The following is a 115343-nucleotide window of genomic DNA, read 5'->3' as shown; positions in this document are numbered from 1 at the left end:
TCTTGTGATACAGACAGCAGGGCCTGAGGGCCGGTGAACAGGCTTTCTGAAGGCGCGCCATTCGCAATAATGATTTCGTGGTGTTGAAACAGAAGATGAAAATAAGTGACTTCGGTCACGTCTTCATCCACAAAAATACCGGGAACATCGATCAGCTTGATTGCAGAAACCAATACATCAGAAGTCCCGAACATGCGTTCGGCAATTTTGGACGAAACCTGCATACGATGCTGACGCGAAACCAGCAAATCCTGAATCGGCAGGTCATTTCCAAGGGCCCCCTTGGTGATACGCACCGGGCGTAGCTTTGGGTTCTGGGTCAACTCCTCGTGGGTGACGTGACGCTGACCGATCCAGCGCACTTTGCGTGCCTGACCGGTTGCGGTTATCACAAGGTCACCGACTGAAATCGTCTCGATCTGTTTCAAACCATGTTGCGTTTCGATCAAGGTGCACGCGGAAAAGCAGGTGATTCCGGTCTGTTGCCAAAGTTCCGATGCGGTCACACCGTTCAATCCCGTCAGACCAGAAATCGTGCCGGTCAGTGCGATGTTGTCGCTGGCATCCACACCGACACCAATCTGGTCAAGAACGCCGTCCGCAAGGTCGGCCTCGAACTCTTTTTGGTTGGTGTAATAAGGTGTCAGGTCGATATAATCGTTGTTGGTGTCGAAATCATCATCCGCATTGGTCGCGCCTGCGCCAAAATCGGTGATCGTCAGGTCTTCGCCGTTGGTGTAGATAAAGGTATCATCACCATCACCGCCCGTTGCGGTTGTTGCGCCCAGACCGCCGATCAGCGTGTCGTTGCCCGCGCCACCGTCCAGAATGTCATCAGACCCAGATGACACCGGATCAAAGCTGAGTTCAGTCAGCTCAACCCGCTGACCCGCGGTTTCACCGTTGGCATAGCTGATGAAAATTTGCGATACGGGACCGGCAATTTGGACCATCAACGATCCGTTGGCATTGTCGGGGTTAAGGTTTACGTTGTTGTTCAGCGCAGTCGCTGTATCGTTAACCCCATCCCCATTGCTGTCAGACAGAACCATATTCGATCCGCCGGTCAACGTGACGGTTACCGGCAACCCGTCTGCATCAATGGCCGTAATTGTAATAACATCGCGCCAGTTTGCATCATCGATGTCATTGATGCGAAATGAAACGTTTTCGACCTCGTCCGGCACATCTGGGTTTTCTGGCGAAAAAGAAATCGTCGTGGTCGAGGTCGGGGTTACGCCTGCGCTCGTCGCGCCTCCGCCAATCGAAATGGTGGTGTTCGATACTTCGTCATCAAGTCCCGCAGTGTATTGCACCTCAGAATCGTTGTAATTGAACGTCGCGATCCCACCTGCTGAGGTATCTTGGAACGCATACGTAACATCGACATTGCCCGCGTTGACTGTAAATCCGTTTGACACATCATCGAAGAAATCGATGGGACTACCGTCGCCACTCGGGTCTGGGATATCACCGTAATCAACGGCGGTCGTCGGCCCCGGCGTCCCGCCGTCTCCGATCAGCGTATCATTCCCCGTCCCGCCCGATAACGTGTCATTTCCGTCACCGCCGGTCAGCGTGTCGTTACCGCCACCGCCTGTTACCGAATCCTCACCTGCACCGCCGGTCAGCGTATCGTCACCCGAACCGCCAATAATTGTATCGTCGCCACCACTGCCATCTGCGGTCAGGTTTGATGTTGTTCCCGACGCATCAATAAGCTCATCAGCGTTCGTCAACGTCAGGTCATCGACCATTTGAAGCGACTGCGTGTCGGTGATGTTGATACCGTTGTCGAAGGTGGTCGTGACGGTCAGCGAATCGACGCTGCCGATCAAATCTGTATCCGGCCAGTTCGACTGTCCAATCAGGTTGGAATCGCGCGGCACATCGTCTGGTACCGCAGCTACGCCGAAATCCTGCGTGCCAATTTGAACGCCGTTTTTAAAGATCGTATATCGGCCAGTATCGCTGATTGTGACGTTCCAAGTGGCCGTTTCACCCGCAACAATCGCGTTCGGGACTTCTAGCCGGTAACGCACACCGTCATCGTAAACCTCAAGCGCGATCGTATTTGTGTTGGCAATTTGCCCCAGCCAAATTTCATCATTGGACCCGCCAGGTCCCGTGCCAAAGTCAAAGATACGCTGATAGTTGCCGCCGGCAGGGTTGTCGAACGTTGCGACGGCGGTGGCTTCAAAAACGGTAGACATCAAAACTCTCTCTCAACGACGACAACTGACCAAAGCACAGTCTGACAGGATTTTATAAGTAGCAGGTAAACACGCGCCCTAAATGTTGCCCTAATTGATCACAAGCCACTTTTCATGGCCGCACCCCACCAATCGTTCCCTAAAATTTTGGTTCAGTAACTGCAACCTAGCCTAAAGATCAGGATGCTGGCCGCGGATCCCGTACCGAAACACCGCACACCCTGCGCCAATATATCCCATGCCGAAAAGCGCATCCTTTATTGCCCCTTTACCTGCAACAGACTAGAACCAGATCAATCTTGCGTCATTCTTCGGAATCGGCGCTTTTCAAGAGTAGCCAACACGAGGAGAGCCACAATGGCGGACGCAGCCATCCACGGCGACGCACACGAAGACAACCGGGGCTTCTTTACCCGGTGGTTTATGTCGACAAATCATAAAGATATCGGGATCTTGTACCTGTTCACCGCAGGTGCGCTGGGCTTTATCTCGGTCGCATTCACCGTTTATATGCGGCTCGAACTGATGCACCCAGGCGTGCAATACATGTGTCTTGAGGGCGCACGTTTCATCGCCAACAGCGCAGAGGTATGTTCACCAAACGGCCATCTTTGGAACGTGATGATCACCTATCACGGCGTTCTGATGATGTTCTTCGTGGTTATTCCGGCCCTGTTCGGTGGGTTTGGCAACTACTTGATGCCACTGCAAATCGGCGCGCCAGATATGGCGTTCCCCCGTTTGAACAACCTTTCCTACTGGATGTTTGTTGCCGGTGCAGCGCTGGGTGTTGCATCCATGCTATCACCCGGGGGTGATGGTCAGCTTGGCTCCGGTGTCGGTTGGGTTCTTTATCCTCCGCTGTCGACTTCGGAAACGGGCATGTCGATGGACCTTGCGATCTTTGCGGTCCACCTCTCTGGTGCGTCATCGATCCTGGGTGCGATCAACATGATCACAACCTTCCTGAACATGCGCGCGCCCGGTATGACATTGCACAAGGTGCCGCTGTTTGCCTGGTCAATCTTTGTGACCGCGTGGCTGATCCTTCTTGCCCTGCCTGTTCTTGCTGGTGCCATCACCATGCTACTGACAGACCGTAACTTTGGCACAACATTCTTCCAGCCAGAGGGTGGCGGCGACCCGATCTTGTATCAACACATCCTGTGGTTCTTCGGTCACCCCGAAGTTTACATCATCATCATCCCCGGTTTCGGGATCATCAGCCACATCATCGCAACCTTCTCGCGCAAGCCTATCTTTGGCTACCTGCCAATGGTTTACGCAATGGTTGCGATCGGTGTGCTGGGCTTCGTTGTTTGGGCGCACCACATGTACACCGTGGGCATGTCGCTGACACAGCAGTCCTACTTTATGCTGGCGACAATGGTGATCGCGGTGCCGACAGGGGTCAAAATCTTTTCCTGGATTGCGACCATGTGGGGCGGTTCGGTTGAATTCAAGACGCCGATGCTTTGGGCGTTTGGGTTTTTGTTCTTGTTCACCGTGGGTGGTGTGACGGGGATCGTCCTGTCGCAAGCCGGGATCGACCGCGTTTATCACGACACTTACTATGTTGTGGCGCACTTCCACTATGTTATGTCTTTGGGTGCTGTTTTCTCGATCTTTGCAGGTATCTACTTCTACCTGCCGAAATTCTCGGGCCGCATGGCGCCGGAATGGGCGGGCAAGCTGCACTTCTGGATGATGTTCATTGGCGCAAACCTGACATTCTTCCCACAGCATTTTCTGGGACGTCAGGGCATGCCACGCCGCTACATCGACTATCCAGAAGCATTTGCGACATGGAACTATGTATCAAGCTGGGGCGCGTTCCTGTCATTCGCATCATTCGTGTTTTTCTTGGGCGTGATCGCATACACCCTGTTGAAAGGCCAACGTGTGACCGTGAACAACCCTTGGAACGAATTTGCTGACACGCTTGAATGGACACTGCCCTGCCCACCGCCAGAGCATACATTCGAGACGCTTCCAAAGCAGGAAGACTGGGACAAATCGCACGCCCACTAAGGCAGCACACAATTACAAAGGCCCCGCAGAAATGTGGGGCCTTTTTTCGTTTTCAGCCGCGACATCAATGCCCATTGGCGGCGTAATGCAGCCTTGTTATTATGTGGTCATGCCTTACGAATGGACGCGCAAACCTTCATCAACCGACCCAAATTGGCGGCTGTCGCTCTGGCCATATCGTTCGTTGCTGCGCAAACACTTTGTGGCTTTCATGGGGGCAACCGCGGGCTTTACCCTGCTGCCACTTCTGGCACTGCTTGGGACAGGGGCAGTTTGGTTTATCCTGCCATTTGTCTTATTGGTGTTTTCCGGACTGTGGTACGCTATCGAAATTAGCTACGACCAAGGTACGGTGCTCGAAGAACTGCACGTCGATGACACCATGGCATATCTTGTGCGTCAAAGCCCGCGCGGCGACCACCAAACATGGCGGGCGAACCGTTATTGGGTGACCATCGAACTCCACCCTAAAGGTGGGCCTGTCGAAAACTACATCACACTGCGCGGTGGTGACCGCACTGTCGAATTGGGTGCGTTTCTGGACGTTGATGAACGAGCCCGGCTTTACAGCGAAATCCAAGGCGCGTTTCGCGGGCCAATTTAGCCCAATCGTGATTTCACCAAAGGCCCTGCTTTACTGAAATCCATCTGGCCGGTGTATTTGGATTTCAGGGCGGCCATGACTTTGGCCATGTCGCGGATGCTCTGTGCGCCGACATCGGCAATCGCGGTATCCACGGCTTTTTCAGCCTCGGCAGCGGACAGTTGGCGCGGCAAAAACTCTTCGATCACTTTAATTTCGGCCAACTCTTTGGTTGCCAGCTCAAGGCGTCCTGCTTCTTCGTAAGCGCGCGCGCTTTCTTGGCGCTGCTTTACCATCCGGCCCAAGATCGCCAAGATGTCGTCTTCGCTGACACCGCCTTCTTCGTTGGCTGTCCCACGCAGTGAAATATCTTTGTCTTTGATCGCAGCATTCATCAGCCGCAATGTCGAAAGACGGTCTGCCTCTTTCGACTTCATCGCATCCTTTAGGGCCTGATTGACCCGGTCGCGCATGTTCATGAGTTTTCCCGATCACGAAGCTTCAAACGAAAGGTGATCATACTGTGACTGTTAGCGTAAGACAAGCACGGCTTGCGCAACGTCATGCCTTGTTTGCAAGGGCGCGATCCGGCCTTGACCCTGCGGGCCTGCCCCCGTAAACCCGGCCCAATTTGACTGATCGGAGACATGTTATGACGCTCAAACCAACGGCCTGCTTGGCGCTTGCGGATGGCACGATCTTTTATGGTGTCGGCTTCGGGGCGATTGGCGAAACAGTGGCAGAGCTGTGCTTCAACACAGCAATGACCGGATACCAAGAAATCATGACGGACCCGTCTTATGCGGGCCAGGTCGTGACGTTCACATTCCCGCATATCGGCAACACCGGCGTTACCCCAGAAGACGATGAAACCGCAGATCCCGTTGCCGCGGGAATGGTCGTCAAATGGGACCCGACAGAGCCATCGAACTGGCGCGCCACCGAGGATTTGACCGGATGGCTGGCGAAACGCAACCGGATCGGGATGGGCGGCATCGACACCCGCCGCCTGACCCGCGCAATCCGTCAGCAGGGCGCACCCCATGTGGCATTGGCGCATGACCCCGACGGCAACTTTGACATTGCCGCGCTCGTGCAAAAGGCACGCGGTTTTGCGGGTCTCGAAGGGCTTGATTTGGCCAAGGATGTCACTTGCGCGCAATCATACCACTGGAATGAAATGCGGTGGGCTTGGCCAGAAGGTTATACGACACAAACCGCACCACGCCATAAGGTCGTCGCGATCGACTTTGGCGCAAAGCGCAATATCCTGCGCTGCTTGGCCAGCGTTGGCTGTGATGTGACAGTCATGCCCGCGACCACAACCGCAGAAGAGGTGCTTGCGCTAAACCCTGCGGGCGTTTTTCTGTCCAATGGCCCAGGCGATCCAGCGGCAACAGGTGTCTATGCCGTGCCAATGATCAAAGGCGTGTTGGACGCTGATCTACCGGTTTTCGGGATATGCCTCGGACACCAGATGCTGGCACTTGCGCTTGGTGCAACGACGATCAAGATGAACCACGGCCATCACGGCGCCAACCACCCTGTCAAAGACAATGAAACCGGCAAGGTCGAAATTACGTCTATGAACCATGGGTTTACGGTTGATGCACAGACGTTGCCAGCCGGTGTCACAGAAACGCATGTGTCGCTGTTCGATGGCAGCAACTGCGGGATTCGGGTCGAAAACCGGCCTGTGTTCAGCGTGCAGTATCACCCCGAAGCAAGCCCGGGGCCGCAAGACAGCTACTATCTGTTCGAACGCTTTGCCGCCGCGATGGATGCACAAGAACAATAACTGACTTAATTGAACTTTAATCTCTGCGCTGCATGGTCACCTTGTCGATTTAACGAGGTGAACATGCCGCAGGTCAATTGCGCGCCACTGCAAAGTGAAAACGTAAACAACACAGAATTTGGCGTATCTCTTACCCAAGAACTTGTGTTGCAGGCGCTGATTTCCCCCGAAAATGCGCAAGCGGCAGAAGGCATGGCACAGCGTTTGAACGCGCCTATTGCGGATGTGCTGACCAAAAGCTTTGGATTGTCGCATTATTCGATTGCTTTGGCACAAGCCAAGACAACAGGTGCGCAAATCATCAACCCGGTTTCCTCCCCGCCTGACCCCACGCTCGTTTTTGCGTATGGTCCGGCAGATTGTCTGCAACACGGTGTTTTACCTTGGCGAAAAATAGGGGCACATACGGTGGTCCTGTCGTCTATTCCGCATCAGTTCGACAGGCATATCGCGCGCCTGACACACCTGTTCGGCCCCGTCAGGATGGCCGTCGCGACCGATGAGCAGCTCTGCCATAGTTTGGCCAGCACCAGTAAATCGACACTGGTGGATTGCGCTGAAACGCGCACACCCGCGCATGAAAGTTGTCGGAATTGGCGCCCGAAACGCGGGATCGCTGCCGCGATCTTTCTGATAGCGTTGACGATCAACTGGCCGCTGATGAGTTTCGCTATCCTTGCAGGTTGGGCCGTCGTGACGCTCGCGGTGAGCACCCTCTTGAAAGCGGTGGCCGCTGTCATCGGCTGGAGAGAAAAGCCCGAAAGCATTCCCAATGTTCCCCCGCGCCGCCTTCCTACCATCACCATGATGGTCCCGCTATACAATGAAACCGCTATTGCAGAGCATTTGCTGGCGCGGTTGAACGCATTGAATTACCCGCACGCCTTGCTCGACATCTGCCTTGTGCTAGAGGAGTCTGACGCAACCACCCGCGCCACACTGGGCCGCACCGTTCTTCCCACTTGGATTCGTCCGATCATCGTTCCGCGCGGATCAATTAAAACCAAACCGCGCGCCCTGAATTACGCTCTCGACTTTGCGCGGGGCAGTATCATCGGAGTCTGGGACGCCGAGGATGCCCCCGCGCAGGATCAATTGATGGTGGTCGCACAGCGCTTTGATCAATGCGCGCCCGAAGTTGCGTGCCTGCAAGGCAAGTTGGATTATTATAACGCCTCTTCAAACTGGCTTACGCGCTGTTTCACCATCGAATATGCTGGTTGGTTCCGGGTCATTTTACCTGGCCTACAGCGAATGGGGCTGGCGGTCCCGCTTGGTGGCACCACCCTTTTCTTCCGGCGCGAAGCGCTGGATCGTCTGGGCGGATGGGATGCGCATAATGTTACCGAAGATGCAGATCTCGGCATTCGACTTGCGAGGCATGGCTATCGCACAGAGTTGATCGACACCGTCACCGAAGAGGAAGCAAACGGACGCGCATGGCCGTGGGTAAAACAGCGTTCGCGCTGGCTAAAGGGATATGCCATCACCTATGGCGTCCATATGCGTCATCCACTGCAGCTTTGGCGTGACCTTGGGGCGTGGCGATTTTTCGGTGTCCAAATTTTGTTTCTAGGAACGCTGTCGCAATTTGTGTTGGCCCCGTTTTTATGGAGCTTCATATTGCCGACCTTAGGCTTCCCGCACCCACTTCAGCAGGTGATGCCAACCGCCGCCTTCTGGGCACTGACCGGACTTTTCATTGCGTCGGAATGCGTCGGGTTTTGCGTCGCGCTTGTGGGATTACAAAAAGCCAAACGGACATGGCTGACCAAGTGGGCGCTGACCTTGCCATTGTACTTCCCGCTGGGCGCATTAGCCGCCTACAAAGGGCTTTGGGAGCTCGTCACCAAACCATTTTATTGGGACAAAACCGCCCATGGCGTATTACTACCCAAGGCCGCTACAACGCCGCCTCAACTGCTTGAGCATCAAGCCGCAACCGCGTGACAAAAGCCTCTGAAATATGGTCGCGCAAGGCACGGTACGCGGCCTCGCCATCACCCGCAGCAATCGCAGCCACAATCGCGGCGTGCTCTTCCAAGGTTTCCACCGTGCGCCCTTCGGCCGCAAGCGATGTCGTGGCAAGCAGGGCCATCGACCGATGCACCAAATCCAATTGCTGCACTAAAAATCGGTTATGCGATGCAAGGTGGATTTGCTTATGAAACCGCCGGTTGGCCCGGCTTAATGCGACGGGGTCACCAACTAGTTTCATATCGTCAGCCAACATATCTTGCAGCACTTTGACCTCTTCCGGGGCGGCATGACGTGCGGCGAGCCGGGCCGCCAACCCCTCGAGTTCGCCGCGCACAACATAAAGTTCCGACAACTGGGTGTGATCCAACGACGCAACAATCAATGACCGGCCATCGCGCGACAACAAAGACTGCGTTTCAAGCCGCTGTAAAGCCTCACGAATCGGCGTGCGGGACACCCCGAACCGCTCCGCGAGTTCGCTTTCTACCAGCCTGTCACCAGGCTTATATATATGGCTGTCAATCGCCTCAAGAATGAGGGCGTAAGCATCTTTATTGTTGACGCGCGGGTCATGCATAGCATCTGGCCTTAATGTGTGCGCCGACACTACCCCCGCTTTGTACCTGCGATCAACCCAATGCGATTGCATGGTCCGGCACAGACGCATAGTGTGGCGTTATGGTTGCTGAAAATTTTACACATGTGGATACATGGGTCTTTGACCTTGATAACACGCTTTACCATCCGTCGGCGGATCTGTTTGGCCTGATGGACCCCCGCTTTGCCGCTTATGTCATGCGGGTCACAGGGTTTGATGCGGATAAATCGACGCAATTGGCTAAATCATACTGGCAATCACACGGTTCGACGCTTGCCGGGTTGATCGCCGAACACGACGTTGATCCCGCGCATTTCTTGGCGGATGTCCACGATATCGACATCTCGCACCTGACCGCCGCGCCTGACTTGGCAGAGGCAATCGGCACCCTGCCCGGCCGCAAGATCGTTTACACCAATGGATCGCACAACCATGCGACCCGGGTCTTGCAGGCGCGCGGCCTATCGCATGCATTTGACGCAGTTTACGGGATGGAACAGGCGAATTTTGTCGCAAAACCGCACGCAGATGGGTTTGCCAAAGTGTTTGACTTGGCCGCCGTGAAACCAACGCGCGCCGCCATGTTCGAAGACGAGGCACGCAACCTTGCGGTACCCCACGCGCTGGGGATGCGCACGGTGCATGTGCACGATGTCGCAACCGCTGCCCCCCATATCCACCACCACACGACCGATCTTCTGGCTTTCTTGTCGCAGTTGCGCCGCTGACCCTTTTCGGCCAGGCATGATCGGCCTATGTATGTGGCATGGAACGCAAATCAACAGATATCGTCATTTCGGGCGGCGGCGTGGCCGGGCTAACCGCTGCGGCGGCTTATGGCACAGCCGGGTTTTCTGTCACGATCATTGACCCCACCCCGCCCGTGACCACAAACGACGCCGCAGGCGCCGACCTGCGGACCACAGCGTTTTTACAGCCGGCCCAAGCCTTCCTTGACACCGCAGGTATCTGGGACCGGCTTGCCCCCTTTGCCGCGCCTTTGCAGATCATGCGGATCGTCGATGCCGCCGCTGATCCGCAGATCGTGCGTGACTTTGATGCCGCCGATATTTCCGATAAACCATTTGGCTGGAACTTGCCCAACTGGCTTTTACGCCGTGAAATGGTGGCGCGCCTGTCCGCCCTTCCAAACGTTGATTTTCGGCCGGGCATCGGGTTTCAGTCGATGGTCGCGCGCACAGAGTCCGCAATTGTGACCTTTTCAGATGGCAGCCAAATCGACGCCAAACTGGTGATTGGCGCCGATGGGCGCGGATCGCCCGTACGCAGCATTGCCGGCATCGGCGTCCGCACGAAACGCTATGGGCAAAAAGCTGTTACCTTTGCAGTGACCCACGACATACCCCATTGCAACGTGTCAACCGAGGTCCACCGTGATGGCGGCCCCTTCACGTTGGTTCCGCTGCCAGACCACAACGGCAAACCCTGTTCTGCCGTCGTTTGGATGGAACACGGCCCAGAGGCCCTGCGCCTTTCGAAATGCGACGTGCCAACATTCGAGGCGGCGGCCCTTGACCGCTCTGGTGGTATCTATGGCCCCCTTTCATTGGTATCGCCACGATCTGTCTGGCCGATCATCAGCCAAGTCGCCGACCAAATCACAGCCCCGCGTGTCGCGCTGGTCGCCGAGGCCGCGCACGTCATGCCCCCCATTGGCGCGCAGGGACTGAACATGTCACTGCGCGACCTGTCGTGCCTGCTGGATCTGGCCAGCGCCAATCGCGACACCTTGGGCAGTCAAAAAATGCTTGATGCCTACGCCCGCGCCCGCCACCCCGATATCAAGCTACGGATCACCGGAATTGACCTGCTTAATCGGGCATCCATCGCAGGTGGACCCCTTGCCCAAGATCTGCGCGCCAAGGGCATCCAGATGCTGTATGGGCTCACGCCTGTCAGGCGTAAACTGATGGAACTCGGTCTTGGCGCGGGTCGCTAAAGCGGACCCAAGAGCCGTTCTTCGGACAGCAAAACATTCGCCTCAACATTTCCGACACCCGATATGGTCATGACACGACGGCGCAAAACGCGCTCGAAATCGGCCAAGTCCCGGGCAACGACACGCAAGCGATAATCATACAGGCCCAATACATGCTCTACGGATTGCACTTCGGGGATCGCGGATACGATCCGTTCGAAGTCTTCCAGACTGATCCGGCCCTTTGTGGCCAGCTTGATGCCCAAAAACACCGTCACGCCAAACCCGACCTTTTCAGCATTCAGTACCAGACGACGCCCGGCAATCACGCCCGCGTCCTGTAATCGCCGCAGCCTGCGCCATGCCGCAGGCTGACTAAGCCCCAGCTTTTGCGCCAACTGCGTGGTCGACTGATCCGCGTTCACCACCACCGCCCGCAGCAGCGCACGGTCGATGTCGTCCAAGGTCATAGTGGCAGGCTTTCGTTATTCTTGACCTGCGCAACAGTCATCAAGGCCTCGATATCTGCGATATGCGGTAGGGTCAGGATTTCATCGCGGTAAATCCGTTGGTAATCGAGCAGATCGCGCGCGATCAATGATAACCGGACATCCACCCGCCCCAGAAATGTCTGCATTTCAATCACGGCACGGACAGTGCGTGCCGCGGCCATAAATTCGTCAAAGGCGCGCGGAACGGTCTTATCCAACGTCACGCGCAAGCTGACCTCGATCGCGTACCCCAACACTCGCCAGTCAATCACGGCGCGGCTTCCTTGCAAAACACCGTCTTGGCGCAATCTGTCCAAACGGCGGGTCACGCGTGCCGGGGTTAATCCCGCCAGTGCCGCCAATTCCGGTAGCGGTTGCGCGGGGTCGCTTTGCAGCAGGCGTAAAATACGGCGATCAATGTCATCAAGCATAAAAAACATGATATTCACGAATAAGACGAATAACAATCTGCTTATTTGTTCAAATATATGAAATTCCACTCTCACCTTTCGTGCAACGGCTCGCTATAAAGCGCGACAGGACAACCCAAACCAAAGGACCGCCACCATGCGCGTTTATTACGATCGCGATTGCGATGTGAACCTCATCAAAGACAAAAAAGTCGCCATTCTTGGCTACGGCAGCCAAGGCCACGCACACGCGCTGAACCTGCGCGATTCGGGTGCGAAGAACCTTGCTGTTGCTCTGCGCGAAGGTTCGCCTTCGCAAGCCAAAGCCGAGGGCGAAGGCCTGAAGGTTATGGGCATTGCCGAAGCTGCGGCTTGGGCTGACCTGATCATGTTCACGATGCCCGACGAATTGCAGGCGGAAACCTACAAGAAATATGTGCATGACAACATCCGTGACGGTGCCGCGATCGCCTTTGCCCACGGGTTGAACATTCACTTTGGCCTGATCGAAACCAAGCCCGGTGTTGACGTCATCATGATGGCGCCAAAAGGCCCAGGCCACACCGTGCGCGGCGAATACACCAAAGGCGGCGGCGTGCCTTGCCTTGTTGCCGTACATCAAGACGCAACCGGCAAAGCCATGGAAATTGGCCTGTCCTATTGCTCTGGCATCGGCGGCGGTCGCTCTGGCATCATCGAGACCAACTTCCGTCAAGAGTGCGAAACCGACCTCTTCGGCGAACAGGCTGTTCTTTGCGGCGGGATCGTTGAACTGATCCGCATGGGTTTCGAGACACTGGTCGAAGCTGGCTACGAGCCTGAAATGGCCTATTTCGAGTGTCTGCACGAAACCAAACTGATCGTGGATCTGATCTATGAAGGCGGCATCGCCAACATGAACTATTCGATCTCGAACACTGCGGAATACGGCGAATACGTGTCTGGCCCGCGCATTCTGCCATACGCTGAAACAAAGCAGCGCATGAAAGACGTGCTGACCGACATTCAGACAGGCAAATTCGTGCGCGACTTCATGCTGGAAAACGCTGTGGCCCAGCCAACACTGAAAGCCTCACGTCGTGCAAACGACGAACACCAGATCGAAATCGTCGGCGGCAAACTGCGCGCCATGATGCCTTGGATCTCGGCTGGCAAAATGGTCGACAAAGCGAAAAACTAAGCCTGACCGTTTGGGTGGGCGCTGGCCCACAAGTTTGCATAAAGGCCCGATCGCTGATCGGGCCTTTATCTTGTCCGCTATTACATACGTACAAGCCGCAAAATCAGCCCGACAAGACGTGTTACCCGGCGCCCGTATGGCGGAAAAATCAGCGCCATCGGCAGAAACCGTTGCTGTAATACGGGGCGCATATGACTAAACGCTGCAAAACCTGTGGCACCATGCGCCGCCCCCATCCCGGATTGACCAACCCCACCAAACGGCAAATTTGGGTGTGAAAATGGCAGGACCGTGAGATTCACCCCCACAGAGCCTGACGTCGTCGCCGCGATAACCCTTTTTGCCAGCGCCCGACCGCCAAAAACATAAAGCGCAAGCGGATGCGGTGCGTCATTGATCTGCGCCAGCACGACATCCAGTTCACGATAGGGGATCACCGGCAAGACAGGGCCAAAGATTTCCGTCGTGGACACATCCATGTTGGCAGTGGTGTTCAAAAGGATCGTCGGTGTGATCTTCCGGCTCTGGGCATCGGCGGTCCCGCCAATGACCACTGCGCCCTTGCTTTTTGCGTCTGCAATCAGCCCGCGCAACCGATCCCAATGCCGGATATTTACAACCCGTGCCAGCGCCGGGGACGCAATCGGATCGTCACCATACATTGTTGCGATCCGGGCGCGCAGCGCATCGGTGAACGCCTCAGACACGCTATCGTGCACAAAAACATGATCCGGCGCGACGCAGGTTTGCCCGGCATTCATGAACCGACCCCATGCAATCCACTTGGCTGCCTGCGCGACGTTCGCGTCCGGACCCACAACCACCGGGGATTTCCCGCCAAGTTCAAGCGTGACAGGCGTCAAAGTTTTGGCCGCAGCTGCCATTACGATCTTTCCCACGGCAGGGCTGCCGGTAAAGAAAATATGATCAAAGGGCAGCACCAGCAGGTCGTTTGCCACGTCTGGGCCGCCTTGCACCACCGCAACCAGATCAGGCGCAAAACAGTCAGCAACCAAAGCCGCGATTAAGGCACTTGTCGCGGGCGTCATTTCGGAGGGTTTAAGTATTGCGCTACAGCCTGCAGCCAGCGCCGATACCAGAGGCCCGATTGCCAACATAAACGGAAAATTCCATGGTGCGATGATCAGCGCGACACCCTTCGGCACCGCCTGCACCTGTCCAGTGGTCCCGACCATCGTGACGCCAGACCAAACACGACGTGGCCGCATCCAGCGACGCAGGTGGCGCTGTGCATGGGTGATCTCTTGGATGACGGGCAGAATTTCGGTCAATCGGACTTCGGCGGGATGCTTGCCAAAATCCTGCGCCAAAGCCGCGATTATCGCATCCTCGCGGGCGATCACGGCTTGCTTCAGGGCAGTCAGGGCCGCAAGGCGGCCTTTGTGATCAAACTGTGCGCGGCGGGGCGTGACCTGCGCGGCTTGTGCATCAAAAATTGCTTTCACATCAGTCATAGCCGCATTGTTTTGATCACAAGTGGTCAGGCAAGCAAAACCTTACGTCACTGAACGGCAGGAAATAACGCGATTTCTGGGTTGCCAGTCGCGGGGATGCGGATCAAACACGGATCGATCTGACCCGGAGCAATGCACGATGACAACGCAACCCACCGTTCAAAACTGGCTGTCAATTGCGGCCCTTGGCCTGATCTGGGGCGGCACATTCATGGTGGTATCAATCGCGCTTCAGGGTTACGGGCCGCTGACTGTGGCATGCGCACGCACCACGCTTGGCGCATTGGCGATGCTTGTTCTTATGCGGACGCTACGGCGCCCCCTGCCACGGTTAACACCCCAAATGACGAAATATCTGGTTCTGATCGGGCTGCTGAATACCGCCCTGCCCTTTGCGCTGCTCAGTTGGGGGCAGCAATATGTGCCCTCGGCGTTTGCGGGAATTTCGATGGCGGCCTTACCGCTCTTCGTCCTGCCGCTGGCGCATGTGTTTTCTGATGAGAAAATGCATCTTCGCAAAGTGGTCGGCGTGATCGTGGGTTTCATCGGCGCCAGCGTTCTGATTGGCCCCGGTGTATTCCAGATTGGCACTGGTCTTGCCCCCTTGGGACAGCTCGCGTGCCTTGCCGCTGCATTGTCTTACGCCATCTCAAGCGTGATGACACGGCGATGCCCGCCGATCGATCCGATCACCATGACTGCATTGCTGCTTTGCGTCGGGGCCAGCGCACTGATCCCTACCATGCTGATCGTCGAAGGTATCCCGGCCGTCAGTTCACCTGCGTCAATGATAGCCATCGTCTTTCTGGGATTTGTCCCAACAGCGCTTGCCGCACTGATCCGGGTCCTGATTATCCGCAGCGCGGGTTCGGTATTTATGACCTTGGTGAACTACCAAGTCCCGGTCTGGTCCATCCTATTTGGCGCACTCATCCTGAATGAAACCCTGCCGCTGCGGTTCTTCGCCGCCTTGGTTCTGATCTTGTGCGGCTTGGCCATCAGCCAATACGACACCCTGCGGAAAACACTGTTTGCGGGAAATCTGACCAAGACTTAGCCACAATGTCGACGGAATGGGCCGCCAATAATATTTTGATATTAACGGGGACACGAATATGCGGTTTTGATTTTCAGGCTGAATTGTCATTATTTTTGTATTCTCCTTTGGCACACCTGCCAAGGTTCGGCGCGGCGGATATGCGGCAAGCGAAGAATTGCTATTTGTTGCACCGATGCAGATCGAGAACGATGGCGTAACCATGTCACTGTGTCATCTTGTGAAAACCAACGCCGTTATTATCGTAAACTTCTGGCGCTCGCTTGAAGGTTACGCCCTTGCTGAAAATGGCTTTATGACCGACAGCTATTACGTGCTGACCGATACACAGTTCGAACAGTTTCAGTCCGCGGGGTTGATCAACGCCGATACCCCCCAAACGCCAAAGCTATCCGTTGCGCAAGGTGACGTGGTCAGCGGTCTTTTGTCAGAGGTTGTGGGGCAACCATAGCCGGCATGACGCCCACAGGCGCGGCGTCACACCGCCGCCGCCACCTCGGCGACGATACCGTCGACGACTTGCGCGAGAAGCGCTTCGTTTTCGCATTCGGCCATCACACGGATCAACGGTTCAGTGCCGGATTTGCGGATCAGCAAACGCCCCTTGCCCGCCAATGCGGCCTCGGCGCCGGAAATCGCTGCCTGTACCGCCGCCGCTGACAGCGGGTCCTGCCCGGCAGCATAGCGCACATTTTTTAACATTTGCGGTACGGTGGTGAAAATCTGTGACAGCGCGCTGGCCTTTTGGCCCGTCTCGATCATTGCCGCCAAAAACTGCAATCCGGCAAGAAGACCATCACCCGTGGTCGCGTAATCGGTCATGACAATATGGCCTGACTGCTCACCGCCAAGGTTCCAGCCATGCGCGCGCATCGCCTCGACCACATAACGGTCACCGACTGCCGTGCGCGCAAGGTGCAAACCGCGCCCTTCCAGATACCGCTCTAGTCCGAGATTGGACATAACAGTGGCGACAAGCGTGCCACCATTCAACCGTCCCTGATCCGCCCAACGGCCTGCCAGCAGCGCCATCAGTTGATCTCCGTCGGCGACCTGACCGTTTTCGTCCAAGATCATGACGCGATCGGCGTCACCATCCAGACAGATCCCGATATCGGCGCCCTCGCGGCGGATCGTTTCCGCTGCCAGCGCTGTATTGGTCGACCCGCAACCATCGTTGATATTAACCCCGTTCGGTGAGACCCCCACCGGAATCACGGTCGCGCCCAATTCCCACAGGACCTCTGGCGCGACCTTATAGGCAGCACCGTTGGCACAATCGATCACAACCTTAAGCCCATCCAGACGCATCCCGCTTGGAAAGGTCGCCTTGATCCGTTCGGCATAGCGGAAACGCCCGTCGTCAATCCGTTTTGCCCGGCCAATATTCTTGGCCTGCGCGGGTTCGATCACGCTTTCGATCAGGGCCTCGATCTGCGTTTCGGCGGCATCAGAAAGCTTGAAACCGTCCGGGCCAAAAAATTTGATTCCGTTGTCATAGTGCGGGTTGTGGCTGGCGGAAATCATGATGCCAACGTCCGCCCGCATTGACGTGGTAAGCAGGCCCACCGCTGGCGTGGGCACCGGTCCCAACAACAGGACATTCATGCCCGTGCTGGTCAAACCTGCCGTTAATGCGTTTTCAAACATGTAACCTGACAGGCGGGTATCCTTGCCAATCACGACGCGGTGGCCATTTGATCCGTCGTTGCGGAAATAGCGCCCTGCGGCACAGCCAATTTTCAAGGCCATATCTGCGGTCATCGGATAGGTGTTCGCCCTGCCGCGCACACCATCGGTACCAAAAAATTTACGTGTCATGATCGGTCTGCCCCGTTGATCGCCCATTCCAGGTCAAGCGCCTGTTTGGTTTCAAATGTATCGTGGACACGCAAGATTTGCACCCCCTGCCGTGCCCCATGTAACGCCACGGCCACTGACCCTGCCGTGCGGTCAGTCGCAAGCGCGCCGCCGCCGATTGTCCCGATGAATTTCTTGCGCGACGCCCCCAACAAAACCGGGCATCCCAAACCGTGAAACAGCGCCAGTCCGCGCAACAATGCCAAATTGTGATCCATCGTCTTACCAAAGCCGATGCCCGGATCAACGACGATCTGCGCCCGGGACACGCCAGCGGCAACCGCCAGATCAATCCGCGCAGAAAGATAATCATAGACGTCCAGCAAGACATCATCATAGCGTGGATCTTGCTGCATTGTTTCGGGGTCACCCTTGGCATGCATCAGACAGACCGGTCGTCCGGACTGTGCCGCAACCTGCGCCAACGCCGGATCATAGCTGAATGCCGAGACATCGTTGATCAGGGTCGCGCCAGCCATAATCGCGGCCCGCGCCACCGCCGCCTTGCGCGTATCAATCGAAATCGGCACGTCGCTTTGCGCACGGATCGCGGCAATCACCGGGGCAGTACGTGCGATTTCGTCATCAAGATTAACGGTCAGGGCGCCGGGTCGCGTACTTTCGCCGCCGACATCGATCATATCCGCACCTTGCCCGACCATTGCTATCGCATGATCGACAGCGCGGTCGCAGGCGGTGAACCTGCCGCCATCCGAAAAGCTGTCAGGGGTGACATTGAGAATGCCCATGATGCGCGGGGCATCCATCATCATTCCCGAGATCGGCGCCCGTGGTGCTGTCAATCTTTCCAGCACCTCGGCGGGGACATCGTGCAAAGGCGCGGTACGGGTTTTGGTTCCGCGCTGATGGATCACCACCTGATCAAACCAACAAGTACCACCCGCAAGCCATTGGGAATGCGTGCTTTTCACGCATCCCATTCTGACAATCGGCTGATAGTAAGCATTCATGCTAAGTTTAAACCAAACTGGCTGCGTTGACGTCAGCAACCCGCACCGGCACTTGTGCCGCCGGGGCGTTGGCACCAATAACAAGCAATTCCTGCGCTTTCATCTGCTGGGCAAACCATGCGACCAAATCCACGCTGTCGCGCGGGCTGGCCGACGGACCATCGACAGCATCAAGCACGATCTTCGACGGGGCCCAAACGCAGATTTGTTTGTTTTTCATTGCCCAATCCAGCTCTGTGCGCGTCGCGACAACCATGCATCGTTTGTCGCGCCCCGCCAATACCCATGCATTTTGCTCCATCGCCAGCAAATCAATGCGGCGCTGGGTCAGGGCGTTTTCAGCTTGTGGCGCGGGTAAATCAGCGGGGCCGACACAGATGATCAGCGGGGCATCCAACGCGGACAGTTGATCGATCCAACCCGATAAATGCCCCGACGCCTGCGCCAACGTCGACAGGTAAACCACACGCGGATGCGGCGCTTCGGCGTGGGTTTGTTCGCTACCGCCAGCGCCACCGCGCGCACGAACAATCTCGACGCCTAACGCAAATGGGCCGCGATCCAGCTTTTCAATGCGCACAAAAACGCGCTCGGCTTGCGGCTCTAGCAGGATACGCTCTGCGACGCGCGCGGCAAGTGTCTCCAAGAGGTTGATCCGCTCTGCATGCAGTTCGGTCCCGATGGCTTCGGTCACTTTGTCATAGGACAGGATTCGGTCAACGTCGTCGTCGATCACCCCCAAGGGCGAAACTTCGACAACCACATTGAATCGTACGCGCTGTAATGTGCCGCGTTCTTGCTGAAACGCACCGATTTCGACTTGCACAATATAATCGCGCAAGGAAATGCGGTCACAAGGCGCTTGGCTGCTGGCCTCTGCCCGCTCACTGGGGTGCGCAAAGGCAAGGCGGATTTCGTCGGTCATTGTGCCGTCCCGTCGTTCGGTGTCATCTGGTGCCCAGATATAGGGACAGCAGCAATCACACAACCACTGCCGCGACCCTCGTCACGCCGCAAGCGGCATCAGCGATAGGCAGTGCGGACAGGCTGACGGTAAAAGTAATGCGACCCAATGGTTGCCGTGCGGGGGAAACGGCGCGCCCATGATGGACTGACTTGCTTTGTGTGGTAATGGGTTGCGCCGCCGGTCAAAACGCGCGGTGCGCCATCGATCAAGATTTTCGCGACTTTGCCAACACGTTCCCAAGCACGGGGTTCATTGATCACCTCGGCATGGCCGTCACAGGTGAACGTAAACTGGCAGGCATAGCGGCGGCCGGTTCCCTGGTTAACGACATTACAGACTGTGCTTGGGTAGGCACTGCTGTCGACACGGTTCAGGATCACCTCACCAACGGCAAACAGACCTTCAACAGTTTCGCCGCGTGCTTCAAAGTAAAGCGCCTCGGCAAGGCATTCCCACTCTGCACCACCAAGTGCGGTCGGTTGGGACGCAAGATAACTGCTATCATAAATTTCACCCGAATGGGTTTCGACACCACGTTCATCAGCAGACGGCAGGCTTGTCAAAAGATTGAGGCGGCTATCGGGAACGACGGACAGCGCTTGCCGTTCTTGCCCCAAAATTGCGCCCAAGCGGCTTGCCATCAATTCGTCAGCTGCAACATGAGAGGCCGCAACCGAAAAACACACCGCAGTTACTGCGGCAAATACTGATTTACAAAATGACATTACTTCCCGTCCAGGAGACTACGCGGATTAGCCCCACGTCGGCGAGGGTGTCTTTAGGGGAAAGATCGCCATGCGTCTACCCTGCGTTACGTAGAGTCAAAAACCGGGCAACGGTCCGCGCGAAAATGTAACATTTATGGCGCCGCAGCGCCGAGTGGCAAAAGACATCAATAGTTTTGCACAATTAGCGGCTGAACGTTTTGTCGCTAAGGGCCAATTGTGCCGCAGTAAGCCGTGCAACGGGTACACGAAACGGTGAACACGAAACATAATCGAAATTATGTTTTCGGCAAAATGCGATCGCTGTTCGGCTTCCTCCGTGTTCTCCGCAGATCGAAAGAATCACATCTTTGCGACCCAAGCGCCCCCTTTCGGCGCCCATCGCGATCAGTTCGCCGACGCCTTCGACGTCCAAAGTATGAAACGGATCTTCGGCGTAAACACCCTGCTGAACGTATGCCGACATAAAGCGGCCAGCGTCATCGCGCGACAACCCATAGGTCATCTGGGTCAAATCGTTGGTACCGAATGACAAGAACGACGCATGTTCCGCAATGTCCTGTGCCCGCAGCGCCGCCCGCGGCGTTTCGACCATGACACCCAAACTGAATTCGATCGGCACCTTGCTTTTGGCGCGCACTGCGCTGGCTACCGCATCCAGTCTGGTTTTGACCAACTCGACTTCGCGCATCGCACTGACCAGCGGGATCATAATTTCGACGGAAATATCGATGCCCGCCTTGCCCACGGCGACCATTGCCTCGAAAATCGCGCGCGCTTGCATGTCATAAATCTCGGGGATCGCGATGCCAAGCCGGACACCGCGCATCCCCAACATCGGATTGTATTCTGTCAACGCATTGACCCGCTGGACCACTTCAGGGACTGGCAATGCCAACTGCTCTGCCAAATCGCGCAGGCCTGCTTTGTCAGCGGGCAAAAATTCATGCAAAGGCGGGTCAAACAGGCGGACGCAAACGTTCTTGCCTGCCATGATCGTGAACAACTGTTGGAAATCGTCACGCTGCATCGGCAACAAACGGTCCAGCACGGCGCGGCGATCATCCGACCCTTCTGCGAAAATCATTTCGCGCATCACACCAAGCCGGTCACCTTCAAAGAACATATGTTCCGTCCGGCACAACCCGATGCCTTCTGCCTTGAAATTCCGGGCCGCTTCCGCATCAGCGGGCGTGTCGGCGTTGGCGCGCACGCCAATATCGCGAAACACATCAGCCCATTCGAGCAGGGTCTGAAACCCGTCATCCAGCGCCGCCTCAAGCATGGGCGCCTCGCCGGCCAGTATCTGCCCGGTCGTCCCATCGACGGTAATCATGTCACCAGCCGCAAATTTGCGGCCATCAGGGCCGTAAATAACACGGGCTTTGCGGTCAATCGACAACGCGGACGCCCCCACAACACAAGGCAGACCCAGACCGCGGCCAATCACCGCCGCGTGGCTGGTGACACCGCCACGCATCGTCAGCACGGCTTGGGCGGCGTGCATACCGCGAATATCTTCCGGGGTTGTCTCGCGCCGGACCAGAATACACGGCTCGCCACGCGATGCGCTGGCCTGTGCCTCTTCTGCGGTCAGCACAATCTGCCCTGCGGCAGCACCGGGACTGGCTGCAATTCCGCGCACGATCAGGTCACGCTTTGCGCGCGGGTCCACCTGACGGTGCAGCAATTCCGACAGCGCCGCAGGTTCAACACGCATCACCGCTTCTTCGCGCGCAATGATCCCGTCGTTGGCCAGTGCCACGGCAATCTGAACAGATGCGCGTGACGACCGCTGCACGCGCACAGCATCCAGAATGTGCAGCCCCCCGTTCTGGACCGAAAACTTGATCTGCATTTCTTCGCGCAACTTGCGACGGATCAGCCCCCCCGCCGCAATCAGGCGCGCCAATACGTCAGGGCAGCGATCCTCAAGCGACGGACCACGCGGGTCACAGGTCAGATACATCGCCGCTTCCGTCTCGCGGCGGCCATCACCGCCGATACTTTGGTTCTGGTAACGACCAACCACTTTGGGTGCGCCGCTGAACGTATCCACAAATTCGATAACGCCCGTGCCACATTCGCCCGGACCAAGGCCCAAGGCCATGGCTTGCACAACCAACCCAAGACCCGCATCAATCGGCGCGCCTTTGGCTTGGCGCAGCAAACGCGCCGTGGTGCCATCCCAAGCGCGCGCCATTGACCGCAACACTTCGGCCAACTGCACGGCGGGGTCTTGCGGGAACGCCGCGTCGGTTTCGAATTCATACGTGCTGAGCATGGCCTTCAGACTGGCGGCATCCGGCACATCGGGCATATAAAATTCATCCGGGTCCAACCGCGCCACATGCACAGCATAAGATTGCACAAACCGCAGATACAGCGCGATCGCGGCGCGTTCACCGATTTGATCCGTCAATTGCGCCAGCTGCGCGTCATTCATGCCGACATTCAGAACCGCGCTTGGTCCGCCCCAATCGGGGTCAAGGCTGGACGGCCGCACCGACAACAGCGGCGCCGGGCCAAACGGGGCCAGCAGCGTGGCCATATCCGGCATCTGCCCCGCGGCAATATCGCGCATCGCGCCAAAAGACAGCGCCACGGTGATCGGCACCGGCAAATCCAGCCGGATCAGGCGTTGCAGACATTTTGCCCGACCGCCATGCACCTGTGCGGACATTGGTGCGGTCGGGGTAATCAACGTCAAAGGCGCGATTTCAGTCTGTTGCTGCACTGCGGCATATCTCCATGATGTGCTTGCAGCATAGGCGAGGCACACCCCCGCCGCAAAGGAAACTTATCAGTTTTGTGTCGACCCTTCGATCTTGGTCAGATCTGCGACCGACAAACAGATATTTCTGATACGCGACAAAAGGTTAAGCCGGTTGCGACGTAAAATCTGGCTGTCAGCATTGACCTGCACAGCGTTGAAAAAAGCATCAATCGGCCCGCGAAGTGCCGCCATAGCGGTCATCGCGATGCTGAAATCTTCGGCAGCCATCGCCGGCGCGATCTTTGCATCCGCAGCATCCAGCGCCGCAAATAACGCCTTTTCAGCATCATCTTCGGCAAATTTCACATCAGCACCATAGGAATATTCAACGCCGTCTTTTTCCTCGGCTTGGGTCAGGATGTTATTGGCGCGCTTGAACCCCTGCAACAGGTTTTCCCCGTCATCGGTGGCCAGTGTCGCAGCCAGTGCCTCGGCCCGTTTGACCAGCAGGGTCAGGTCGTCATTGCCCGGCATGGCAATGCAGGCGTCGATGATGTCGTGGCGGATGCCTTTGTCCTTGAGGAAAACTTTCAATCGGTCGTGGAAGAAGGAGAGGAGGTCGACATCAATAGTATCGAACGTACCTTTAGAAAAGACTCGTTCGACACCATGTTTCCTGTGTTCATCAAAAGTCTGAAAATCCTCATTTGCAATCGCATCAAGGATCATCATTTGGAACCTATTGAGAGATGTTCCCCAGCCAAGTTGAGGAAGCAGCTTTACACGCAAACCATTCTCTAACACCAACCGAATAACGCCCAATGCTGCGCGGCGTAGCGCAAATGGGTCTTTCGAACCCGTTGGCTTTTCGTCAATCGCCCAGAATCCGGTCAGCGTGTCGATTTTATCGGCAAGCGCTACAGCAACCGACACTGGCGCGCTTGGTACGTCATCTGACGGCCCCAACGGTTGCCAATGCTCTTGGCAAGCGGCTGGCACACCGTCGTCGTGGCCTGCGGCCTGCGCATAATAGCGCCCCATCAGCCCTTGCAATTCGGGGAATTCGCCGACCATTTCCGATTGCAGATCAGCCTTGCAGATGCGCGCGGCCTCTGCCGCCAGATCGGGTTGCGCACCCACATGCGGGGCGATTTCGCGCGCCAGTGCTTCGATCCGTTTAATCCGGTCGGCCTGCGACCCCAGCTTGTTGTGGAACGTCACGTCAGCCAGCCCTGCCCCCATGCCCTCGAGGCCCACGGAATTGACGGTGCGCAGATCGTTTTCCCAAAAGAATTTTGCATCCGACAGCCGCGCCGCCAACACCTTTTGGTTGCCTGCCAGAATAGTCGCGCCATTGTCGGCGGTTTCCATGTTGGCGACGGTCACAAACCGTTCAATCCGGTTGGTTTTCGGATTGCGGACCGAGAAGAACTTTTGATGCTCTTTCATCGATGTTTGCAGCACCTCGGGCGGCAGGCCAAGGAACGCCGCGCCGATTTGCCCCAGCAGCACAACGGGCCATTCGACCAGCCCTGCAACCTCGGCCAGTAGACCGCGATCGTCAACGACCTCTAGCCCCCATGCAAATGCCTGATTGGTGGCATCGTGCCAGATCAGATCGGCGCGTTCATCGGCGCGCAAAATCACGTTCGCGCGCTTAAGCTTGGCCTCGTAATCATCAAACCCCGTCACACTAAACGCATGCGGCGCAAGGAAACGGTGCCCGCGTGTGGTGTTGCCCGCAACGATGCCGTCAACATCAAGCGGCACAACCTGCGCGCCCGCCTCGTCCGACAGAATACATATAATGGAGTGCAGCGGACGCACCCATTTCAGGGTACCTTCTCCCCAGCGCATCGATTTCGGCCACGGAAAATTGCGGATCGTGGTTTCCAGCACCTCGGCAATGATATCAGCAGCCGAACGGCCCGGCTTTGCGATCACAGCAAAATAGGTCTGACCCTTTTTATCATCGCGGATTTCCAGCGCGTCGCGTGTCACGCCAGCGCCACGCAAGAACCCTTCGATCGCTTGCTCTGGTGCGCCAACCTTTGGGCCCTTGCGCTCTTCGCGGGTGGGTTTGCTTTCGGCGGTCAGCCCGTCGATGGACAGCGTCAAACGACGCGGCGTCGAAAACGCAGCCGCCCCTGCATAGGTCAATCCAGCCGCAACCAAACCGTCCGTGACCAGTTTTTTCAGATCATCTGCGGCGCGCGATTGCATCCGTGCAGGGATTTCTTCGGAAAAAAGTTCAATCAGCAGATCAGGCATCAGTTCTGGCTTTCGGGTACGGGTGGGCAGGTGTCAGGGGCCGGATTGCCATCAAACACAACCTCGCCACAGGCGTTGATTTGGTGCCACGCATAGGCGCGACCATCGGGGTAAACGGCGACAATGCGGTCGATCCCATAGTGAATGTTTTCTGTGCCAAGAAATGCAATCGCAGTGCCGCTTTTCAGGTCCGCACCAATCTGCGCGGCGTCAAAGCAATCGAACCAGCTTGGCGCGACGCGTGGTTCTGCATCATCAACGATAACAAATGTTTCCGTCAGCATGGCCTGACTGAGCACGGTGGTGAAACACGCACGATAGCGGATCGGGCTGCTGTCGGAATCGATGGCATCAAAGCTGTCATAAATGATCGGCTCCGCCTCGCCGGTCGAAACCGACGTCAGTTCAACGCGCACATCCTCTGCGGCGACGGGCATGTAATAGGCATACACCTGAAGATAATATAGCGCGACACCCGCGATCAAAGCTAACACAGCGATCCCCACAATTGCGACACGGTTCCAGTTCATGCGTCGGTTGCTCCGCCGGCTTCGGTTTGGACAAAGGCATCTGCGCAGGCTTTGGCCAGTGCCCGTACCCGCCCGATATAGGCTTGGCGTTCGGTGACCGAAATCACGCCACGTGCGTCAAGCAGGTTAAACAGGTGGCTGGCCTTGATACATTGGTCGTAGGCCGGATGCGCCATGATGATGCGCTTGCCGGTTTTCGGATCGTCGGCGGGTACGTCAAGAATACGCTGGCATTCTGCCTCGGCGTCTTTGAAGTGTTGTAACAAAAGATCGGTGTCGGCGACGTCGAAATTCCAGCGCGCGTATTCTTCTTCGGTCTGTTTGAACACATCGCGGTAGGTCAGCGGGCTGGGCGATTGCGGGTCGTTGAACGGCATGTCCATCACGTGATCGACACCCAGCACATACATCGCCAGTCGCTCCAACCCATAGGTCAATTCACCCGAAACAGGTTTGCAGTCGTGGCCGCCGACCTGTTGGAAATAAGTGAATTGGGAAACCTCCATGCCGTCGCACCAGACTTCCCAGCCCAGGCCCCACGCACCCAGCGTCGGGCTTTCCCAGTCGTCTTCGACAAACCGGATGTCATGCAAGGAGGCGTCAATCCCGATAGCGTTCAGCGACCCAAGATACAGTTCCTGCAAGTCCGGCGGGCTCGGTTTGATCAAAACCTGATACTGATAATAGTGCTGCAACCGGTTGGGGTTTTCGCCATACCGCCCATCGGTCGGGCGACGCGACGGCTGCACATACGCGGCGGCCCAGGCTTTCGACCCCAGTGCGCGCAAGGTGGTCGCGGGGTGAAACGTCCCTGCCCCCACTTCCATGTCATAGGGCTGCAATATAGCGCAGCCTTCGCTGGCCCAATAGTTTTGAAGCCGCAGGATAATTTCCTGAAAACTGCGCGGTTTATCTGCCATGGTCGCCCTCGTCTAAGATTAAGCGTTCAATAGGGTGCTGCGGCGAAAGGGTCAATTGGGCAACGGCTGGCGACATAATGTTCGTCGTGGCGGAAAATTGTTTCGTAGGTCTTGCGTCTCTTCTCATACCCCGCCAGTCATGGGCTTGATCAAAAACGTGAAACCCGGGGGGGCTATGTTCAAAATCTTTGCGTCAATCGTGCTTTTGGGGCTTTCAACGTTGTCTGCAACTGCACAGGAAAATTTCTGGGTCCAGATTGAAGCCCGCCAAACACTGACAAGCGCACAAGAGCGTGCGCGCGCCTATGCGGCGACGACCGACAGTGTGAACGGGTTTTATTTAGGGGATGGGTTCTACGGTATATTTCTCGGGCCTTTTTCGCAGCAAAACGCGCAAACCACGCTGGAAAACCTGCTGGAGATCGGCGTCATCCCCAGCGATAGTTTCGTAAAAAACGGTCAGTTTTTCCAGCAGCAGTTTTGGCCAATTGGTGGTCGTGCGACCCCGCCTGACACCGCAACACCCACATTGCCCGCAACCCCCGATCAGCCGGTATCCACATCAATGGAAGTGGATGAAACAGTTGACCAAGCGCTGGCATCAGAGCGTCTTTTGACGCGCCCGCAAAAAGAAGACATCCAAAAAGCGCTGGCATGGGCAGGCCACTATACGGCGGCCATCGACGGGTCATTCGGCCGTGGAACGCGTGCCGCGATGGAGGCATGGCAGCAAGCGAATGGCGTTGACCCCACAGGTATTTTGACGACGTGGCAACGTGAAACGTTGTTTGAACAGTATAACAGCATACTTGAATCTGCACAGATGCGGCTTGTGCGGGACGCGGCCTCTGGCATCCAAATGCAGGTGCCCACGGGGTTGGTCGCCTTTACTGATTACAAACCCCCATTCGTCCGGTTTGACGCCAGCGCGGATTTGCCACAAGCGCAGGTATTGTTCATTTCGCAAACCGGGGATGCCGGGCGATTGGTTGGCCTTTATGAAATCATGCAAGTTCTTGATATCGTGCCAACCGATGGTCCGCGGACGCTGACCGCGACAGGGTTTGAAATCGAAGGCATCGATGACCGCTTGCACTCCTACACGATGGCGACCTTGGAAGACGGCGCAATCAAAGGGTTCACCTTGGTTTGGCCAATCAATGATGACGCCCGGCGGGTCCGGGTGATTGAAACCATGAAAGCCAGCTTTACGCGGCTCGACGGTGTTTTGGACCCGCTGATCGTTCCCGCAGGCGACGACCAGTCAATCGATATGGTATCAGGGCTTGCCGTCCGTCAGCCTGACCGTGCGCGTTCCGGGTTTTATGTATCAGATGATGGCACTGTCGTCACAACAACCGAGGCTGTCGGGGACTGCCAGCGCGTCACCTATGACGGCCAATATGATGCAGAAGTTGTCGCGCAGGATGACGCGCTTGGCATTGCCATCTTGCGCCCCGTCGCGCCAATGTCACCCATCGATACGGCATCATTCCAGCCCATGACGCCGCGCCTTCAAGACCAGATTGTCGTGGGTGGCTACCCTTACAATGGCGTTCTTGGCGCCCCGACACTGACGTTTGGCCAAGTCCTGGATATTCGCAGCCTGACCGGCGATGACCGCCTGATCCGCCTGTCGATCCTGCCCCAGCCCAGCGATGCAGGTGGGCCGGTGTTTGATAAAACTGGCGCCGTATTGGGAATGCTTTTGCCACGCATCGACGGCACCACGCAGGTCCTGCCGCCAGAGGTCAACTTTGCGATCGACGCGGCGCAAATTACGGCGCTTATGGAAAACAACGGTATCGCGCAGAAGCCCACGAGCCAAAGCATTGTCGATATTTCTCCTGTTGCGTTAACCCGACACGCAACCGACATCACAGTATTGGTAAGCTGTTGGTAGTAAACCGTCTGGTGCGCGGACATCGACCGCGCACCGGATTATGACCGCCAGAACTTGACCGAAATGATGGTCAAAACCACCATAATTTCCAAGCGCCCGATAAACATAGCCGCCGACAGGATCCATTTCGCGGTATCGTTAATTCCGACAAAATTACCTGCAGGGCCAATCTCGTTGCCCAGTCCCGGCCCGATATTGGCGATGGCAGTCGCCGCGCCCGAAACAGACGTGATGAAATCAAGCCCTGTCAATCCGAGCAATACGGACGTCACCCCCAAAAGCAAGATGAAGGCCACAAAGAACGCCATGACCGAACTCAGGACGTCTTCGCCGATCGGGCGTCCTTCAAAGCGCGGTGTGAAAATACCGTGCGGAGAGTGGATCTGCCGGATCTGCGCTTTGATCGAGGCAAACAGAATCTGGTAACGGAACACCTTGACCGAACATGCCGTCGATCCCGCACAGCCGCCGATAAGTCCCACAAAAAAGAAAATGACCACCGGGAACGTGCCCCATGTCATATAATCGGCGCTTGAAAACCCGGTGCCCGACATGACCGACACCACATTGAAAAGCGCCTCACGAAAGGCTGGTTCGCTAAACTCGCCTTCGCGGCCCCAGACCCAAGACGTCACCAGCATCACGCATACGGCGATGATCGCAAAAAAAGTGCGGATCTGGCTGTCGCGCCAAATTGGCTTGGCCGATCCAGCAAGCAATTGCACAAAGCGCACGAAAGGCAGCGCCGCGAGAACCATAAAAACCGTACCGACATAGTGCGCACCCGCGCTAAAGTTGCCAAACGAACTGTCATAATTCGCCATGCCACCTGTTGATACTGTCGTCATCGCATGCACCAGTGCATCAAATGGCCCCATGCCGGTCGCCATATAGGCAAGCCCGCACGCAACAGTCAGCCCCAGATAGATCACGGAAATGCTGCTTGCAATTTCGCCGGCGCGGGGCAGAATTTTACCCATCGTTTCAAAGGCTTCAGATCTGAAAATCTGCATGCCGCCAACCCGAAGCTCGGGCAGGAAAACCATACCGACCACAATAATTCCGACGCCCCCCAACCACTGTAGCGTGGCGCGCCACAGCTTAAGACCGTTGGGAAAATCGTCGATTCCCGCAAACGTGGTCGACCCCGTTGTTGTCAGCCCCGACATTGCCTCGAAAAATGCATTGGTGAAACTTGCATGTGTCGCGCCCAAAATAAACGGGATGGCGCCAAATAGCGGCAGCAAAAGCCAAACCAACGCTGTCAGCAAAAACGTCTGGCGCAGCGACAATCCTGCACTGACACCATTTGAACAGGCAAGCGCGACAAGGCCCCCGGTGAGCGTTGTGATAATCGCGCTTTCTAGAAATGCACTCCAGTGCGGGTCACCCGCCAGCAAATCCGCCAGCAATGGCGCGAACATCGTGAGGCCCAATGCAGCAACCAACAGGCCTAAAACATATCCCACAGGGCGTAAATCAAGCATATCTTACCATTATATTCCCTGCGCACGATGGCGAAGCCCTTTCAGACGCTGCGCTACACCAGCCACGTTTTATAGTCACTGACCAAAAGATGGGTCGGGGCCACATCCTCGTCAATTTGCGCAAAGCGACCAATGGGGTCGCGGAAAATATTGTCAGTTTCGTCGTCGTTCACAGTCGAGACTTCGCCGATCAAAACATCGCCGCCCTCGCCCCAGAACGCATGCCAATCACCGGGCATCAATGTGACGCTTTCGCCGGGCGCAAACGACAGTTTTTCGCCGGGGGTAAAATCACGCCTGATACCGTCACAAAACACGGTCCCGCCCGCGGTTTCATCAAAGTTGCCGTTGGCGTCCGATCCATACAGTTCGACCACCAACGTGGCACCGCCACGGTTGATAATATCTTCGGCCTTTATCACATGGGTGTGCATGGGCGATAACTGGTCTTGCTTTGAAATCAGCAGCTTTTCCGCGTAGCACATGCCGCCACCGCGTTGCAGATCGGCCAGCCGACCATTGCGCAAAGTAAACAGAAACAATCCCATCGCATCATAGCGCCCAGCGCCATAATCGGTGATGTCCCAGCCACAACGCGCGTCAATCACCGCTTGGGCATCTTTGGCACGCGATGAGAACTCCTTTGGTGTCCAAGAGGCCCAAGGTGGCAGCGTAAAGCCATGAGAGCGGATCATCTCATCCGCCTCTGCCATAATTTCGTTGATACGGGACCGTTTCATTCTCACCTCCTGAAACGTTTTCGGAAGTGATGCCTAAAAACGGGTCGCGGCGCAAGCAAGGCTTATGCAGACTTGCGAAGTCCGCCGCGGGCCGCCCAAGCACGGCAAGCAACACCAAAGGCATTAAACAACGGGCGTGACACCGGATCACCGGCCGCATTCCATTCAGGATGCCATTGCACCGACATCGTGAAACCTGGCGCATCTTTGATGTATATGGCCTCTGGCGTGCCATCAGGGGCGTATCCATCAATCACAACACGCGGCCCCGCGTCTTTGATCCCCTGCCCGTGCAATGTGTTGGTCATCACCTCGCGGGTGCCCATCAGCGCATGGAATGGACCATCTTGCGAAAAAGTCACAAGATGCCGGAGTTCAAATTTTTCCGCCAACGTCCCGTTCGGTGGCATGCGGTGATTGTCGCGCCCCGGCAAATCGCGAATTTCTGGGTACAACGTGCCGCCCATCGCGACATTCACCTCTTGGAAGCCACGGCAGATCCCTAAAATCGGTTGGCCACGCATCACGCAGGCACGGATCAACGGCAATGCTGTTCGGTCACGGTCACGGTCAAACGCGCCATGTGCGGCGGTTTCGGTTTCACCGTATTCCTCGGGGTGCACGTTTGGGCGGCCACCTGTAAACAAAAACCCATCGCAGCGGTCCATCAGTTCATCAAGGCACAGCAGTCCCGGGCCAGTTGGAACAATCAGCGGGAGGCACTCTGACACTTCTGCAATGGCGCGGACGTTCATTTCACCGACCGCAAATGCAGGATATTCGTCGTTTAAAAGGTGGCTGTTTCCAATAATACCAATAACCGGGCGCACGTGCGTTCATCCTTCTTGTTGGGTCTTAAATACTGCGTCCCCGCGACAAGTTAAAGTCAACATCACCGCACACCCTTCGTCGCCCATTAGCACATATCTTATTTGCAGGCATTTGCTTAATTTATGGACAACCAAGATGCAAAAAGGCGCGCCAATGGCACGCCTTTTGATACAAACGTATGAAAACTTAGGCTTCTCCGGTTAGCCCGGCCGCCTCGATTCCGGCAAGCGCCGCGATCACATCATTGTCTGATGTGTCGCCGGTCACGCCAACGGCACCGATCACAACACCTTTTTTGTCGCGCACCAACACGCCACCCGGCACAGGGATCACCTGCCCACCGTAAACACCATTTACCGCCGCCATAAAATAGGGCTGCTGTTCAGCGCGCGTCATTTGCGCCGTCCCAGCCATGCCCAGCATGACCGCACCATAAGCCTTGCCATGGGCGATTGCGAACCGACCGGGTGCGGCGCCATCTTCACGCTCGAACGCTTTGACATGCCCACCGGCGTCTAGCACCACAACGGACAAGGGCTTGAACCCCATCTCGTTGCCCTTGGTTAGGGCCTTGCGAATAATCGTGCGGGCTTTGCTCATTGAAATTTCTGACATTCTTTTCTCCTCTCAGGGTGGGCATGAACCCACCTGCGTTAATGATTGCGCTGCGCTTTGAGTTCAAGCCGACGCTTATGCAACACGGGTTCGGTGTAACCCGACGGCTGAACCCGGCCCCGAAAGACCAGATCACAGGCCGCCTGAAACGCGATCCCGTCGAAATGCGGTGCCATGGGGCGGTACGCAGGGTCAGATGCGTTTTGACCATCAACCACCGACGCCATTTTGCGCATGGCATCCATCACTTGGTTCTGGGTCACGATGTCATGATGCAACCAGTTCGCCAGGGCTTGGCTGGAAATCCGGCATGTTGCGCGATCTTCCATCAGGCCAACATCATGAATATCGGGCACCTTGGAACAACCCACGCCCTGATCGATCCAACGCACCACATACCCAAGAATACCCTGCGCGTTGTTTTCGATTTCTTGCGTGATCAATTCATCGGCCCAATCGGGATTGGTGGCCACTGGCACGGTCAAGAGGTCAGCTAATGTCCCCCGTTGGCCGCCCGCCTTGATCTCGTTTTGGCGCGCGATCACGTCAATGCTGTGGTAATGTGTTGCGTGCAACGTGGCCGCAGTGGGTGATGGGACCCAAGCACAGTTTGCGCCAGCCATCGGATGTCCAACCTTTGCAACCAACATATCGGCCATCCGGTCCGGCATCGCCCACATGCCTTTGCCAATCTGTGCTTTGCCCTGCAATCCGCAGGCAAGCCCGATATCGACGTTGCGATCCTCGTAGGATTTGATCCAGGCGCTGTCTTTCATCTGGCCTTTGGGGATCATTGGCCCGGCTTCCATGCTGGTATGAATTTCATCACCAGTCCGGTCGAGAAACCCTGTGTTGATAAAGGCCACGCGTGATTTCGCCGCGCGGATACATTCCTTGAGGTTGACAGAGGTCCGGCGCTCCTCGTCCATGATCCCCAGTTTGACGGTGTTTGCAGGTAAACCCAGCACGGCTTCGACGTGATCGAAAATTTCGCAGGTAAACGCCACCTCTTCGGGTCCGTGCATCTTGGGCTTCACAACATACATTGCACCATGCACCGAATTGCCACCGTCGTTTTGCAAGTCATGGATCGCAATCAAGGTGGTGCACATCGCATCCATCAATCCTTCGCCGACTTCGTTGCCATCAGCGTCCAAGATGGCCGGGTTCGTCATAAGATGCCCGACATTGCGGATCAGCATCAGCGAACGCCCCTTGTGGGTTTGCGCGCTGCCGTCTGGCCCGGTATACGTGACGTCCGCATTCAATTCACGGGTAAAGGTTTTGCCACCTTTCGTGACCTCTTCTGTCAGGTCACCTTTCATCAGGCCCAGCCAGTTGCTGTAGGCGACAACCTTATCTTCGGCATCGACAGCGGCGACTGAATCTTCGCAATCCATGATCGTTGACATGGCAGATTCAAGAATGATGTCGGAAATACCGGCGGCGTCTGCGCTGCCGATGGTGCTTGACGGATCAACAACAATTTTGATCAGCAGCCCATTCGCGCGCAGAAAGATTTCAGCGTCGTCATTGTGGCCCGCGAACTGTGCCGGATCTGACAGCGCCGGGACAAGCCCACCCTGTTCAACACGCAACGCGGTGATGTCCGCCCATGACCCGTCGGCCAACGGCACAACTTTATCCAGATGCGCACGGCCCCATGCGATCACACGCGCCCCACGATCAGCGTCATAACCCTTTGATTGCGGTAGGTCGCCCAAGGCATCAGTGCCGTAAAGCGCGTCATAAAGACTGCCCCAGCGGGCATTCGCCGCGTTCAGCGCAAAGCGTGCATTGGTGATGGGAACCACCAGTTGCGGGCCGGGAACCAATGCGATCTCAGGGTCCACACCTTGAGTGTCGATCGCAAAATCAGGGCCCTCCGGCACAAGGTAACCAATGTCCTCAAGAAACGCCTTGTAGGCAGCGGCATCATGCGGCGTCCCACGACGGGCGATGTGCCAGTCATCAATTCTGGCCTGTATGGTGCTACGCTTTTCTAATAACGTGCGGTTGCGAGGGCCCATTTGCGACACAAGATCGGCAAAACCCTTCCAAAAAGCATCTATTGATACACCGGTACCAGTAATTGCTTTTTGTTCGATAAAAGTTACCAGGTCTGTTGCAACCTGTAACCCATGCTTCGTCAATCGGTCTGTCATGATATCTCCCCTGCGGAAACGCGCACCGCAGATATGGCGCACGTTTGTTTCCCACCGGAGTAGACCAGAAGTTTCCTATCGGCAACAAGCCCGAATTTGACAAAGGTGTTTTGGGGAACGCGGGTTAATCGACTTGAATAATGACATCGCCGTTGACTTCACCCGGCGTGTTACCATTTTCGGCAAGAAAGAAAAACAAGCCGATCATCAAGATCAGGGCGATAGCCACAACAATCTTCATACCATAAAGTGGGCCGCGGTGGCGTTTTTCTTGCTTCTCGATATTTGTATCTGGTGCTGACATAAGATGCCTCCAAGAGTTAGGGGCTGTTGCAGCCCGGTGTGTACGGACATAACGTCTGGCCAACCGAATGGTTCAATCGAAAGGCATACCGATGCAAAACGCTGCACCGCAAACAATCTACCTGCGCGACTACACGCCCCCTGCCTACCTGGTCGACAGCGTGCATCTGACCTTTGATTTGTCGCCAAGCGCGACACGCGTAAAATCGCGGATTGCATTCCGCCCGAATCCGCATGCCACAACGCAGGAATTCTTTTTGCACGGCGAAAATCTTGTGCTGGTCTCGGCCTTAGTCGATGGTGTTCCTGTCACACCCGACATCACGCAAACCGGCCTGACGTGTGTCGTGCCAAATGCACCCTTTGTCTTCGAGGCAGAGGTCGAAATCAGCCCAGAGACCAACACCGCCCTAGAAGGGCTTTACATGTCGAACGGCATGTACTGCACCCAGTGCGAGGCCGAAGGGTTCCGCAAGATCACCTATTACCCCGACCGCCCCGATGTGATGTCGGTTTTCACCGTCCGCATCGAAAGCACGCTGCCCGTCCTTCTTTCAAACGGGAACAGTGTCGCGCAGGGTGAAGGTTGGGCCGAATGGCATGACCCCTGGCCGAAACCCGCATATCTATTTGCACTGGTCGGCGGCGATCTGGTCAATCACCCTGACAGTTTCACCACCATGTCCGGCAAAGAGGTGGCGTTGAATATTTGGGTCCGCCCCGGTCCCGACGAACAAAAATGCGCATTCGGAATGAAGGCGCTGAAAGCGTCGATGAAGTGGGACGAAGATGTTTACGGCCGGGAATACGATTTGGATATTTTCAATATCGTTGCCGTTGATGACTTCAACATGGGGGCGATGGAAAACAAAGGCTTGAACATTTTCAACTCTTCTGCCGTGTTGGCCAGCCCGCAAACAGCGACCGACGCCAACTTTGAACGGATCGAGGCGATCATCGCCCACGAGTATTTTCACAACTGGACCGGCAACCGCATCACCTGCCGTGACTGGTTCCAGCTCTGCCTGAAAGAAGGCTTGACCGTGTTCCGCGATCAGCAATTTACGGGCGACATGCGTGGTCATGCTGTCAAACGCATCAATGACGCTGTGGTGCTGCGCGCCCACCAGTTCCGCGAGGATGGCGGCCCGCTTGCCCATCCGGTGCGTCCAGACAGCTTTGTCGAGATCAACAACTTTTACACTGTCACCGTCTATGAAAAGGGTGCCGAGATCATCGGGATGCTGAAACGCCTTGTGGGCGACGACGCTTATAAAGCCGCGCTTGATCTCTATTTTGAACGACACGACGGCGATGCGGCCACGATCGAAGACTGGTTAAAGGTATTTACTGACGCGACGGGGCGCGACCTGACGCAATTTGCCCGCTGGTATGCGCAGGCCGGCACGCCACGGGTCAGCGTGAGCGATCATTATGAAAACGGCACCTACAGTTTGCACCTGTCGCAACACACGCCGCCGACACCCGGCCAAGACCACAAAGACCCCTTTGTGATCCCTGTCGCGGTGGGGCTGCTGAATGACAATGGCGATGAAATCGTCCCCACCCAAATTTTGGAACTGACCGAGGCGGCACAAACCTTCACGTTTACAGGCCTATCAGGCAAACCGATTCCATCTATTTTGCGCGGGTTTTCCGCACCCGTGATATTGGAGCGCGACCAGACAAACGCTGAACGTGCATTCCTTTTGGCCCATGACACCGACCCGTTCAACCGCTGGGATGCCGGACGGACATTGGCCCAAGACGTGCTGGTTCGCATGGTACGCGATGACGCGACACCCGACGCGGCATTCCTTGACGGTTTGGCCGCCGTGTTACGCGATGACACCCTAGACCCGGCATTTCGCGCCCTCGCGTTGTCCCTGCCGTCACAAGACGACACAGCCCAAGCGCTTGTCGATATTGGGCTGACGCCAGACCCGACCGCAATCTACGACGCGCATGAAACCCTGCGACTGCATATCGCGCAACACCTGCAAGACACCTTGCCGCGTGTGTTTGCGGATATGACTGTCACCGGACCTTATTCGCCGCAGGCAGAGGACGCTGGCAAACGGGCGCTTGGCAACGCGATCCTGGCCCTGATGACAAAATTGGACGGCGGCAAACAAGCGTCAAAACAATATGCCGACGCCGATAACATGACCCAGCAGCTTGCGGCGCTGGGGGCGCTTTTGACCATTGGTAAGGGCGCTGCCGAATTGGCATCCTTCGAAGAGCAGTGGCATCACGACAGGCTGGTCATGGACAAATGGTTCGGGCTACAGGTCGGCTGCGCCACACCTGACCGGGCTGCCGCGGTCGCAGGCAAGCTGACACAACATCCGGCGTTCACGATGCGAAACCCGAACCGGTTCCGTGCGGTTTTCGGCGCGCTCAAGGCGAACACCGCAGGGTTCCATGACCCATCAGGCGCGGCGTACGATTTGCTCGCGGATTGGCTGATCAAGCTCGATGCGCTTAACCCGCAAACCACCGCCCGCATGGTCACATCGTTTGACACGTGGAAACGCTATGACGCCGACCGGCAGACCAGAATGCGTGCAGCACTAGAGCGGATTGCGCAAACCCCCAACCTTTCGCGTGATACAACCGAAATGGTGACCCGTATCTTGGGCTGATTCACTTGAAGCCGGCAGCGGCTTCTTTTAGACACCACTTAAATTCGACCAAAGGACGCGCTAGATGCTTGATCTGACTTACGACGCCCCCGCACCCAAAGTGATCGCGGGTGCAAAGCACGACTGGGAACTCGTGATCGGGCTCGAAGTCCACGCGCAGGTCGCCACCAAAGCAAAGCTGTTTTCCGGCGCATCGACGCAGTTCGGTGCAGAGCCGAACAGCAACGTGGCGTTTGTGGATGCGGGCATGCCGGGCATGTTGCCCGTCATCAACGAAGGCTGTGTGGCGCTGGCTGTGAAAACAGGGCTTGGGTTGAACGCGCAGATCAACCTTTTTTCTGCGTTTGACCGCAAAAACTATTTTTATCCCGATCTGCCGCAAGGCTATCAGATTTCGCAACTGTACCACCCCATCGTGGGCGAAGGCGAAGTGTTGGTGGAAATGGGTGATGGCACCGCGCGCAACGTGCGCATCGAGCGCATTCACCTGGAACAGGACGCGGGGAAATCTATCCACGACATGGACCCCAACATGTCCTTCGTGGACCTGAACCGCACAGGCGTCGCCCTGATGGAAATCGTCAGCCGCCCCGATATCCGCGGCCCCGAAGAAGCCGCGGCTTATGTGCTGAAACTGCGTCAGATCCTGCGTTATCTGGGCACCTGTGACGGCAACATGCAAAACGGCAACATGCGCGCCGACGTGAACGTGTCGATCTGCCGTCCCGGCGATTATGAACGCTATCAGGAAACCCAAGATTTCAGCCACCTTGGCACGCGCTGTGAAATCAAGAACATGAACTCGACCCGGTTCATCCAAGCCGCGATCGAGGTCGAAGCACGGCGCCAGATCGCTTTGCTTGAAGACGGCAAAGAGGTTGTTCAGGAAACCCGCCTGTATGACCCGGACAAGAACGAAACCCGGTCAATGCGCTCTAAGGAAGAAGCACATGATTACCGCTACTTCCCTGACCCTGACCTGCTGCCGCTGGAAATCGAACAAGCATGGGTTGATGAGATCAAAGCAGCACTGCCCGAACTTCCCGACGCCAAAAAAGCCCGCTTTGTCAACGACTTTGGCTTGTCTGACTATGACGCGTCCGTGCTGACCGCCGAAGTCGCAAATGCGCAGTATTTCGAAAACGTGGCCGAAGGCAAAGACGGCAAACTGGCCGCGAACTGGGTGATCAACGAACTGTTCGGCCGTTTGAAAAAAGACGGCGACAAAGGCATCGAAGACAGCCCCGTCAGCGCCGCGCAACTGGGCCAGATTATCGGTCTGATCAAATCTGATGTCATCTCGGGCAAGATCGCCAAAGACGTGTTTGAAATCTGCTATACCACGGGCCGCGATCCAGAAGAGATCGTCGAAACCGAAGGCATGAAGCAGGTTACAGACACAGGCGCAATCGAAGCCGCCGTTGACGAAATCATCGCCGCCAACCCCGCCCAAGTGGAAAAGGCGCAAGCCAACCCCAAATTGGCAGGATGGTTTGTGGGTCAGGTGATGAAGGCCACGGGCGGTAAAGCGAACCCAGCCGTCGTGAACCAACTGGTCGCGACGAAACTGGGGCTTTAGATCTCGGGTCCGCGCGATATTTGATTTATGCGCGGGCTTTGCTATATCTGATCCGTGAAAAACAAAGGTGACGGAATGTCTTACGAATATATGGTCGTGCCGGCACCAACGCGTGGCGTCAAAGCAAAAGGTGCAAAAACCGCCGAGGACCGTTTTGCTATCGCGCTTGAGACGGTCATGAACAAAATGGCGTCAGATGGGTGGGACTACCTGCGGGCAGATACGTTGCCGTCCGAGCAACGCGAAGGTCTGATGGGCAAGACCACCGTGTTTCTGAATATGCTGGTTTTTCGCCGGGCCAGAACAGTGGCTGCGGACCCGAAGCCGGAACCAGTCGTTGCGAGCGCGCCTATCGTTGCACCAGCGCCTGTCAAAGATGCGGACGACGGCATTGGCGACGACGACTAATTACTGAACCTCAATCGCAAGTGCGTGGATCTGCCCGATAATGTCGGGGCCTAGCGCAGAATGAATCGCCCGGTGCCGCGCCACGCGCGACATCGCATCGAACTGCGGCGCCTTGATCACGATGCGCCAATGGCTTTCCCCTGACCCATCATCCCCTGCGTGACCACTATGTTGTGCGCTTTCGTTGATCACTTCGAGGGTCTGGGGTGAAAGTACCGACAAAGCGGTACGAATTTTTGCTTCAATTGACATTATTTTCTCTCTGCCCTCTTCAATCCTGTGCTGGGAGGTTTAAAGTCTATCGTCCGAGTCGGAAAGGTAAGACGCGCCATGAAAAAAGATGATCCCTTTGGTTTTGACATGTCAGTGTCGAGTTCCAAGAAGAAGAACCCGCGTGGGCGCCGGGGTATGTCGGGCGCATCCGAGACGTCACAGAGGGTCTGCGACCACGAAGGTTGCGAGGAATCAGGCAAGTTTCGCGCCCCCAAGTCGCCCGATATTTTGGACGACTATTTTTGGTTCTGCCAAGAGCACGTACGTGAATATAACCTGAAGTGGAATTTCTTCGAAACCACCACCGAGGCTGAAATCGCGGCACAGATGACCAAGGACCGCGTGTGGGACCGACCCACCAAGCCAATGAAGCGCAGCGTGGAAGAGCGCGCGTGGTCACGGCTGGGGATCGAGGACCCGCATCAGGTGCTGGGCGTTAACGCCACCCGCAATCCGGGACGTGGTGCCAGTGTAGGTCGGAAACTGCCGCCAACTGAACGCCGCGCTGTCGAAATTTTGGAAGCCAAAGACAATTGGTCCAAGCAGCAGATCCGTAAGGCCTATAAGGCCCTGATCAAAGTGCTGCACCCGGACATGAACGGTGGGGATCGCAGCCAAGAAGAACAACTGTCAGAAGTTGTTTGGGCATGGGATCAAATCAAGATCAGTCGCAATTTTCGCGACAAAGATTGAAAAAGGGGCCGGTTGGCCCCTTTTTTATTCACACTCAATTCAGACGGCGCCGCTTGGGATAAAGTTGCGCTTTTGAAAGGTCGCTGAGCTGTCCGATCGCGCTTAAATCTTCTTCTCGCGCAGCTCTTCGCAGTTCAATATCATGCCGCACTAACAGCAGATGTGCCATCATCACAATCCCAAACCAAGCCAGAACAAGATAGGGTTTCACGGTGAATGCGGTAAGCAAAAGGACCGGTGCAAACAGTGTCCCATAGAACGGAACGATCAGCGTGCCAGCAATCACAGCGGCCAGAAACGCACTGATACATCCACCGACCATGGCGCGCAGTGTTCCTAATCGCCCGGCCAAGGACATCCAGTTGCGCGTCGCATAAAGCGCCAAAGCGCCGCTAAATGCACCGACAATCGCAACCCACGTTTCATAGCCGACGATCGTGACGGGAATTGCCGTTGTCACATCGGACATGATCAGCATCGTCATGCCCGCGGACATCGCGCTCATCGCGCCATATGCCATTGCGAGCGCTTTGTCGCCTCGCGTTAGATGCAACATTCCAAAATACGATTTCACCATAACATTCCCCGCACTCAACAATAATAATGCTTCTTAGCGGATTTGATTGTTCACTGTCTGTGTCGAAAAACACGTCAAATCCAAGCCTAATGTCTCTTTTATGCCTTATTTGGGCTTTTCGGACAAGCGAAAATCCGCCGACACGGCCGGGGTGAAAAAGGTCAATCCTTTCAATATGCTATAACGACGGTACCAAAATATGGCCGGTGCAAAGCGTTATGACACCATCAAAAAGCGAGTCGCGCCGCCACACAACGGCCACTTTTGGCCGTGCGACAACGCAAAAAGAGTCGATGTTAGGGTTGCTACGCCTGCTGAAAAACAAGGCTGACACCGTTCAGGCAGTGGCGTTTGCCGGTGGGCTGCGGACCATCATCGAAAATGTGCCCAAGGTGGCTACCGCAGCGGCGGCAGTGACATTCGGTGCGCACAGAAAACAGACCGCGGTCTTGCTTGGTGGCAATCGCATTCGGCAGGCTTTCATAAAAGCTTGGCCAACCAGTGCCACTGTCATACTTTGCCTCAGACGCATAAAGCGGCAAGTCGCAGCCGCGGCAATGGTATGTCCCGTCAGCATTGTTCTTGTCCAAAGGCGATGATCCGGCGCGTTCGGTCGCTTCTTGACGCATCACCTGATATTGGGCATCGGTCAACATCGCACGCCATTCAGCGTCTGTGCGTGTCACCTCAAAGGTTTCTTGGGCGTGCACACGTTTGACGAAGCCCGCGCTCGCGACCGCACCGATCATAAAGTGTCGACGTTCCATTGATTTCATCCCTGTCTATTCTGGATTTTTTGGCGTGCATCGCCATGTTTCAGACGATGCACCTTGCTGTGATGGGCGGCTTGACTACACAACCACGCACTCGGACCGACGCCGCCCTTCACAACCTCTTAGCCGCTCACAGCGGGCAGCATGACTGTGTCGATCACGTGGATTACGCCGTTTGACTGCTTTACGTCGGCGACCGTTACGGTCGCGACTTGGCCTTGCTCGTCTTCCAGCATGATCATGCCGTTTTCATATGTAGCTTGCAAAACGCACCCGCCAAGCGTTGGCACGGCGTGACGCCCGCTGTCGTCCGCGATCATGCCTTGAATGGCATCTGACATCGCGTTTGCCCCAACCACGTGGCAGGTCAAAATTTCGACCAGACGGTCGGCGTTTTCAGGTTTCAGCAGATCGTCAACCGAACCGGCCGGCAGTTTTGCAAATGCGGCGTCGGTCGGGGCGAAAACCGTGAACGGGCCTTCACCGGACAGTGTTTCTACCAAACCCGCCTGAACAACTGCCGCGACCAACGTTGTGTGGATCGGGCTGTTGACCGCGTTTTCGACAATGGTTTTGGACTCGAGCATCTCGGCTCCGCCGACGGTTGGGTTCATCGCGTGGCTTGCTGCAAATGATGTGCCCGCAATGGCTGTCAGGGCTGCGGTGGCGACGATTGTTTTAGCAAAGTTCATCACTGGTCTCTCCAAATGTTGGTCCGTGGCGTTTTTGCCGCGGTCGACAGAAGCCACGCAAGGTCAGCGCAAAGAGTTTCAAAATTCGTAAATAAAAAATAGGACATTGATTTTGATACGAAAAAGGCTGCCTTGGTGTCCCAAGGCAGCCTTTTTTTGATCAGCCCACGCGTTTATATCGTGCTAAACGGTGCCGCAGCCACCACAGCACCCGTTGGCGCACCCGTGGGTGAACCGCCGGGCGGTTCGTCGCTTAGCGCCAGTAGACCACCAGCGATCAGCGTCGCCATCTGTGGTGGGATTTGTACGCGCCCTGTCGGACCTTCGGGCAATAGACCCAACGACACCGGCGCATCATTGCCGGCAATCAACCACATCTCAAGGACGCGCCCAGTGGCGGGCCCACCTGCGACCCGCTCAAGAGAGAGCGTGTTGGTATCAGGGTCGAATGTGGCGTTGACGCGCAGGCCGACGTCCTCGCCGACCAGACCGGCAATCAAATCATTGGCGCTGGGGTTCGGCGCGGGAAGGATCACGAAACCGACGGCAATAGCGAATGCGACGGCACTGACCGCGCCCGCCAAAAGGGACGTCAGGCTCCAGCGTTTTTGCGGTGCGCCAAATAACCGTGCCGCAATCGCCTGATAGGTTTTCGCGGGCGGTGTGACTGGCGCAATGCTATCAGTGAGCGACACCAAATGCTCTTGCCACAAGACAAGCTCGGCGCGCAGGGCAATATCACGGTTAATTTCAGCCTCAAAGGCGCGCGCCTCTGGCGGGGTCAATAGGCCCAACGCATATTCGGCGGCGGCCGAAAGGGGGGCATCATCGGTATGATCATCGGTCATTGTGACAGACAGTCCTTTAATTTTATCAGGCTACGACGCAGCCATGTACGGATCGTATTCAGCGGAACCTGCATCAGGTCCGCCAGATCCTGATATGTGTCACCATCAAGATAGGCACGACGCACGGCCTCGGCCCTGTCAGCGGGCAATTCATCAAGGCAGTCATTGATCTGCGCGCGTTGCGACGATGCAATGGCTTGGGCTTCCGGACCAAGCGATGGATCGGCCAGTTCGGCCACCTCGTCCAGACCTGCCTGACCCTTCTTGCGTCTGCGCAAGCGATCAATCGCGTGATTGCGCGTGATCGTAATCAGCCACGTCATCGGGCTTAGCCCGTTCGACTGATACCTGTCAGCGGCCCGCCACACCTTGATGTATACCTCCTGCAATGCGTCGTCCGCTTCAGCGCGGTTGTTCAAAACACGCAAGGTCACGCCAAAAAGTTTCGCCGAGGTCGCATTATAAAGTGCTGCAAAGGCATCCCTGTCGCCCAAGGCGATCCGGTCAATGTAAGTTTCGATATCGTCGCGTGTTGCCACATCCATCTCCTCGTCTGCATCGCAGCTAACCATAGAAGCGCCGGAAGGCCAATTAGGTTGTGCAAAGTTTGCTTTGACCTCTGGTACTTGCGGCGGCAGGCGATATGTTGCATCGATAATTCAACATAAGACGACAAAGCAAAGGCGGCGCAGATGGCTGACGTGACCCTCGATATTAATGCAAAACCGACCGAAGACATTTCGGTCCGCGAAGTGTTTGGCATCGATAGTGATATGAAAATCAAGGGGTTTGCTGACCGCACCGACCGCGTGCCTGACATTGACAGTACATATAAATTCGACCCCGATACCACTTTGGCGATCCTCGCGGGCTTTGGCTATAACCGCCGTGTAATGATTCAGGGTTACCACGGGACAGGCAAATCGTCGCATATCGAACAGGTGGCCGCGCGATTGAACTGGCCTGCGGTGCGGGTGAACCTTGATAGCCACATCTCGCGGATCGACCTGATCGGGAAAGACGCGATCAAACTGCGCGACGGTGTTCAGGTGACTGAATTCCACGAAGGTATTCTGCCTTGGGCCTTGCGCAATCCTGTTGCGATTGTGTTCGATGAATATGATGCGGGCCGCGCTGATGTGATGTTTGTCATCCAACGCGTCCTAGAGGCCGACGGCAAACTGACGTTGATGGATCAAAACGAAATCATCACGCCCAATAAATATTTCCGGCTGTTTGCCACAGCGAACACGGTTGGCTTGGGTGATACCACTGGGCTTTACCACGGCACCCAACAAATCAACCAAGCCCAGATGGACCGCTGGTCGCTCGTTGCGACGTTGAATTACCTGTCACATGACGCCGAAGCTGCGATCGTGCTGGCCAAATCGCCGCACTACAACACCGACAAGGGCCGCAGAATCGTATCGCAAATGGTGACTGTCGCCGACCTGACCCGTACCGCATTCATGAACGGCGATCTGTCCACGGTCATGTCACCTCGTACAGTGCTGGCATGGGCCGAAAACGCGCGGATCTTCCAGGATGTAGGCTATGCGTTCCGGCTGTCGTTCCTCAACAAATGTGACGAACTTGAACGCCAAACTGTCGCTGAATTCTATCAGCGCTGTTTTGACGAAGAGCTGCCCGAAAGCGCGGCAAGCCTGAGCCTGGGGTAACAAAATGGCGAACGCGCTTTGGCCGGTTTGTGCCGCATTCATCGCAGTGTCAGCGTTGCCAGCAACCGCAATGACCGCCGAGTTGGAGGACGTTTTGGCGTGCGTTGCGTTTGAAAGGGGCTTGAACGAAATGTCCCGCGCAACAAACACGTCAGACGACGATGCTGCTTATGTCGAAAATTTGGCACGCTGGAACATGATCATCGACATGACCCGTGGTGATACGACCGATGCCGAAATTGAAGCCGAAGTAACACGCGTCATGGAAAATAATGCCGCAATGCTAGACGATTTTAGTCGCGGCGAAGACACGGTTGATGCTGACGGCTACGAAGTTGGCCAAAGCATTCAGCAGTACAGCTCATTTTGCTGGCAGACCGAGCTAAAGTACCTGCCGGAATAAACAGAAATTAAGGGCGGGGATTACCCCGCCCTTTGTTTTATCCGCGCGCCGCTTTCGTCGCGTTTGCCCACCAAACCATGTCGTCAAACAGGTCTTTGGCTGCTGGCAGAATGTGATCTTCGATTGTTTCGATTTCACCATTTGCGCCCATTGGGTGCAACGCCATAAAGTCGCCGCCAGAAATATGTACCGCACCGTGAACCGGAACCATGGCCAGTTCGACACCGATTGTGCGCAGATGCTCGATCGCGCGGGCGGCACCGACCCCACCGTATCCCAGATAGCCCATCGGCTTGCGGTTCCATTCATTATAGGCTTGATCCAGTGCGTTTTTCAGCGCGCCAGTGATCGAATGGTTGTATTCAGCGGTAATGAAAATATAGCCGTCAAACTCTGCCAGCTTTTCTTGCCAGGCGATCGCCTTGGGGTCTTGGCTTGGCATCCATTTATTTGACGCCATTTCGTCAAAAAGCGGTAGATCAAAGTCACGCAAATCGACCAATTCGGCGGTCATGTCCTCGCGCGCGGCGGCTTGTTTCATCAACCACGCAGCAGGCTTGTCAGCGAAACGGGATGCGCGGGTCGATCCGATAATAACGGCGATTTTAGGAAGATTCGACATTTTAGTCTCCAATGTTTGAGCAGTCTTTGGATACAATGTGCGCCCCCGATGTCACGCACGCAACAGCGATATGTGCGCACACTCTGTGCAGGAATGCAGAGCGATTCACTTTCTGACCCCGCACGAAATACACATGAATGGCCCAGACATGTCATAATCAAGTCCGTTTTGTTTGTATGGTGTTCGGCATCGCAACCGGGAGATGACGATGAAAATGAAGATCGGGACGGAATTGCCCGCAGATTATGTGCTCGCCCATGAAGATCTGGCAGAATCTGCGGCCACATTGATTGCCCAGACGCTGCTGCCTTTATTTGCAGAAAACATGAGCGCTGAAATTGCCAAGGCCAATGTCGAAGGAATCGTGACAGAGCTGGCGTATCTTTTTGATGAAGGCGAGATCACGATTGGTGGCAAAACCTACCGTCCGCGCATCGCATTTATTGACGAGGCAGGCGTGGCTGTGCCCGGGTTTGCCGAACTGGACACACTTCACGCCTTGGTCGACGATCCTTTTGACATAGCCCCCGAAGCAAACATCATATTCGAAGACCTCGAATGATGGGGCGTTGTCGCCAGCTTTACGTCTGACGCCTCTGGTCATTGCGTGCGACGGGTTCTAGTTTACCTGTGAACGAAGGACGCTGCCGATGCAAAAACCAACCGACAACCCCGCCGACCCATTCAAGAAAGCGCTGGCCGAGGCGACTAAAGTCTTGGCCAACGACCGTGAATTGACCGTAACTTATTCGGTGGATCCGGCCGGCCAGACAGCGGATTCAATTCGTCTGCCGCAAGTGACGCGCCGCATGACCCGCGACGAAGTCCTTTTGGCGCGCGGCACGGCAGACGCCTTTGCGCTTCGTCACAAATTCCACGACCCCAAAGTCGCTGCGCGCTACATGCCGCAGGGGCAGATGGCGCGCGACCTGTATGACGCAATGGAAACAGCGCGCACAGAGGCCGTGGGCGCACAGCACATGCCCGGCACCGCCGGAAACATCGACGCCAAAATCGCGAATGAAGCGATGCGAAAAGGCTATGACCAAATCACCCAAGCATCAGACGCCCCGCTTGCGGTCGCCGCCGGATATCTGATCCGCCATCTCGCCACTGGCCGCCCCCTGCCGAAGGGCGCCGACAACGTCATGACCCTGTGGCGTGGCTTTATCGAGGATCACTGCGGCGATACCCTCGAGAATTTGTCGCATACGTTGAACGACCAGCAGGCGTTTGCGAAATTCGCGCGTCAACTGATCAGCGACATGGGATATGGCGATCAACTGGGTGATGATCCCGACAGTCTTGATGATGAAAACAACGACGAAGCCGAAGAAACCAACGACGACGATCAACAAGAACCCGACAGCACCGGCGATGACGACAGCGACGGCGAACAGGCCGACGCATCACCGGAACAGACCCAAGAAGACCAGCAAGACGCCAATCAGGCGCAGGTCAGCATGGATGATCAGGCGGATCAGGAAATGGGCGAAGAGGCAGAAATGCCCGAAGGCGAGGCCCCTCTCGAACCACCTGCCCCGCAACCTGTGTCAGATGCGGACCCGGATTATCAGATCTATACGGCCGAATTTGACGAAGAAATCGGTGCCGCTGATCTGGCAGAGCCTGCGGAACTGGAACGCTTGCGGGCCTATCTCGACCAGCAACTTGACCCGCTGAAGGGGGCAGTCAGCCGTTTGGCCAACAAGCTACAGCGCCGGTTGCAGGCCCAGCAGAACCGGTCGTGGGAATTCGATCGTGAAGAGGGAATTCTGGACGCGGGCCGTTTGGCACGGGTTGTGGCATCCCCCACAACCCCATTGTCGTTCAAGGTCGAAAAAGATACCGAATTCCGCGATACGGTCGTGACTCTCTTGCTCGACAACTCTGGCTCTATGCGGGGGCGTCCAATTTCGATTGCCGCAATTTGCGCCGATGTGATGGCACGCACGCTGGAACGCTGCGACGTCAAAGTCGAGATACTGGGTTTTACCACCAAAGCATGGAAAGGCGGCCAGTCCCGCGAGAAATGGCTGGGCGATGGCCGCGCGGCAAAGCCCGGTCGCCTGAACGACCTGCGCCACATCATCTATAAATCCGCAGATGCCCCATGGCGGCGGACACGCCCAAATTTGGGATTGATGATGAAAGAAGGCTTGCTCAAAGAAAATATCGACGGCGAGGCCTTGGAATGGGCCCACCGCCGGGTGGTCAATCGCCACGAGCAGCGCAAAATCCTGATGGTGATTTCCGACGGTGCGCCGGTGGACGATTCCACATTGTCCGTGAACCCCGCCAACTATCTGGAAAAGCATCTGCGCGATGTGATCGCGATGATTGAAAAACGCAAAGCGGTTGAACTGGTTGCGATCGGTATCGGTCATGACGTGACCCGTTATTATGAACGCGCTGTTACAATCACCGACGTGGAACAGCTGGCGGGCGCCATGACCGAACAACTGGCAAGCCTGTTTGATAGCGATCCGCGCAAGCGCGCCCGCGTGCTGGGCATGCGCAAGGCCAGCTAAGCACAGGTTTTCAAAAAATTTGAATCGCGCGGCGCTGGCCGTATCGGCAAGAAAAATCAAAGCGGGAGGCTGCAACAATGCTGCAAACTTTTGAGGCGCAATCAAGCCCCGACCAAGGTCCTCCGCGGCTGGCTGCCCTGCGTGCCCGAATGCGCGCTGAAGGCGTTGACGCGTTTTTGGTTCCGCGAGCCGACGCGCACCAAGGCGAATATGTCGCTGAACGCGACGCACGGTTGGCGTGGTTGACCGGATTTTCAGGATCAGCAGGGTTTTGCGTCGTATTGTCCGATGTCGCGGGCGTCTTTGTGGACGGACGTTACCGTGTGCAGGTGCGCGCCGAGGTTGCCGATGTGTTTACCCCGGTTAACTGGCCGGAAATACAGTTATCCGACTGGCTAAGTGAACAACGGCCAGATGGCGGTGTGCTTGCCTATGACCCGTGGTTGCATACGGTCAAGGAAATCGCCGATCTGCGCGAAAGCCTACCGCAGTTCACGCTGCGCCCCGTTGCCAACCCTGTCGACGCGATTTGGGATGACCAGCCCGCCCCGCCCGCCGCACCGTTTGTGGCACATTCACTGGCGCATTCCGGCGAAGTGCATGATGCAAAAAGGGCCCGCATCGCACAGAGTATGAAGGCAAATGCAGCGATCATTACCCTGCCCGACAGCATCGCGTGGCTATTGAATCTGCGCGGCACGGATATCGCACGCAACCCTGTGCCGCACGCATTTGCGGTGCTACACGCCACCGGCGACGTCGCGCTGTTTACAATGCCAAGCAAGACGGCCCAACTGGGGGACCATTTGGGCGCTGACGTGACAATTCACGATGTGGCTGATTTTTTGGGCCACATCGGCACGCTTGCGGGACCCGTACAGATTGATCCAAAGTCATGTCCGGCTGTTATCGCGCAAACGCTGGATGCGGCGGGCGTTGCAACGCGGCACGAAACGGACCCGTGCATTTTGCCCAAGGCAATCAAGAATTCAGTGGAAATCGACGGCGCAAAAGCCGCCCATGCGCGCGATGCCGTCGCGATGGTCCGGTTTCTGGCGTGGCTTGACGCCACTGCACCTGCGGGGGCTCTGACAGAAATCGACGTCGTGACCGCGCTTGAGGGGTTTCGCAGCCAGACAAATGCGCTGCGCGACATCAGTTTTGAAACGATCTGCGGCGCAGGGCCGAATGGTGCGATTGTGCATTACCGCGTGAATGAAAATACCAACCGTCCCGTCAAATCCGGCGAACTTTTGTTGATCGATAGCGGTGGCCAATATGTTGACGGCACCACCGATATTACCCGCACTGTGATCGTGGGCACGCCAACCGATGAACATCGGTCCTGCTACACGCGTGTGTTGCAGGGGATGGTCGCGATCAGCCGAATCCGGTTTCCCAAGGGCGTCGGCGGTCAACATCTGGACGCTTTGGCGCGCGCGCCACTTTGGCTTGCGGGACAGGATTATGATCACGGAACCGGTCACGGCGTTGGCAGCTACCTCAGTGTCCACGAAGGTCCGCAGGGCATTTCGCGCCGATCAGAGGTTGCCTTGCAGGCGGGTATGATCCTGTCCAACGAACCCGGCTATTACCGCGAAGGCGCATTTGGCATTCGGATTGAAAACCTGATTACCGTGGTCCCTGCCCCCCAGTTGCCCGGCGCGGATGACCGCAGCATGCTGGCGTTTGATACCCTGACGCATGTGCCGCTTGACCGTCGGTTAATTGATGTGACGTTGCTTTCATCTGCCGAACGGGACTGGATTGATCAGTATCATGCCGCTACAGTCGCACTTCTGGCTGACAGGCTGGATGCGCCTGCGCGTCACTGGCTGATCGCCGCATGTGCGCCATTGTGACATGAAAATGTCATAGTGCACCCATACCAATTTACGGCGGTCCAGTTGACTGCCGACTTACAGAAAAAGGATTTCGCTGATGGCTGATCATATTCAGATAACGCCTGCTCATGGAACTTGGGTTGTCCGTGCTGGCGGTGCCGTGCTTGGCGAAAGCCAGAATGCGTTGGAATTGACCGAAGGTGACTATCCACCGGTGATTTACTTCCCACGCGCCGACATTGCGATGGCATTTCTCGAGCCGACAGAAACCACATCAACCTGCCCGTACAAAGGTGACGCGTCATATTTCACGATCGTCGCAAAAAGCGGCCCGATCAAGGATGCCGTCTGGACGTATACCGACCCCAAGCCCGAGGTCGCTGCCATCAAAGACCATCTTGCGTTTTACACAAATAAGGTCGCGATAGAGCAGGTATAACCGGCTAAGAATGTTCCTCTGCCGCTGTTTCCGATAGCGCACGGTTCATCGCCTTGAGCGCATCGACCTGAAATAACGCACCCCAAAGCTCTGGCGGGCTGTCTTCATCGCCCAATGTCACAACAGGGATAAAGCTGTGACCGCCACGCTCGAACACAGGCATCGCCTGTTCAAGCGTGGCATTGCCATCAATATAAAGCCCTTCGCGAATTAGGTCCCAACACGCATCGTCTGGGGCTGCGCGCGGTGTGTTGATCGGGCGCATAATTGTGGACACCCGAAATGTTGCCAACAAATACGCCTGTGGCCCCGCCGCAAGATGGACATTGCGGCGTTCCAACTGCGTTAAAAAGAACGACCGATCCACCAGCCGCGATGACAGTGCTGTGGACAGGGATACCGCCACCATGACAGCCAAACCTGTTTGCCAGTCGCCGGTCAGTTCAAACACGATCAAGGTGGTGGAAATAGGCGCGCCCAGAACTGCGGCTGCGACCGCCCCCATTCCAGCCAGCGCATACAGCGTCCCTTCGCCCGATACATTCGGGAAAATCGCCGTGGCGATCGTGCCGAACGCGAGGCCCGTCAGTGCGCCCACCATCAACGACGGCGAAAACACCCCACCGCCCATTCGTCCGCCCATGGTAATCGCCACGGCAACCACCTTTAGGACACCAAAAATGATCGCCTCATGCAGCAAAAAGTCGCCCTTTAAGGCCGCCGACGTCGTTTCATAGCCGACGCCGATGATATGGGGCCACCAAATTGCAAGAATGCCAAGCAGGGCACCGGCGACCGCTGGCCGTAAAAATCGCGGTAACCCTGTTTCACGCTGCACAAAGCTGCCGAAATCATCGGCCCAAAATACCGCCTTCATCAAAACAACGGCAACCAAACCGCACACCAGACCCAAGATAAGAAACGCGGGCAGTTCGACATAGAATGCCAAGGCATTTTGGACCGGCAAAACGAATTCCGTAACATCACCAAAAGCCAGCCGATTGATCACTGTCCCTGCAACCGAAGCAATCACAATCGGGGCAAATGCATGCACTGCAAAATGGCGCAAAACAACCTCGAGCGCGAAAAGTGCGCCGGCTATCGGCGCGTTAAAGCTGGCGGACACGGCGGCAGCGACCGCGCATCCCAGCAGGTCACGCCCGGTGATGCCATTGGCGTTGATCCAACGGCATATCATGGTAGAAATCACAGCAGCGATATGCACCACCGGTCCCTCGCGCCCGGTAGACCCGCCCGAAGATAACGTCACCAGCGATGCAAGCGCAGACGCGATCCCGCGCCGCACCTCGACCCTGCCTTCGTTCAACGCCGCGCTTTCAACCACGTCGGCAACAGATCTGGCGCGCCCGTCATCGGTGAACCGATCTAAAATCAACCCGACGATCAGACCGCCGCAAACAGGGATCAACACGATCTGGTACCACGCAAGGCCCGCGATAAAGCTGTGCAGATGGGCAATATCGTCCGTGCCATACAACAACGATTGCAGCGCACCGATTCCAAGACGGAACAACAACGATGCAACCCCCGCGCCGATTCCGATCGCCAAGGCAATAAACCAAAACTGAATCTGGGTTGGACCACGTGTCTTGATAACACGGATTGCTTCACTGCAACTTGCTTTAGCGGTCGTAATCCCTTGGGAGATGAGTGGTTTGACGGACCGTCCCATGCAGATTGCTTTCCTACCCATTATCACATCAGCGACGCGAACGCGCTAAAGCCACGTCTATGCCATACGCATCATCTGTCCAATAGGAAGCCCCCCGGACACCTGTCTATGTTGCACCTGAGTCGCGAATCCCAGCGTGTGCGCAATAATCGCACGAAAAACGCCGTGAAACCTGCCGTCAAGTATCGCGATAACGGCGCAAAACGTCTTTTACTTTCAACAATTTAAAAATTTAGTTCATAGAAATGCGAGCGAATTCACGTTGATCACGACGCGTGTAAATTTTTTAGACTCAATTTCCTTAAGGCGCGTCCAACAGATCAATCGCCCATATCATGAAAGTCTTTATATGTTTCAATATGTTATTCACATTTCTTGGCAGCCGGACTTTGCCTTGGAAGCAATCAGCGTTGTTTTATTCATGCGCACCCAACCCTAGGGATGCAAGGATTTCATAATACAACTTAGGTAAGTTACCTTGACATACTTTGGGACAGGTTGCTCACAGCGTCGCGCATCCGCTAATTGTAACGGTGTAGGTCAGTTAGACCTAGGTGCGTAACAAGTTGGTGTGACCGTAGTTCGTTTTGAATGATCGTCGCGCGTTAAAAGAAAAGTATGTTTGCTTACTTTTCTAGGGACATTTTTGCTTGCGCGTCACGGAGGTGAGTGGCCGTGATGCGCGCTTAGTGAGTAGGTTGGGTAAACCATTGTGCTAGGGGCGGTGTACATGTGTTGCCGTAAGCGGTGATGTACGCTGCCCCTAATTCAATTCAGGGTAAGATCAATGCTTTTGCGGCTTCTCTGGCGGCATCGGTGACGCGATCCCCTGATAGCATCCGTGCAATTTCGTCAATGCGGGCATCGTAATCAAGCGGAACAACCGTTGACGTTGTTGTATCATTGTCCTGGTGTTTTTCGACACGCCAATGGTGGCCGCCCAATGCCGCCACTTGCGGCGAATGCGTCACGACAAGAACCTGACCGCCTGCGGCAAGGTCGGCCAAACGACGACCAACCGCATCTGCCGTCGCGCCACCCACGCCACGATCGATTTCGTCAAAAATCATCGTCAGCCCGGAACTGGCCTGCGTCAGGCAAACTTTGAGTGCCAGCAAAAACCGACTAAGTTCCCCGCCAGAGGCGATCTTGTTCAGCGGCCCGGCGGGTGCGCCAGGGTTGGTCGCAACCGCAAAGGCCACGGCGTCGACGCCGTCCGGTCCAGGCTCGGCACGTGTCACCTCTGTAGCAAAGACAGCACGCTCCATTTTAAGAGGCGCAAGCTCTGCCGCCATTGCCGTATCCAGCGCATTCGCGGCCTTCACGCGTTTTTCGGTCAGGTCCGTTGCACCCGCGTCATAGATCGCCTGTGCCGTCTGCAAATTCCCGGTCAGCACCTTGATGTCGCGGGCACCGTCGTCCAGCACCGCAAGCCGCCCACGCAAATCATCCGCAAACTTGCGCAGTTCGTCCGCTTGGACACCGTGTTTGCGCGCCAGACCACGAATGGCAAACAAGCGCTCTTCGATATCCTCAAGCTCCGCGGTGTTGAACGACAGTGCGTCCAGGCATTTGCTTACCCCGGTTTGCGCGTCATCCAGTGCCAGCATAGCACGTTCGATTGCCGCAAGCGGTTCCTCGACCCGCCCGTCCGCCAGATCTGCCACACCCTGTAACCAGCGGGACGCATCCGAAACCAGCCCTTCGGCGCCATTCAGGCCAAGCGCCTCAGCGGCTTTGTTGATATCGCCGCGTATCCGCGCGGCTGATTGCATCGTGCGGCGCTGCGTGTCGAGGGTCGCTTCTTCGCCCACTTCGGGCGCAAGGGCATCTAATTCGGCAACGGCATGACGCAGGTACTCTTCCTCGGCTTGGGCAGCAGCGATCTGCGCCTCGGCTTCGGCGAGCGCGTGCCGCGCCGTTGCCAACTGACGCCATGCGGCGCGCGTTTTCTGCAAGTCCGCGTCAAGTTCGGCAAAGGTGTCCAACATCTGCCGGTGTCCGCGGGGATTCAAAAGCCCGCGGTCGTCATGTTGGCCATGCAGTTCAACCAGCGTATCAGAAAGCGCACGCAGAACATCACCGCTGACCCTGCGGTCATTGACCCACGCGGTCTTGCGCCCGTCCCGCGTATTGATGCGCCTTAGGATAAGTTCGTCACCAGCACTGATTCCAGCATCATCAAGAACAGTGCGGGCGGGGTGATCGACGGGCAGGTCGAACCACGCCGTCACTTCGCCTTGGTCGGCACCTTGTCGCACCAATTCGGCGCGCCCACGCCACCCAAGTACAAAACCCAAGGAATCAAGCAGAATGGATTTACCCGCCCCGGTTTCACCTGTCAGCACATTCAGACCCGGTTGAAACGCGAGTTCCAACCGATCAATAATCAGCATGTCACGAATATCTAGGCCGCGCAGCATGGTCGCCCCTGAGTTTCTGGCCTAAATCCATTCACCGCGCAAAACCTGACGATAGATTGACGACAGCCAGTTATCACCTGACACGTCGGCCGACAGGCCCTGCCCGGTCAGCAATGCATAGCTTGACGCATACCAATCGGTCGACTGGTAATTATGCCCCAATATCGCACCGGCGCTTTGCGCCTCGTCCGTGAGACCCAGTGACAAATAGCATTCGACCAGCCGGTGCAGCGCCTCGGCGGTATGTGTGGTCGTTTGAAAATCTTCGACAACAGTACGGAACCGGGTCGCAGCGGCAGCATAGTGCCCCCGTTTAAGATAATACCGCCCGATTTCCATTTCTTTGGCCGCCAAATGGTCAAACGCCAAATCAAATTTCAGGATCGCACTACGGGCATATTCACTGTTTGGATAGGTCTCGATCACCGCCCGCAGGGCTTGCAAGGCTTGGAACGTCAGGCCCTGATCGCGCCCCACATCGTCAATCTGGTCGTAATACGACAGCGCAAGCAGGTAGGCCGCGTAAGGCGCATCTTGTTCCGCTGGGTAAAAGTCAAGAAATCGCTGCGCAGATGCGCGGCTATTGGGATAGTCTTCGTCCTTGTGATAGGCAAATGCCTGCATAATCAAGCCACGCTGCGCAAGCTCGGAATAGGGATAAAGCCGCTCGATTTCGCCGAAAGTGAAGGCCGCGTCGTCGGCTTTGCCCTGTGCAATTTGCTGTTCGCCACGCGCAAAGATTTGTTCGGCGGTCAGCGCGTCCAACGCCGCATCAGAATTGCCGCCACTACAGGCCGCCAAAAGAGCCAAGGCCACCGCTGCGCCGAAACGCACAACATTGCGTTTTATGTGCAAATTGGCTGACATAACTGCGACCTCATATTATCTGCGCTTGCCGCATGCGGCTTCGCCCACTGTTCGCGATGGGTCTAGCATAGAAAAATCGGGGGCAAAATGCCTTTTGAGCATCGCACGATCAACACTTTAACAGTTGCTTATGCAACCGCATACAGATCCGCGATGCTGACACCCACACCGGGCAAACGTGATGCAATATTTGCATCGCAATTGACCCAACGCCATGCAGTGGCATCAGCAAAAAGTGCGCGCAGCAAACGGTTGGTCATCGCATGTCCGGCACGTGCGCCGGTGTATCGACCCAAAATAGGTGCGCCAGCGGTGTACAGATCACCCAACGCATCCAGCATTTTATGGCGCACAGCTTCGTCTTGGTGGCGCAAACCGCCCGGCGTCAGTACCTTGTCGCCATCAACAACCACGGCATTTTCGATTGTGCCACCCAGCGCCAGACCATTTGCGCGCATCATATCGACATCCGCAGACCGACAGAACGTCCGGCTGTCACACAGTTCGCGCACAAACGTTCCGTTCGCCATGTTCAAGGTTTTATGCTGCTGGCCAATCGCCGCGTCAGCAAAGTCGATTTCGAAATCGATTTGTAATGTCGTCGCCGGCGCCAATTTGGCATAGGCCGGACCATCAGCGACCAACACGTCCTTTAGCACCTCGATCGCGCGCAGCGGTGCGGACAGACGGGTTATCCCGACATGAACGATGCCCCGTACAAATTCGGCGGCGCTGCCGTCTAGAATCGGTACTTCTGGGCCGTCAATGTCCACCACAACGTTATGCACACCACAGCCCGATAATGCCGCCATCAGATGTTCGATTGTTGATACAGTCACACCATCGTCATTAATCAACCGTGTGTTTAGCGGAGAAACCACAACAGAATCCCACTTTGCTTGCAACACAGGCTGCAACGGCAGATCAACACGCCGGAACACGACGCCACTGTTGGCGCAGGCAGGGTGCAGCACAACACGTACAGGGGCGCCGGAATGCAATCCGATGCCATCAAAAGTAACCTGTGATTTCAGTGTCGTCTGCACAGAGAGCCGCGCCTTTTCAGTTTCTTACGGACCCTATGTAAAAGTCTATGCGCGCGGGCTCAACTCACTCTTTGCGACGGTCTGAAACATCGTGAAGCAATTTCTTGCTGGTTTTCGGGCTGCAACTGCAAACACCTTTGCCTGAACGAAAAAAGGCCGCCTTGCGGCGACCTTTTGTTTTTTTGTGACGTTACGTTGCACTGCAGCATTGACGCCGCTTAGTTAGCCTGACGACGCAGGAACGCTGGGATTTCGATGCGGTCCTGGTCTTCGTGCGCTTCCGGCTCTTGATGCAACGGTGTGACCTGCGGCTGCACGCGCGCGGGTTGGTGTGAACCCGCCTCGGCCTGTGCGCCGGTCATGCGGTTGATCAAAGAGTTGATCCCGAAACGTGGCTTTTCGGCCTCGGCAGGTGCTTGCATGGATGCACGCGGCTGGTGTTGCGGTTGTTCATGCTGCTTTGGCACACGGTTAACGGCGGCTTGCAAACGGGCAAGCGCCTCGGCCGATGGTGTTCCGGGCGCACGTGGCGCGACGAAACTGTCAGCCTGTGTCAACGTTGGCTCTGGGCGCGGGCTGTATGCCGGCGCTGGCAGGTCATCCGCAGAGGCTGCCGGGCGCTGCTGGGCAGCGGGCGCTGGCTGCGCCGCAAACGCAGCGGGCTGGCGCGCTGGTGCTGAAGTCGGCAAATCCAAGTCCTGGAACAACGAACGCTCCTGAACAGGGGCCTGCACGGCAACGGGCTCAGCGACGGGTGCCGGTGCTGGCTGCGCGGCAGGTGCTTCGGCAGCAACCGATTGTGCCAAGGGGGCAGCCATGCTGCGACGTGGCAGCGGTGTATCTGCGTTGGACACGGCGGCGTCGATGCCTGTCGCCACGACCGACACACGCATCCGGCCTTCCATGCTGGTGTCCAGCGTCGAACCGACAATGATGTTTGCTTCTGGGTCGACCTTTTCGCGAATTTTGTTCGCTGCTTCGTCGAGTTCGAACAGTGTCAAATCGTGCGAACCAGTGATGTTGATCAGGACGCCTTTTGCACCAACCAGACTGATTTCGTCCAGCAGCGGGTTCGCAATCGCCTTTTCGGCAGCCTGGACCGCGCGGTTTTCACCCTCGGCCTCGCCAGTACCCATCATCGCCTTGCCCATTTCGTCCATTACGGCGCGAACATCAGCAAAGTCGAGGTTGATCAGGCCCGGACGGACCATCAGGTCGGTCACACCTTTCACACCTTGGTACAGAACGTCATCTGCAAGGGCGAAAGCTTCGGTAAATGTCGTATTTTCATTGGCCAAACGGAACAGGTTCTGGTTCGGAATGATGATCAGCGTATCCACGACCTTTTGCAGGGCTTCGATACCTGCATCAGCCTGCTTCATGCGCTTTGCGCCTTCGAACTGGAATGGCTTTGTGACAACGCCAACAGTCAGAACGCCCAATTCACGGGCTGCTTGCGCGATGATTGGCGCCGCACCTGTCCCGGTGCCGCCCCCCATCCCGGCAGTGATAAAGCACATGTGCGCGCCCGCAAGGTGGTCAACAATCTGTTCGATGCTTTCTTCTGCCGCAGCAGCGCCAACAGTTGGGCGTGCGCCTGCACCCAAACCTTCGGTGACCTTCAGGCCCATCTGGATTTTGGAGCTTGCACGCGATTGCTGCAAAGCCTGTGCATCGGTGTTCGCAACAACGAACTCCACGCCCTCAAGCTCTTTTTCAATCATGTTGTTAACGGCGTTTCCGCCCGCCCCGCCAACACCAAAAACGGTGATCCGAGGTTTCAGTTCTTCGTGCCCAGGGAGGGAAAGATTCAGTGCCATAACGTGATCCGCCTGTTTATTATGAGCCCGTCCCACCGGGCGCCTGACTGCTTATTATCGCGATCTTAGCCGCATGATGCCGAAAGGTCACGGGGAAAACACAAAAATGACACCAAATCTGGACATTTTTTACGCCTTTCCCGCTTGATTTCGGGCTATCGGCGATATCTTGCGTATTACCAGTTATCCTTAAACCATTTTACGGCCCTTTTCAGCGATCGCGCGGGATAGCGATCTGCTGGAATTTCAAAATCCCACCATTCATCTTGCGGGTTGGCGGCGAACAATGTCAGCCCGACCGCGCTGGAAAACGCCGGACCGATGGCAGCCTGCGGAAGACCCTGCACCCGCAGCGGACGCCCTAGCCTGACTTGCTGGCCCAAAATCTTACTCGCCAATCCGTCAAGGCCCGGTATTTGGCTGCCGCCACCGGTCAGCACGATTTGTTGGCTTGGCAGATGTTCAAATCCTGCGGCATCCAGACGGGTCCGGACCTCTTCCAAAATCTCTTCGACGCGGGGGCGCATGATGCCGATCAATTCTGCACGCGATACTGTGCGACGGTCATGTTCCCAGTCCCCGGTGTCACCGCCGATTTCAATCATTTCACGGTCGTCCATCCCCGTGGCAACAACACCACCATAGAATGTTTTGATGCGCTCTGCGGTAGCGGCAGGAATTTGCAGCCCCATGGAAATGTCGGATGTGACGTGGTCACCGCCCATGCGTACGGAATCTGCAAAGATCATGTGCTTTTTCATAAACACCGAAATTCCGGTCGACCCGCCACCAAGATCAATACAGGCCGCGCCCAGCTCTTGCTCGTCCTCAACCAGTGACGACATCCCCGACACATAAGCCGACGATGCCAGCCCGGCCAGTTCGAGGTCGCACCGCTTGATACAATAAAACAGGTTTTGCAGCGCAGCCGCATCGACCGTCAGCATGTGCATGTCCGTGGTCAGTTTATGCCCGATCTGCCCACGTGGATCAGCAAGCCCAGACCGGTTGTCGAGCGCAAAATTGACCGGTTGCGCGTGCAAAACTTCGCGGCCCGCCCCGTAATCGGGGACATCACAATTTGCCATAACCTGGCTGATGTCTTGCTCTGTCACCATTCCGCCCGCAACGTCCAGTGCCCCGTCCAGCCCATAAGACCGCGGATGTGCGCCCGAAAGCCCGGCAATCACGTGATCGACGCGGACCTTGGCCATTTTTTGCGCCGCCTGAACCACAGTCCGGATGGCGCGCTCGGTCTCTTGCATTGCATCGACTTCGCCGAAACGCACACCGCGCGACCGGGTTGTTGCAGCCCCGATGACGCGGAACTGTGACTGACCCGCCATCGAACCCACGCCATCGACACTGCGGAATTGTTCCGGGCCATCAAACCGCAGCACCAGACACGCGATTTTCGACGTTCCCACATCAAGAACCGCGACGACACCGCGCTGCATCGCTGCTTTGCGCATTTGGCGCATTGCGCGCTGGCTATCGTATACATCGCCCATCAGTGGCTGGCCCCGTTTATTGTTACTGTTTCATTTGTACGGCGCATCGCAGCGACCGCTTCTTCGTTCATCCGCAAGGTGGGGCGGCTGGCATTGCGCATATCGACAACCACCACATCACGATCCAACATATCCTGCGCACCGTTCAGCGCGACAACACGGTCAAGCGCCTGAACGGCACCGACATCTGGAAGCAAAATGCGTTGGTCGCGGTCCAGTACAAGATCCCAGCGCCGTTCGCCCATACGGACCAGCCCGCGCACACGCGACTGCAATGGGCCTGCGCCAACGTACAGTGCGATCGCCTCTTTGATATGCTGTTCAGCGCCATCACCGGCGATCAAAGGCAGATCAGGGCGATCCGCGCGCGACGTCACAGTGCCGGACATCGCCCCATCCCCGTCGATCAACCGCAAGACGCCACCGTCCCGCCACAATGCCGCAGGCACCCGCGGCACCAAACGGATTTCCAGCGTACCCGCAGGACCAACACGCACCGCCGCTGATTTTACCGGATCCAGCATCTCGATTTCGCGGCGCGTTTGCTCGAGATCGAGATCAAAAGACGAAACAGGGAACGCGGTCGGCAAAAGCGCGATGACCTGTGTCATCGTCGCCTGATCAGCACCGGTAATTGTAAACGCCTTGACCATAAACTGCGGACGGGTTTGAAAGCTTTGCTTTGTTGCCTCGATCTTGGCGACAACTGCGGCGCGGTTTTCGGCCTTTGAAAAATGTGACCCCGCGATTGCAGCGATCAGCAAGATCGGCAAACCAACCCGCACGGTGCCGCGAAAGCCCGGCGTGAGCATCAGGCGCTGATAGCGATATCCCAAACGCGAAGGCGCAGGATCATAAGGAGCGTTGTGCGCAGGGCGCCGGATCAAACGTCGCATGGCGACACCTCATGCACCCAAACACACGCTTCCTGCGCGGACGCCAGATTGGCGCGCCCGGCATCGGTCACGATCACTTCACATGTTGTGTCCCGCAAAGCTGTCTCGGAATCGCGCCGACAGTGCCGCACATCAAAGCGCGCAGCAACAACCAGACCGAATTCGTCTCCACCTTTCGGGTTTGCCCTGCTCGACATACCCTACCGCCTCTTTCGCGGGTCTTTGCGACCCGTCATTTAGTGTGATCCTTTGTGGATCAGTCCATTATTTGGCCATTTATTTTACGGGGTCGGCTTCCAAACGGTGACCCACCCGCATAATTTCCCACTCTAGCGTGATTGCTTGCGAAGCGTAAACCTTTTTCCGCACGCGTTCGCCCAAATCTTCAAGATCGGCGGCAGTCGCCCCACCCGCATTGGTTAGAAAGTTCGAGTGTTTCTCATTCATCACAGCCCCGCCAAGGGTCGCGCCGCGCATTCCGGCATTGTCGATGACTTTCCACGCCTTCAGGTCATGCAGATCATCCGCACGCCCCGTGCTTGAAAAACCCGCAGGATTGCGAAACGTAGAGCCCGCGGTGCGGTCTTTGGTGGGTTGGCTTTCGTCGCGTTTGACCAACTGATCGGCCATGCGGTCTGCCAGTGCTTCTGGATCACCATGGGGTGCCGCAAAGCGTGCGCCAACAACAATTGCCCCGTCAGGAAGAACGCTGCTGCGGTAGGCGAATTTCAGCGCGTCGGCGGGCATCTCGGTCACCTTACCATCACGCAAGACAACAGTTACCGATGTCAAAACGTCGGCGACATATGACCCGTAGCAGCCCGCATTCATCCGGACTGCGCCGCCAATCGTGCCCGGAATGGTCCGTAAAAATGTCAGATCGCGCCCAGCGTCTGCCGCCTTACGTGCCACATGCGCATCCAATGCGGCAGCCCCGGCCACCACCTCGTCGCCCACGACGTCAATCGCGTTAAAGCCGCGCCCAAGCCGGACCACCACGCCGCTAATGCCACCATCGCGCACGATCAGATTGCTACCGACCCCCATCGGGAACACAGGAACAGTTTCGTGCAGCGCCCCCAAAAACGTGGTCAGGTCATCAAGGTCGGCAGGCTGAAACAAAACCTCTGCCGGGCCACCGACGCGCATCCATGTCAGGTCTGCCAAGGGGCGGTTGGCAGTCAGCGTGCCACGTACATTTGGCAGATCCATGCTGCTCCCTCTCAATCACATTTTTTGGCTTTTTACTGCCAAGGTGCCCACATGTAAAACTAAGACCCGCGCGTTTTTTGTTTGATCCACCGAAACAGGTAATAAATCGGCCACCGCACAACCGAGGCACCAGAAACCAGAACGACCAACCCGACCAAAATGTTATGCGTGACGGCGACCCAAATCACCAACGGGATGCCCAGACCGATCAGGATGTAGGCGCGCTGCCAATGGTTGTCCCGTGACGGGACCAAGCGCATGACGATCGCGACGACCCACCACAACAAAACCGCAAAAAGAGGGTCGATCACACAACTACCTTCGTGTCCAGCCGGTCCGCGACAGGGGGTACTGCGCCTGCGTTGCGCAACACCCACAACCTTCTGATCCAAACAAAAACCTGCACCGCGCTTCGCCGTTACGCCTGCAGACGTTCCGGTAAACGGTTGGCCCACGCGCTGATCGTCCCTGCGCCAAGGCAGACAACCATATCACCAGGGTTACACTGCTCGCGTACAAGCCGTTCCAGATCTTCCTCGGATTCGACGCTGCGTGCGTGGCGATGCCCGTGCCGGATCAATCCAGCCACCAGATCATCGCGTCCCGCGCCTGGAATCGGGTCTTCGCCCGCCGAGAAAATATCAGAAATGCCAACGACATCCGCGTCGTTAAAGCACGTACAGAAATCTTCGAAATGGTGCGAAAGACGGCTGAACCGATGCGGTTGGTGCACAGCAATAACGCGGCCGGATGTCGCCTGACGCGCAGCTTTGAGGACTGCGGCAATTTCAACAGGGTGGTGTCCGTAGTCGTCAATGATGGTGACGCCGTTGACTTCACCAACTTTGGTAAACCGGCGGTTCACGCCCTTGAACCCGGCCAACGCCGACCGAATTTCGTCTTTCTTCATGCCCAGATGACGTGCCACACCAACAGCGGCCAAGGCGTTCGATACGTTGTGATCGCCCGGCATCGGAAGCACGCAGCCTTCGATCACTGTACCTTCGTCCTGAAGCGCGATGTCAAAATGCGCCTGCCCTGCCTTGTATGTCAGGTTGATCGCCCGCACGTCGGCTTGGGCGTTAAACCCAAATGTCTTCACACGGCGATCGGTAATCCGGCCGACAAGCGCCTGCACTTCAGGGTGATCAGTGCAGCAAACCGCCAAACCGTAGAACGGAATGTTCGACACAAAATCGTAAAATCCTTGGCGCAAATTTTCGATGGTGCCCCAATGCTCCATGTGTTCAGGGTCAATATTGGTGACAATCGCAATTGTCGCAGGCAGGCGGTTAAAGGTGCCGTCTGATTCGTCGGCCTCGACCACCATCCATTCGCCTTGGCCCATACGCGCGTTTGATCCATAGGCATGAATAATCCCGCCATTGATCACTGTGGGGTCAATTCCGCCTTCGTCCAGCAGGGCGGCAACCATTGTCGTGGTGGTTGTTTTACCGTGGGTGCCGGCAATAGCGATGTTGGATTTCAGGCGCATCAATTCCGCCAACATTTCGGCACGGCGCACGACGGGCAAACCTTTGGCGCGGGCCGCGTCCAATTCAGGATTGCCCGGCTTGATCGCGGATGAAATCACAATCACATGTGCGCCTTCTAAATTTTCGGCGCGCTGACCTTCAAAAATTGTCGCGCCCAGCGTTTTCAGGCGGTCGGTAATTTTGGACGCCTTCAGGTCAGAACCCTGCACCGTATAGCCATGGTTAATCAGGACTTCGGCAATCCCGGACATCCCAATGCCGCCAATCCCCACAAAGTGGATCGGACCAACATCCAAAGGCAATTTTGTTGCAGCATTCATCGCGTGGCTTCCATCCATCATTATTGGGCCTTCGGGGCAAGTTCTTCGACCAGTTTCACCAAGCGCGCCGTCGCGTCTGGCACACTACAGGCAACAGCGGTCTGCGCCATTTTCCGTGAGGCTGCGTCATCCGACAAAAGTTTTTCAAGCATTGCGGTCAGCGGCGCGACCTCGAATTCGGGTTCATGCATCATCACCGATGCACCGCTATCTACCAATTGGCGGGCGTTTGCTGTTTGCTCGTCACGCACCGCTTGGGCGTAGGGCACCCAAATCGCGGGCCGGCCAATAATGCTGACGTCTGCAACGGTTGACGCGCCCGACCGCGAGATGACCAACTGCGCCTCGGCCATCCGGTCGGGTACATCGGCAAAAAACGTCTGCACATCCGCCGAAATCAGTTCGTTGCGGTAGTAATTTGTGACCCGTTCCAGATCCTCTGCACGGGCCTGATGACTGACGCGTACGTTGCGCCGGATATGTTCGGGCAACGCAGAAATGGCAGGCGGCACAATATCCGACATGATCCGCGCGCCCTGACTGCCACCCAAGACCACGATAGACATCGGGTAGTCACCGGGCGGAATATAGGGGGCGCCTGCCCGTTCAAGCACAGCCGCACGAACCGGGTTACCCGTGTGCACGCCTTCAACGCCGGATGGCAGCGCGGTTGGCCACGTGCCGCAAGCGACCTTGTTCACACGCTTGGCAAACAACTGGTTCACGCGCCCCAAAACACCGTTTTGTTCGTGGATCATGCGTGGCACCCGTAATGCCCACGCGGCCGTCATCGCCGGAATGGCCGGATACCCGCCAAAGCCCACGACAACAGCGGGACGGTCCCAAAGCATCCGCCATTTGGCCGCAGCAATTCCGCCTAAAATACGAAACGGCACCGCAATTTTTTGCACAATGCCGCCACGTGCAAACGTCGCACTGCCAACCACATTGACCGCGACCGCATCCGGGAAACCGGACGTATACCGGGCGCCGCGCGCATCGGTTGACAGGCGCACGCGCCAGCCTTTTTCCAACATCGCTTCGGCCAGAGCTTGGGCGGGGAACATATGACCGCCCGTGCCGCCTGCGGCGATAATCAGCAGTGGTGCTTTCATCGGTTTGCCCTACGTAATAAAATGTCGCCCATCGCGCCTTGCGGTCGCGACCGGGTAAAGGCCAGCAGCATCCCAACAGTAATGCCGCCCGCGATCAACGACGACCCACCATAAGACACAAACGGTAGCGTCATTCCCTTGGCAGGAAGCAGCCGGACGGCAACGCCCATGTTGATCATCGCCTGCACGCCGAATACACAGGCCAGCCCCGTACCCGCCAGACGGATAAACGGGTCACGCTCTTTCATCAGACGCAACAATGACCGCACAACAATCACGGTATAAAGTGCGATGATCACAAGAACGCAGATCAAACCGTATTCTTCGGCAGCAACGGCGATGATAAAATCGGTGTGCGCATCGGGTAGCGACCATTTGACCTGCCCCTCACCGACACCGACCCCAAAAAACCCGCCTTCGCGAATGGCATTGGTCGCATAACCCAGCTGCGTTGTGGGGTCGATTTCCGCGGATAAAAACCCGTCAATTCGGCGGGCAAAATGCTCGGACGCGCTATAGGCAAAGGTACCGCCAACAACAACCAACCCCGCAAGCACGATCAGAATAACCATGGGCGCGCCCGCCACAAAATACATAACACCCCACGAAAACAGGATCAGGCAGGCTTGCCCAAAGTCGGGCTGCATCGCGAGGATCAAAACAATCACGATCGTCAAAGCAAAGGAATACACCTTACCGGGTGGCCCCCCCAACTGCTGCGACGCCGCAAAAAGCCAAGCGGACATGACGATAAATCCCGGCTTCAAAAATTCGGAAGGCTGCACCGACGCAAAGCCAAGCGAATACCAGCGTGTTGCACCTTTGCCAAAATCGGTTCCAAACACGGGCAGCATCACCAAGGCCGCAAACGCCCCCAAGAACCCCATAACGGCCAGACGCCGCACCAGCGTTGGTGACATCATCGACGTTGCAAACATCACAACCATCGCCAATCCGCCAAAGAACGCCTGGCGACTGACATAGTAAAACGGCGGAAGGCCATTTTTGGACGCCAAAGGCGGCGACGACGCCAGCCCCAACAGCAAACCGATACCAAACAAGGTCAAGATGCAGGACAAGGTCCATTTATCAATTGTGCGCCACCATCTAGGTAGAACTGGGTCGCCGGATTGCACCGGGACCGCCCCAAAGACCATTTCCGTCATGGATCACCGCCATACTGCCTCAACCGCCCGTTTTCCGGGTCTGGGGCAAGCATAGCGGCGATTTGCAGATGATTCCACTTAAAAACAGCGCCCGGCTTATTTCCTGCAAATACAGATTTCGGGCTGCGACGCCGCACCATGAACGTGAACATCCTTGCGCCTGATTGGTTTCCACGTCACATCGGGTGGCATGAAAATAAACACTTTGATCATAGGCGCAGGTGCTGCTGGCATGATGTGTGCCGCACATGCAGGTCCAGGCACACTGGTCGTCGACCACGCCAAAGCGCCGGGCGAAAAGATCCGTATTTCGGGTGGAGGGCGCTGCAATTTCACCAACATGCAGACCAGCCCCGCGAATTTTATCAGCCAGAACAAACATTTCTGCAAATCCGCGCTGAAACGTTACACACAGTGGGATTTTATTGCACTGGTCGACCAATACCGCATCGCGTGGCATGAAAAGACGCTCGGGCAGCTTTTTTGCGATGACACCGCGAAAGACATCGTTGCGATGCTGCGCGCAGAGATGGACAAAGCAGGCGCACAGCTATGGCTGCAAACAGAAGTCGGCGAGATTGGCCATGACGGCCACGACTACCGGGTAAGTCTGGACAGAAACGGGACCAAAGTCGATGTGATCGCGCGCAATCTTGTCGTTGCATCGGGCGGAAAATCCATCCCGAAAATGGGCGCAACGGGGCTGGCCTATCAGATTGCGCGTCAATTCGACCTGCCTGTCATCGACACGCGGCCTGGTCTTGTTCCTTTTACCTTTGGCGAAGACCGGTTCAAACCGCTTGCTGGTGTTGCCCTGCCTGCACGGGTGGCGGCACATGACACTATCTTTGACGAAGCCGTTCTTTTTACCCACCGCGGCCTGTCCGGCCCCGCCATATTGCAAGCATCGTCTTACTGGCACGAGGGCGAACAGATCACCGTCAACGTCGATCCTTCAGCGGGCCTGTTCAACACATTGAAATCCGCACGCCAGACGCAAGGGCGCAAAGCCCTGACCACGGTCATGTCGCAATATTTGCCCGGACGGTTGGTCGATTATCTGGAAACGGACCTGCAACTGACAGGAAACATCGCCGACCAAAGCGATGCGCGGCTGCAAGACATCGCAGATCAACTGTGCAACTGGCATCTGACACCAACAGGGACCGAGGGTTACCGCACCGCCGAAGTCACCCTTGGCGGGATCGACACCGATTCACTATCATCCAAAACGATGGCCGCGAAATCCATCCCCGGTCTTTATTTTATAGGCGAGGCCGTCGATGTAACCGGATGGTTGGGCGGATATAACTTTCAATGGGCATGGTCGTCAGGCTGGGCCGCAGGGCAAGCGATTGCTGCCAAGTAAGGCAGGTTAAACCCGCCCTATGGTGCCAACGCCAATACCCGGTTCACAAAATCGTCGCCGCGTTTTTCAAAGCTGTCGTATTGGTCAAAGCTTGCTGCCGCAGGCGCCAGAAGCACCACATCTCCCGGTGCGGCGTCGGCGGCCGCCTGCGCGACCGCAACCTCCATCGTGGTGCATACTTCGGTGACGGCCCCTGTCAGCTGGCGGGCAAAATCTGCCGCCTCGCGACCGATCACATAGGCCTTTGCGACGTGTCCAAGATGCGGCAACAGCCCGTCCAGCCCGCCGTCTTTTTGCAACCCACCGCAAATCCAGCGTATGTTGTCAAAGGCTTGCAACGCCTTCGCGGCACTGTCGACATTTGTCGCCTTGCTGTCATTCACAAACTTCACGCCCGCCTTTTCCGCCACAAGCTGCGACCGATGCGGCAAACCGGGATAGCTGTGCATGGCCGCCTCGATCCCTTTCGGACCAAGCCCAATGCTGCGACACACCGCGTAGGCAGCACAGGCGTTTTGGTGGTTATGCGCCCCGGGAAGCCCCGCGATATTGCGTAAATCAACGGACGCTAACTGCCGTCCGCTGCGATATTCGGCAAGGAAACCTTTGCGGGCCGAAACGGCCCAACCTTGGGTAAGCTTGCGACCCGATGAGATTTGGATCACCCGATCATCGCCTGCGCCTTCAATCAACTGGTTGGCCAAATACCGCCCTTCGGGTTCATCAACCCCGATCACCGCACGGTCAGGCCCGCCTTCTGCAAAAAGCCGCCGTTTCGCGGCAAAATAGCCGCCCATGCCGTTGTGCCGATCCAGATGATCGGGCGAAAGGTTGGTAAAGACCGCGACGTCCGGCGTCAGCGCGCGCGCCAGATCGGTTTGATAGGACGACAGTTCCAGCACGACCACCTCGCCATCATGCGCGGGCTCGATATCCAGCACGCCGCGCCCGATATTTCCGGCCAGTTGCGCAGGGCGGCCGTTTTCGGTCAGAATATGGTGGATCAGTGCAGAGGTGGTCGATTTTCCATTTGATCCGGTCACCGCCACCACGCGCGGGGCGACATCAAAGCTGTCCCAGTCATCTGTTGCAAAGGATTGAAAGAAAAGCCCGATATCGTTGTCGACCGGCACCGATGCATCCCATGCAGCCGCGATAACCGGGTTTGGGGTCGGGTAAAGATGCGGGATACCTGGGCTGACGATCAGCTTGGTGATATCATCAAAAGCGCCGGGTTTGGATAGGTCGCGAATGGTCAGGCCTTCGCCACCGGCCGCGTCGCGTGCAGGGGCGCTGTCGTCCCAAACAACCACATTTGCGCCGCCCGCAAGCAGAGCCGCAGCTGTGGCCCGGCCAGACCGCCCAAGCCCCAGCACAGCCAGCGTTTTCCCTACATACCCCTGTACTGGAATCATCACATCGCCCCTTTGGTGTTTTGCGGCACAGTGCCGTTTGCGCCGCCAGCGTGCAAGGTGCCGCGCAATGATCGATGGTCGTGCAGCGAACCGCAGGACCTGCCCCACCCCGCCCGGCGTGACGCTGGGGCGGGGTTCGGGTTGGCGAGGCCCTAGCGCACCTTGAGCGTGGCAAGCCCGATCATGGCAAGGATCAAAGAGATGATCCAGAAGCGGATCACGATCTGCGGCTCTGCCCAGCCTTTTTTCTCGTAGTGGTGGTGGATGGGCGCCATCAAAAAGACGCGTTTACCTGTCCGTTTGAAATAAAGAACCTGAATGATCACCGACAGGGCTTCGGCGACGAATAGACCGCCTACGATGGCCAAGACGATCTCGTGCTTGGTGGCGACAGCAATCGCACCAAGCGCGCCGCCCAGTGCCAGTGACCCGGTGTCGCCCATGAACACGGCAGCGGGTGGCGCGTTATACCACAAGAAACCCAAACCGCCGCCAATCAACCCCGCGCAAAAAATCAGGATTTCGCCGGTTTGCGGCACGTAGTGCACGTCGAGATATTCGGTAAAGTCGGTCCGCCCAACCGCATAGGCGATGATCCCAAAGGTCGCGGCCGCGATCATCACCGGCATGATTGCCAGCCCGTCAAGCCCATCGGTAAGGTTGACAGCATTCGCCGCGCCCACGATCACAACAACCGAAAATGGCACGAACAAGATGCCCAGATTGATCAGCGTATCTTTGAAAATCGGCAATGCCAATTGGCTTGTCAGGTCATCGGGGTGATAGGCGGCGGCCCAATAGCCGGCGATCCCCGCGATCAAGATACCAAGCAGAATGCGCACTTTGCCCGACACCCCGGCGGTGTTTTGTTTGGACACTTTGGCGTAGTCGTCAGCGAACCCGATCGCCGCGAAAGACAGCGTTACAAACAGCACCATCCACACAAACGGGTTGTCCAGCCGTGCCCACAAAAGGGTGGATGTTGTCAGCGCGCCCACGATCAGCAACCCGCCCATCGTTGGCGTGCCGGCCTTGACGAAATGGCCTTCGGGGCCGTCAGAGCGGATCGGCTGCCCCTTGCCTTGTTTGCGGCGCAGCACGTTGATCAGGGGCGGGCCAAAGATGAACCCAAACAGCAAAGATGTCATGAACGCGCCACCAGCCCGAAACGTGATATAACGGAACAGGTTGAAAAAGTCGCCGCCATCGGAAAGTGACGTAAGCCAGTATAGCATGAGGTATTCCTATTCTTCTTGGGGGCGGCGATGCCCCAGTTTTCGGATGGCGTCAACGACAAGACCAATTTTACTGCCTGCGGACCCTTTGACCAAGACCACATCGCCCGCATCAACAAGGTGCGATACCTGACCAACCAGATCTTCGGGTGTTTCGGTCCATTGCCCGCGCTGGTGCTGTGGCAAGGCCCGCCACAAATGGTACATCAGCGGTCCTGCACAATGGATTTGGTCCAGTTTGCGCAGGTGCATGTTTTGCGCCAAAGCGCTGTGCATTTGCGCGGCGTCAGGGCCAAGCCCGCTCATGTCGCCCAAAATCGCCACGCGCCGACCTTTGACGATCCGGCCAACGTTGTCGTGGGGTTCGGACGCCGCGATCACCTCGAGCGAGGTGTCGACAGACGTCGGGTTCGCATTCAGCACGTCATCAAGCAGGTCAAGGGTTTCACCTTCGCGGGCAGCGTCCAGAACAACACGTTCGCGCGCACCGCGCCCGGCGGTTGGCTTCCAATGTGTCAGATCCAGCATCGCCATCACGGGATCAGCCCCGAGCGCGTTTACCGCAGCCAACGCGCCCAATGCGTTCATCGCAAAATGGCGCCCCGGCACAGGGAGTTTGAACAGGTAGTCCTGCCCCTGCCCCAGCGCCGAAATCACCGTGACATCGCGGCAGAGCCGCACGTTTTTCAACACCCAGTTATTTGGCCCCGCCCCAAAACTCACGGTCTTTAGGCCAGCGGCCCGCTCCCGTACAATGGTGCTGGTCGGATCGTCGCCATGAAAGACAGCGGTGCCGTTTTCGACAAGTCCTTCAAAAAGCGACGCTTTTTCAACAGCGATTGCGGTGGTGTCGCCAAAAACATCCAGATGCTCTTGGGCGATGCGGGTCAGCAGCACCACATGTGGGTTGGTCAGGCGGGCCAACGGGGCAATATCACCGGGGCGGCGTGCGCCGACTTTGATCACCGCAAAATCTGCATCGGCGGGCATGGTTGCCAAGCTCAGCGGGACCTCCCATTGATTCATATACCGCGGGCGCGGCGCATGGCATTTCCCTTGGCCCGACAGCATCACGCGCAGCATACCAATTGTCGATGCTTTGCCGACCGACCCGGTCACCGCGACGATCTGCGCGTGCGTGCGTGCGCGCCCGGCACGGGCCAGATCATTCAGCGCGGCGACGGTATCAGCCACCAGAACAGTGGGTCCGCCCGTTGTGGGGCGACTGACAATCGCAGCGGCTGCACCTTTTGCAAAAGCTTGGGCGACAAAATCGTGCCCGTCTCGCAGATGTTTCAATGCGATGAACAGATCACCCGGTTGCAACGTGCGCGTATCCACGGACACCCCCGTCGCCTGCCAATCGGCGGCGCCGATCCCCTGCGTCGCGGCGATCACCTCCGCCGCCGTCCACAGCGGTGTCATATTTTACCTTCAAGCGCGGCCACAGCCACGCTGGCCTGTTCCACATCGTCAAAGGGCATCACGCTATCCCCGATGGTCTGTCCGGTTTCATGGCCTTTGCCTGCGATCAACAGCGCATCACCCGGTTGCAACATGTGAACGGCACGCAATATTGCCTCGGCGCGGTCGCCGACTTCGGAAATCTGGTCGGTGCCACCTGCGGCCAACGCGCCTGCCATCACCGCAGCGCGGATGACGCGTGGGTCTTCGGAGCGCGGGTTGTCATCAGTCACGATCACCACATCGGCATGGGTCGCCGCCGCCGCCCCCATCAGGGGTCGCTTACCGGTGTCACGGTCGCCGCCCGCGCCGACAATTGCGATGATCCGGCCCATCACATGTGGGCGCATCGCGGCAAGCGCGGTTTTCACCGCGTCTGGCGTATGGGCGTAATCGACAAACACCGCCGCACCGTTCTCACGGGTGGCGGCCAGTTCCATCCGGCCATGCACCGTCGTGAGATGTGGCAGCGTGGCGAAAACATCCGACGGGACGCCCCCGGCGGCAATCACCAACCCGGCAGCCAAAAGCACGTTATCGGCCTGAAACCCGCCGATCAGTGCAAGGCGGGCTTGGTGTGCGTGGCCTTGCCATGTGAACAGCACGTCTTGGCCGGTGGCGTCATAGCGTTGCCCGGTCAGGCGCAAGCGCGCGTCGGGATGGCGACCAACGCCGATCACTTCTTGGCCACGCGCGGTGCAGATATCAGCGACTTCGGGGCCTTTGGGGTCATCAAGGTTGATCACGGCAACGCCATCGTCGGACAACACACGGGTGAAAAGACCCATCTTTGCGGCGAAATAGGCATCAAAAGTTTCGTGATAGTCCAGATGGTCTTGGGTAAAGTTGGTGAAACCCGCCGCCGCCAGAAGGACGCCGTCAAGACGGCGCTGATCCAGTCCGTGGCTTGACGCCTCCATCGCGACATGGGTGATGCCGTTGTGTGTAGCGTCGGCCAAAACCCGGTGCAGGGTGATCGGTTCAGGCGTCGTGTGTTTCAGCGGATGCGCCCATGCGCCTTCGACGCCGGTGGTGCCAAGGTTCACACCTGCCAGACCAAGGTGTTCCCAAATTTGCCGACAGAAGGTGGACACAGATGTTTTGCCATTGGTGCCGGTGACGGCAACAACCGTTGCCGGATGCGGCCCGAACCACAGCGACGCAGTCTGCGCCAAAGCCTGACGCGGGTCTTGGGCAATGATCAGGGCGGCAGCGGTTCCAGCCATCGCATCAGCGGCGATCAATGCCCCGGCGGCATCCGTCAGTATCGCTGTTGCGCCCCGTTCCAGCGCCCCCGCAATGAACATGGCCCCGTGAACGGCAACGCCCGGCAAAGCCGCAAACAGATCGCCGGGTTTGACGGCACGGCTGTCAACAGTCAGCCCCGTGATCTGGGCCTCGCGTCCGGCTTGCGCCGTTAGCCCCAGTTCCGTCAGTGTTTTCATCGGTGGTTCCGCCTAGTTTGAAGTGAGTGTTAAACCAGCTGTTTCGGACGTATCGACGATCGGGCGCAAGCCCAAAAGCGGTGCGACACGGCGGATCATTTCGGCAGCAACAGGCACGGCGGTCCAGCCTGCGGTGCGGCGGACCTCGCCCAGCGTATCAATGGACGGTTCGTCCAAGGTCAGGACCAGTACATATTGGGGATTACTGGCCGGAAACACGCTTGCAAAGGTCGCGATGACCTTATCGTCATAGTACCCGCCGCCGTTTTCGCGGGGTTTATCCGCAGAGCCGGTTTTGCCCGCGACTTCGTAGCCGGGAACTTCACCAAAAGAGGCGGTGCCGCGCGTCACGACCTGACGCAACATATCGACCGCAGCGCGGCTGACCTGCGCGCTGATGACGCGCGGGCCGACGGTGGTATCATGCTGGCGCAGCAAGGTAGGTTCCACGCGGGTGCCACCGTTCAGCAAGGATGCATAGGCGGTGGCCAGATGCAGTGGCGATGCGGACAATCCGTGGCCATAAGAAATGGTCATCGCAGACAGTTCGGACCAGTTCGCGGGCAACAGGGGTTTGCCGGTCGGTGCCTCGACCATCTCGACGGGGGTGGGTACAAAAAATCCGAGCGTGCCCAGAAAGTCACGCTGCCGTTCGGCACCGATTTGCATGGCGATCCGTGCGGTGCCCACGTTCGAAGATTCGACGATGACGTCCGTCACGCTGAGCGTTGGCCCGTAGTCGTGAAAATCACGGATGCGAAAGCGCCCCCATGTCAGCGGACCTTGGGTATCGATGATCGTATTGGCGTTCACCAACCCCAGTTCCATCGCTTGGGCCGTGGCAAAGATTTTGAAGGTCGAGCCAAGTTCATACACACCCTGCACGGCGCGGTTAAACAGCGGGCTGTCGGATTGGTCCCCCGTCAACAGCACGCGGGGGCGGTTGTTGGGGTCAAAGTCTGGCAGCGACACCATCGAGATGATTTCGCCCGTGTGAATGTCCATCAACACCGATGTCGCGCCTTTGGCGTTCATGATCGACATGCCGCCTGCCAGCACCTGTTCGGATGCGGCCTGCACCGTTAGATCAATCGCAAGCTCAAGCGGCGCGCCTTCGTTTGCGGGGTCGCGCAAAAAGCCGTCGAACTGGCGTTCGACGCCCGCGACACCGATAACTTCTGCGCTATCGACACCTTCGCGGCCATAGCTGGCACCGCCCAAGATATGCGCCGCAATCGGCCCATTCGGGTAAAGCCGCATTTCGCGGGGGCCAAACAGCAGGCCCGGACTGCCGATATCATGCACGGCTTGCATTTGTTCGGGGCTGATCTGGCGGCGGATCCACATGAATTTGCGGCTGCCCGTAAAATCGTCAAGCAGGTCTTTTTCATCAAGTTCGGGGAAAATCGCGGCAAGCCCACGGGCGGCATTCGCCGGATCGATCATATCTTGTGGATGCGCATAAAGCGAAAACGTCGCGAGATTGGTCGCCAAAAGCCGCCCGTTACGGTCCACGATATCGGCGCGCTGCCCGATGATCGGGTTGCCCATAGCCGTGGCGCGGGGTTCTTCGGGGACGGACGATGCCAGCGTACCCATACGCCCGCCGATGGTGATAAAGGCGCAAAAGAACGCAAGCCCAAGCACCAGCAATCGGCCTTCGGCGCGTTGGCGGGATTTATCGGCCAACGCTTCGTGGCGTTTCGCGCGGTTTTCGGCCTCGATTGCGTCAGGGTTTTCACCGCGCGCGCGCGCTTCCAGAATGCGGGCCAAAGGGCGCAGGGGGGTGCGGGTCATTGGGTTGCCTCCGCGTTTGCATCACCGTCGCTGGACAATTCGATCGAATTTTCCAGCCCTACCATGGGCGGCAATGGGTAGATAATCTGATCCACACGCCCAAAAGCTTCGGGCATAATCGGCAACAAGCCCAACCGGTCAAAGTTGAGTTCGGCCAGATCGGCCAACCGGTCGGGACGGTTCAGATAGGCCCATTCCGCGTGCAATATATTCAGCCGTTCGTGCGCGGAACCGATTTGCGCGTGCAGTTTGCGCACCTCGCGAATGGTCGCCTGTGTTTTGTAATTTTCCTGATAGGCCCAAAAAGCGAGCGCCATCACACCCAAAGCGGCTAGAACATACAACACACCACGCACTTACCTGCCCCCTTTTTGCTTTTGCATCGGCATCCCCAAATCTGCCGGGTTCACATCTTCGGCCGGGGCATCGGTACGGATCGCGACCCGAAGCTTGGCGGACCGCGACCGCGGATTGCGCGCCAGTTCTTCAGCGTCAGGCCCGATCGGTTTGCGTTTTTCAATGCGGAACGCTGGGGTGATCTGGTCCACCTCGGGCGCATAGCGGTTGGCATTGGCCGTATTGCCGGACCGCAGTTGCAAAAACCGTTTCACCATCCGGTCTTCGACGGAATGGAAGGTCACGACCGCCAATTGCCCACCCGGTTTCAATGCGCGTTCGGCGGCCATCAGGCCTTCGGCCAGTTCGCCGTATTCGTTGTTCACCGCAATGCGCAGCGCCTGAAACGTGCGGGTTGCAGGGTGCGATTGGCCGGGCTTGGATCGTGGCAAACAACCCTCGACGATTTTTGCCAGTTGCAAGGTGCTGGTCAGCGGGCGTGCAGCGACGATCGCGCGGGCAATCCGGCGCGAGGCGCGTTCTTCACCGTACAGGAAAATGACGTTGGCGATGTCTTCTTCGTCAGCGGTGTTGCACAGGTCTGCCGCCGATGGCCCGTCTTGGGACATCCGCATATCCAACGGCCCATCGCGCATAAACGAAAATCCGCGTTCGGCCAGATCCAACTGCATCGAACTGACCCCAAGGTCGAGAACGATACCGTCCAGATCAGACGCGTATTCATCCAGCTTTGAAAACGTCCCCAGCTGCATCTTGATCCGGTCGCCATAGGATGCCGCCCAGCTTGCCGCCATTTCAAACGCGAGCGGATCACGGTCAACGCCAATCACCTGCGCGGCGCCAGCGGCCAGCAGTTCGCGCGTATAGCCGCCTGCCCCAAAAGTCCCGTCAAGCCAGACCCCAGAAACGGGCGAAACCGCTGCGATCAGCGGTCGAATGAGAACGGGAATATGGGGGGCGTCATCAGGGGCAGTTGACATCATCATCCCCTATGTATCGAGCAAGCTGAGCGGGTCAAAGTCATCGCCCTGCGCTGCCAGCCAATCGGTCATGGTGTCTTCGATCTGTGCGGCGTGTGTTTCGGCCTTCCAGATTTCAAAGTGGTCACCAAGACCAGTGAATTTCAGTTCGCCATCGGTCAAACCCAGCTTCTGACGCTGATTGATCGGCATCACCGTGCGCCCGTCCTTGTCGATTTCCAACCTGATGGACTGGCCAACGATCAGACGCGCAAGACGTTTTTTATCGGCAGAGCCACGCGGCATCGCGTTGATCTGGTCCACAACTGCGGTGAATTCGCTGACGGTATATCCATGAAGTTCGTTTTTCAGGTGATCACCGTAAAGCAGGTACATCTGCGGGCACAGGCCGGGCGTCCAGTCGGGATCACCGGATTCAAGCACACGGCGAAAATCAGCGGGGATCGACATGCGCCCCTTGCTGTCCACCTTTTGGGTGTGTGTGCCTGTAAAACTGAGAACCACTGTCCCTCGGTCCTTTACCTTGTACGTCGACCGCTGATCGCGGCCCTGAATGTAAGAACGGCGGATTGCGCAACTGCCACTGCACAATCCGCCGCCTTGCCCCACGTTGGGGGAAAAGTCCGACTGCGCGTGCCACCTGGGGGGATGTCTGCTCGCTTACGCGCCGGATCTGTTTTTTGTAAAGACGAAGCCTGTATGAAACCTGCTTTTGCCGGTTGGGGTTCTTTTGCCCCGTTTGAAGTCGTGTTCGCCGTTACCGTGCCCCTGTTGTGACAGCACCGAAGGCTTCGATCAATAGTTTTTTGGGAATTCATGGAACCCGCTGGGGAATTCCGCCGACACGGACGGGGCGCGTAAATCCTGACGGGCCTCAATTGAAGATAATTGTAGCGAACAGCCCCATTTCTGACACAATATGTGGTGTTCTGGGGGGCACCCCACCGTTTCCCGCACCCTTAAAAAAAAATTCAATACGGGCGACCAAATGAGGGCCAAATCGCGCAGAGGCAGGCATGCCGTGCCACAATCAAGGGGAATAGGTGCGAATCGGAGAGAGATTCCAGACATTCCCAACCCAACGCACGATATAACCATCACGCCGTGGTGAACGTGTCACACGCCAGACCAAAGGCCGCCACGTTGGTTAACGCAGCGGCCCTTTTTTATCGCGTCATTTCTGAAAGCGGCTAAGCCATGCCGCCTGCGATGAAACGCCGTGCCAATTCGCGATAGGCGTCAGCCATCGGACCTTCGCCCGCCGCAATCGGCGTGCCGGCGTCCCCCGCCAGCCGCGTATCCAGATCAATCGGCAGCGCCCCCAGCAGCGGCACCCCGATTTTTATCGCCTCGGCAGCGACGCCGCCATGTCCGAAAATATGCGATTCGTGGCCGCAGTTCGGGCAATGGAAAGTCGACATATTTTCAATCAGGCCCAACACCGGGGTCTTGAGTGTATTAAACATGTCCAAAGCCTTGCGGGCATCAATCAACGCCACGTCTTGCGGCGTGCTGACCACGACTGCCCCGGTCAGTTCGGTTTTCTGGCACAGTGTGAGTTGCACGTCGCCTGTGCCGGGCGGCAAGTCGACAATTAGAACGTCCAGTTCGCCCCACTGCACCTGCCCCAGCATTTGCTGCAAAGCCCCCATCAGCATGGGCCCACGCCAGACAACGGCTTTGTCGGGATCGACCATCAGGCCAATCGACATCATCGTGAGGCCATGCGCCTGCAGGGGAATGATGGTTTTCCCATCAGGACTGGCGGGCCGTTTGGTGACGCCCATCATCCGCGGCTGGCTGGGACCGTATATATCGGCATCAAGCAACCCGACCCGGCGGCCTTCGCGCGCCAGCGCGACAGCAAGGTTGGAAGAGACCGTAGATTTACCCACCCCCCCCTTGCCCGACCCAATCGCCAGGATCCGGTCAACACCATTAACACGTGCGGGGCCAGATTGCGGTGTCGGGTGCCGCCCTAATTTCAACGACGGGGCTTCGGGTGCTTTGGGCGCCGGACCATGGGCGGTCAAGACAACGGAAACGGTGAATACACCGTCTATAGCCTGCACAATATCTTGCGCGGCTTTGCGGATCGGCTCCATCTTTGACGCCTCTTCGGGGTTTGCCGCTTCGATAACAAAGCGCACCGCACCCGATTCGATCGTCAATGCCCGGATCATGTCACGTGACACAAGCGTTTGCCCGTCCGGCAAGCTGAGCCGCGACAGCGCAGCTAAAATTTCATCGCGTGTGATAGCCATCCGTGGCCCCCAATTCTTAACTGTCTCATTTCAAACCAACATCTGGCATGTTTCGTGCAAATCGCAAGTGCCGGGGCGCATGTGCCGACGCGTGCAACAGATTGATGACATTAGGTCAGCTTCGCTTATGCATTTTCTGCATAGCAGCATTGTCGAAACGCATGTTGTGCAGTCGCAGCAAAATCCTTCATAAGGAGGACAACGAAGCGAAACACATCGCATCAACAGATTTAAGAGACGAGTACAAACATGACTTACCAAACACAAACACACATCGCTGGCGCATCTTTCGGGGCACGCTTTGCAGGTTTCCGCGCTGAAATCGCACAACGCCTTGCAGCACGCAAAGTGTTCACAACCACACACAACGAGCTGCAGTCGCTGAGCGACCGTGAATTGGCAGATCTGGGCATTGGCCGCTCAATGATCAAATCAATCGCACTCGAAGCCGCATACGGCAAGTAATAAGAATCGGAACTGTCGCTTCCTCCCTGAAAAGACAGTTCTGAAACGGCCCATCGCTCCTCCTCCTCCCTGAGCATGGGTCATATATAAGGTGGCGACATTCACCTCCTCCCGGATGTCGCCACTTTATACCAAGTTTCGGAAACGCCACCTCCTCCCGGCGGGACCGATATTACCGCAGCGGCGCCCACCTCCTCCCGGGCAATGTTGCGAGGACGCGCCTCGCTCTTCTCCTCCCAGAGCAGGCTGGCGCCGATCATAAAGACGACGATGCCCACCTCCTCCCGGGCATCGTCGTTTTTTTATGTTCAAATACTATTCACTGATTGCGCGCGGCGGCCTGCCTTCGCTAGGACAGTCACATGACAATGCCCCCCAGATTTCCCATTTCCGCTGATGATATCGATCAGGTTGTGACCCGATTTTATGCCGCTGTGCGCAACGACCCGACATTGGGGCCTATTTTCGCGCATCACGTCACCGACTGGCCCGCGCACGAAGCCAAGATCGCGGGGTTTTGGCGCAATGCGATTCTGTTCGAGCGGTCTTATGATGGCAACCCGATGCAGGCCCATATGCGCGCCGGCAACGTCAAGCCTGCGCATTTTGACATCTGGCTGGGGCTTTTTGATCAGACGGTCACTGATGTTCTTCCCGAAATGACCGCACAGGCGTGGTCGGCGCTGGCGCATCGAATCGGTCGTGGGCTGCGGTACGGCGTCGAGCCAACGGCGGGCGTCCCGAAACTGACTTGATCTTTGTCGGGAATGGTTCTTTCTTGCCGGTCCAACCGCATGAAATGACACGATGACATACCAATTAATGATTGCCCTGATGGGGTTCGCCTTTGCCGCGTCGATCACGCCGGGGCCGAATAACCTGATGCTGATGGCATCGGGCGCAAACTACGGGCTGCGACGCACCCTGCCCCATATGATGGGTGTGTCATTCGGCCATGCCTTTATGGTATTTATGGTTGGTGTGTTACTGTTACGGGTATTCGAAAATTTTCCTGTGCTGCAAACTGTGCTGAAGGTCGGCAGCGTGATTTATATGACGTGGCTGGCATGGAAAATCGCAAATGCCGTCCCGCCCGAGGCAACGGCAGTGGCAGGCAAACCGTTCACTTTTCTGCAAGCCGCCGCATTTCAGTGGGTCAACCCCAAGGCATGGTTCATGGCGATTACGGCCATCAGCGCCTATGCCCCGCAGGGGTACGGCGTATTTGCCGGATCGCTTTGGGTTGCCAGCATTTTTGTCGCGACGAATCTGCCGTCGGTGTCCGTTTGGGCGTTAATGGGCGTGCAGGTCCGCCGTTGGCTGGGCAGCGCCCGGCGTTTGCGCATTTTCAATGTCACAATGGCGGTGCTGCTGATCGCATCCTTGTGGCCGATGTTGATGCATTAAAACGGCACATCATCTGCCTGACCCGCCGGCACGATGAACCTTGCAACCACGTGTTTTGACCCGGCTTTATCGAATTCAATGGCAAGTTTGTCGCCTTCGATCGCGACCAATTCGCCATAGCCGAATTTCTGGTGAAACACCCGGTCGCCGATGGTGAAGGCGCTGATCGCCTGCAGGTCGATGGTGACGTTACGGGCGGGGGTTGCGGTCGTGCCATAGGTTTGGCTGCGGTTTTGCAACCGCTTCCAGCCCGGTGAATTATAGACATCGGCCTTGTGGGCGCGGTCGTGTAGGGTTGACGTTGCCGCCCCCGCAATCGCGGGTGACGCGCTGGCCGACATGCCCGCCGCGCCAAAATTGCCGCCGTATAGGCCGGGCGGTGTCAGCACATCAACGTGATCGACGGGCAATTCGTCGATGAAACGCGATGGCAGCTGCGATTGCCATTGCCCGTAGACCCGGCGGTTCGCAGCAAAAGAAATTGTGCAAATCTCTTCGGCGCGGGTGATGCCAACATAGGCAAGGCGGCGTTCCTCCTCGAGCCCCTTAAGACCGCTTTCGTCCATTGACCGTTGTGACGGGAATAGCCCGTCTTCCCAACCGGGCAAAAACACCGCCGGAAATTCAAGCCCCTTGGCGGCGTGCAGGGTCATGATGCTGACCTTTTCGCCCTGCTCTTCGGTTTCGTTGTCCATGATCAGGCTGACGTGTTCAAGAAACCCTTGCAGGTTTTCGAAATTCTCAAGCGCTTTGACGAGTTCCTTGAGGTTTTCAAGCCGCCCGGGCGCCTCGGGCGTTTTGTCGTTTTGCCAGAACCCGGTGTAGCCAGATTCGTCGAGAATCATTTCCGCCAGTTCGACATGAGTGTCAGATTCACTGCGCACCTGCGCGTGCCAGCGGTCAAGGCTATCGACCAGAATGGTCAGCTCTTTCAATCCCTTACCGCCCAACAGTTTGCCTTGGCAGACCAGACGCGCGCCTTCGACCAAGGACACGCGATTGTCGCGGGCGGTGCGTTGGATCAGTTGAATTGCCTTTTCACCCAGCCCGCGTTTGGGGGTGTTCACAACGCGTTCGAACGCCAGATCGTCGTCTTGGCTGACCGCCAGCCGGAAATAGGCCATGGCATCGCGGATTTCGAGACGCTCATAGAAACGTGGGCCACCGATGACGCGGTAAGGCAGGCCAATCGACAAAAAACGGTCTTCAAACGCGCGCATTTGGTGCGAAGCGCGCACAAGAATGGCCATGGAATCAAGCCCCACCGCATCACGACCACGGGTGCCGCGCTGCATGGCTTCGATTTCCTCGCCGATCCAACGCGCCTCTTCTTCGCCATCCCAATGGCCGATCAGGCGGACCTTTTCGCCATCTTGCACAGAGGTGAACAGGGTTTTGCCAAGCCGCCCTTTGTTGGCCGCGATCACGCCAGAGGCGGCAGCCAGGATGTGCGGCGTGGAGCGATAGTTTTCCTCCAACCGGACCACATGCGCGCCCGGAAAGTCGGTTTCGAACCGCAAGATGTTGCCGACCTCTGCACCGCGCCACCCGTAAATCGACTGGTCGTCGTCGCCCACGCAACAGATGTTTTTATGGGCCTGTGCCAACAGCCGCAGCCAAAGGTATTGGGCGACGTTGGTATCCTGATATTCGTCGACAAGGATGTATTTGAACCATCGCTGGTACTGGTTCAGCACATCGGGATGTTTCTGGAAAATCGTCACCATGTGTAGCAGGATATCGCCAAAATCGACGGCGTTCAGATCGCGCAGGCGCGCCTGATACGCCGCGTAAAGGGGGATGCCTTGGTTATCGAAGGCACCGCTGTCGGCGACGGGCACGTTTTCAGGTGTCCACGCCTTGTTTTTCCAATTGTCGATGATGCCAGCCAGCATCCGTGGCGGCCAACGTTTTTCATCGATGCCAGCCACGCGGATCATTTGCTTCATCAGGCGCACCTGATCGTCAGTATCGAGAATGGTGAAGTTTGATTTGAGGCCGACAAGCTCGGCGTGACTGCGCAACAGTTTCGCACAGACCGAATGGAACGTGCCAAGCCAGCGCATCCCGATCGCGGCGTCGGGCACGATATTTGCAACACGATCTTTCATTTCGCGCGCAGCTTTGTTGGTAAAGGTCACCGCCAAGATTTCGTTGGGGCGGGCTGTACCCGTCGCAAGAAGATGTGCGATCCGTGTTGTCAGCGCCTTTGTCTTCCCGGTGCCCGCCCCCGCGAGCATCAACACAGGGCCGTCCAATGTCAGCACCGCCTCGCGTTGGGCGGCATTCAGACCGTCAAGGTAGGCGTCACTATCGATACCCGTACGCATGGCAGGCCGCGCCATCGCCCGTTGGCTTAGCGGGATTTGGGCCGCGTTTTCGAACGCGTCAAATTCATCAAAATCATTCATAGGCTGATGATACAGGTTCGACCGGAAAAGGAAAAGTATGTTCTGGAATTGTTCTGCGCGATATTTTGCGCCCTGCTAGGTATCGTCGCGGTCCGGGTTCAGTGCCTTGCCCATCGCTGTCACGTAGCGGGAAAACTGTGTTGAAAACACGGTGATTTCGGCCTCTGTCCAGCCTTGAAAGACATCGCCAAGCAGACGCCATTTGCGCCGGGTAAAGTCGTGCAACCGGCTGCGCCCTTTATCCGTCAGGACAAGAATCGATTTGCGCGCATCGCCTTGGGCCACCGCGCGCTGCAAAAAGTCACGTGCGACCAGATCGGATACAATGCGCGATGCCCGGGACGGGTCGATAGCCATCGCTTCGGCGACGAGGCCGATGGTGGGCGGCTGCGGCGCGTCATACCAAAGACCTTCGGAAATTTTGGCGACAGCAACAAGGCCTTGCAGTGAAGCATGTTCCAGCTTGTCATCAACACCTTCGTTGATTTTCGACCAGAACTCACCCTTTTCAAGCATTCGCCGCCATTGGAAATTGGCGGTGTCGAACGCGGTCAGCGCAGCAATCGCGTCCGGCCCGAACCCCTGTTCGGTCAGAAGATCAGGCACGCCAATTACAGCGTAAGGGTTACATTTCACATTCGGTTTTTCAGTGCTCATAGTCGCTCACTACCCAAAGTCCGTGCGCAAGTCAATTATGTGACATATGCATATATATGCTGTTGACACATAATTAGGCGGACGCTAAATCTGCATTTCGACCCCCCAGTATTTGCCTTTAGGATTGCTTATGTCTCAGCCTGTATCACCGCCCGATACCGCCCGTATTCTTGACCCCGCCAGCGGTGCCCCGGCAACCACGGCCCCGGAAGGCAGTTCGGTCCGCGTCGTCATTGCATCGGTTGCGGTGTTGCTGCTTTTGGCCGCATTGGACCAAACGATCGTGTCCACCGCGCTGCCGACCATTGTCGCCGATCTGGGTGGATTGGATCACCTTAGCTGGGTGGTCACCGCCTATATCTTGGCGTCGACGGTGGTCGCACCGCTTTATGGCAAAATCGGCGACCTTTACGGGCGCCGCAACGTTGTGTTTTTCTCGGTCGGGCTGTTTTTGATTGGGTCGATCCTGTGCGGGTTGGCCACATCGATGACGTTTTTGATTGCGGCACGTGCGTTGCAAGGGTTAGGCGGCGGCGGGTTGTTTGTTTTGGCGCTGTCGATCGTAGGTGATGTGATCGCCCCCCAAGATCGTGGCAAAATCCAAGGCGTCTTCGCGGGCGTTTTTGGCATTTCGTCTGTTGCCGGACCGCTTCTGGGCGGCTGGTTTGTCGATGCGTTCTCGTGGCACTGGATCTTTTTCATCAACTTGCCGTTTGGGGTGTTGGCGCTGGTCGGGTTTGCGCTTGGGTTTAAGGCGCATCCGCAGCGGGTCCAGCACAAGATCGACTATCTGGGTGCCACCGCATTGACGGTTTCGCTGGCATCTATCGTGTTGGTCACATCGCTGGGCGGCCGCAGCCTTGCCTGGTCTGACCCGATTACATTGAGTCTGCTGGCACTGTTTTTCGTCGCCACCTTGGGTTTTATCGTGATCGAAACCCGCGCAGAAGAACCGATCCTGCCGATGTCATTGTTCAAGATGAATATCTTTTGGGTGACCTCGATCATCTCTTTGGTGTCGGGCGCGATGATGTTCGGGTCGTTGACGTTTATGCCGGTCTATTTGCAGATGGCCAAAGGCGCGACCGCCACGGAATCGGGTTTGCAACTGATCCCGATGACCTTTGGGATTTTGACCGCGTCAACCTTGTCGGGCCAATACATGAGCCGGACGGGCCGCTACCGCATTTTGCCGATCATCGGCTTGGCGATTGCATCGGTCGGGCTGTTTGGACTGACTCGTATCTCGCCTGACCTGCCTGCGCCGTATTTGTGGGCGTGCCTCGTGACTGTCGGCATCGGGATGGGCAGCATTTTCTCGGTCGTCACGACGGCTGTTCAAAACGCCGTGCCACGCCAGATGATGGGAACAGCGACAGCCGCGGGTTTGATGTTCCGCCAAGTGGGCGGATCAATTGCAGTCGCGCTGTTTGGTGCGATCTTTGCCGGGCGGATGGCCACCGCCATGGCCGGTCAGAACATCGATGGGATCGCCGACGTTGCAGAGCTTGGTCCGCAGATGCTGGCTACATTACCACCTCAGGCGCGTGCAATCATCGGCGACGCCGTGTCGCAATCGCTGCACCCCGTGTACTGGATCGCGATGGGGCTGGCGCTGACCGGTTTGGTGTTCGCTTTGTTCCTAAAAGAAAAACCATTGGAAAACCGTGTGATGCGCGCAGCAGCGGAGCATTAAGTTTAAGCGCGCCCTGTTCTTTTGGCGGGGCGCGCTTTGGCTTTTCTTGGCGACCACGATCGCGTAGATCAGGTCCATGTTTCATCTTCTTCTTCTGTCAAGTCTGGCCGGCGCCATGATCCCTTTGGGTGGGATGATTGCCGCTTTTGAAAATATCCAGCGCGACTGGTTGCGCAATGAATTGCGGCACAGCGTGGTTGCCTTTGGCGGCGGTGCGCTGCTCAGCGCGGTGACCTTTGTGTTGATCCCTGACGGCGACGCAGCTTTGGGTGATTTCGCGGTCGTCGCGTGGATCGCCGCAGGCGCGGTTTTGATGGCTGTCGTTGATGCGCGGCTCGCGCGCGACGGGTCGCAAAAGGCGCAATTGGTGGCGATGCTCGCCGATTTTGTCCCCGAAGCCATCGCACTGGGGGCTGTCGTTGCCAGCGGCAAAAGCAGCGGGCTGTTACTGGCGCTGATGATCGCGCTGCAAAACCTGCCCGAAGGCTTTAACGCCTTTCGTGAACAGCGCGACACAGGCGCGGCCCCGCGCACGATCTTGCGGCATTTTGTGGGGTTGGCCGTTCTGGGTCCGCTTGCGGCGACAGCGGGTTTTCTGCTGCTTGCAGATTTTCCACAAGTTACCGGCGCGTTGATGCTGTCGGCTGCGGGTGCGATTTTATATCTGATCTTTCAAGACATCGCGCCGCAGGCCAAGCTCGATAACCGCCATGGCCCTGCGTTGGGGGCAATTGCGGGTTTTCTGCTGGGGTTACTGGGCCACCTGATGATCAGCTAACAATGTAGTATGTCGTTAACACCACCGTGCGGCGCAAAAACACTAGCATCGTGATCAGCCAACAAATGGAGGATGCGATGGCAAAAATTCTCATGATTACGGGTGATTTCACCGAGGACTATGAAACCATGGTCCCGTTTCAAACCTTGCTGGCCTGCGGCCACAGCGTGGATGCCGCCTGCCCCGGCAAGATGGCGGGCGATTGGGTCCCAACCGCCATTCACGATTTTGAGGCGGATCAAACCTATTCCGAAAAGCGTGGACATAATTTTGCATTGAATGCGACGTTCGCGGATATTGACCCGACGGACTACGACGCATTGGTCATTCCCGGCGGGCGTGCGCCGGAATATCTGCGCTTGAATGACGACGTGTTGAACCACGTGCGCCATTTCTTTCATGCAAGCAAACCTGTGGCGGCGATTTGCCATGGCGCGCAGATTTTGGCGACTGCGGGGGTACTCAAGGGGCGGACCTGTTCGGCCTATCCGGCCTGCGCCCCAGAGGTCCGGCAATCAGGTGGAACATTTGCGGATATTGACGTGACAGCCGCCCATACCGATGGCAATCTGGTGACAGCCCCGGCATGGCCTGCGCATCCGGCGTGGATGCAGCAATTTATGGCGCTGCGTTAACCATCAGGAGTGTCCCGATGTGTGAACTTTTTATCGGCGCGGATAGCGCGAAATGGACCTGCCGCACGAAATCCCTGCGTATTGACGGGGTTGCGACTTCGATCCGGATCGAAGAATTCTTCTGGTCGATTTTAGATGAAATTGCGCATCGGGACGCGATGACGGTGAACCAGTTGATCACCCGTCTGTATTTTGAATCACGGGATGCCGGGCATGATATTGGCAATTTTACGTCATTCTTGCGGGTCTGCTGCGGGCGGTATCTGTCGCTGATCGCGGACGAAGAATTGGCGCGTAACAGTGAGACAGCGTTGGGTGATTTATCCGCCCCCGATATTCTGGTCCGCGAGGCCGCCCGCGACGGCGCCCGCCTTTTGACGCGGGCTGCGAAAAAACCGGCAGAGGACCTACGTAATCCGCTTTTCAGTGGCAAAAGCCTGCACTAGCGTCTGCGCATGAATTTACATGCCCAGTACCCCGCCATCGCCGATCTGAAATCCCGTGCACGCAAGCGCGTACCGCATTTTGTCTGGGAATATCTGGACAGCGCCACCGGGGTCGAGGCCACGCAAACCCGCAACCGCACCGCGCTGGATCAGGTGCTGCTCGAGCCATCGATATTGCATGGCGAATTCACCCCGGACCTGTCGACCACGTTGATGGGCCGCGATTACCCACTGCCGATTGGAATCGCGCCCTTGGGAATGTCGGGGTTGATTTGGCCGGGGGCGGAACAGATGCTGGCGCGCACTGCGGCACGCGAAGGAATTCCCTACACCCTGTCGACCGTGGCCAGTCAATTGCCCGAGGATGTCGGACCGCATGCGGGCGCACAGGGGTGGTTTCAACTGTATCCGCCGCGTGATCCGGAAATCCGCAAGGATATTTTGAACCGCGCAAAGGCGTCGGGGTTTCACACATTGGTGTTGACGGTGGATGTGCCGGTCGCATCGCGGCGTGAACGCCAGACCCGCAGCGGGATGACAAATCCGCCGAAACTGACCCCGCGTCTGGCGTTTCAGGCGGCGCGCCGTCCAGCGTGGCTGAATGGCATCCGCAAAACGGGTATGCCGCGCCTGCGTCTGATGGAAAGCTATTCCGATATAAAAACTGCTCTGCCGTCGAACCAGCACATTGGATATCTACTGCGCACCTCGCCGGACTGGGAATACCTGACATGGCTGCGCGACCATTGGGACGGACCGCTGGTCGTCAAGGGGGTACTGCGTGCGGATGATACCGCGCGGCTGTCCGATGCGGGCGTGGATGCAATTTGGGTCAGTAACCATGCGGGACGCCAGTTTGACGGCGCACCTGCAACCATTGACGTGCTTCCCGCCATTCGCGCCGCAACCACCCTGCCCGTAATCTTTGACAGCGGCATCGAAGGCGGGTTGGACGTGCTGCGCGCGCTGGCACTTGGTGCGGATTTTGTCATGCTGGGCCGGGCGTTTCATTATGGATTGGCGGCCTTGGGCGAACCAGGTGCAGCACATGTGTTGGATATTCTGCGCCAAGACATGATCAGCAACATGGGGCAGATCGGTGCGCGGAACTTGGCCGCTGTTTACAGCACCACCTTAGAGCGTTAGCGTCCCAGACCATCCTATTACTGACCATCCAAGGTTTATATCCTACGCGTAAGAGGCAACACATTGAGCGATGAACAGAACCCAACTTTAACACCCCAAGAGGGCGTCGCCGCCATCACGTCGCTTCTTCCGCAGGTCATTGAAATGGCGGGCAATAATGATCTCTCTGGGACTGATGACCTGCTTGATCAACTTGAGGCGGTCGTCGCGGCAACAGGGCTGGATATATCGGCTTTCACAGGCCAATTCAGCGGGCTCAGGGAACAATCTGCGAAGGCACAAAACCACATTGCAAACCAAGACGCCGCGATGTGGGCAGGTGATATGGCCCGCGGGCGGTTTCTGAATGAAAGCGGCGCCAGCATTGATCTTTCAGCCCTTGGCTTGCCTGATTTATCAACTGATACAGGGTGGGATGAAGATGCTGCGCGGGATGCGGTCTTTGACCAGCGGGGCATTGATCCCTACCAATCTTTGCAGGGCGCCGAAGTTCCGCCTGACCGCTATGGGGACATTGCCAGCGGAAAATCAGGGGCCATCGCTGCATTTATCGCAACCGGTCTTGATCCGAATACCCCCACAGGCGCGTCATTGCATACGGCGTTTCTGGCCGCACTTGACGCGCCGCATCGCAATCTTGGCGATTTGCAGGCGTTGTGCGATGCGGGTGCTGACCCCTGCCAGCTTCACGCTTGGGGTGACAACAGTTTATCATGGGCGATGGGATACCCACACCTGAATACCGTAACCGCAGACAGTGAGATGGCGATCATCCGTTTTCTTCGCATGCGTGGTGTCGATGTCAACCACAGCATTCCCGACTTTGGATCCGTGTTCAGACGCGCGCTTATTAACGGTGGTGCAGACCAAGTTGCAGCGCTGCTTGCCAATGGCGCGGACCCGACGGGCAATCTTCCCGATGACTTTCCATCAGATTTTCTTGCTGGCGCAACACCCATCATGGCGGCGGCCCCGAAACCCGATGTAATTGCTCTTTTGCTGTCGCATGGGATCGACCCGCATACACCAGATAGCAAAGGGCGTGATCCAGTTGCTTTTATTGCCGCACATGCACGTGCCGCGCGGGAAAGAGCTGATGCGTCAGACCCGTGGACAGGGGCGTTTGCCGATGCTCTTGAGACAACGTTGGCGCGCATTCAGCAGCATAGTGCGCGGCAAGCCTGAAGCACTCTGGTGCCAATGCGCCATGCGCAAAGTCGGATGGTGCGTGTCCTTCGGTGCCGTCCAGCACGTGTTTTTGCAGCAATCCGTCCGTCAGTTGACGTAGCGGCGCAGGCGCACGCGCGAAAATAGTTAGCGCTAACGTAAATTGTCGCATGGGGGCTAGACATCCGCACAGCATAGCACAACAATGCTGCAACTGCGAAGGGGACAAGCATGGCCGACTTTAAGAAAATTCTGATCGCCAACCGAGGCGAAATCGCCATCCGTATTATGCGGGCCGCGAACGAGATGGGCAAAAAAACCGTTGCCGTCTATGCCGAGGAAGACAAACTGGGGCTGCACCGCTTTAAGGCCGACGAAGCCTACCGCATCGGCGAGGGTCTGGGTCCGGTTGCCGCCTATCTGTCGATCGAAGAAATCATCCGTGTCGCCAAAATGTCGGGCGCTGATGCGATCCACCCCGGGTATGGCCTGCTGTCTGAAAACCCCGATTTTGTTGACGCCTGTACCGCGAACGGCATCACCTTTATTGGCCCCAAAGCCAAAACCATGCGCCAATTGGGCGACAAAGCCAGCGCCCGCCAAGTCGCGATAGAAGCGGGCGTGCCGGTGATCCCGGCCACCGACGTGCTGGGCAACGACATGAAGAAGATCAAAAAGCAGGCGGCCGAAGTGGGGTATCCCTTGATGCTCAAGGCGTCTTGGGGCGGCGGTGGTCGCGGGATGCGCCCGATCATGAACGAAGAAGAACTGGAAGAAAAAGTTCTGGAAGGCCGTCGCGAAGCAGAGGCTGCCTTTGGCAACGGCGAGGGTTATCTGGAAAAGATGATCATCAAGGCCCGGCACGTCGAAGTGCAGATCTTGGGCGACAGCCATGGCCAGATTTATCACCTGTGGGAACGCGATTGTTCGGTGCAGCGCCGAAACCAAAAAGTGGTCGAGCGCGCCCCTGCCCCGTATTTGTCCGGCACCCAGCGCGAACAGATCTGTAATTTGGGCAAAAAGATCTGTCAGCATGTGAATTACGAATGTGCTGGCACCGTCGAATTTTTGATGGATATGGACAACGGCGAATTCTACTTTATCGAAGTCAACCCGCGCGTTCAGGTGGAACACACAGTCACCGAAGAGGTCACAGGCATCGACATTGTGCGCGCCCAGATCCTGATTGCCGAGGGCAAGTCGCTGGTCGAGGCCACAGGGTGCGCATCGCAGTATGATGTAAAACTGGACGGGCACGCGCTGCAATGCCGGGTGACCACCGAAGATCCGCAAAACAACTTTATCCCCGATTACGGCCGCATTCAGATGTACCGTTCGGCCACCGGTCCGGGCATTCGTCTGGATGGCGGAACTGCCTATTCTGGGGCGGTAATTACCCGTTATTACGACAGTCTGTTGACCAAGGTGACTGCCCGCGCGCCCACGCCCGAAATGGCGATTGCGCGGATGGACCGCGCGCTGCGTGAATTCCGTATTCGCGGGGTATCGACCAACATCGCATTTGTCGAAAACCTGCTAAAACACCCAACGTTCCTGAACAATGAATACCACACCAAATTCATTGACGAGACACCCGATCTGTTCAATTTCAGCAAACGCCGCGACCGCGCGACGAAAATCTTGACCTACATCGCCGATATCACCGTGAACGGGCATCCTGAAACAGCGGGGCGCGCGCGCCCTGCTGCCGAAGTCAAAGCACCCAAACCGCCAGTGAAACCATCCGCGAATGTGGCCCCCGGCACCCGCAATATTCTGGACGACTTTGGCCCCGAGGCCGTTGCCGACTGGATGCGCGACCAAAAGCAACTGTTGATCACCGACACCACGATGCGTGACGGTCACCAGTCATTGTTGGCCACCCGGATGCGGTCGATTGATATGATCAACGCGGCCCCCGCCTATGCCGCGAAAATGAACCAGTTGTTCAGTGTGGAATGCTGGGGCGGTGCGACGTTTGACGTGGCCTATCGGTTCTTGCAGGAATGCCCATGGCAGCGCCTGCGCGACATCCGCGCGGTGATGCCGAACATCATGACGCAAATGCTGCTGCGCGCGTCCAACGGGGTTGGCTATACCAACTATCCTGACAACGTCGTCGAAAGCTTTGTGGCCCAAGCCGCCACATCAGGGGTCGACGTGTTCCGCGTGTTTGACAGCCTGAACTGGGTCGAAAACATGCGCGTGGCGATGGATGCCGTCGGCAAGTCCGGCAAGGTTATCGAAGGCACGATCTGTTACACAGGCGACGTGCTGGACCCTGCGCGCGCAAAATACGACCTGAAATACTATGTCGGGATGGCCAAGGAATTAGAGGCCGCAGGCGCGCATGTGCTGGGCCTGAAAGATATGGCCGGGCTGATGAAACCCGCAGCAGCAAAAACCCTGATTACCGCGCTGAAACAAGAGGTTGGATTGCCAATCCATTTCCACACGCACGACACATCCGGTGCATCGATCGCGACGGTGCTGGCGGCGACCGCTGCGGGCGTCGACTGTGTGGATGCGGCGATGGATGCGTTTTCGGGCAATACATCGCAGCCGACACTGGGATCGATTGTCGAGGCGCTACGCGGCGATGAACGCGACACCGGCCTTGATATCAACGCGATCCGCGAGATCAGCAATTATTTTGAACAGGTGCGCGCGCATTACACGGCGTTTGAATCCGGGCTTCAGGCCCCCGCATCCGAGGTTTACCTGCACGAAATGCCGGGCGGCCAGTTCACCAACCTCAAGGCGCAGGCCCGTAGTTTGGGGCTCGAGGAACGTTGGCACGAGGTCGCGCAGACCTATGCCGATGTGAACCAGATGTTCGGCGACATCGTGAAGGTCACGCCATCGTCCAAGGTGGTGGGTGACATGGCGTTGATGATGGTCAGTCAGAACCTGACACGCGCCCAAGTCGAAGACCCTGAAACCGATGTGATTTTCCCCGACAGCGTCGTGGACATGATGCGCGGCAGTCTGGGGCAGCCGCCGGGTGGATGGCCCGCCGGTATTCAAGCCAAGGTGCTGAAAGGCGAAAAGCCGATCACTGAACGCCCTGGTAAATCGCTCAAGCCGGTTGATCTGGCCGATACAAAGGCGGAATTGCAGGCCAAATTCGAAGACGTCAAAATCGACGACGAGGATTTGAATGGCTATCTGATGTATCCCAAGGTGTTCCTTGATTACACGGCGCGCCATGAAACCTATGGCCCGGTGCGCACGTTGCCGACCCGCACATTCTTTTACGGAATGGAACCGGGCGAAGAAATCAGCGCCGAAATTGACCCCGGCAAGACGCTGGAAATCCGCATGCAGGCCGTGTCCGAAATGAGCGACGACGGCGAGGTCAAAGTGTTCTTTGAACTGAACGGTCAACCGCGCACGATCCGCGTGATGAACCGGCTTGCCGCCGCCCAAAACGTCAGCCGCGCCAAGGCCGAAGCGGGCAACCCCAACCACATCGGTGCGCCGATGCCGGGTGTTGTGGCGACCGTCGCGGCAATTGCCGGCAAAAAGGTAAAAGCGGGTGATCTGTTGCTGACCATCGAGGCGATGAAGATGGAAACAGGCATTCACGCGGAACGCGATGCCCGGATCAAAGCGGTGCATGTGACGCCCGGCAGCCAGATCGACGCGAAGGACCTGTTGGTAGAATTCGAATAATGCGTTTGCAATTGGCATTGATTGCCGGGCTGGTCTGGCCCGGCATCGCCGCTGCCCAAGATGGCGGCACCCCTGTTATTCCCTTTTCCGAGAATGACAGCGTCATGAACGCGGCCATCGCAGACGCACAGGCAAGTCTGCCGTTGTTTCTGGCAAACACTTTGGCTGAAGATGGGTCCGGACCGGATGGTGGCTACCTAAAGGTCGATTTCCCTGTCGACGCCGACGATCTCACTGCCGAAGTGATTTGGGTCGGGCCGTTTTTGGCGCTAGACGCGGAAAACTATGTCGGTCTGTTGGCCAACGCACCGGTGCATATGGAAGGGCTTGCGCTTTATGATCGGGTGTCATTTACCCATGATATGATCGTGGACTGGAGCCTGCAATCGGACACAGGTCAACGCTATGGTGACTATACGACGCGAGTGATCATGCGTCAGTTGCCTACGGAGGAATCCGCGCCCTATGTTGGCATGTTTATGGAACCTGCTTACCCGGTGGATTGGGCAACGCCGACCCAATGACGCAGCACCTTGCCCTGATCGCACTGCTTGTTCCCGACTACGACGCGGGCATTGCTTTTTATGTGGGTCAGCTGGGGTTTGACCTGTTGGAAGACACCGATATGGGCGGCGGCAAACGTTGGGTTCGTGTTGGTCCTGCGGGCGCGCAGACCGCGTTTTTATTGGCGCGGGCCGTGGGTGACGCGCAAATCGCCGCGATCGGCCATCAGGGCGGTGGACGCGTCTGGCTGTTTTTGCAAACCGACGACTTTGACCGCGACCATACGGCGATGCGGGCCAAAGCTGTGCATTTCGAGGAACAGCCACGCGATGAGCCCTATGGCCGCGTGGCTGTGTTTTGTGATCCCTTTGGTAACCGCTGGGATCTGATCCAGTTTACCCAAGCACCTGCGTAATCGCCTTTTTAGTGGCGGCAACCACCTGATCGACTTCGGCCTCGGTGATGCAGAACGGTGGTGCAAATCCGATGATGTCGCCTTGGGGCATCGCGCGGGCGATGACGCCTTGTTCCAGCATGGCTGCCACGATTTGCGGACAGATTTTATCCGCATAGTCATAGGCCTGCTTGGTGTCTTGGTCTTTGACGAGTTCGACAGCACATAGCAGGCCTTCGCCGCGGACCTCGCCCAGATGGGCATGACCCCCCAGCGCGTCTTGCATCGCGCCGTTCAGATAGGTGCCCATGCGTCCGGCGTTTGTGACCAAGTCCAGTTCGTCAATCAGTTTCAGATTGGCAACCCCGGCGGCGGCACAGATGGGGTGCGCCGAATAGGTCCAACCGTGGCCGATGGGGCCGTTTTCATCGGTGCCCTGTTCCAGCACTTTCCACACTTTGTCCGACACGATCGATCCCGATAGCGGTGCATAGGCCGACGTCAGGCCTTTGGCGATCGTGATCAGGTCGGGTTTCATGCCGTAATGGTCTGACCCGAACATCGTGCCCAAGCGGCCAAAGCCCGTGACCACTTCGTCGGCGACCAGCAAGATGTCGTGTTTATCCAACACCGCCTGAATCGCCGCCCAATACCCTGCGGGTGGTGGCACGATGCCGCCCGTGCCCAGCACAGGTTCACCGATAAACGCGGCGATGGTGTCAGCGCCTTCGCGCGCGATCAGCGCGTCGAGTTCAGCAGCGCAATGGGCCGAAAACTGTTCTTCTGTCTGGGATTGGTCAGCGCGGCGGAAATAATAGGGCGCATCGGTGTGAATGACCTGCGACAAGGGCAGATCGAATTTTCTGTGAAACAGATCCAGCCCGGTCAAAGACCCCGTCATCAGGCCCGACCCGTGATAACCGCGCCAGCGCGAGATGATCTTTTTCTTCAGCGGGCGACCAAGGATGTTGTTGTAATACCAGATTAATTTGATGTTGGTTTCATTGGCATCCGACCCTGACATGCCGAAATAGACTTTGGACATATGGTCAGGTGCGCGGTCCATGATCATCTTGGACAGGGTAATTGACGCCTCGGTGCCGTGACCAACGTAGGAATGATAATAGGCCAGATCGCGCGCTTGTGCTGCGATGGCATCAGCGATTTCGATGCGGCCATAGCCGATGTTCACACAATAAAGCCCCGCAAAGGCATCCAGAAACCGATTGCCGTCGCGGTCTTCGATATGCACGCCAGACGCGCCAGTGATGACGCGGGTCGGGCTTTCGCCGCGCGCATGCATCGCCAAGTGGGTCGAGGGGTGAAAGAAATTCTCGCGGTCCCATTGCTCGAGCGGGTCGTTTTTTAACATCTTCAAGTCCTTTTTTCGGTTTTATCCGGCCTGCGGGGCCAAGATTTCGACGGCCAGCACGGCGATACAGTCGCCCGCCAAGACCAGCCCCGGGTGGTGACGCGCGGTTAGCATGCCATCCATCTGCGCCTTGATCGTGCGCGGCGGGCGGCCCGTGTAGTGGACGGGCCAGATGTGCGCGATATCATCGTTTTTGCGCACGGTGTCGCCCAGGGTCACGCTGAATTCGATCAGCCCGCCTGTATCGGCAAAGTGAAAACAATCGTCGTCGGGCTGCGTCAGCATCCGCGATGGCGCGATGTCCAGCGTCCCTTGCATGATCCCTGCATGGATCAGCAAATTGTGCAGACCTTTGCGGGCGATGCGCACCGTTTCAGGGGTGGCGGTGCCGCCGCCGCCCAGTTCGGTGGTGACAAAGGTTTTGCCCTGCCCTTCGGCCGCGTCGTCATACATGCCCAGCGCGTCGATCTCGCGCATTTCAATACTGAATGGCGCATTAAACGCATCCCTTGCGGCACGGCAGCGCGCCATCTGTTCGGAATCATCCAGAATATGCGAAGCTGCAAAAGGCAGGAAATCCAATGTCTTGCCACCAGAATGGAAATCAAGCACCACATCGGCCATCGGCAGTAATGTGCGTTGAAAGTAATCCGCAATCTTTGCGGTGGGTGTCCCGTCAGGAGCCCCCGGAAAAGCGCGGTTGAGGTTGATGTTGTCAGCGGGCGACACCCGCGTACCAGCCAAAAACGCCGGGTGGTTCATGAACGGGACGATGATGACAGTGCCGCTGATATCTTGCGCGCGCAGGGTTTGCGCCATACCGGTCAGCGCAAGTGGCCCCTCGTATTCGTCGCCGTGATTGCCGCCGGTCAGCAAGGCGCGCGGCCCTTCACCATTTTTGACCACCGTGATCGGGATCTGGATCGAGCCCCACGCGCTTTCATTGCGGCTATAAGGAAGCCGCAGAAAGCCGTGCTGCACACCGTCCTGATCAAAATCGACGGTGGGTGTGATTGGATTGTCACGCATCACTTACCCCTTCACCACGAGTGCGCGGGGGGTGTTGCACAGGCAGTCCGCCCCGGTTTCAGTGATGACAATCGGTTCAGTGATCTCTAGCCCGCCATCATCCAGCCAAAGCGCGGGCATAAAGTGAAACGTCATCCCCGGTTGCATCACGGTCTTATCGCCGGCACGGAACGACATGGTGCGTTCACCCCAATCGGGAGGATACGACAGCCCGATCGCATAGCCGCAACGGCTGTCTTTTTGGAAACCCAGCTTGTTAAGGGTGCGATTAAACGCGTTGGCCACATCTTCGCACAGGTTACCCGGGCGGGCTTGTGCCAATCCGGCATCCACGGCCTCTAGCACCGCTTTTTCGGCGTCGATATATTTTTGCGGGACTTTGCCCAAGAACAGCGTGCGCGATTGCGGGCATTGGTACCGGCGATGCGCGCCAGCGATTTCAAAGAACGTGCTTTCGCCTGTTTTCAGCAGGCTGTCGTCCCATGTCAGGTGCGGTGCGGTGGCATCCATCCCCGACGGCGCCATCGGCACAATCGCGGGATAGTCCCCCCAAAATCCGTCTGCCCCGGTGACAGATGCATGGTAAATATCGGCAATCAGGTCATTTTTACGCATGCCCGGTTCAGCGGCTTCGCGCACAACGGCATGCATTTTTTCAACAATACGTGCAGCGGCGCGCATATATGTGATTTCAGTTTCCGATTTCACGGCACGCTGCCAATTCACCAGCCCGGTCGCGTCTTGCAAGCGCGCCATCGAAAGGCCGGATTGCAGCGCAAGAAAGGCGGCGGCGGTGAAATAATAGTTGTCCATCTCAATGCCGACGCGGGCGGTGGCGAGCCCGCGGTCATGGATCAACGTGGCCAGCGTTGCCATCGGGTGTTTATCCGGGTTTTGAACGTAGGTGTCGTCATAACCAATAATATTGTCATGATGCATATATGTGGTGCGCTGCGCGCCAACCGCATCCATTGAGCGGCCCCACCAAACCGGTTCTCCTTCATGCGTCAGCAGCACGCCTTGGTGCACATAGAACGACCATCCGTCATAGCCTGTCAGCCACGCCATATTCGATGGATCGGTGACAAAAATCGCGTCAAGGCCCCGCAACACCATCTCGGCACGCGTTTTTTGCAAGCGGCCCGCATATTCAGTGGCCACAAAGGGGAGGTCTGGCATTCACGTCTCCATGGATTTCGGGTCAATATAATCTTTATGCTAAGGCGATTATCTGCAAAGATCGCGTTTACAGTGCAGTTTTTGCGCGATTTTGGGGAAATGATTAATATTTACGCCATGCTCGACAATATTGATAAGAAAATCCTGCATTACATGCAGCTTAACAACCAACTGACCAGCACAGAGCTGTCGGACCGCGTTGGCCTGTCACCCACATCAGTGCAGCGCCGGCTGCATCGCTTGCGGGCCGACAAGGTCATCGAACGCGATATTGCCGTGGTATCGCCCGCGGCCTTGGGACGTCCTTTGACCATGCTTGTGTCGGTCGAGTTAGAGCGCGAAAGATCTGACATCATTGACCGTTTCAAACAGGCAGTCCGCAATCGCCCCGAAGTGCAAAGCGCCTATTACGTCACCGGAGACACCGATTTTGTATTGATCGTTACCGCAAAAGACATGGCTGATTACGAGGCATTCACCCGCGATTTCTTTTATAACAACATGGATATCAAGGGTTTCAAGACGACAGTGGTGATGGACCGCATTAAGGCGTCGTTTACCATGCCAACGGACTGAACCCTGCAGTGGCGCATTTTTCCGAAAAATCGGCGCAAGACGGTATTTTCCCCCTTGCGCCCTGTGCAATTGCTTTATAGATCACCCCTCACGAACGGAGCGCGGGCGTAGCTCAGGGGTAGAGCATAACCTTGCCAAGGTTAGGGTCGAGAGTTCGAATCTCTTCGCCCGCTCCAACAAAACAAGGTCTCTCGGAAACGAGAGGCCTTGTTTGTTTTTACCCTCATGCATTCCAATTTTTTGTCATTTGTCCCCTTGCACGCCATGCAGAGTCTTTGTAGATCACCCTCACAAACGGAGTGCGGGCGTAGCTCAGGGGTAGAGCATAACCTTGCCAAGGTTAGGGTCGAGAGTTCGAATCTCTTCGCCCGCTCCATTTGTCACGAAAAAGGCCGCCAAACTGGCGGCCTTTCGTCGTTTCTAGGGCTGGTGTACTATTGCATCTTCGCGGCGACAGGGCGACCTTCACCGATGATGCTGACCTGCGCGATATGGTTGGACGGGCGGCGATCAAACCGTTCGAATGACCGAAAAGCAACCGCAGCGGGCGGGGCTTCGACGGCATCGTCGTCCAGCTCATCAAAATAGTCATCAAGATCGTCATCGTGGTCGTCAAATGCAACGCCGTGATCCGCCAACTGCGGCATATCTTGTGCCACATCCGCGTATGCGGGCACATCGGCGACCTGTTGATCAACCGGGTCTGCCGCAACAAAGGTTTCGGTCATATCCGCCCCGTCCCATGTAAAGTCGATGTCTTCCTCTTCGGCGGCGTCCATCATGGCGTTCTCGGCGACACGCGCGGCAATCGCTTCTTTGTTGCTGACGGCGGCCACGGCCAGCTTGCCAAGCAGCTTGGAATCCATCTTGCGGCCCACCAGCGCATACAGACAGGGGAACAATTCATAAAGGTCGTCTGTTTCTTTGCCGATCCGGTCAGTAAACAAGATGCCGCTGATATAAGGGTTGCGCCGTTCCGCAGACAGCATCAACGAATGCGTCAGTTGCCCGTTGATCCGTTCGTCCATCACGAGCAGGTCAATCGTATCCAGACGGACCAAGGCATAGGCCACCTTGTGCGATTCGACGCACAGGATTTGGAACCCTTTTTCAATCAGAACACGGGCGGTTGAAACAGCGGCATCAGCGTCACTGCGTAGGATCAGGGCTTTCATCGGATTCTCCAGATATATGACCAATTGTCATAACCTTACGAATCCAACTCTTAAATTTTGCTGAAAAGGCGCCACATTTTCCACGCAGGCTTGGCCCCTGCCCCGGAAGCGCCTATAGAAACAGGCAAACAACGAAGGACGTGCCCAATGCGGACAGCCACAATCACTCGCAAAACCGCCGAAACCGACATTTCGGTTACCGTGAACCTTGATGGATCCGGCGTCTATGACAACCAGACCGGCGTGGGCTTTTTCGACCACATGCTGGATCAGCTGTCGCGCCACGCGTTGATTGACATGACCGTGCGCGCGTCTGGCGATTTGCACATCGATGACCACCACACAGTCGAGGATGTGGGCATCGCTTTGGGTCAGGCACTGACACAGGCGTTGGGCGACAAACGGGGAATCCGGCGGTATGGCAGTTGTCATCTTGCCATGGATGATGCGCAGGTGCGGTGTGCGTTGGACCTGTCAGCGCGCCCCTATCTGATTTGCAATCTGGACTTGCCGTTCGGAAAGATCGGGACGTTCGACACCGAGCTGGTGGGCGAATTCTTTCAGGCGCTGTCTACCCACGGCGGCATCACACTGCACATCGATAAATTGCACGGGTTCAACACGCACCACATCGCCGAGGCCGCATTCAAAGCCCTCGCGCGCGCCCTGCGCGAGGCGGTCGAGACCGATCCGCGCAAGGGTGATGCGATTCCATCGACCAAGGGCAGCCTATGATCACCGCATTGATCGACTATGACAGCGGCAACCTCCATTCCGCGCAAAAGGCGTTTGAACGGATGGCCGCAGAGATCAACGCAGGTGACGTGATTGTCACCGCTGATCCCGCGGTTGTGGCCCGCGCCGACCGGATTGTGTTGCCGGGCGACGGCGCGTTTCCACATTGCCGCGCCGAACTATTTGCACGGTCGGACTTGGCTGCAGCAATTATCGACGCGGTCACCGTCAAGGCGCGCCCGTTTATGGGAATCTGTGTCGGCATGCAGATGATGGCCACCATAGGCCACGAATACGAAGAGATCCCCGGCTTTGGCTGGATCGCGGGTGATATTCGCAAAATCACGCCACAAGACCCCGCGCTTAAGGTGCCACACATGGGGTGGAATGATCTGGTGATCGACCACCCGCACCCGGTGCTGGCCGGCATTGCCACGGGTGAACACGCGTATTTTGTCCACTCTTATGCGATGCAGGTGACCAATCCGAAAGAACGGTTGGCGCATGTGGATTATGGCGGTGATGTCACTGCCATCATCGGCCGCGACAACATGATCGGGATGCAGTTTCACCCCGAGAAAAGCCAAGACGCGGGCCTGCGCATGATCGGGAATTTTCTGCGGTGGAAACCTTAGGCCCGATGGACCTGCAGGACATCTTGGATGATATTGCCGATGTGATGCGCCAATCCAGGGATCGCGGCGTTGTGGCCAGCTATATCCCCGAACTGGCAGGTGTTGACCCGACCAAATTCGGGATCAGCGTCGCGCTGCCTTCGGGCCAGGTATTCCAAAGCGGTGACGCGCAGACCCGGTTTTCGATCCAAAGCATTTCCAAGGTGTTTACGCTTGCGATGGCGCTGGGGCGGTTCGGTGACCAATTGTGGACACGGGTGGGACGTGAACCATCCGGCGAAGCGTTCAATGCGATCCTCCAGCTTGAGCGCGAAAAAGGCCGCCCCCGCAATCCGTTTATCAATGCAGGTGCGATTGTGACGACGGATGCAGTGTTGTCGGGCCATGCACCGCGCGAATTTCTGGGCGAGCTTTTACAGTTCATCCGGGCGGCGGCGCGCGACGATGATATTCACATCAATGATGCGGTGGCGCATTCCGAACAGACGACAGGCAACCTGAACCGGTCTTTGGCCTATTTCATGCAGGCGCATGGCAATCTGCAAAACCCGCCAGAACTGACTTTGGGCGCCTATTTCCACCAATGCGCGGTTGAAATGACGTGCGTGCAGCTGGCCCGCGCCGGGTTGTTTTTGACCGGCGCACCCGGCACGCCCCATCTGGTATCCAGCGCAAGACAGCGCAGGATCAATGCCATGATGATGCTGTGCGGGCATTACGATGCGTCGGGAGATTTTGCCTATCGCGTGGGCCTGCCCGGCAAAAGCGGCGTTGGCGGCGGGATCATGATCGTGGCACCGGGCAAGGCGGCTGTGGCCGTTTGGTCGCCCGGGCTGAACGCACAGGGCAATTCCAAGCTGGGGACCGAGGCGATCGAAATGCTGGCGCAGCGCACCGGATGGTCCGTGTTCGGTTAACGGGCTTTCCTTGGCGGTATTTGCACCTTAGACTTTGCCGGAAATTGCAAACGAGGCACTTGATGTATTCACGGCGCATGGCTCTTCAGGTTTTGGTATTCGGCGGGCTGGCAGCCTGTGGCAGGCGGCAGCCAGATAGCCCCCCGGTCAGCAGACATGTTGTTCCGCTTTACCCCAACGAAACGCCGGAAATGCGGGCGTTGATCAATAAATATGCGGTGGTGCACGGCATCCCAGCGAGCCTGCTGCACCGCGTGATCCAACGCGAAAGCACCTACCGCCCCGAGGCGCGCAACGGTCCATATTATGGCCTTATGCAGATCTTGCCAGCCACGGCGCGCTCAATGGGGTATCAGGGTACGCCAGAGGGTCTTTTGGATGCCGAAACCAACATCATGTACGCAGGCAAATATTTGCGCGGTGCATGGCTTGTGTCGGACGGCAACGAAGAGGCTGCTGTCGGATGGTACGCCCGTGGCTATTACTTTGAAGCAAAACGGCGCGGCCTTCTGGTGGAAACCGGGTTACGGTCGGCCTGATACCGTTCATGGCCGCGATGCCAAATGGTTGACACGATCCGCGGGCCGCGACAAAAACAAAAGCCCCCGCCGTTGCGAGGGCTTTTGACATACATCGGTTCGGGGCGAAATCCTTAGTTGATCCGCGCCCAGTTCTGGCTGGCACAGAACAGCCCGCCCGCAACGCAACCGCGCAAGCGCAGCGCATTGCCTGCAACATCCATCTTACCGATATAGATTTTGTCATTGGACGGACGCCACACCTGACCTTCGTAGGAACCATCGCCTAAAGGCACCATATCAATCACAATCTGACGACCCACATTCGGGGACTGGTATTCGCCGGTTTCGTTAAATGACCGAGTGATTGTACCACATACAGCAGCGCCACACGGGGCCATTGTGATGTGGGCATACGCACCGTCGTCGACTTCGGTCTGCCAGACACCCAGCGCCGCATCTTGCGCCGCAGCCGCACCTGCAAATCCACACGCCATTATCCCTGCAATAATCCAAGTCTTCATTTTGTACTCCTCCCTGAGTCTGGTCGGATCATGCCAATGATCTGCGATTCCGATCAAGCATGACGTTAGGTTGCGTGGCGCGTTGCAATTTGGTGACCGCCATGCATAAACGCGCCAACACATACGAAAGGCGCCCCTATGATCCTCTATCCCGCGATCGACCTCAAAGACGGAAACGCCGTGCGGCTGGTGCACGGGGACATGGATCAGACAACGGTCTTCAATGATGACCCCGCCGCCCAAGCCCGTGCTTTTGTAGATGCGGGGTGTGAATGGCTGCACTTGGTTGATCTGAACGGGGCTTTTGCAGGCGAACCTGTGAATGCCGCCCCCGTCGAAGCCATCCTTAAGGCTTGTCCGGTCCCTGCCCAATTGGGCGGCGGCATCCGCGATATGGCGACGATTGAACGCTGGCTGGACAAAGGGCTGGCGCGGGTGATTTTGGGCACGGTCGCCGTCGAAAACCCGGATCTGGTCCGCGAAGCCGCCCGCGCCTTTCCCGGTCAGGTCGCTGTCGGACTGGATGCGCGCAACGGGCGGGTCGCGACACGCGGTTGGGCCGAAGAAACCGACGTGATGGTGACCGACCTTGCCAAATCGTTCGAAGATGCCGGTATCGCCGCGATCATTTACACAGACATCTTGCGCGATGGCGCGATGAAGGGGCCAAACATTGACGCCACCGCTGCGCTGGCCCGTGCAGTCAATATTCCGGTGATCGCCTCTGGCGGGGTATCGTCAATGGCCGACCTGACCGCATTAAAAGACACCGGCGTGATTTCCGGCGCGATTTCCGGCCGGGCGCTTTATGATGGGGCGATTGATTTGGCGGCGGCGCTTGCCGTGCTCAAAAACGGGTGACCTGCGACATTTGACCATCTTCTGTGATCGCGCGGTCAGGCGTTGACTGCGCGTAAATCATAAGGTGCTGTCGACCATGCCCAAAGTCATCAAAACACCCCTGCCCGCCGCCTCGCAGATTTGGCGATTGTTCCAACAAGGCGATTTTATCGACGGATATGCGGTGCGCAGTACCCTGTCGCCACAAGAGGCCGCGCACATCGGGTTGTCGATGCCGGGATGGGCGAATGCCCTGCTTGGGCTGCGCAACGCAATCGTCAAGCCGCTGGGGCTGAAAACGGAAGCCGCTGACACCGGCGACGATGCGATCTTTCCGGTGCAGTACGCGGATGACACCGAATATGTCATCGGCACGGATGACCACCATCTTAACTTTCGGATTTCGCTGATGCGCCTTGGTGAAAATATCCACATGGCAACATGGGTCCACCGCAACAACACGCTGGGACGGATTTACCTTGCGGCGGTGATGCCGTTTCACATCCTGATCGTGCGCAATGCAATGCGCCAGATTGCGGCGGCGTCTGGACCGATTGCATCCGTGGCCCCTGCACAGTAAAGACAAGGCAAACCTTATCTCGCGCGGGCGCCCTATGCTGAAAATACGGATCATCCCCTGTCTGGACGTCGCCGAAGGGCGCACCGTCAAAGGCGTCAACTTTGTTGACCTGATCGACGCGGGCGATCCGGTCGAACAGGCGATTGCCTATAACGCGGCGGGGGCGGATGAATTGGTGTTTCTTGACATCAAGGCGACCCATGAAAACCGCGGCACGATGTTTGATCTGGCGACCCGCACCGCAGAACAGTGTTTTATGCCGCTGACCATCGGTGGCGGTGTGCGCACCCACCATGATGTCCGTGACCTGCTGCTGGCGGGGGCGGATAAGGTCAGCTTTAACTCGGCCGCGGTCGCGAACCCTGATGTGGTCGCTGAAGCCGCGATGCGGTTTGGCAGCCAGTGTATTGTGGTGGCGATTGATGCCAAAACCGTAGCCCCCGGAAAATGGGAGATATTTACCCACGGCGGACGCAAGGCAACGGGCATCGACGCGGTAGAATTTGCGCGCACCGTTGTCGCAAAAGGCGCCGGAGAAATCTTACTAACCTCGATGGACAGGGACGGCACCAAAGCGGGATTTAACCTGCCGCTGACACGTGCCATTTCGGATGCGGTTGATGTGCCCGTCATTGCATCCGGCGGCGTTGGTACGCTGGATCACCTTGTCGAAGGCGTCACCATCGGCGGCGCATCCGCCGTTCTTGCGGCGTCAATTTTCCACTTCGGCACATACACCATCGCGCAGGCCAAATCACACATGGCCGCCGCAGGCATTCCGGTACGGCTATGACACTTGATGACCTTGCAACCTTGATCGCGTCACGCAAAGGCGCCGATCCAGACACCAGTTGGACGGCAAAATTACTGTCCAAAGGCCCGGAAAAATGCGCCGAGAAATTCGGCGAAGAGGCGATCGAAGCGATCATCGAAGCCGTCAAAGGCGACAAAGACAAGCTGACGTCAGAAGCGGCAGACGTGATCTATCACCTGCTGGTGATGCTGACGGCATGTGATGTGCCGCTGGGTGACGTTGTGGCAGAGCTTGCGCGCAGACAAGGCACCTCTGGGATCGCTGAAAAGGCCGCACGCGGCTAGACCCTGTTTTCAAAAGACGCCCGCGTCAGGGGCCGCCCCTACAGGCCAAGGCGGTCTATCTCGATCTTGGGGCAGCGGTCTTGGATCACGTCCACGCCACGGGCTTCGGCCTTTGCCGCGGCCTGTTCATGGGTGACATCAAGCTGCATCCAGATCGTCTGTAGCGCGGGCCAACGCGCAAGCGCGGCATCGACAACGCCCGGAACAGCGTCGCTGGCACGGAATATATCAACCATGTCCACATCATCTGGCACAGCAGCCAAATCCGCACAAACCGTTTCCCCAAAAAGCTGCTGCCCCGCCAATCCGGGGTTTACACCAATCACACGGTAGCCCTTGGCCGTCAAAAATTGGCCGACGCGATGGCTGGGGCGCGACGCGTTGGCAGATGCGCCGACCAAGGCAATGGTTTTTGTCCGGCTCAGAATCGTGTGAAGCGTGTTATCTGCGTAATCCATACGTCATCCTAATCTGACATTCCCCCGAAAAAAAGCGCCCGGAAAAACCGGGCGCAAAGTAAGGAACGAGGGACAGTGATAAGAGGCAGGTCAGTTCCAAGACCACGCCTTCACCAAATAAGTTATGCCTTGCACGCCATAAAGTAAGGGGTGATCAGCGAAATGTGATCACGCGCGATTATCGCCCGCTTATTACCCCTTGGCGGCATACAGTGCGACCGCAGCCGCATTCGACACATTCAGTGACCCGAACGCGGCAGCCGCGTCGATTCGCACCAAGTGGTCGCATGTCTCGCGGGTTTTTTCGCGCAAACCAGGACCTTCGGCGCCCATCACCAATGCGACAGCGCGATCACGCTTGCCTTCAACGGCTGCTTCGATTGTCATCTCGGCCTCGCCATCCAAGCCAAGCACAAGATAACCCATGCGCTGCAACGCCTCGATGGTGTCAGCCAGATTGCGGACCCGCAAATACGGTTGCCGTTCCAGCGCGCCACTGGCCGTTTTGGCCAGCGCACCCGTTTCAGGGGCCGCATGGCGCTGCATCGCGACCACAGCGCGCGCGCCAAACACCTCTGCTGACCGCAAAATCGCGCCGACGTTATGCGGGTCTGTGACGCGGTCCAACAAAACAATCCGCGCCGGTTGCGGGCCGTTACCCAAGGCAATATCTTCAAGCGAACCCCAATCAAGTGGCTTCACCTCAAGCGCCGCACCTTGGTGCACAGACTGCGGATCAAGCGGCGCCGCAAATTTGCGCGGGTCAGAAATTTCGGGCTCGATCCCGCCTTTGGCGACCGCGTCGCCCAACCTTTCAAGCGCGTTGCGCGTAACCACCAGACGCAGTTTTACCCGCGCAGGGTTTTCAAGCGCATCCCGCACCGCATGCAGACCAAACAGCCAAACGGTTTCATTCGCGGCGGCACGCTTGTCTTGCTCTTTCGCAATCACCCAAGTTGGCTTTTTCATCGTTTTGTTCCATTTCTAACGCAGCTTTCCCCCGCCGATACCCGACAAAATCAAAACTGTGAAGCCTTGGCAACAAAACCAGCACTTTTGCGGTTGACGGGGCATGGGGCCACAGGTAATCAGCGCCTCAGTGGGCGACAGGCCGCAAGGTGTGGCAGGAGACTGTAACTCTCTCGCGGAGACGCACGCCTGGTTCGATTCCAGGGTCGCCCACCACTCATCACTATTAACTGCGTTAGACCGCCGATTTTAGGTTTCATTGCGCGTGTGAATTGCGCGATCTGACAACGTCAGTCTGGCGCGGTATCTTTTCCCCGGATCGTTTCCCCAGCGCATGGCGCACTGCGTCTAAAATCATCCGGGCTGCGATGGGCATGTTGAATACAGCAACGGCTTTCGACCGCAACGCGGGTCAAAAGACCCTCGGAACGGCACGAAAGGGTAACAATTCAATTGCGCTAGATGCGTGCGTTGCGACAGCTGACATCAACCGTGACATTTGCACCCTGCGCGACAATTAACGTTCGCTTTTCTTCCATGCGATCGGGGTGACGTAAACGATGCTGTCAGCGATACTTACCATGACCTCGCCGTCCTGAATGTTGACCTGAATTTTCATCGCACGGCTGGCCAGTTTCGCAAGCTCGCCGGTGTCCATCTCTGAAAAATTTGTGACTTGCAGGTTTTCAAATCGGGCGGTGCTGTTTTTGATCTTTTCCCACCACATCTCGGCTGTTCTGCCGCCATAACTGTAGACGATCACCTGATCTGATTTGCCACAGGATTGACGGACAACTTTTTCGCTTGGCAGCCCCAATGCGACCCATAGTTCAAGTTCGCCACTCAGGCTTTTTTGCCAAACGTCTGGTTCGTCGTCCGTGGACAGGCCTTTTGTCATTTCCAGCTGCTCGTGGGCGTTCAGCGCAAAGGCTAGAATACGCACCATGAGCCGCTCGTCCGTTTCTGAGGGATGTTTGGCGACGGTTAATTTATGGGTCTCGTAGTAGTGGCGGTCCATATCGGACACCGAAAGTTCAACTTTATAAATAGTGGCTTTTTGTGCCATAACCTGTCCCAATTTTATAATGATAGGGACGCCTAATACGTATGGCACCTTTGTGAAAGGGCATAAAAAATGCCGCGCGATCCAAGAGCGCGCGGCGTTACTGGTTATTGCGGGCACAGGCCACCACACTACACCGCAGGTGCTTCCTTTGCGCCGGTCATAAACGCCACAGCGTCAGACATCGTGTAGTCTTTTGGATCAATGACACACAGGCGTTTTCCCAAACGGTGAACGTGAATGCGATCGGCGACCTCGAAGACATGCGGCATGTTGTGACTGATCAAGATGATCGGGATACCGCGCGAGCGCACATCAAGGATCAGCTCCAACACCCGCCGGGATTCTTTGACGCCCAACGCAGCCGTTGGTTCATCCAGAATAATAACCTTGGACCCAAAAGTCGCAGCGCGCGCCACGGCGACACCTTGGCGTTGCCCACCCGACAAGGTTTCGACGGCCTGATTTATGTTCTGAATTGTCATTAGGCCCAATTCAGTCAGCTTATCGCGTGCCATTTGTTCCATCCGGGGACGGTCCAGTTGACGAAGCCACGTACCGCGAAAGCCCGGTTTACGCAGCTCGCGGCCCATAAACATATTGTCTGCAATCGACAAAGCGGGCGACATCGCAAGGGTTTGATAGACGGTTTCAATCCCCTCCTTGCGGGCGTCTGTAGGGGATGTGAAGTTCACCTTGCGGCCTTCTAACGTCACCTCGCCTGCGTCAGGTACAACCGCGCCGGAAATAGCTTTGATGAGGGAGGACTTTCCGGCGCCGTTGTCCCCGATCACGGCGAGGATTTCGCCGGGATAGAGATCAAAGTCACAATGATCGAGCGCGGTGACTTTGCCATAACGTTTGACCAGTCCGCGGCCTTTGAGAATGGGTTCCATTACGCTGACACCTTTCTGATCCACTGGTCCACGGCAACCGCCGCAATGATAAGCACGCCAATCAAAAGATAGGTCCACTGTGCATCTGCACCTGCAAGCCGCAGACCCAATGTAAAGACACCGACGATCAGCGCCCCAAACAGCGCCCCGAGGATCGACCCACGACCCCCGAACAAAGAGATACCGCCGATCACCACAGCTGTGATTGATTCAATATTGGCAAGCTGTCCTGACGTCGGCGACACTGACCCGATCCGGCCAATCAAAGCCCAGCCCGCAAACGCGCAAATCAACCCCGATAACATGTAAACAGAAATCAGCGTCCGGCGTACGTTCACGCCCGATAGTTGCGCCGCATCTGGGTCATCACCCACGGCATAGACGTGCCGCCCCCATGCTGTTTGTTTCAGCACGTAAGACAAAAACAACATCAGCAGCACCATAAAGATCACGCCGCCCGTCAGGACTGCACCGCCGACTTCGAACTTGGTTGCAAAAATTTGCAAAAGTGGTGCGTTTACTTCGATCTCTTGTGCGCGGATTGTTTCGTTTGCGGAGTACAAAAAGTTGCTTGCGAGCACGATTTGCCACATGCCAAGCGTCACAATAAACGGAGGCAGCTTCATCACGGCAATCAACCAACCGTTGATGTAGCCGCAGACCACCCCTGTGAGCAGGCCGAACACGACCGCAACCTCGGCCGGCAGCCCGTAGCGGAAGGTAAATTGCCCCATGACAACAGATGACAGCACCATGATCGCACCGACGGACAGGTCGATACCGGCTGTCAGGATCACCAAACTTTGGGCGGCAGCCACGATACCCACGATCTGAACCTGTTGCAGGATCAGTGTCAGCGCAAATGGAGAAAAGAATTTCGACCCCAGCAGCAAACCAAATACAACAATGGAGGCCAGCAAAACAAAAAGCGGCACCAAGGCTGGATTCACGTGCAGCGCGTGCTGTAATCTTCCAACGAAACCTTTGTTTGCGGTGGTAAACTCCGCCACAGTCTCGGCACCTCTTGCCTTGACCACGGCTTCAAAATTGTCAGTGTCGCCCGACATTGCGACCTCCCCCTTCTGTAAATGGATGTTTGACTTGCTGTAATTGAAACCCAAGGGCAAGCGTCTGCCTGCCCTTGGGGACGTTAAGTCAAACCAGGTTTAGCCCCAGCACAGGTCCGTGCCTTCGGCGACAGAAATGCTGTCAACGCCATCTGCTGGCTGATCCGTGACCAAAGCAACACCGGTGTCAAAGAAGTTTTTGCCGGGTGTGTTTTGTGGCAACGTACCGTCAGCCGCATATTGCGCAATGGCTTCGATCCCTTTGGAGGCCATCAATAACGGGTATTGCTGGGATGTCGCACCGATCACGCCATCAGCGACGTTTTGGATGCCCGGGCAGCCGCCATCGACAGAGACAATCAGCACATCGTTTTCACGGCCAATGGATTTCAGCGCCTCATAGGCACCCGCAGCCGCCGGTTCGTTGATGGTGTAAACCACGTTGATTGTCGGATCGACAGCCAACAGGTTCTCCATCGCCTTACGGCCACCTTCTTCGTTGCCCGCGGTCACGTCGTTGCCGACGATACGTGGATCGGTTTCATCGCCCCATTTGTTGGGATCACCCAAGTCAATGCCAAAGCCCTGCAAGAACCCTTGGTCACGCATTACGCCAACAGACGGCTGGCTGACGGCAAGATCAAGCATCGCAATCCGTGCGTTTGCGGCATCATCACCCAGCGAAGCAGCGGCCCACTGGCCGATCAATTCGCCAGCAAGAAAGTTATCTGTTGCAAAAGTCGCGTCAGCGGCGTCGATTGGCTCAAGCGGCGTGTCCAGCGCGATCACCAGCAAACCGGCTTCGCGGGCCTGGGTAACCGCACCGACGATGGACGATGTATCAGACGCAGTGATCAAGATACCTGACGCGCCGTCGGCGATGCAGGTTTCGATTGCCGCTACTTGGGTTTCATGGTCGCCATCGACCTTACCCGCATAGGACCGCAACGTGATCCCTGCAGCTTCGGCAGCGGCTTCGGCGCCTTCGCGCATCTTAACGAAAAATGGGTTTGTGTCCGTTTTGGTGATCAGGCACGCAGATGTGCCGTGACCGGCAGCCATTGCGCCACCCGCAGATGTGATGACAGCAAGCGCAGTACCGATAAGCAGTTTTTTCATGTTTTCCTCCCAGAAATGTCATGATGACGGGGTGACCCCCTGTTGTGACCTCCCCCCGCAATGCGAAGCGAATAAGGACAAACAACGCGATTCGGGGGCACCTGTCAATTAATTAGTTAACTTTCTTTATTAATTAAAATGGTGTATTCCACATGGCGGGAGAGCCATTTATGAAGGCTGGGATGGAGCATTCGGTCATACGATCAATCAGCGCAGGCCTGAGTCAAAAGGGTGTGCGTAACCACAACGAACGGCTTTTGCTGTCGTTGCTGCAACGTCATGGCGATATGCCCGGCAGCGATTTGGCGAAACTGTCGGCGCTGTCGGCACCGACCGTATCAACGATCCTGAAGCGTTTGGAAACAGACGGTCTGCTGGAACGCGGCGCACCAATGCGCGGCAAGGTTGGCAAACCATCTGTCCCGATGCGCCTGTCGCCTGACGGTGTCCTGTCCTTTGGCCTTAAGATCGGAAGACGGTCGGCAGATCTATTATTGATGGATTTCACTGGCAAAGTCCGCGCCCAACGGCACAGGAGCTATGCCTTCCCGACCCCATCTGACGTCTTTTCGTTTTTGGCCGACGGCATGACTGAAATTGTGGGCGCGCTTCCACCCGATATCGCAAAGCGCATTTGCGGTTTAGGTGTCGCAGCCCCGTTCGAGATGTGGAACTGGCACGACCAGATCGGCGCGCCACCGCCAGCGTTTACATCGTGGAAAGACATCGACATTCGCGGGGAAATCGCACGTTTTAGCGCGCTGCCCGTCTCACTTATGAACGATGCCACTGCTGCGTGTCAGGCCGAACATGTTTATGGGCGCGGCAAGGCATTCACCGACTACGCCTACTTTTTTTTGGGCGCCTTTATTGGTGGTGGGATCGTTCTAAATCATTCAGTGGTCGAAGGGCGCCAAGGCAACGCCGGCGCACTTGGGTCGTTGCGCAGCATCGGGCCACATGGTGAAAGCAAACAACTGGTTGATATGGCTTCGATCCACTTGCTCGAGGCGCGCTTGCAAGAGGTCGATATTGACCCGGCAATGATCTGGGACATGCCGCAAGACTGGTCCAGCATCAGCCGCTATGTCGAACCATGGTTGGGTCAGACCGCGCAGGAATTAGCCAGAGCCAGCCTGTCCACATGTGCCGTTTTCGACTTTGAAGCGATTTTGATTGATGGCGCATTCCCAGCGGAAATCAGGACCGAATTGGTGGAACGTGTGCGCCGCTATATCGTGAACCAAGACACCCGTGGATTGATCCCACCCGTCATCGAAAGCGGTACAATTGGCGGAAATGCCCGCGCGATTGGCGCGGCGAGCGGCCCGATTTTTTCACAATATTTGCTGAATACAAACGCGGGCCTTGGACAGCTTTGAGGGGCCCGCGGGCCCCTCTGCGTCGGTCAAAAAGTGCTGGTTAAAGCCGGACACCGCTGACCGTATCAAAGCGATGGGTTTTCATAGGGTCAGCTTTGAACGACAGCTTTGCACCAGTCTTTGCTGCACCTGTGCGCTCCATCTTGGCAACAAACCCCGTGCCTTGCGCCGTCGTCAAATGGACCAGCACGTATTCGCCAAGATTTTCGACCAATTCAACGGTGCCGGCCAACCACCCATCACTGTCGCCAGCAGGCACAAGGTGCTCTGGGCGAATGCCGAGCACCTGACCGTCAGCCAATTCGACGTTCGCATTATTCACATCTGCGACCTCGAAAAAGTTCATTTTTGGACTGCCGATGAACTGTGCCACAAACATGTTATCGGGGCGGTCATAAAGATCGGTCGGCGACCCGACCTGTTCGATGCGACCATCGCGCAGCACGACAATTTTATTGGCCAGCGTCATTGCTTCGACCTGATCATGGGTCACGTAGATCATCGTTGACCCAAGGCGTTCGTGCAGTTTTGAAATTTCGATCCGGGTTTGGACCCGCAAGGCAGCGTCAAGGTTCGACAGCGGTTCGTCGAACAAAAACACCTTTGGATCACGGACAATCGCGCGACCAATGGCCACCCGCTGCCGCTGCCCGCCGGACAGGTTGCGCGGGCTGCGTTCCAGATAGTCGGTGATTTGCAGAACCTCGGCGGCGGCTTTGACGCGGCGGTCAATTTCGGCCTCTGGCGTTTTCACCTGCTGCAAGCCAAACGCCATATTTTTATAGACGGTCATATGCGGATAAAGCGCGTAAGTCTGGAACACCATGGCCACTTCGCGCTTGGAAGGTGCTACATCATTGACGACCTTATCGTCGATGGCGACAGTCCCGCTGCTAATCTCTTCAAGGCCGGCAATCATCCGTAGCAGCGTGGATTTTCCGCAGCCCGACGGACCGACGAACACCACAAATTCACCGTCTTGGATATCCAGATCAATCCCGTGCATGACCTGCACCGAACCATAGGATTTGCGAACGTCACGAATTGTCAAACTGGCCATGATTGCTCCATGTCTTTGAGGGCCGCACGCAAGGTGTCAGCGAATGCAGGATAGGCAGTGGGAAGATCACCCCAAAGCTGTTGTGAGGTCACAAAATCATCGGACCCCAGCAGGGATTTCAGTGAGTCCCAACTGGGTTCGAGGTAGGAAAACGGGATTTTTCCGGCGGCGACATGCTGTGCAAAGACGTACCAGCTTGCGATGCTGCGGATGCCGTGGTGCGGCATGATGCCTTGTTGCAGGCATCCTTCCAGAGTTGGGCGTATAAAGATCGGGAATTTGGCCATGCCGTCTGCGCTGATGCGTGCGACGGTGTCGGCTATGGCTGCATTTTTAAAACGTGCCGCGATCGCGTCCAGATAATCGGCCTTGGAAAACGGCAAATCGATTGTGAGGGCGGGCAATACCTCTTGGGTTTCATATTGCCAGAAATGGTCAAACAGCGCGGGGACGCGCATCGCCTGATCAAATGTCACGATCCCGTTCAGCGCCGCCAGATACGCAAGACACGTATGCCCCCCGTTCAGGACGCGAATTTTTGTTTCCTCGTACGGGTCGACGTTGTCGGTTATCGTCACACCCACTGCGTCAAGTTGCGGCATCGGTCCGGCAAAGCTGTCCTGAAGCACCCATTGCACAAATGCCTCGGCGGCGATGGGTTGCGTGACAGGCACGCCGACGACCGCCGACAGTTCTGCCGCAAGCTCTGGCGTAGAGCGTGGTGTGATCCGATCCACCATCGAACATGGGAAGGTTACGTTTTGCGCGACCCACCCCGCGAGCGCATTTTCACCCGTCAAAGCCAGATAGGCTGCAAAGTTCGCCTTTAGCATTTTGCCGTTTTGGCGGATGTTGTCGCAGCAGCAGATCGTGAGGGGGTGCGCACCCGCCGCCATACGTTGCGTCAGCGCCGCACGCAGATATGCATAGACGCTTGTCGCGGCCCCACCGCCGATTTCCTGTGCGATCACAGCGTCAGTGGCTGACAGCGCGCCGTTCGGATCGGTGTAATACCCGCTTTCTGTCACGGTGATCGTGACCATGTGAACGCTGGGCCGCGCCAACAGCGCTTCGGCAGAGGATGCGTCTTGCGACCAATCGGCAAAGGCGACATGCGACCGGACGCGGCGCAGCGCCACGTCACCTTCGGGTGTTGTGGATTTCAGCAAATACCCGTTGTCCCACGCGGTGTGTGCGGCAAAAGATGCGGATTCGGCACCGCGCAGGTTCACGGCCGCGATCCCCCAAGCAAGGTCGCCCGTCGTCTGCATATAATCGTCGAGATATTGCGCCTGATGTGCGCGGTGAAACGCGCCAAACCCAAGGTGAACAACCCCAACTGCGCAGGCATCCCGGTCGTAAGTGGTTTCAAAAATCGTGGCATGTGCGGCACGGGTCATCAAGCATGTTCCTTTGCGGGGATGAGATCTTTGCGGGCTTTGTCACGGTAGGACGATGGCGTCATACCTTTGAGCTTTAGAAAGTGCCGGTTGAAATTTGCGAGGTTTTGAAACCCGACTTGATAGCAGATTGCGGCAACCTGTTCGTCGGTCGCATAAAGCATGCCGCAGGCCTGCCCAATGCGAACACCATTCACAAATTCCACAAAACGGTGGCCTGTGGTGGCCTGAAAATTGCGCCGGAATGTCGCCTCGGTCATGCCTGCCATTTCAGCGGCAGATTCCACCGAAAATTCGTCCGAAAAATTCTGTACAATGTGATCGACCACGTCACAGATTTTGATCTGCGCTTTGCTGCGTTTTGCGTGGTCGATCTTTTGGATCGACATTGTCTCTGTGTCCGCGTGGTCGGCCAGAATCGTCATAAAATCAAGGAACTCAATGATGCGCGTCGGGCCAGACCCGTCGCGTAGGGACGCCAACCGCGCTATGGCGTCGTCCATCGGATATCCGTTGAATTTTATCCCGCATTGCGACCGGTTGATCAGGTGTTGGGTTGGCTCAAACTCGGGGAACGCACTGACCAGCGCGCCGACCCGTTCGTGATCAAACTGGATCACCATGTCGCGTTTGGCCACGGGTTCGGTCCACACCTCGTCCGTGATCCAGTTATGTGGCAAATGCGGGCCAATCAGGAACAAATCGCCCGGCGCA

107 protein-coding genes and 3 tRNA genes (2 of these 110 cut by a window edge) are annotated in these 115343 nt (G+C 57.0%); 46 read left to right on the top strand and 64 right to left on the bottom strand.

All coding sequences use genetic code 11. From position 1 onward, the window contains the following. A protein-coding gene (locus ACXJGX_RS11335) for a Hint domain-containing protein (RefSeq protein ID WP_474781667.1) crosses the window boundary here: on the bottom strand, nucleotides 1–2213 show its 5' portion. Its footprint begins 178 nt before the window's first position; 2213 of the gene's 2391 nt are visible here — the first part of the coding sequence; its start codon is at nucleotides 2211–2213; its stop codon lies beyond the left edge, outside the window. A gap of 357 nt (nucleotides 2214–2570) precedes the next feature. Between ACXJGX_RS11335 and ctaD the strand changes: the two genes are divergently transcribed. Next, nucleotides 2571–4244 (top strand): cytochrome c oxidase subunit I, encoded by a 1674-nt coding sequence (ctaD, locus tag ACXJGX_RS11330; RefSeq protein WP_474781665.1) that lies wholly within the window; start codon nucleotides 2571–2573, stop codon nucleotides 4242–4244. Between the two features lie 31 nt (nucleotides 4245–4275). Then, a complete protein-coding gene (locus ACXJGX_RS11325) occupies nucleotides 4276–4848 on the top strand; it encodes a DUF2244 domain-containing protein (protein WP_474781663.1) in 573 nt (190 codons plus the stop codon). Here the strand turns inward: ACXJGX_RS11325 and ACXJGX_RS11320 are convergent. Next, on the bottom strand, nucleotides 4845–5306 hold the full coding sequence (locus tag ACXJGX_RS11320) for a GatB/YqeY domain-containing protein (RefSeq protein WP_474781661.1): 462 nt from the start codon (nucleotides 5304–5306) through the stop codon (nucleotides 4845–4847). The two genes, ACXJGX_RS11325 and ACXJGX_RS11320, sit on opposite strands and share 4 nt — an antisense overlap. A 173-nt stretch (nucleotides 5307–5479) precedes the next feature. Here ACXJGX_RS11320 and carA point away from each other — a divergent pair, with 173 nt between their 5' ends. Both carA and ACXJGX_RS11310 read left to right on the top strand, forming a co-directional pair. After that, nucleotides 5480–6625 carry a glutamine-hydrolyzing carbamoyl-phosphate synthase small subunit gene (gene carA, locus ACXJGX_RS11315; RefSeq protein WP_474781659.1) on the top strand — a complete coding sequence of 382 codons (1146 nt, stop codon included), beginning with the start codon at nucleotides 5480–5482 and terminating at the stop codon, nucleotides 6623–6625. Nucleotides 6626–6688: 63 nt separating this feature from the next. Next, complete coding sequence (locus tag ACXJGX_RS11310) at nucleotides 6689–8575, top strand: glycosyltransferase family 2 protein (protein ID WP_474781657.1); 1887 nt, start codon at nucleotides 6689–6691, stop codon at nucleotides 8573–8575. Here ACXJGX_RS11310 and ACXJGX_RS11305 read toward each other — a convergent pair. Next, nucleotides 8529–9182 (bottom strand): GntR family transcriptional regulator, encoded by a 654-nt coding sequence (locus ACXJGX_RS11305; RefSeq protein WP_474781655.1) that lies wholly within the window; start codon nucleotides 9180–9182, stop codon nucleotides 8529–8531. The genes ACXJGX_RS11310 and ACXJGX_RS11305 overlap by 47 nt on opposite strands. 101 nt (nucleotides 9183–9283) lie before the next feature. Here ACXJGX_RS11305 and ACXJGX_RS11300 point away from each other — a divergent pair, with 101 nt between their 5' ends. Further along, nucleotides 9284–9931 (top strand): pyrimidine 5'-nucleotidase, encoded by a 648-nt coding sequence (locus ACXJGX_RS11300; protein ID WP_474781653.1) that lies wholly within the window; start codon nucleotides 9284–9286, stop codon nucleotides 9929–9931. 38 nt (nucleotides 9932–9969) lie between these two features. Further along, nucleotides 9970–11163, top strand: coding sequence for a UbiH/UbiF family hydroxylase (locus ACXJGX_RS11295; protein ID WP_474781651.1), 1194 nt, complete (start codon nucleotides 9970–9972; stop codon nucleotides 11161–11163). Here ACXJGX_RS11295 and ACXJGX_RS11290 read toward each other — a convergent pair. After that, nucleotides 11160–11612 carry an Lrp/AsnC family transcriptional regulator gene (locus ACXJGX_RS11290; protein WP_474781649.1) on the bottom strand — a complete coding sequence of 151 codons (453 nt, stop codon included), beginning with the start codon at nucleotides 11610–11612 and terminating at the stop codon, nucleotides 11160–11162. The two genes, ACXJGX_RS11295 and ACXJGX_RS11290, sit on opposite strands and share 4 nt — an antisense overlap. After that, complete coding sequence (locus ACXJGX_RS11285) at nucleotides 11609–12064, bottom strand: Lrp/AsnC family transcriptional regulator (RefSeq protein ID WP_474781922.1); 456 nt, start codon at nucleotides 12062–12064, stop codon at nucleotides 11609–11611. Before ACXJGX_RS11285 ends, ACXJGX_RS11290 begins: the two co-directional genes overlap by 4 nt. Nucleotides 12065–12200: 136 nt before the next feature. Here ACXJGX_RS11285 and ilvC point away from each other — a divergent pair, with 136 nt between their 5' ends. Further along, entirely contained in the window at nucleotides 12201–13223 is a 1023-nt protein-coding gene (ilvC, locus tag ACXJGX_RS11280) for a ketol-acid reductoisomerase (protein ID WP_474781647.1), read from the top strand. Between the two features lie 80 nt (nucleotides 13224–13303). Here the strand turns inward: ilvC and ACXJGX_RS11275 are convergent, their stop codons facing one another. Further along, nucleotides 13304–14728: an aldehyde dehydrogenase family protein gene (locus ACXJGX_RS11275; protein ID WP_474781920.1), complete on the bottom strand. Its 1425-nt coding sequence runs from the start codon at nucleotides 14726–14728 to the stop codon at nucleotides 13304–13306. Nucleotides 14729–14837: 109 nt separating this feature from the next. On the opposite strand from ACXJGX_RS11275, the gene ACXJGX_RS11270 reads away from it, so the two are divergent. Both ACXJGX_RS11270 and ACXJGX_RS11265 read left to right on the top strand, forming a co-directional pair. Next, complete coding sequence (locus ACXJGX_RS11270) at nucleotides 14838–15755, top strand: DMT family transporter (protein WP_474781645.1); 918 nt, start codon at nucleotides 14838–14840, stop codon at nucleotides 15753–15755. 175 nt (nucleotides 15756–15930) lie between these two features. After that, entirely contained in the window at nucleotides 15931–16206 is a 276-nt protein-coding gene (locus ACXJGX_RS11265; RefSeq protein WP_474781643.1) for a hypothetical protein, read from the top strand. Between the two features lie 26 nt (nucleotides 16207–16232). Here ACXJGX_RS11265 and glmM read toward each other — a convergent pair whose 3' ends face one another. From glmM to ACXJGX_RS11225, 8 genes are all read right to left on the bottom strand, one after another. Next, nucleotides 16233–17576, bottom strand: coding sequence for a phosphoglucosamine mutase (gene glmM, locus ACXJGX_RS11260; protein ID WP_474781641.1), 1344 nt, complete (start codon nucleotides 17574–17576; stop codon nucleotides 16233–16235). Continuing rightward, nucleotides 17573–18586, bottom strand: a complete 1014-nt coding sequence (gene folP / locus ACXJGX_RS11255) for a dihydropteroate synthase (RefSeq protein WP_474781639.1) — start codon at nucleotides 18584–18586, stop codon at nucleotides 17573–17575. Before folP ends, glmM begins: the two co-directional genes overlap by 4 nt. 7 nt (nucleotides 18587–18593) lie before the next feature. Continuing rightward, nucleotides 18594–19511, bottom strand: coding sequence for a dihydroneopterin aldolase (locus tag ACXJGX_RS11250; RefSeq protein WP_474781637.1), 918 nt, complete (start codon nucleotides 19509–19511; stop codon nucleotides 18594–18596). 98 nt (nucleotides 19512–19609) lie between these two features. Continuing rightward, the gene (locus ACXJGX_RS11245; protein ID WP_474781636.1) at nucleotides 19610–20278 is read right to left on the bottom strand and encodes a cell wall hydrolase; all 669 of its coding nucleotides are present in this window, start codon (nucleotides 20276–20278) and stop codon (nucleotides 19610–19612) included. A gap of 184 nt (nucleotides 20279–20462) precedes the next feature. Continuing rightward, a complete protein-coding gene (locus tag ACXJGX_RS11240; RefSeq protein WP_474781634.1) occupies nucleotides 20463–23015 on the bottom strand; it encodes a putative PEP-binding protein in 2553 nt (850 codons plus the stop codon). A 66-nt stretch (nucleotides 23016–23081) separates the two neighbouring features. After that, a complete protein-coding gene (gene glyS, locus ACXJGX_RS11235; protein WP_474781632.1) occupies nucleotides 23082–25265 on the bottom strand; it encodes a glycine--tRNA ligase subunit beta in 2184 nt (727 codons plus the stop codon). Beyond that, complete coding sequence (locus tag ACXJGX_RS11230) at nucleotides 25265–25795, bottom strand: DUF6446 family protein (protein ID WP_474781630.1); 531 nt, start codon at nucleotides 25793–25795, stop codon at nucleotides 25265–25267. The genes glyS and ACXJGX_RS11230 overlap by 1 nt, the downstream gene beginning before the upstream one ends. Beyond that, entirely contained in the window at nucleotides 25792–26715 is a 924-nt protein-coding gene (locus tag ACXJGX_RS11225) for a glycine--tRNA ligase subunit alpha (protein WP_474781628.1), read from the bottom strand. Before ACXJGX_RS11225 ends, ACXJGX_RS11230 begins: the two co-directional genes overlap by 4 nt. 175 nt (nucleotides 26716–26890) lie before the next feature. On the opposite strand from ACXJGX_RS11225, the gene ACXJGX_RS11220 reads away from it, so the two are divergent. Continuing rightward, the gene (locus ACXJGX_RS11220; RefSeq protein WP_474781626.1) at nucleotides 26891–28618 is read left to right on the top strand and encodes a trypsin-like peptidase domain-containing protein; all 1728 of its coding nucleotides are present in this window, start codon (nucleotides 26891–26893) and stop codon (nucleotides 28616–28618) included. A 38-nt stretch (nucleotides 28619–28656) separates the two neighbouring features. On the opposite strand, the gene ACXJGX_RS11215 is transcribed toward ACXJGX_RS11220, so the two are convergent. The 6 genes from ACXJGX_RS11215 to ACXJGX_RS11190 all read right to left on the bottom strand — a co-directional run bounded on the left by ACXJGX_RS11215 (nucleotide 28657) and on the right by ACXJGX_RS11190 (nucleotide 34760). Next, nucleotides 28657–30105 carry a TrkH family potassium uptake protein gene (locus ACXJGX_RS11215; protein WP_474781624.1) on the bottom strand — a complete coding sequence of 483 codons (1449 nt, stop codon included), beginning with the start codon at nucleotides 30103–30105 and terminating at the stop codon, nucleotides 28657–28659. Nucleotides 30106–30158: 53 nt separating this feature from the next. Beyond that, nucleotides 30159–30845, bottom strand: coding sequence for a D-lyxose/D-mannose family sugar isomerase (locus ACXJGX_RS11210; protein WP_474781622.1), 687 nt, complete (start codon nucleotides 30843–30845; stop codon nucleotides 30159–30161). A gap of 62 nt (nucleotides 30846–30907) precedes the next feature. Next, complete coding sequence (locus tag ACXJGX_RS11205) at nucleotides 30908–31675, bottom strand: gamma-glutamyl-gamma-aminobutyrate hydrolase family protein (RefSeq protein WP_474781620.1); 768 nt, start codon at nucleotides 31673–31675, stop codon at nucleotides 30908–30910. Nucleotides 31676–31862: 187 nt separating this feature from the next. Continuing rightward, entirely contained in the window at nucleotides 31863–32291 is a 429-nt protein-coding gene (locus ACXJGX_RS11200; protein ID WP_474781618.1) for a GlcG/HbpS family heme-binding protein, read from the bottom strand. Nucleotides 32292–32329: 38 nt separating this feature from the next. Then, nucleotides 32330–34456, bottom strand: coding sequence for a malate synthase G (locus ACXJGX_RS11195; protein ID WP_474781616.1), 2127 nt, complete (start codon nucleotides 34454–34456; stop codon nucleotides 32330–32332). A gap of 124 nt (nucleotides 34457–34580) precedes the next feature. Continuing rightward, nucleotides 34581–34760, bottom strand: a complete 180-nt coding sequence (locus ACXJGX_RS11190; RefSeq protein WP_474781614.1) for a hypothetical protein — start codon at nucleotides 34758–34760, stop codon at nucleotides 34581–34583. A 91-nt stretch (nucleotides 34761–34851) separates the two neighbouring features. On the opposite strand from ACXJGX_RS11190, the gene pepN reads away from it, so the two are divergent. From pepN to ACXJGX_RS11175, 3 genes are all read left to right on the top strand, one after another. Further along, a complete protein-coding gene (gene pepN / locus ACXJGX_RS11185) occupies nucleotides 34852–37404 on the top strand; it encodes an aminopeptidase N (RefSeq protein WP_474781612.1) in 2553 nt (850 codons plus the stop codon). Between the two features lie 64 nt (nucleotides 37405–37468). After that, nucleotides 37469–38983, top strand: a complete 1515-nt coding sequence (gene gatB / locus ACXJGX_RS11180; RefSeq protein WP_474781610.1) for an Asp-tRNA(Asn)/Glu-tRNA(Gln) amidotransferase subunit GatB — start codon at nucleotides 37469–37471, stop codon at nucleotides 38981–38983. A gap of 75 nt (nucleotides 38984–39058) precedes the next feature. After that, entirely contained in the window at nucleotides 39059–39391 is a 333-nt protein-coding gene (locus ACXJGX_RS11175) for a DUF4177 domain-containing protein (protein WP_474781608.1), read from the top strand. Here the strand turns inward: ACXJGX_RS11175 and ACXJGX_RS11170 are convergent, their stop codons facing one another. Continuing rightward, nucleotides 39392–39643, bottom strand: coding sequence for a BolA family protein (locus tag ACXJGX_RS11170; protein ID WP_474781606.1), 252 nt, complete (start codon nucleotides 39641–39643; stop codon nucleotides 39392–39394). 78 nt (nucleotides 39644–39721) lie between these two features. On the opposite strand from ACXJGX_RS11170, the gene ACXJGX_RS11165 reads away from it, so the two are divergent. Next, a complete protein-coding gene (locus ACXJGX_RS11165; protein ID WP_474781604.1) occupies nucleotides 39722–40357 on the top strand; it encodes a DnaJ domain-containing protein in 636 nt (211 codons plus the stop codon). 34 nt (nucleotides 40358–40391) lie between these two features. Here the strand turns inward: ACXJGX_RS11165 and ACXJGX_RS11160 are convergent, their stop codons facing one another. The 5 genes from ACXJGX_RS11160 to ACXJGX_RS11140 all read right to left on the bottom strand — a co-directional run bounded on the left by ACXJGX_RS11160 (nucleotide 40392) and on the right by ACXJGX_RS11140 (nucleotide 43786). Beyond that, nucleotides 40392–40862: a hypothetical protein gene (locus tag ACXJGX_RS11160; RefSeq protein WP_474781602.1), complete on the bottom strand. Its 471-nt coding sequence runs from the start codon at nucleotides 40860–40862 to the stop codon at nucleotides 40392–40394. Between the two features lie 377 nt (nucleotides 40863–41239). After that, nucleotides 41240–41701, bottom strand: coding sequence for a peptide-methionine (R)-S-oxide reductase MsrB (gene msrB, locus ACXJGX_RS11155; protein WP_474781600.1), 462 nt, complete (start codon nucleotides 41699–41701; stop codon nucleotides 41240–41242). A gap of 128 nt (nucleotides 41702–41829) precedes the next feature. Then, entirely contained in the window at nucleotides 41830–42399 is a 570-nt protein-coding gene (locus tag ACXJGX_RS11150; RefSeq protein WP_474781598.1) for a fasciclin domain-containing protein, read from the bottom strand. A 173-nt stretch (nucleotides 42400–42572) separates the two neighbouring features. Next, nucleotides 42573–43247 (bottom strand): anti-sigma factor, encoded by a 675-nt coding sequence (locus tag ACXJGX_RS11145; protein ID WP_474781596.1) that lies wholly within the window; start codon nucleotides 43245–43247, stop codon nucleotides 42573–42575. Then, the gene (locus ACXJGX_RS11140; protein WP_474781594.1) at nucleotides 43244–43786 is read right to left on the bottom strand and encodes a sigma-70 family RNA polymerase sigma factor; all 543 of its coding nucleotides are present in this window, start codon (nucleotides 43784–43786) and stop codon (nucleotides 43244–43246) included. The genes ACXJGX_RS11145 and ACXJGX_RS11140 overlap by 4 nt, the downstream gene beginning before the upstream one ends. Nucleotides 43787–43939: 153 nt before the next feature. Between ACXJGX_RS11140 and cobS the strand changes: the two genes are divergently transcribed. Both cobS and ACXJGX_RS11130 read left to right on the top strand, forming a co-directional pair. Beyond that, entirely contained in the window at nucleotides 43940–44926 is a 987-nt protein-coding gene (gene cobS, locus ACXJGX_RS11135; RefSeq protein ID WP_474781592.1) for a cobaltochelatase subunit CobS, read from the top strand. Between the two features lie 4 nt (nucleotides 44927–44930). Next, entirely contained in the window at nucleotides 44931–45329 is a 399-nt protein-coding gene (locus ACXJGX_RS11130) for a hypothetical protein (RefSeq protein ID WP_474781590.1), read from the top strand. A 37-nt stretch (nucleotides 45330–45366) separates the two neighbouring features. Here ACXJGX_RS11130 and ACXJGX_RS11125 read toward each other — a convergent pair whose 3' ends face one another. Further along, nucleotides 45367–45951, bottom strand: coding sequence for an NADPH-dependent FMN reductase (locus ACXJGX_RS11125; protein WP_474781588.1), 585 nt, complete (start codon nucleotides 45949–45951; stop codon nucleotides 45367–45369). 208 nt (nucleotides 45952–46159) lie between these two features. Between ACXJGX_RS11125 and ACXJGX_RS11120 the strand changes: the two genes are divergently transcribed. The 4 genes from ACXJGX_RS11120 (at nucleotide 46160) to ACXJGX_RS11105 (ending at nucleotide 50765) form a co-directional block, all read left to right on the top strand. Then, complete coding sequence (locus tag ACXJGX_RS11120) at nucleotides 46160–46513, top strand: hypothetical protein (RefSeq protein ID WP_474781586.1); 354 nt, start codon at nucleotides 46160–46162, stop codon at nucleotides 46511–46513. 88 nt (nucleotides 46514–46601) lie between these two features. Beyond that, nucleotides 46602–48482: a cobaltochelatase subunit CobT gene (cobT, locus tag ACXJGX_RS11115; protein ID WP_474781584.1), complete on the top strand. Its 1881-nt coding sequence runs from the start codon at nucleotides 46602–46604 to the stop codon at nucleotides 48480–48482. A 77-nt stretch (nucleotides 48483–48559) separates the two neighbouring features. Further along, complete coding sequence (locus tag ACXJGX_RS11110) at nucleotides 48560–50344, top strand: aminopeptidase P family protein (protein WP_474781582.1); 1785 nt, start codon at nucleotides 48560–48562, stop codon at nucleotides 50342–50344. Between the two features lie 79 nt (nucleotides 50345–50423). Next, nucleotides 50424–50765, top strand: coding sequence for a DUF427 domain-containing protein (locus ACXJGX_RS11105; RefSeq protein WP_474781580.1), 342 nt, complete (start codon nucleotides 50424–50426; stop codon nucleotides 50763–50765). A gap of 4 nt (nucleotides 50766–50769) precedes the next feature. On the opposite strand, the gene ACXJGX_RS11100 is transcribed toward ACXJGX_RS11105, so the two are convergent. From ACXJGX_RS11100 to ftsW, 12 genes are all read right to left on the bottom strand, one after another. Further along, nucleotides 50770–52458, bottom strand: coding sequence for a chloride channel protein (locus ACXJGX_RS11100; protein WP_474781578.1), 1689 nt, complete (start codon nucleotides 52456–52458; stop codon nucleotides 50770–50772). 773 nt (nucleotides 52459–53231) lie between these two features. Continuing rightward, nucleotides 53232–54881, bottom strand: a complete 1650-nt coding sequence (gene recN / locus ACXJGX_RS11095) for a DNA repair protein RecN (RefSeq protein ID WP_474781576.1) — start codon at nucleotides 54879–54881, stop codon at nucleotides 53232–53234. A 21-nt stretch (nucleotides 54882–54902) separates the two neighbouring features. Then, complete coding sequence (locus tag ACXJGX_RS11090; RefSeq protein WP_474781574.1) at nucleotides 54903–55748, bottom strand: outer membrane protein assembly factor BamD; 846 nt, start codon at nucleotides 55746–55748, stop codon at nucleotides 54903–54905. 128 nt (nucleotides 55749–55876) lie between these two features. Beyond that, on the bottom strand, nucleotides 55877–56794 hold the full coding sequence (gene lpxC, locus ACXJGX_RS11085) for a UDP-3-O-acyl-N-acetylglucosamine deacetylase (RefSeq protein ID WP_474781572.1): 918 nt from the start codon (nucleotides 56792–56794) through the stop codon (nucleotides 55877–55879). A 218-nt stretch (nucleotides 56795–57012) separates the two neighbouring features. Then, nucleotides 57013–58614 (bottom strand): cell division protein FtsZ, encoded by a 1602-nt coding sequence (gene ftsZ / locus ACXJGX_RS11080; protein ID WP_474781570.1) that lies wholly within the window; start codon nucleotides 58612–58614, stop codon nucleotides 57013–57015. A 176-nt stretch (nucleotides 58615–58790) separates the two neighbouring features. Further along, entirely contained in the window at nucleotides 58791–60125 is a 1335-nt protein-coding gene (ftsA, locus tag ACXJGX_RS11075) for a cell division protein FtsA (RefSeq protein WP_474781568.1), read from the bottom strand. Further along, the gene (locus ACXJGX_RS11070; protein ID WP_474781566.1) at nucleotides 60125–61021 is read right to left on the bottom strand and encodes a cell division protein FtsQ/DivIB; all 897 of its coding nucleotides are present in this window, start codon (nucleotides 61019–61021) and stop codon (nucleotides 60125–60127) included. The genes ftsA and ACXJGX_RS11070 overlap by 1 nt, the downstream gene beginning before the upstream one ends. A 276-nt stretch (nucleotides 61022–61297) precedes the next feature. Beyond that, on the bottom strand, nucleotides 61298–62233 hold the full coding sequence (murB, locus tag ACXJGX_RS11065; protein WP_474781564.1) for a UDP-N-acetylmuramate dehydrogenase: 936 nt from the start codon (nucleotides 62231–62233) through the stop codon (nucleotides 61298–61300). Between the two features lie 59 nt (nucleotides 62234–62292). After that, nucleotides 62293–62544 (bottom strand): DUF2484 family protein, encoded by a 252-nt coding sequence (locus ACXJGX_RS11060; RefSeq protein ID WP_474781562.1) that lies wholly within the window; start codon nucleotides 62542–62544, stop codon nucleotides 62293–62295. Nucleotides 62545–62651: 107 nt separating this feature from the next. Then, nucleotides 62652–64049: a UDP-N-acetylmuramate--L-alanine ligase gene (gene murC, locus ACXJGX_RS11055; protein ID WP_474781918.1), complete on the bottom strand. Its 1398-nt coding sequence runs from the start codon at nucleotides 64047–64049 to the stop codon at nucleotides 62652–62654. A gap of 20 nt (nucleotides 64050–64069) precedes the next feature. Further along, a complete protein-coding gene (locus ACXJGX_RS11050) occupies nucleotides 64070–65164 on the bottom strand; it encodes a UDP-N-acetylglucosamine--N-acetylmuramyl-(pentapeptide) pyrophosphoryl-undecaprenol N-acetylglucosamine transferase (protein WP_474781560.1) in 1095 nt (364 codons plus the stop codon). After that, on the bottom strand, nucleotides 65161–66330 hold the full coding sequence (ftsW, locus tag ACXJGX_RS11045) for a putative lipid II flippase FtsW (protein WP_474781558.1): 1170 nt from the start codon (nucleotides 66328–66330) through the stop codon (nucleotides 65161–65163). Before ftsW ends, ACXJGX_RS11050 begins: the two co-directional genes overlap by 4 nt. Nucleotides 66331–66520: 190 nt before the next feature. On the opposite strand from ftsW, the gene ACXJGX_RS11040 reads away from it, so the two are divergent. Further along, complete coding sequence (locus ACXJGX_RS11040) at nucleotides 66521–67699, top strand: BaiN/RdsA family NAD(P)/FAD-dependent oxidoreductase (RefSeq protein ID WP_474781556.1); 1179 nt, start codon at nucleotides 66521–66523, stop codon at nucleotides 67697–67699. 17 nt (nucleotides 67700–67716) lie between these two features. Here the strand turns inward: ACXJGX_RS11040 and murD are convergent, their stop codons facing one another. From murD to ACXJGX_RS10995, 9 genes are all read right to left on the bottom strand, one after another. Further along, entirely contained in the window at nucleotides 67717–69114 is a 1398-nt protein-coding gene (gene murD / locus ACXJGX_RS11035) for a UDP-N-acetylmuramoyl-L-alanine--D-glutamate ligase (RefSeq protein WP_474781554.1), read from the bottom strand. Nucleotides 69115–69266: 152 nt separating this feature from the next. Continuing rightward, on the bottom strand, nucleotides 69267–70349 hold the full coding sequence (gene mraY / locus ACXJGX_RS11030; protein ID WP_474781552.1) for a phospho-N-acetylmuramoyl-pentapeptide-transferase: 1083 nt from the start codon (nucleotides 70347–70349) through the stop codon (nucleotides 69267–69269). 9 nt (nucleotides 70350–70358) lie between these two features. Next, nucleotides 70359–71774, bottom strand: coding sequence for a UDP-N-acetylmuramoyl-tripeptide--D-alanyl-D-alanine ligase (locus ACXJGX_RS11025; protein ID WP_474781550.1), 1416 nt, complete (start codon nucleotides 71772–71774; stop codon nucleotides 70359–70361). Beyond that, the gene (locus ACXJGX_RS11020; RefSeq protein WP_474781548.1) at nucleotides 71771–73258 is read right to left on the bottom strand and encodes a UDP-N-acetylmuramoyl-L-alanyl-D-glutamate--2,6-diaminopimelate ligase; all 1488 of its coding nucleotides are present in this window, start codon (nucleotides 73256–73258) and stop codon (nucleotides 71771–71773) included. The genes ACXJGX_RS11025 and ACXJGX_RS11020 overlap by 4 nt, the downstream gene beginning before the upstream one ends. Before the next feature lie 12 nt (nucleotides 73259–73270). After that, nucleotides 73271–75055 carry a peptidoglycan D,D-transpeptidase FtsI family protein gene (locus tag ACXJGX_RS11015; RefSeq protein ID WP_474781546.1) on the bottom strand — a complete coding sequence of 595 codons (1785 nt, stop codon included), beginning with the start codon at nucleotides 75053–75055 and terminating at the stop codon, nucleotides 73271–73273. Beyond that, the gene (gene ftsL, locus ACXJGX_RS11010; protein ID WP_474781544.1) at nucleotides 75052–75411 is read right to left on the bottom strand and encodes a cell division protein FtsL; all 360 of its coding nucleotides are present in this window, start codon (nucleotides 75409–75411) and stop codon (nucleotides 75052–75054) included. Before ftsL ends, ACXJGX_RS11015 begins: the two co-directional genes overlap by 4 nt. Then, nucleotides 75412–76392: a 16S rRNA (cytosine(1402)-N(4))-methyltransferase RsmH gene (gene rsmH / locus ACXJGX_RS11005; protein WP_474781542.1), complete on the bottom strand. Its 981-nt coding sequence runs from the start codon at nucleotides 76390–76392 to the stop codon at nucleotides 75412–75414. It abuts the gene before it with no gap. Between the two features lie 9 nt (nucleotides 76393–76401). Continuing rightward, complete coding sequence (locus ACXJGX_RS11000) at nucleotides 76402–76896, bottom strand: division/cell wall cluster transcriptional repressor MraZ (RefSeq protein ID WP_474781541.1); 495 nt, start codon at nucleotides 76894–76896, stop codon at nucleotides 76402–76404. 686 nt (nucleotides 76897–77582) lie between these two features. Beyond that, complete coding sequence (locus tag ACXJGX_RS10995) at nucleotides 77583–78656, bottom strand: Mrp/NBP35 family ATP-binding protein (protein WP_474781539.1); 1074 nt, start codon at nucleotides 78654–78656, stop codon at nucleotides 77583–77585. 249 nt (nucleotides 78657–78905) lie between these two features. Here ACXJGX_RS10995 and ACXJGX_RS10990 point away from each other — a divergent pair, with 249 nt between their 5' ends. The 3 genes from ACXJGX_RS10990 (at nucleotide 78906) to ACXJGX_RS10980 (ending at nucleotide 80528) form a co-directional block, all read left to right on the top strand. Continuing rightward, nucleotides 78906–79121 carry a DUF1127 domain-containing protein gene (locus ACXJGX_RS10990; protein WP_474781537.1) on the top strand — a complete coding sequence of 72 codons (216 nt, stop codon included), beginning with the start codon at nucleotides 78906–78908 and terminating at the stop codon, nucleotides 79119–79121. Between the two features lie 362 nt (nucleotides 79122–79483). Then, a complete protein-coding gene (locus tag ACXJGX_RS10985; RefSeq protein WP_474781535.1) occupies nucleotides 79484–79876 on the top strand; it encodes a group III truncated hemoglobin in 393 nt (130 codons plus the stop codon). A gap of 52 nt (nucleotides 79877–79928) precedes the next feature. Then, a complete protein-coding gene (locus tag ACXJGX_RS10980; protein ID WP_474781533.1) occupies nucleotides 79929–80528 on the top strand; it encodes a LysE family translocator in 600 nt (199 codons plus the stop codon). On the opposite strand, the gene ACXJGX_RS10975 is transcribed toward ACXJGX_RS10980, so the two are convergent. Together ACXJGX_RS10975 and ACXJGX_RS10970 are read right to left on the bottom strand one after the other, a co-directional pair. Beyond that, the gene (locus tag ACXJGX_RS10975; RefSeq protein WP_474781531.1) at nucleotides 80525–82939 is read right to left on the bottom strand and encodes an ATP-dependent helicase; all 2415 of its coding nucleotides are present in this window, start codon (nucleotides 82937–82939) and stop codon (nucleotides 80525–80527) included. The two genes, ACXJGX_RS10980 and ACXJGX_RS10975, sit on opposite strands and share 4 nt — an antisense overlap. Before the next feature lie 75 nt (nucleotides 82940–83014). After that, nucleotides 83015–83596: a MarR family winged helix-turn-helix transcriptional regulator gene (locus ACXJGX_RS10970; RefSeq protein ID WP_474781529.1), complete on the bottom strand. Its 582-nt coding sequence runs from the start codon at nucleotides 83594–83596 to the stop codon at nucleotides 83015–83017. A 130-nt stretch (nucleotides 83597–83726) separates the two neighbouring features. Between ACXJGX_RS10970 and ACXJGX_RS10965 the strand changes: the two genes are divergently transcribed. The 9 genes from ACXJGX_RS10965 (at nucleotide 83727) to ACXJGX_RS10925 (ending at nucleotide 94058) form a co-directional block, all read left to right on the top strand. Continuing rightward, a complete protein-coding gene (locus ACXJGX_RS10965) occupies nucleotides 83727–85292 on the top strand; it encodes an MDR family MFS transporter (protein WP_474781527.1) in 1566 nt (521 codons plus the stop codon). A 76-nt stretch (nucleotides 85293–85368) separates the two neighbouring features. Beyond that, nucleotides 85369–86070: a ZIP family metal transporter gene (locus ACXJGX_RS10960; RefSeq protein WP_474781525.1), complete on the top strand. Its 702-nt coding sequence runs from the start codon at nucleotides 85369–85371 to the stop codon at nucleotides 86068–86070. 77 nt (nucleotides 86071–86147) lie between these two features. Beyond that, the gene (locus ACXJGX_RS10955; RefSeq protein WP_474781523.1) at nucleotides 86148–86705 is read left to right on the top strand and encodes a DJ-1/PfpI family protein; all 558 of its coding nucleotides are present in this window, start codon (nucleotides 86148–86150) and stop codon (nucleotides 86703–86705) included. 17 nt (nucleotides 86706–86722) lie between these two features. Further along, a complete protein-coding gene (locus ACXJGX_RS10950) occupies nucleotides 86723–87151 on the top strand; it encodes a ribbon-helix-helix domain-containing protein (RefSeq protein WP_474781521.1) in 429 nt (142 codons plus the stop codon). Between the two features lie 9 nt (nucleotides 87152–87160). Continuing rightward, nucleotides 87161–88297 carry an alpha-hydroxy acid oxidase gene (locus ACXJGX_RS10945; protein WP_474781519.1) on the top strand — a complete coding sequence of 379 codons (1137 nt, stop codon included), beginning with the start codon at nucleotides 87161–87163 and terminating at the stop codon, nucleotides 88295–88297. Between the two features lie 63 nt (nucleotides 88298–88360). Beyond that, nucleotides 88361–89482 carry a hypothetical protein gene (locus ACXJGX_RS10940; protein WP_474781517.1) on the top strand — a complete coding sequence of 374 codons (1122 nt, stop codon included), beginning with the start codon at nucleotides 88361–88363 and terminating at the stop codon, nucleotides 89480–89482. A gap of 213 nt (nucleotides 89483–89695) precedes the next feature. After that, the gene (locus ACXJGX_RS10935; protein WP_474781515.1) at nucleotides 89696–93139 is read left to right on the top strand and encodes a pyruvate carboxylase; all 3444 of its coding nucleotides are present in this window, start codon (nucleotides 89696–89698) and stop codon (nucleotides 93137–93139) included. Next, nucleotides 93139–93663: a DUF2314 domain-containing protein gene (locus tag ACXJGX_RS10930; RefSeq protein WP_474781513.1), complete on the top strand. Its 525-nt coding sequence runs from the start codon at nucleotides 93139–93141 to the stop codon at nucleotides 93661–93663. Before ACXJGX_RS10935 ends, ACXJGX_RS10930 begins: the two co-directional genes overlap by 1 nt. Continuing rightward, on the top strand, nucleotides 93660–94058 hold the full coding sequence (locus ACXJGX_RS10925) for a VOC family protein (protein ID WP_474781511.1): 399 nt from the start codon (nucleotides 93660–93662) through the stop codon (nucleotides 94056–94058). The genes ACXJGX_RS10930 and ACXJGX_RS10925 overlap by 4 nt, the downstream gene beginning before the upstream one ends. Here ACXJGX_RS10925 and ACXJGX_RS10920 read toward each other — a convergent pair. From ACXJGX_RS10920 to doeA, 3 genes are read right to left on the bottom strand one after another with little or no spacing between them, the layout of a single operon-like run. Next, nucleotides 94039–95409: an aminotransferase gene (locus ACXJGX_RS10920; RefSeq protein WP_474781509.1), complete on the bottom strand. Its 1371-nt coding sequence runs from the start codon at nucleotides 95407–95409 to the stop codon at nucleotides 94039–94041. The genes ACXJGX_RS10925 and ACXJGX_RS10920 overlap by 20 nt on opposite strands. Nucleotides 95410–95430: 21 nt before the next feature. Next, a complete protein-coding gene (gene doeB, locus ACXJGX_RS10915) occupies nucleotides 95431–96438 on the bottom strand; it encodes a N(2)-acetyl-L-2,4-diaminobutanoate deacetylase DoeB (protein ID WP_474781507.1) in 1008 nt (335 codons plus the stop codon). 3 nt (nucleotides 96439–96441) lie between these two features. Continuing rightward, complete coding sequence (gene doeA, locus ACXJGX_RS10910) at nucleotides 96442–97617, bottom strand: ectoine hydrolase DoeA (protein WP_474781505.1); 1176 nt, start codon at nucleotides 97615–97617, stop codon at nucleotides 96442–96444. 99 nt (nucleotides 97618–97716) lie between these two features. Here doeA and ACXJGX_RS10905 point away from each other — a divergent pair, with 99 nt between their 5' ends. The 3 genes from ACXJGX_RS10905 (at nucleotide 97717) to ACXJGX_RS10895 (ending at nucleotide 98569) form a co-directional block, all read left to right on the top strand. Then, nucleotides 97717–98193 carry an Lrp/AsnC family transcriptional regulator gene (locus ACXJGX_RS10905; protein ID WP_474781503.1) on the top strand — a complete coding sequence of 159 codons (477 nt, stop codon included), beginning with the start codon at nucleotides 97717–97719 and terminating at the stop codon, nucleotides 98191–98193. A 101-nt stretch (nucleotides 98194–98294) separates the two neighbouring features. Continuing rightward, a tRNA-Gly gene (locus tag ACXJGX_RS10900) sits at nucleotides 98295–98369 on the top strand. 125 nt (nucleotides 98370–98494) lie between these two features. Continuing rightward, a tRNA-Gly gene (locus tag ACXJGX_RS10895) sits at nucleotides 98495–98569 on the top strand. 58 nt (nucleotides 98570–98627) lie between these two features. Here the strand turns inward: ACXJGX_RS10895 and ACXJGX_RS10890 are convergent. Further along, a complete protein-coding gene (locus ACXJGX_RS10890; protein ID WP_474781501.1) occupies nucleotides 98628–99368 on the bottom strand; it encodes an imidazoleglycerol-phosphate dehydratase in 741 nt (246 codons plus the stop codon). 147 nt (nucleotides 99369–99515) lie between these two features. Here ACXJGX_RS10890 and hisB point away from each other — a divergent pair, with 147 nt between their 5' ends. The 4 genes from hisB (at nucleotide 99516) to ACXJGX_RS10870 (ending at nucleotide 102194) form a co-directional block, all read left to right on the top strand. Then, nucleotides 99516–100103 (top strand): imidazoleglycerol-phosphate dehydratase HisB, encoded by a 588-nt coding sequence (gene hisB, locus ACXJGX_RS10885; RefSeq protein ID WP_474781499.1) that lies wholly within the window; start codon nucleotides 99516–99518, stop codon nucleotides 100101–100103. Then, nucleotides 100100–100738 (top strand): imidazole glycerol phosphate synthase subunit HisH, encoded by a 639-nt coding sequence (gene hisH, locus ACXJGX_RS10880; RefSeq protein ID WP_474781497.1) that lies wholly within the window; start codon nucleotides 100100–100102, stop codon nucleotides 100736–100738. Before hisB ends, hisH begins: the two co-directional genes overlap by 4 nt. 5 nt (nucleotides 100739–100743) lie before the next feature. Beyond that, entirely contained in the window at nucleotides 100744–101655 is a 912-nt protein-coding gene (locus ACXJGX_RS10875) for a glutaminase (protein ID WP_474781495.1), read from the top strand. Between the two features lie 77 nt (nucleotides 101656–101732). Further along, the gene (locus ACXJGX_RS10870; RefSeq protein ID WP_474781493.1) at nucleotides 101733–102194 is read left to right on the top strand and encodes a transglycosylase SLT domain-containing protein; all 462 of its coding nucleotides are present in this window, start codon (nucleotides 101733–101735) and stop codon (nucleotides 102192–102194) included. 113 nt (nucleotides 102195–102307) lie between these two features. Here the strand turns inward: ACXJGX_RS10870 and ACXJGX_RS10865 are convergent, their stop codons facing one another. After that, nucleotides 102308–102697 (bottom strand): DUF2147 domain-containing protein, encoded by a 390-nt coding sequence (locus tag ACXJGX_RS10865; protein WP_474781491.1) that lies wholly within the window; start codon nucleotides 102695–102697, stop codon nucleotides 102308–102310. Between the two features lie 138 nt (nucleotides 102698–102835). Between ACXJGX_RS10865 and hisA the strand changes: the two genes are divergently transcribed. From hisA to ACXJGX_RS10845, 4 genes are all read left to right on the top strand, one after another. Then, on the top strand, nucleotides 102836–103558 hold the full coding sequence (hisA, locus tag ACXJGX_RS10860; protein WP_474781489.1) for a 1-(5-phosphoribosyl)-5-[(5-phosphoribosylamino)methylideneamino]imidazole-4-carboxamide isomerase: 723 nt from the start codon (nucleotides 102836–102838) through the stop codon (nucleotides 103556–103558). Nucleotides 103559–103634: 76 nt separating this feature from the next. After that, nucleotides 103635–104117: a DUF2867 domain-containing protein gene (locus tag ACXJGX_RS10855; protein ID WP_474781487.1), complete on the top strand. Its 483-nt coding sequence runs from the start codon at nucleotides 103635–103637 to the stop codon at nucleotides 104115–104117. Between the two features lie 34 nt (nucleotides 104118–104151). Then, nucleotides 104152–104910 carry an imidazole glycerol phosphate synthase subunit HisF gene (gene hisF, locus ACXJGX_RS10850; RefSeq protein ID WP_474781485.1) on the top strand — a complete coding sequence of 253 codons (759 nt, stop codon included), beginning with the start codon at nucleotides 104152–104154 and terminating at the stop codon, nucleotides 104908–104910. Beyond that, a complete protein-coding gene (locus ACXJGX_RS10845) occupies nucleotides 104907–105215 on the top strand; it encodes a phosphoribosyl-ATP diphosphatase (protein WP_474781483.1) in 309 nt (102 codons plus the stop codon). Before hisF ends, ACXJGX_RS10845 begins: the two co-directional genes overlap by 4 nt. 38 nt (nucleotides 105216–105253) lie before the next feature. Here the strand turns inward: ACXJGX_RS10845 and ACXJGX_RS10840 are convergent, their stop codons facing one another. Then, the gene (locus tag ACXJGX_RS10840; RefSeq protein ID WP_474781481.1) at nucleotides 105254–105673 is read right to left on the bottom strand and encodes a CoA-binding protein; all 420 of its coding nucleotides are present in this window, start codon (nucleotides 105671–105673) and stop codon (nucleotides 105254–105256) included. Between the two features lie 192 nt (nucleotides 105674–105865). Next, complete coding sequence (rlmB, locus tag ACXJGX_RS10835; RefSeq protein WP_474781479.1) at nucleotides 105866–106642, bottom strand: 23S rRNA (guanosine(2251)-2'-O)-methyltransferase RlmB; 777 nt, start codon at nucleotides 106640–106642, stop codon at nucleotides 105866–105868. Between the two features lie 132 nt (nucleotides 106643–106774). On the opposite strand from rlmB, the gene ACXJGX_RS10830 reads away from it, so the two are divergent. Beyond that, nucleotides 106775–106858, top strand: a tRNA-Tyr gene (locus ACXJGX_RS10830). 301 nt (nucleotides 106859–107159) lie between these two features. On the opposite strand, the gene ACXJGX_RS10825 is transcribed toward ACXJGX_RS10830, so the two are convergent. From ACXJGX_RS10825 to ACXJGX_RS10810, 4 genes are all read right to left on the bottom strand, one after another. Next, a complete protein-coding gene (locus tag ACXJGX_RS10825; protein WP_474781477.1) occupies nucleotides 107160–107708 on the bottom strand; it encodes a YaeQ family protein in 549 nt (182 codons plus the stop codon). 128 nt (nucleotides 107709–107836) lie between these two features. Further along, nucleotides 107837–108601, bottom strand: coding sequence for an ATP-binding cassette domain-containing protein (locus ACXJGX_RS10820; protein ID WP_474781475.1), 765 nt, complete (start codon nucleotides 108599–108601; stop codon nucleotides 107837–107839). Continuing rightward, on the bottom strand, nucleotides 108601–109668 hold the full coding sequence (locus ACXJGX_RS10815) for an ABC transporter permease (protein WP_474781473.1): 1068 nt from the start codon (nucleotides 109666–109668) through the stop codon (nucleotides 108601–108603). Before ACXJGX_RS10815 ends, ACXJGX_RS10820 begins: the two co-directional genes overlap by 1 nt. A gap of 99 nt (nucleotides 109669–109767) precedes the next feature. After that, the gene (locus ACXJGX_RS10810; RefSeq protein ID WP_474781471.1) at nucleotides 109768–110787 is read right to left on the bottom strand and encodes a substrate-binding domain-containing protein; all 1020 of its coding nucleotides are present in this window, start codon (nucleotides 110785–110787) and stop codon (nucleotides 109768–109770) included. Between the two features lie 182 nt (nucleotides 110788–110969). Between ACXJGX_RS10810 and ACXJGX_RS10805 the strand changes: the two genes are divergently transcribed. Further along, nucleotides 110970–112169, top strand: a complete 1200-nt coding sequence (locus ACXJGX_RS10805) for an ROK family transcriptional regulator (protein ID WP_474781916.1) — start codon at nucleotides 110970–110972, stop codon at nucleotides 112167–112169. 40 nt (nucleotides 112170–112209) lie between these two features. Here ACXJGX_RS10805 and ACXJGX_RS10800 read toward each other — a convergent pair whose 3' ends face one another. The 3 genes in view from ACXJGX_RS10800 to ACXJGX_RS10790 are tightly spaced (each overlapping or abutting the next) and all read right to left on the bottom strand, a layout consistent with a single transcriptional unit that may run on beyond the window. Then, a complete protein-coding gene (locus tag ACXJGX_RS10800; protein WP_474781469.1) occupies nucleotides 112210–113229 on the bottom strand; it encodes an ABC transporter ATP-binding protein in 1020 nt (339 codons plus the stop codon). After that, a complete protein-coding gene (locus ACXJGX_RS10795) occupies nucleotides 113217–114629 on the bottom strand; it encodes a mannitol dehydrogenase family protein (RefSeq protein WP_474781467.1) in 1413 nt (470 codons plus the stop codon). The genes ACXJGX_RS10800 and ACXJGX_RS10795 overlap by 13 nt, the downstream gene beginning before the upstream one ends. Beyond that, nucleotides 114629–115343, bottom strand: the 3' portion of a protein-coding gene (locus ACXJGX_RS10790) for a helix-turn-helix domain-containing protein (RefSeq protein ID WP_474781914.1). The gene runs 59 nt beyond the window's last position; 715 of the gene's 774 nt are visible here — the last part of the coding sequence; its start codon lies beyond the right edge, outside the window; the stop codon is at nucleotides 114629–114631. The genes ACXJGX_RS10795 and ACXJGX_RS10790 overlap by 1 nt, the downstream gene beginning before the upstream one ends.

The sequence above is a fragment of the Yoonia sp. SWMV100 genome (assembly GCF_056108365.1).
This window is presented reverse-complemented; position numbering and strand designations above follow the sequence as displayed.

Bases quoted from the DNA above. Each gene is read 5' to 3' on its own strand.
- ACXJGX_RS11310 (WP_474781657.1), top strand. From the start codon at position 6,689: ATGCCGCAGGTCAATTGCGCGCCACTGCAAAGTGAAAACGTAAACAAC.
- ACXJGX_RS10960 (WP_474781525.1), top strand. From the start codon at position 85,369: ATGTTTCATCTTCTTCTTCTGTCAAGTCTGGCCGGCGCCATGATCCCT.
- ACXJGX_RS10975 (WP_474781531.1), bottom strand. From the start codon at position 82,939: ATGAATGATTTTGATGAATTTGACGCGTTCGAAAACGCGGCCCAAATC.
- ACXJGX_RS11220 (WP_474781626.1), top strand. From the start codon at position 26,891: ATGTTCAAAATCTTTGCGTCAATCGTGCTTTTGGGGCTTTCAACGTTG.
- ACXJGX_RS11050 (WP_474781560.1), bottom strand. From the start codon at position 65,164: ATGAAAGCACCACTGCTGATTATCGCCGCAGGCGGCACGGGCGGTCAT.
- ACXJGX_RS10855 (WP_474781487.1), top strand. From the start codon at position 103,635: ATGCCCAAAGTCATCAAAACACCCCTGCCCGCCGCCTCGCAGATTTGG.
- doeB (WP_474781507.1), bottom strand. From the start codon at position 96,438: ATGCGTGACAATCCAATCACACCCACCGTCGATTTTGATCAGGACGGT.
- ACXJGX_RS11295 (WP_474781651.1), top strand. From the start codon at position 9,970: ATGGAACGCAAATCAACAGATATCGTCATTTCGGGCGGCGGCGTGGCC.
- ACXJGX_RS11040 (WP_474781556.1), top strand. From the start codon at position 66,521: ATGAAAATAAACACTTTGATCATAGGCGCAGGTGCTGCTGGCATGATG.
- ACXJGX_RS10930 (WP_474781513.1), top strand. From the start codon at position 93,139: ATGCGTTTGCAATTGGCATTGATTGCCGGGCTGGTCTGGCCCGGCATC.
- ACXJGX_RS11200 (WP_474781618.1), bottom strand. From the start codon at position 32,291: ATGTCAGAAATTTCAATGAGCAAAGCCCGCACGATTATTCGCAAGGCC.
- ACXJGX_RS11325 (WP_474781663.1), top strand. From the start codon at position 4,276: ATGTGGGGCCTTTTTTCGTTTTCAGCCGCGACATCAATGCCCATTGGC.
- ACXJGX_RS10955 (WP_474781523.1), top strand. From the start codon at position 86,148: ATGGCAAAAATTCTCATGATTACGGGTGATTTCACCGAGGACTATGAA.
- carA (WP_474781659.1), top strand. From the start codon at position 5,480: ATGACGCTCAAACCAACGGCCTGCTTGGCGCTTGCGGATGGCACGATC.
- ACXJGX_RS11250 (WP_474781637.1), bottom strand. From the start codon at position 19,511: ATGACCGACGAAATCCGCCTTGCCTTTGCGCACCCCAGTGAGCGGGCA.
- folP (WP_474781639.1), bottom strand. From the start codon at position 18,586: ATGAATGCTTACTATCAGCCGATTGTCAGAATGGGATGCGTGAAAAGC.
- ACXJGX_RS11300 (WP_474781653.1), top strand. From the start codon at position 9,284: ATGGTTGCTGAAAATTTTACACATGTGGATACATGGGTCTTTGACCTT.
- ACXJGX_RS10965 (WP_474781527.1), top strand. From the start codon at position 83,727: ATGTCTCAGCCTGTATCACCGCCCGATACCGCCCGTATTCTTGACCCC.
- ACXJGX_RS11120 (WP_474781586.1), top strand. From the start codon at position 46,160: ATGAAAATGAAGATCGGGACGGAATTGCCCGCAGATTATGTGCTCGCC.
- ilvC (WP_474781647.1), top strand. From the start codon at position 12,201: ATGCGCGTTTATTACGATCGCGATTGCGATGTGAACCTCATCAAAGAC.
- ACXJGX_RS10905 (WP_474781503.1), top strand. From the start codon at position 97,717: ATGATTAATATTTACGCCATGCTCGACAATATTGATAAGAAAATCCTG.
- glyS (WP_474781632.1), bottom strand. From the start codon at position 25,265: ATGCCTGATCTGCTGATTGAACTTTTTTCCGAAGAAATCCCTGCACGG.
- msrB (WP_474781600.1), bottom strand. From the start codon at position 41,701: ATGGAACGTCGACACTTTATGATCGGTGCGGTCGCGAGCGCGGGCTTC.
- ACXJGX_RS11285 (WP_474781922.1), bottom strand. From the start codon at position 12,064: ATGCTTGATGACATTGATCGCCGTATTTTACGCCTGCTGCAAAGCGAC.
- murD (WP_474781554.1), bottom strand. From the start codon at position 69,114: ATGATTCCAGTACAGGGGTATGTAGGGAAAACGCTGGCTGTGCTGGGG.
- ACXJGX_RS10870 (WP_474781493.1), top strand. From the start codon at position 101,733: ATGGCTCTTCAGGTTTTGGTATTCGGCGGGCTGGCAGCCTGTGGCAGG.
- ACXJGX_RS11150 (WP_474781598.1), bottom strand. From the start codon at position 42,399: ATGAACTTTGCTAAAACAATCGTCGCCACCGCAGCCCTGACAGCCATT.
- ACXJGX_RS11170 (WP_474781606.1), bottom strand. From the start codon at position 39,643: ATGTCAATTGAAGCAAAAATTCGTACCGCTTTGTCGGTACTTTCACCC.
- ACXJGX_RS10820 (WP_474781475.1), bottom strand. From the start codon at position 108,601: ATGGAACCCATTCTCAAAGGCCGCGGACTGGTCAAACGTTATGGCAAA.
- ACXJGX_RS10920 (WP_474781509.1), bottom strand. From the start codon at position 95,409: ATGTTAAAAAACGACCCGCTCGAGCAATGGGACCGCGAGAATTTCTTT.
- murC (WP_474781918.1), bottom strand. From the start codon at position 64,049: ATGAATGCTGCAACAAAATTGCCTTTGGATGTTGGTCCGATCCACTTT.
- ACXJGX_RS10795 (WP_474781467.1), bottom strand. From the start codon at position 114,629: ATGACCCGTGCCGCACATGCCACGATTTTTGAAACCACTTACGACCGG.
- ACXJGX_RS10810 (WP_474781471.1), bottom strand. From the start codon at position 110,787: ATGAAAAAACTGCTTATCGGTACTGCGCTTGCTGTCATCACATCTGCG.
- ACXJGX_RS10800 (WP_474781469.1), bottom strand. From the start codon at position 113,229: ATGGCCAGTTTGACAATTCGTGACGTTCGCAAATCCTATGGTTCGGTG.
- ACXJGX_RS10990 (WP_474781537.1), top strand. From the start codon at position 78,906: ATGACTTACCAAACACAAACACACATCGCTGGCGCATCTTTCGGGGCA.
- ftsZ (WP_474781570.1), bottom strand. From the start codon at position 58,614: ATGGCACTGAATCTTTCCCTCCCTGGGCACGAAGAACTGAAACCTCGG.
- ACXJGX_RS11290 (WP_474781649.1), bottom strand. From the start codon at position 11,612: ATGACCTTGGACGACATCGACCGTGCGCTGCTGCGGGCGGTGGTGGTG.
- ACXJGX_RS10995 (WP_474781539.1), bottom strand. From the start codon at position 78,656: ATGGCTATCACACGCGATGAAATTTTAGCTGCGCTGTCGCGGCTCAGC.
- ACXJGX_RS10985 (WP_474781535.1), top strand. From the start codon at position 79,484: ATGACAATGCCCCCCAGATTTCCCATTTCCGCTGATGATATCGATCAG.
- recN (WP_474781576.1), bottom strand. From the start codon at position 54,881: ATGCTGCGCGGCCTAGATATTCGTGACATGCTGATTATTGATCGGTTG.
- ACXJGX_RS10890 (WP_474781501.1), bottom strand. From the start codon at position 99,368: ATGAAAGCCCTGATCCTACGCAGTGACGCTGATGCCGCTGTTTCAACC.
- pepN (WP_474781612.1), top strand. From the start codon at position 34,852: ATGCAAAACGCTGCACCGCAAACAATCTACCTGCGCGACTACACGCCC.
- ACXJGX_RS11130 (WP_474781590.1), top strand. From the start codon at position 44,931: ATGGCGAACGCGCTTTGGCCGGTTTGTGCCGCATTCATCGCAGTGTCA.
- ACXJGX_RS11210 (WP_474781622.1), bottom strand. From the start codon at position 30,845: ATGAAACGGTCCCGTATCAACGAAATTATGGCAGAGGCGGATGAGATG.
- doeA (WP_474781505.1), bottom strand. From the start codon at position 97,617: ATGCCAGACCTCCCCTTTGTGGCCACTGAATATGCGGGCCGCTTGCAA.
- ACXJGX_RS11125 (WP_474781588.1), bottom strand. From the start codon at position 45,951: ATGTCGAATCTTCCTAAAATCGCCGTTATTATCGGATCGACCCGCGCA.
- hisB (WP_474781499.1), top strand. From the start codon at position 99,516: ATGCGGACAGCCACAATCACTCGCAAAACCGCCGAAACCGACATTTCG.
- cobS (WP_474781592.1), top strand. From the start codon at position 43,940: ATGGCTGACGTGACCCTCGATATTAATGCAAAACCGACCGAAGACATT.
- ACXJGX_RS10805 (WP_474781916.1), top strand. From the start codon at position 110,970: ATGGAGCATTCGGTCATACGATCAATCAGCGCAGGCCTGAGTCAAAAG.
- ftsA (WP_474781568.1), bottom strand. From the start codon at position 60,125: ATGGGCGATGTATACGATAGCCAGCGCGCAATGCGCCAAATGCGCAAA.
- ACXJGX_RS11165 (WP_474781604.1), top strand. From the start codon at position 39,722: ATGAAAAAAGATGATCCCTTTGGTTTTGACATGTCAGTGTCGAGTTCC.
- ACXJGX_RS11015 (WP_474781546.1), bottom strand. From the start codon at position 75,055: ATGACCCGCACCCCCCTGCGCCCTTTGGCCCGCATTCTGGAAGCGCGC.
- gatB (WP_474781610.1), top strand. From the start codon at position 37,469: ATGCTTGATCTGACTTACGACGCCCCCGCACCCAAAGTGATCGCGGGT.
- ACXJGX_RS10970 (WP_474781529.1), bottom strand. From the start codon at position 83,596: ATGAGCACTGAAAAACCGAATGTGAAATGTAACCCTTACGCTGTAATT.
- glmM (WP_474781641.1), bottom strand. From the start codon at position 17,576: ATGACACGTAAATTTTTTGGTACCGATGGTGTGCGCGGCAGGGCGAAC.
- ACXJGX_RS11190 (WP_474781614.1), bottom strand. From the start codon at position 34,760: ATGTCAGCACCAGATACAAATATCGAGAAGCAAGAAAAACGCCACCGC.
- ACXJGX_RS11195 (WP_474781616.1), bottom strand. From the start codon at position 34,456: ATGACAGACCGATTGACGAAGCATGGGTTACAGGTTGCAACAGACCTG.
- ACXJGX_RS11160 (WP_474781602.1), bottom strand. From the start codon at position 40,862: ATGAGCGCGATGTCCGCGGGCATGACGATGCTGATCATGTCCGATGTG.
- ACXJGX_RS11070 (WP_474781566.1), bottom strand. From the start codon at position 61,021: ATGCGACGTTTGATCCGGCGCCCTGCGCACAACGCTCCTTATGATCCT.
- ACXJGX_RS10925 (WP_474781511.1), top strand. From the start codon at position 93,660: ATGACGCAGCACCTTGCCCTGATCGCACTGCTTGTTCCCGACTACGAC.
- ACXJGX_RS10825 (WP_474781477.1), bottom strand. From the start codon at position 107,708: ATGGCACAAAAAGCCACTATTTATAAAGTTGAACTTTCGGTGTCCGAT.
- hisF (WP_474781485.1), top strand. From the start codon at position 104,152: ATGCTGAAAATACGGATCATCCCCTGTCTGGACGTCGCCGAAGGGCGC.
- ACXJGX_RS11100 (WP_474781578.1), bottom strand. From the start codon at position 52,458: ATGGGACGGTCCGTCAAACCACTCATCTCCCAAGGGATTACGACCGCT.
- ACXJGX_RS11270 (WP_474781645.1), top strand. From the start codon at position 14,838: ATGACAACGCAACCCACCGTTCAAAACTGGCTGTCAATTGCGGCCCTT.
- ACXJGX_RS10935 (WP_474781515.1), top strand. From the start codon at position 89,696: ATGGCCGACTTTAAGAAAATTCTGATCGCCAACCGAGGCGAAATCGCC.
- ctaD (WP_474781665.1), top strand. From the start codon at position 2,571: ATGGCGGACGCAGCCATCCACGGCGACGCACACGAAGACAACCGGGGC.
- ACXJGX_RS10865 (WP_474781491.1), bottom strand. From the start codon at position 102,697: ATGAAGACTTGGATTATTGCAGGGATAATGGCGTGTGGATTTGCAGGT.
- ACXJGX_RS11225 (WP_474781628.1), bottom strand. From the start codon at position 26,715: ATGGCAGATAAACCGCGCAGTTTTCAGGAAATTATCCTGCGGCTTCAA.
- ACXJGX_RS11110 (WP_474781582.1), top strand. From the start codon at position 48,560: ATGCTGCAAACTTTTGAGGCGCAATCAAGCCCCGACCAAGGTCCTCCG.
- rsmH (WP_474781542.1), bottom strand. From the start codon at position 76,392: ATGTCAACTGCCCCTGATGACGCCCCCCATATTCCCGTTCTCATTCGA.
- ACXJGX_RS10945 (WP_474781519.1), top strand. From the start codon at position 87,161: ATGAATTTACATGCCCAGTACCCCGCCATCGCCGATCTGAAATCCCGT.
- ACXJGX_RS10845 (WP_474781483.1), top strand. From the start codon at position 104,907: ATGACACTTGATGACCTTGCAACCTTGATCGCGTCACGCAAAGGCGCC.
- ACXJGX_RS11175 (WP_474781608.1), top strand. From the start codon at position 39,059: ATGTCTTACGAATATATGGTCGTGCCGGCACCAACGCGTGGCGTCAAA.
- hisH (WP_474781497.1), top strand. From the start codon at position 100,100: ATGATCACCGCATTGATCGACTATGACAGCGGCAACCTCCATTCCGCG.
- mraY (WP_474781552.1), bottom strand. From the start codon at position 70,349: ATGCTATACTGGCTTACGTCACTTTCCGATGGCGGCGACTTTTTCAAC.
- ACXJGX_RS10840 (WP_474781481.1), bottom strand. From the start codon at position 105,673: ATGGATTACGCAGATAACACGCTTCACACGATTCTGAGCCGGACAAAA.
- hisA (WP_474781489.1), top strand. From the start codon at position 102,836: ATGATCCTCTATCCCGCGATCGACCTCAAAGACGGAAACGCCGTGCGG.
- ACXJGX_RS10980 (WP_474781533.1), top strand. From the start codon at position 79,929: ATGACATACCAATTAATGATTGCCCTGATGGGGTTCGCCTTTGCCGCG.
- ACXJGX_RS10950 (WP_474781521.1), top strand. From the start codon at position 86,723: ATGTGTGAACTTTTTATCGGCGCGGATAGCGCGAAATGGACCTGCCGC.
- ACXJGX_RS11320 (WP_474781661.1), bottom strand. From the start codon at position 5,306: ATGAACATGCGCGACCGGGTCAATCAGGCCCTAAAGGATGCGATGAAG.
- ACXJGX_RS10875 (WP_474781495.1), top strand. From the start codon at position 100,744: ATGGACCTGCAGGACATCTTGGATGATATTGCCGATGTGATGCGCCAA.
- murB (WP_474781564.1), bottom strand. From the start codon at position 62,233: ATGGATCTGCCAAATGTACGTGGCACGCTGACTGCCAACCGCCCCTTG.
- ACXJGX_RS11145 (WP_474781596.1), bottom strand. From the start codon at position 43,247: ATGACCGATGATCATACCGATGATGCCCCCCTTTCGGCCGCCGCCGAA.
- ACXJGX_RS11305 (WP_474781655.1), bottom strand. From the start codon at position 9,182: ATGCATGACCCGCGCGTCAACAATAAAGATGCTTACGCCCTCATTCTT.
- ACXJGX_RS11265 (WP_474781643.1), top strand. From the start codon at position 15,931: ATGCAGATCGAGAACGATGGCGTAACCATGTCACTGTGTCATCTTGTG.
- ACXJGX_RS11025 (WP_474781550.1), bottom strand. From the start codon at position 71,774: ATGACACCGCTGTGGACGGCGGCGGAGGTGATCGCCGCGACGCAGGGG.
- ACXJGX_RS10815 (WP_474781473.1), bottom strand. From the start codon at position 109,668: ATGTCGGGCGACACTGACAATTTTGAAGCCGTGGTCAAGGCAAGAGGT.
- ACXJGX_RS11090 (WP_474781574.1), bottom strand. From the start codon at position 55,748: ATGTCAGCCAATTTGCACATAAAACGCAATGTTGTGCGTTTCGGCGCA.
- ACXJGX_RS11020 (WP_474781548.1), bottom strand. From the start codon at position 73,258: ATGAAAACACTGACGGAACTGGGGCTAACGGCGCAAGCCGGACGCGAG.
- ACXJGX_RS11105 (WP_474781580.1), top strand. From the start codon at position 50,424: ATGGCTGATCATATTCAGATAACGCCTGCTCATGGAACTTGGGTTGTC.
- ACXJGX_RS11215 (WP_474781624.1), bottom strand. From the start codon at position 30,105: ATGCTTGATTTACGCCCTGTGGGATATGTTTTAGGCCTGTTGGTTGCT.
- cobT (WP_474781584.1), top strand. From the start codon at position 46,602: ATGCAAAAACCAACCGACAACCCCGCCGACCCATTCAAGAAAGCGCTG.
- ACXJGX_RS11245 (WP_474781636.1), bottom strand. From the start codon at position 20,278: ATGTCATTTTGTAAATCAGTATTTGCCGCAGTAACTGCGGTGTGTTTT.
- rlmB (WP_474781479.1), bottom strand. From the start codon at position 106,642: ATGAAAAAGCCAACTTGGGTGATTGCGAAAGAGCAAGACAAGCGTGCC.
- ftsW (WP_474781558.1), bottom strand. From the start codon at position 66,330: ATGACGGAAATGGTCTTTGGGGCGGTCCCGGTGCAATCCGGCGACCCA.
- ACXJGX_RS11230 (WP_474781630.1), bottom strand. From the start codon at position 25,795: ATGAACTGGAACCGTGTCGCAATTGTGGGGATCGCTGTGTTAGCTTTG.